Source organism: Mesorhizobium sp. B2-5-7 (assembly GCF_006440875.1).
Classification (GTDB): Bacteria; Pseudomonadota; Alphaproteobacteria; order Rhizobiales; family Rhizobiaceae; genus Mesorhizobium; species Mesorhizobium australicum.
The window spans coordinates 1,152,720-1,261,778 of the sequence record NZ_VFUO01000002.1; the positions used below are offsets into that span (position 1 = coordinate 1,152,720).

Here is a 109,059-nt window from a genome sequence, read left to right on the forward strand (position 1 = left end):
CTGTGCTTCGCCGGCCGCGTAAAGCGCCTGGTAGGCTTCGTGCGGGATCAGCGCGTGGTTTTCGTAGCTCGACACGCCCTGGCGGGCGGCTTCCAGGTCGTCGGTGTTGATGAAGAATTCCTGCGTCGTCTTCTCGCTGGAGAACAGGCCCTTGCGGCCGGGCTTCTCGCCCTTGGAATAGACTTCCTGGATGGTCCAGGTCAAAAGCCAGGCATTTTCGGGCTTGCGCACCTTGGCCAGCACTTCCGTCACCGTCGAATTGTTGTCGGTGATGCCTGCCGAGTAGAAGGGGCCAAGCACCACCCGCCTCAGCTGCTTGGGGTGCAATGGCTCGAAATCCTTGTCGAGATTGACCGCGATGGTCGCCGGCGACAGCGTATAGGCTGAATTCTTCTCGGTGAAATCGTCGAAGCGGTGGGCAAGCTCGGGGTTGAGCAGGCCCTCGACGGGCAGCGGAATGTCGACCTTGTCGTTGAGCTTGCCGCTCCGGTCGACCAGCTGGCGGACCATGCTTTCCGAGGAATCCTCCACCGTCACCATGTAGACCAGAGGCAGGTTGGCGCTGCCGTCGAAGCTTGCCCAGTGGACGAGGTAATAAGGCCGCGCCGTCTTCGGATTGACCGACACCTTGGCCGTCTGCGCCAGCGTGAACGGACCGAAGGTCTGCTCGCTCTTGACGTCTTCGAGATAGAGCCGCTCGGCCATCGATTTCTGCAGCGCCTCGGGGAACTCCTTGTGGCGTAGGATGAAGTCGGCCATCTCCTCGCGCAGCTCGCCGGCCTGGGGGATGTTGGCGAGCCGGGCTTCGGCCTGCAGGCGGTCGTTTTCCAGTTCAAGCAGGTTCTGGAACACCGGGTAGCCGCTCTCGGCGCGCGAAATGCGGAACGTGTCCATGAAGCCCAGCCGGTTGCGCCAGCAGGAAAAGGACTTGTCGAGCCGGGCGATGTACTCGGCAACGATCTTGGCGACGATGCCGTGCCGGTAAAGCGGCGAGCGGTCGTCGCGCATGAACACTTCAAGGCCGCTGAGCGCGGCCATGATTGCCGAGAAATACCGCGCCGCGGCGTCGTTTTCGGGGGTCATGCTGTCAGTCCTGGGATTGTCGCACCGGTGTGCGCGGCAATTATGACTGCACGTAGTTGGCCGAATTGTGCTTCTTCAGCACCTCGTCGAAGCGGCGGGCAAAGGCATCGTCGGCCAGCTTCTTGCGGCGCTGGATGTCGGCGCTGGCGACCATGTTCTTCTCGTGCATCTCCAAGAGATCGCCGATGTGCTTCTGCGAGGCGGCGCCGATGCCGGCCATGGTTTCCTCGGCCGTGTTGTCGACCTGGCTGCCCAGCGTGTTGATCTTGTGGGCGACGTCCTGCTGGGCGGCCGTCTTCAGCGAGTCCTCGAGCGCCTTGTAGAGCACGATGCGCTGTTCGGTATCGATGGTCAGCTTGTTGATCAGCGTCGACTGCGCGGCGATCTGGTTGTTGAGCGAATCGACGAAGGTCTGGAACATCGAAGTATAGCGCTCCAGCGTCTGGCTTTCGGCCAGCAGCTCCTGCTCCTTCGCCTGCTTTTCATTGTATTCGGTGGCGAGCTTGGAACGCTCGCCCTCGAGCTGCGTGCGGTCTTTCTGGCTGGTCGAGGCGGCGATCCTGTTTTCGATGTCGAGCAGCATCGGATTGAGCTCCTCGATGCGCTTCTGCACGGTTTCGAGGTTGGTCATGGTGATCTTGCGGCGCTCGATCACCTGCGACAGGCTGGCCTCGGAGGTCTTGTAGCGCTGGTCGAGAATTTCCTTCTGCGCCTTCAATATGCCGACGATGGTATCGGACTTGGCCAGCAGCTCCTGCAGGTTGCCGGCGAGCGACATGTTGCGGACGCGATCGGTGCGCATGCGCTGCTTGCGCTGCGCCGAAAAAACGCCGACGAAGTTTTCCCAGCCGGTATAGTTCTTCATGCTCTCGAACTCGGCGCCGAAGACGTTGGTGGCGTCCTCCAGCCCGATGATCAGGTCGGCGATGTTGCCTTCCATCACCTTCTGCTGCTTCAGCACATCCTCAATGCGGGCGTTCTCGATGTCGAAATTGGCGTCGCCGATCTTCTTGTCGGCGGTTGCGAGCGTGTCGAGCACGGTGCCGGATTGCTCGATCTTGGTGCGCATGTCCTGGACGACCTGCTTGGTCTTGGCAATTTCGGCATCGAAATTCTGCAATGTCGCCATAGGGGCCTCCCGCTTCGGCTTCCGCTCGCTGGTTGCGAACAGCGGCGAATATATGTGGGGTATCAGGGGATTGAAAGACGTGAAGACAGTGGGTGGCGCGAAAACAAATATCCGGCCGAACCCTTGAAAGGCAATGGAGCCGTGGTCATGGCGTGATCAACTGGCAGGCCAAGCCTTGTTCAGCTGATTTTGAACTTTCATGCCGGCAAAGCAATCCATCCACGCGGAAGCGAATGGCTCCTAAACTCGACAACAACTGGCCATTTGCAGCCCCACACGGCGGCACAAGTTGGCCCTTCCGACGACGAACGGCGTCTGCTCAGGGTTTGGGGTCGGCCTTCAGATAGGCGATGACGTTGGCGATGTCGTCGTCATTGCTGAGGCCGCCAAAGGCCATCCTGTTGCCGGGCACCTTCAGCTTGGGCGATCTGAGGTATTCGGCAAGATTTGCCTCGTCCCAGAGGAGGCCGGCAGCACCCGCGCTCTTCATGGCGTCCGAATAATGCCCGAGGAAGCTTTCGGCGGTTCCCGCCTTGCGGCCGACGACGCCCATCAGATGCGGGCCGACCTTGTCGCGGTCGGACGCCGCCTCATGGCAGGCCATGCATCGGTTGAAAACATGTTTGCCCAGCACAGGATCGCCCCCGGCCCGGGCGGTAACGGAGGTGGCAAGCAAAAGAAGGCTGGCGGACAAGGCGGCTCGAAGCATGGCTGACCCCGGGAGGCTCTGGCTGAGGGTGGGAAAATAGGGCGCTGGCCTTAACAAAGGCACCATAGAACGGCGCGGCCGACAAGAGGTGGCAGCCAGCTACCCACGCCGACGCCCCAGCGAGCCACATTCAGCGGCTGATGAAGCCGATGAAGTCGTCAGGTGCCGCGCGGCCCATTTCCTCTTCCCAATGCCGGCGGCAGAGCGAGACGTAGACGTCCTTGCCGATCGCCACCTGTTCGCCCTGCCTGGCCACCTTGCCGTCGGGACCGAGGCGCACGACCATCGTCGCCTTGCGGCCGCAGCGGCAGATCGTGCGCACTTCGCGCAGATCGTCGGCGATCGCCAGCAGCGCGCGCGAGCCGGGAAACAGCTTTCCCTGGAAATCGGTGCGCAGGCCATAGCACATGACCGGGATGTTGAGCCGGTCGGCGATGCGGGCAAGCTGCCAGACCTGCTCCTCCTCCAGGAACTGCGCCTCGTCGACAAAGATGCAATGCACCGCCGTGTGCTGGTGATGCTCGGCGACGCGGGCGAACAGGTCGTCGCCGTCGCGGAACATCTCGGCTTCCGTTTCCAGCCCGATGCGCGACGAGATCAGGCCGGTGTCACCCTTGCGGTAGTGGCCGGCGACGAACAGCATCGTCGTCATGCCGCGCTCGCGGTAATTGTACGACGCCTGCAACAGCATGGTCGTCTTGCCGGCATTCATCGTCGCGTAGTGGAAGTAAAGCTTGGCCATGCCGCTCTTTTAAGCCGCCTTGCCAGGCCTCGGGGAGGGGCCGGCGCCGCATTCCCCTGAAAAAGCCGCCATTGCCGAGGCAGATTGCGCTTGGGCTCGGCGCGGAAAGCGTCAGCTGTGTCGCTGATGGGCCAGCCAGCGCCGTTGATCGTGATTGTCTTAGCGCTTGAAACCACTCCAGAATGGTGTTTGGCTGACGAAACAAGGCGGGCACAAAAACCGTAACTTCGCTTCGCCAAAGAATCGAAATGGGAGAATACAGATGTCGCGCATGAATTCCTTCGTCGCCGGCCTGGGCCTGGCGGCTTTCCTGTCCACGAGCGCCGCCTTCGCCGGCGATCCGGCAAGCTGCAAGGCGGTTCGCCTCTCCGATGTCGGCTGGACCGACATCCAGGCCACCACCGGGCTGGCCTCGGTACTGCTCACCGCGCTCGGCTACGAGCCGCAGGTGATCCAGCTCTCGGTTCCGGTGACCTATGCGTCGCTGAAGAACAAGGACCTCGACGTCTTCCTCGGCAACTGGATGCCGTCGATGACCAATGACATCAAGGATTATACGGCCGACGGTTCGGTCGAGACCGTCAGCCAGAACCTGGCCGGCGCCGGTTACGGCATCGTCGTGCCGACCTATGTCGCGGATGCCGGCGTCAAGTCGCTGACCGACCTCGGCAAGTTCAAGGACAAGTTCAACGGCAAGATCTACGGCATCGAGGCCGGCAATGACGGCAATCGCATCATCCTCGACATGATCAAGAACCCGAAGGACAATCTCGACGGGTTCGAGCTGGTCGAATCCTCGGAGGCCGGCATGCTGACGCAGGCCGAGCAGTCGATGAAGAGCAATGAGTGGATCGCCTTCCTCGGCTGGACGCCGCATCCGGTGATGGGCGCCATGAAGATCACCTATCTCGACGGCATGGGCGACAGCGGTTTCGGCGCGGCCACCGTCTCGACCAATGTGCGCAAGGGCTACATGAGCGAGTGCCCGAATGTCGGCAAGTTCATCGCCAACCTGAAGTTCAATCTGGATATGGAAGGCCAGATGATGGACGCCATCCTGAAGGGCAGCGATGCCAACAAGGTGGCAACCGACTGGTTGAAGAAAAACCCGGATGCGGTCAAGCCGTGGATCGCCGGCGTGACCACCTTCGACGGCGGCGACGCTGCGGCAGCGGTCAAGACCGCGCTCGGAAGCTGAGCCGACTTTGATTTCGGCGTGACCGAAACAGAGGGCAGTCTTTGTGGAAAAGGCTGCCCTTTTTCGTATCCTGTGACAAGATGACGTCGCGACAGTACGGGGCCGAAGGCAGAGCTCTGGCAAACGAGGGGTGAGATGGATCCGATTTCCAAGTTCATGGTCGATCACAAGATCCCGATCGGCGCCTGGGGAAAGGCGTTCTTCGGTTTCCTTACCGACAATTTCGACACCGTCTTCAGGGCGTTCTCGAATGGCCTCAATTTTCTGCTCGACGGGCTGGTCAACATCCTGCTGATGGTGCCGCCGGTGCTGCTCGCTTTGGTGATTGCCGTCATCGCCTGGCTGCTGCAGCGTTCGCGCCCGCTCGCCATTGGCGTTTTCATCGGGCTGATCTTCATCATCAACCAGAACCTTTGGAAACAGACGGTGCAGACGCTGGTGCTGGTTGTCGCGGCGGCGGCGGCGGCGATGGCGATCGGCGTGCCGCTCGGCATCTGGGCCGCGCACAAGCCGAAGGTTTATCGCATCATGCTGCCGGTGCTCGACCTGATGCAGACGCTGCCGACCTTCGTCTACCTGATCCCGGTGCTGACGCTGTTCGGTCTTGGCAATGCGCCCGGCCTGATCGTCACCATCATCTTCGTCATCCCGACCGCGGTCCGGCTCACCCATCTCGGCGTCGTCTCGGTACCGAAGTCGATCATCGAGGCCGGCGAGGCCTTCGGCGCCACCAAGAGCCAGCTGTTGTGGAAGGTCGAGCTGCCCTCGGCGCTGCCGACCATCATGGCGGGTCTGACGCAGTCGATCATGCTGTCGCTGTCGATGGTGGTGTTCGCGGCCCTGATCGGCGCCGGCGGGCTCGGTACGGAAATCAACCGGGCGCTCGGTTCGCGCCGCATCGATCTGGGCCTTGAGGCCGGTCTCGCCATCGTCGTGCTCGCCATCGTGCTCGACCGGATGACCCGCATTGGCGTTGGAGGCAAGAAATGACCGTCGCCGTCGATTTCAGGAATGTCGATATCGTCTTCGGCGCCGACCAGGCCGGCTCGCTGGCGATGATCGACAAGGGCGCCACCCGGGCCGAAATCCTCGAGAAGACCGGCAATGTGCTCGGCTGCGCCGGCGCCAGCCTCACCGTGCATGAAGGCGAGATCTCGGTGCTGATGGGCCTGTCCGGTTCGGGCAAGTCGACGCTGCTTCGCGCGGTCAACCGGCTCAACGTGGTGTCGCGCGGCCAGGTGCTGGTGAAGGACGGTGACCGCACGGTCGATGTCGTCACCTGCGACGAGCCGACCCTGCGGCGGCTGCGCCAGAAGCAGGTGGCAATGGTGTTCCAGCAGTTCGGCCTGCTGCCATGGCGCACGGTGGAGGAGAATGTCGGGCTCGGCCTCGAACTCGCCGGCGTGCCGGACGCCGAGCGCAAGGAGCGGGTGCATCGCCAGCTCAAGCTGGTCAATCTCGACCAATGGTCGAACAAATACGCCCATGAGCTGTCGGGCGGCATGCAGCAGCGCGTCGGCCTGGCGCGTGCCTTCGCCACCGAGGCGCCTATCCTGTTGATGGACGAGCCGTTCTCGGCCCTCGACCCGCTGATCCGCACCAAGCTGCAGGACGAACTTCTGCAGCTGCAGGCGGAATTGAAGAAGACCATCATCTTCGTCAGCCACGATCTCGAGGAGGCGCTGAAGATCGGCAGCCACATCACTATCATGGAGGGCGGCCGTATCGTCCAGACCGGCGCGCCGGAAGACATCGTGCTGCGCCCCGCCAACGATTATGTCCGCGACTTCATCGCCAATGTGAACCCGCTCTCGGTGCTGACCGCCTGGAACGTGATGCGCGACCGCCGCGATCTCGAACAGGGCAAGGACGGCTGGGTGTGGCTCGACCGGCGCAAGACGACGCGCTTCAAGATCGACGAGCACGGGCTGGTGGCGGCGGCCGAGCGCGACGGCAAGCCGGCCGTATGGGTGTCCTGCGCCGATGTCGAGGGCCAGCCGGAGGAGTTGGCGCAAGTGTTCTGGGCCAATCCCGGCACCTCGCTGAAGACCGTGATGCTGGCCATGCACCGGTCGCAGACCGCACCCGTGGCGCTGTTCGACGACCAGTCGCGCTTCGTCGGCGCGATCGGCATCCGCGACGTGCTGAGCGCGGTGCTGCGGCGCTGATGCATGTCGCCCAAAAGTGACCTCGGTTTTGGGAAGGCGACATGCACAAAAACGAAGACTGAAGCGCGGCGCCTGATCCGCTTCGGCGCGACGCGCTTTAGGCGGCTATGTCCTAAGCCGCCATCGGCAGGCGCAACTCGGTCAGCAGGCCGCCGTCTGGATGGTTGGACAGGCGCACTTCGCCGCCCGCCGCGCGCGCGATGTTGCGGGCAATGGTCAGCCCCAGCCCGAGACCGCCGGTCTGGCGGTTGCGGGACTGTTCGAGACGCACGAAGGAGCCGAAGACGGCGTCGATCTGTGCCTGGGGAATGCCCGGTCCCTCGTCACGGATGGCGAGCGTGATCGTGCCGTCTAAGCGGCTGAGGCTGAGATGCGCCTGCTTGCCGTAGGTGACGGCGTTCTGCACCAGATTGGTGACGCAGCGCTTGAGGGCCACCGGCCGCGCCATGCAGATCAGGCCGCGCTGGCGGACGTCGTCATTGTCGAAGGAAACCGTCTCGTAGCTGTCGGCGACCGATTCGACGAGCGACCAGAAATCGATCCGTTCGGCCTTCTCTTCCGTGACCTCGAATTTGGCGAAGTCTATCACGGAACTCGCGATGCTTTCGATGTCGGCGAGATCGTGGGCGAGCGCCTGGCGCGCCGGTGATCTGCGCAACAGCTCCAGGCGCAGGCGCATCCTGGTCATCGGCGTGCGCAGGTCGTGCGCGAGGGCCGCCGCCAGGTGCTCACGATCCTCGACATATTCGCGCAGCCTCGCCTGCATGGCGTTGATCGCCTTGGCGGCGGCGCGTACCTCGCGGCTGCCGCTCTCGGCGATCGGCGGGCTCTTGAGGTCGTTGCCAATCCGGTTTACGGCGGTTTCCATCATCCGGTAGGGCGCGGTCAGCCGACGCAGCGACCAGATCGACATGATCACCACCAGCCCCGCGATCAGCGAATAGAGCGGCAGGCTATCGACGCTCAGGATCGGGCCGACGGGCGTGATCGGTTCGGTGAAATTCAGCCATTGGCCGTCGGCGAAGCGCAGCGAAGCCGTCAGCTTGTCGCTCTGGGCGAAATCGGCGGCCAGCACCAGAAGATCCCGCTCCACCTGGCCGATCTCGGGTCCCGGTGCCGCGCCGCCGGCATCGTCGGCTTCGCGCGTCGCCGGATCGCGCCGCACGCGCGCGTCGGTGATACCGAACTTGGACAATCGGCCGACGAGAATGTCCTCGAGTTCGGCCAGTTCGTCGTCGCCGGCGATCGAGGAGGTGACGGCGGGCGTGTCCGAGACGGTGAGCGCGTAGGTGGAGTTGAACAGCCCGGTCGCCGTCGCCTTGCGCTCCTCCGGCGTGGCGTCGTGCATCAGCTGCACGAGCGAGAAGGCGCGGTCGTTGAGGCGGTAGAGGTCGACCACGTCGTTGGCGGCGGCGCGGTCGCGCGATACGATATAAAGCGTCGCGACCTGACTGATCAGCAGGCCGGCAATGACGATCAGCAGCACCCAGACAGGCAAGGTCTGCGGCAGGAAACGTCTCATTCGGATGTCGTCTCGGGCAGGAACTGGTAGCCGCCGCTGCGCACGGTGAGGATCAGTTTGGGCGTCTTGGGATCATCTTCCATCTTGCGCCGCAGCCTGGAGACAAGGATGTCGATGCTGCGGTCGAAGGAATAGTCGCTGTCGCCGCCGGACAGTTCGATGAGCTGATCGCGGGTCAGCACGCGCTGGGCGCTCTTGACGAAGGTCTGCAGGAGGTTGAACTCAGCCATGGTCAGTTCGACCCTGACGTCGTCGGGCGCGGTCAGCCGCCGCCGCGAGCAGTCCATCGTCCAGCCGGCGAAGTGGTAAATCTGCTTGGTGGTGGCGCGCTTGGGCTCGGCGGCGCCATTGCGCCGCAGCACGGCGCGGACGCGGGCCAGCAATTCGCGCGGGTCGAAGGGTTTGGGCACATAGTCGTCGGCGCCCATCTCGAGCCCGACGACGCGGTCGGTCGTCTCGGTGACGGCGGTCAGCATGATGATCGGCGTCGTATACTGGGCGCGGATGTCACGGCACAGTTCCAGCCCGCTCCTGCCGGGCAGCATCACGTCGAGCACGATCAGATCCACCTGCGTGCGGCGCAGGATGGTTTCCATCTCGGTGCCGTCGGCGGCAACCGAGGTGTGCAGACCCCGCTTCTGGAAGAACTCCTGAAGCAGGTCGCGAATGCCCTTGTCGTCGTCGACGATCAGTATGTGTGTCTCGGATTTCACAGCTGCCCTGTCTGGTTTGCGAGCCACGCCATTTTTGGCTCGTGAGCCACACGATAGAATTCGGGCCGTATGTTGGCCAGTGCCTTGCTTTTCAAGGAAAAATGAATTCCGCCGTCTCCACATGAAGCAACGGCCAGCTTGGCGTGACCTGGCCAGACACAATTCAGAAACAAAATTCTACAATCGGGAAAAACTCCTGAAAAGGTAGGCCGGCATAACGGTGCCGTGGCGGTCAGGTCATCGGCTGCGACGCTAGTCTCCGGGTTCACGGATAAACCGATGCCAAGATTGTCGATCAGTTTGTTGGGAGTTTTGCTGGGCCTTGGCCTGCTCACTGCCGCTGTCGACCAATCAGACGCAAAGGCGCCGCTGACCCGGAGCGAACGGTGCGCCAATCTCAGCCACCAATTTGATGAAGCCCTCGAAACCCATGCCACGGCAACGCAGGTCACCGCGGCAAAGGCACTTCAGAGAAAGGGCAACCGGTACTGCGCCGCCAAGAAACAGGCGCAGGGCATCCGGATGCTCGCCAATGCTTTGAAGCTGCTTGGAGTGACACCGAACGACCCGGTCCAGTGACACTCAAAACGACCCGCACAAAAAAGGAAAACGAAGCCATGAAAAAATCCCTCCTGTCCGCCCTTGGTCTCGCCGTCGCTCTCGCCTTCTCGATGCCCGTTCTCGGCAACGCTGCCGCGACCACGACCGCTGCCCCGGCCGCTGCCACCACGACCACCGCTCCGGCTGCCGCCGCGACGACCACTGCTCCGGCCAAGGCTGCTCCGAAGAAGGTCGCCAAGAAGACCGTTTGCAAGGTGACCAAGAAGCACAAGTGCCCGGTCAAGAAGGCCCCCGCGATGGCGGCTCCCGCGAAGGCGGCCCCTGCGAAGGCTGCTCCCAAGAAGCCCTGATCAGCTTCGAGGTTAGTTCTAGCAAGGCCGCCCCAGCCGCAAACCGGCTGGGGCGGCCTTCTGCCAAGGGCCATGGTCGATGAGCTGAACGCCGGCGGCTTCCAGCCACGCATCTCGATCGTGCTTAACCCGTTTGCAATGCCGGCCCTGTAGGACAATCCGCATGAAGAAGCGGCTTTCGTCCATTTTTCGCTCCATGGTGATCGGCGGCCTCGTTGCCACCGGCGTCGCCAGGGTGCTGATTCTGCTCACCGCCAGCCCCGTGCCGGACCCTGCAAGCGGGCGCACCGAGCCTTCGCTGTTCGCACCGGCGATTTCCAGCAACTGGGATTACATCACGCCGGTGCAGGCATGGCTTTTGATCGTGCTCGCCGGCGTGACGCTGATCTGTGTTGCCGGATGGCCGATCGCGGCGTGGCTGGAACGCCGGGCGGATGCCGACCCAACGCGCCGCGTCTTCGGCCGTCAGGGCCGTTGAACCGCGACCGACAATTCCCCACATGATCCCGGAGGACCGGGCCCGCCCGCCGACGGTCTGTAAATGGACGATCACTGCCGCCCGCGGCAAAATGCGGACTTAAGCTGATCGCGAAAACAGTCGGTTCGAATGCCTGAAATCACCACAAAACCGCGCACCAAGGTCAAGCCGCAGACAGAGCGGCCGAAGCTCTACAAGGTCATCCTCGTCAATGACGATTTCACGCCGCGCGAATTCGTGGTCACGGTGCTGAAGGGCGAGTTCAAGCTCTCGGAGGACCAGGCGCACCGGGTCATGATCACCGCGCACCAGCGTGGCGTCTGCGTGGTCGCGGTCTTCACCAGGGATGTCGCCGAGACCAAGGCGACGCGGGCGACCGACGCCGGCAAGGCCAAGGGCTACCCACTGCTGTTCACGACGGAACCGGAGGAGTGAGGAGGGGCTCGTCATAGCCTTGGTTTCGACGATTGGCGAAACCACTCGCGATAGCGTCGCTCTCCGCGTCACTACACGGGGAGAAAGTAGGAGCGCACCGCTCTATCGTCCCTCGCGGTACCACATCGAACCCATCGCCAGGAGCAACAGGCCCAGGCCAAGGAAGCCGCCGAACAGCGGCACGCGCGACACGGCCTTGAGCACACTGTCGTCGGTGGTGCGCAGGCCGATCCAGTCGCTGCCCGACGCCTCGCCGGCCGAGCGCACCGGCACGATGGAAGGCAGCGTCACGTCGCTGCCCGTGGCAGACGCCAGCCGGCGCACGCTGCCGCCGGTAGCTTCCGCCGGCGCCTTCAGCCGCTCCTGCGTGGAGACGACGTCGGCGAATTCCGGAGCGTTGACCGGTCCGACATGGGCAAGCGCGGTGAGATCGCCATTGGCAACCTGGAAGAGGCCGATTTCGCTGGTCTGAACGCTGCCGAGGAAGACGCCGGGCTCGGACTTGTCGAGCTTGACGGTGAGCGTCTTACCGGAGGGGGTGATGATCTGCGCCGGGCCGGGATCGTCGGCCATGGTCTGGCGGCGGATCTCCAGCACCATGCCGCGTCCCTCGGCGGTCAGCCGCTCTTCCTCGAGTTCGGGCTCCTTCATCAGCCAGTGGGCGATGCGCCGGTAGAGCTGGACATGCGGGCCGCCGCCCTCGAAGCCGCGCGCCCACAGCCAGCCCTGGTCGGACAGAAGCATGCCGACGCGGCCTTCGCCCTTGCGGTCGAGCAGCAGCAGCGGCCGGTTGTCGGCGCCCTTCATCACCACTTCACCCTGCGGACTCTGCACACCGATGGTGCGGAACCAGCGGCTCCAGTGCGGCGGCTCGGTGGCCGAACCGTCGAGGCCGCGCGTCACCGGGTGACGCTGACCGAGTTCGGTGAGGCGGGGATAAAAGGCCTTGTCGACGACCTCGCCGGTCGGCATGGCCGGCAGCGCCGACATCAGCGGCGTGCGTGCGATCGAAGCCTCGCCGGCATATTCGGGACCGGCGGCGATCAGCAGCGCGCCGCCCTTTTCGACATATTCGGAGATGTAATCGTAATAGAGGATCGGCAGCACGTCGCGGTGCTGGTAGCGGTCGAAGATGATGAGGTCGAAATCCTTGATCTTCTCGACGAACAGCTCGCGGGTCGGGAAGGCAATCAGCGACAATTCGTTGATCGGCGTGCCGTCCTGCTTTTCCGGCGGCCGCAGGATTGTGAAATGCACGAGATCGACCGAGGCGTCGGATTTCAACAGATTGCGCCAGGTGCGCTCGCCCGCATGCGGTTCGCCCGAAACGAGCAGAACGCGCAGGTTCTCGCGGATGCCGTCGACCAGCGCGATGGCGCGGTTGTTGGTGTCGGTCAGTTCGCCCGGCTCACGGTCGATGGCAAGTTCGATGATGTTGCGGCCAGCACCCGGGATGGTCACCTGCAGCGGCATGGCCTGGCCGACCGTGGCATGCTCGACCGAAACCTGCTCGCCATTGACCGAGACGCGCACATCGACCGGTCCGGTCTCGTTTTCGGTCGAGATGACGCGATAGCTCATGTCGAGCGGCTTGCCGACGAGGCCGAAACGCGGCGCGTTCTCGAAACGTATACGGCGGTCCTTCTCATGGTCGTTGCCGGTGATCAGGGCATGCAGAGGGGCGTTGAACTCGGGCGTGCCCGACGGCGTGTCATGCACCTCGCCGTCGGTGACCATGATGGCGCCGCCGATGCGCGAGGGCGGCACGTCGCGGAAGGCGCCTTCCAGCGCTCCGAACAGCCGCGTTTCCGTGCGCTCCTCGGCGGCGTCGGATTTGCCGGCCTCGACGACACGGACGTCGAACTGCTTGAAGCGGCCAAGACGCTGCTGCAGCCCGGCCACGGCCTCGTCGGTCTGCCTGGTGCGGTCGCCAATGTCCTGGCTCTGGCTGCGGTCGACGACCAGCGCGACGACGCTTTTCAGCGGCTCGCGCTCCTCGTTGAGGAATACGGGGTTGAAGAGGGCGGCGGCGAGCGCCAGCAGGGCGACCAGGCGCAGGACCGCGCCGCGCTGGCGAAACCACAGGCCGACGAGCGCCAGCAGCGCCAACGGTACCAGCACCAGGGCCAGAAGCGGCCAGGATAGAAGCGGTTCGAAGGAGATCGACCAGTTCATGCTTCATCCTCTCCGTTGTGGAGAGAGTTGACCCGCCGTGGGGAGTAAGAACGTCATCCTACTGCCCCAGCCGTTCGAGCAGGATGGGAACATGCACCTGGTCGGATTTGTAGTTGCCGGTCAGCATGTACATCATGATGTTGACGCCGGCGCGCAGCGCGTAGACCCGCTGCATCGGATCGTTCGGTACGGTCGGCAGCAGCGGATCGCCATTCTCGTCAACCGCCCAGGCGCCAGCGAAATCATTGGCGGTGATCATGATCGGCGATACGCCGTCGCCGGTGCGCACCGGCCGGTTGTCGGCATTGCTGGCATCGAGCGATGCCTCGACCCAGAGCGGGCTGCCGGCGAAGCGGCCGGGAAACTCGGGCAGGATGAAGAAGGATTTGGTCAGCACATGGTCCGACGGCACCGGCTCCAGTGGCGGCACGTTCAAGTTGCCGAGGATGTCGCGCAGCCGCTCGGTCGCCGGGCTGGTGGAATCGGCACCGATGCCGTTGGCGAACTGATCGCGGGTGTCGAACAGCACGGTGCCGCCCTGCTGCATATAGGCGTCGATGCGGGCGATCGCGGCCTGGCTTGGCATCGGTGCCGCCGGATCGATCGGCCAGTAGATCAGGGGATAGAAGGACAGTTCGTCCTTCGAAATGTCGACGCCGGCCGGCGCCCCCGGTTCCAAGGCGGTCTTCTCGATCAGGAAGCGGGTCAGACCCTCGAGCCCGGCGCGGCTGATCGAATCGACACCCGGGACGCCTGTCAGCACATAAGCGATGCGGGTTTTCGAAATCGCCTCGATAGCAACCTGGTCGCCCGGCTTGGCATCATCGGCGCGCGCGACATCGGCATGGCCGAACAGTGGGCCAAGCGCGATCAAGACAGCGGCTGTGGTGGCGCCCGCACCGGCACGGCGGGGCCGGCGCGAAAACAGGCCGCCCATCCACAACACCGCCAGCGTGTCGAGCAGCATCAGCAACAGAGCCGCCGCGACCAGCGCGCCCTTCAGGTTGCGCGATTCATCGAAGGCGTACTGGACGGTGGTAACCGGGACCGTCACTTGCGGGCGCGCCAGCGGGGCGAAGGTGCTTGAGGCGTCGAGCAGATTGTGGGCGAAGACGCCGGTTTCCGAGCCGTAGAGGCCAGGCGGGTTCTCGAAGGTGACCGGCAGTGGTCCTGCGCCCGGCACCAGCGGCCGTGCATCCGGTGTCGGCGGCACCAGCGAGCCGTCGGCCGCGATCATCCGATAGGGCGCCAGCGACGTGGCTGCGGCTTCGGCATTGGCGATCGCCGCGCCCTGGTTGCGCGACAATTGCACGATGCGGCGCAGCATCTCCACGAAACTGCCCGAGATCGGCAGGTTCGACCACGTCGCCTCGGGGGTGACATGGAACAGCACCAGCGTGCCCTTGCCCTTCTTCAGCCCGGTCACCAGCGGCGTGCCGTCGGCGAGGGCCGCCCAGGTGCGCTCGACGATGTCGGGTGTCGGTTCGGCCAGCACCTGCCTGGTCACCGTGACCTCGGTCGGCGGCGCCAGGTCGGCGAACGGGCCGGTCTTGGGAAATTCGGTGACCGGCTGCGGCGAGGTCCATGACAGCGCGCCGCCGAGCGAACGCTCGCCGGTGCGCAGGCGGACCGGCAGCAAATCGTCGTCATTGCCGGCGGCGGCCAGCCGCGAGCCGGCGAAACGCACGAGCGTGCCGCCATTGTCGACCCAGTCGACCAGTCTTTGCCGGACCTGTGCGGGAATGGTGCCGATATCGGCCATGACGATCATCGCCGGCTTCTGGTCGAGGATCTGCGGGATGGCGTCGGCGAGATCGGCGCTGGAGGGCTCGACCAGATCGGCGAAAGGCTGCAGCGCGCGCCTGATGTAGTAGAGCGGCGACAGAAGCGGCTGCGCCTGGTCGGCCTCGGCTTGCGACAACAGCCCGACGCGGCGGCGTTTGGAGCTTTCGTCGAGCACGCGCACGGCACCTGCATGCCGTTCGCCATCGAGCGCGATCGACGCGAAGTCGTTGCGCAATTCGAACGGCACCGCCATGGTGCCAGTGGCCGTGGCTTCGCCCGGCGCGAAGGTTAGGGTCGCATCGGCGATGCGGCGGCCCTTGTCGTCGAATGCGCCGGCGGTGACCTGCGCCGGGGCGGGGTCGCCGGGCGCGCGGATGGCGGTCAAACCAAAGCCATCAACCTGGTTTTCGGCTGATGTCAGGCCAGTCAGCGACAGCCGGTCGGCCACCGCCCAGACGATTCGGGCGGCATTTTTCGACAACAGCGTGTTGAAGGCGGCCTCGTCGCCCTTTGCCGCCAGGCCATCGGCCAGCACGGCGACGCTGGCGCCAGGCAAGGTTTCCAGCATGCCGGCGACGCGCGCATAGACGGCGGGCCGGTCGGTCGGGATCGGCCGCGGCTTGGCGGCGCGCAGCCGGTCGAGCGCGGCGGCGGCATCGAAGGGGCCGATCTCGGCATTGGGCTTTTCGGCGGTGAAGGCGATGATAACAGGCACGCCGTTCGAGCCGGCGTCCTTGATCAGCCGCTCGGCGGTGGCGACGCGCTTGTTCCAGTCGGCGGCACTCGCCCAATCATTGTCGATGACCAGGGCAAGCGCGGCACCCTCGGCCGGCAGCTTTTCGCGCGGGTTGAACACCGGTTCGGCCAATGCCGCGACGACGAGGGCGGCCATCAGCAGCCTGAGCAGTGTCAGCCACCAGGGGCTGCGCTGCGGGGTTTCCTCACGCCTCAGCACGCGGGCCAGGATCTTCAGCGGCGGGAACACCTCGGTCTGCGGCTTGGGCGGGGTGAGCCTGAGCAGCCACCAGATCACCGGTAGCGCCAGCAGGCCCCACAGCACCATGGGGGCGCCGAAGGAGAGCGGCAGCCAGCTCATGCGACCGCCTTTCCAGGCTGATCGCCGGCAATGATACCGGCATGCCCGCCATCGGCGGTCATCGCCATGTGCAGGCGCACCAGCGCGTCGGACGCGAGCCGGTCGGTGTGGTTGACGGTAAAGCTCCAGCCAAGCCGCTTGCACCAGCCGGCCAACTCCTGGCGGCGAGCGGTGTAGAGCAGGCGGTATTCATCGGCCAGCATCTCGGCGCGGCCGGCGGTCAGCTTGTCGCCGGTCTCGGGATCGGTGAACTCGGTGCGGCCGGCATAGGGGAAGGTTTCCTCGGCCGGGTCGGCAACCTCGATCAGATGGACGCGCACGCCATGGCGGGCGAGCACGTCGAGCCAGGCCATGGTTTCCTCGACGGGGTCGAGGAAATCGCTGGCGATGACGATGTCGCAGAAGCGCCTGATGTTGGAGAGATCGGGTTTTGCCGGCAGTTCGCCGGCATGCATGAGCTGGGCGGCGATGCGCTCGGCGCCGTTGCGGGCGGTGAATGGATCGGTCAGATCAGGCCAGGCGATGCGTTCGCCGCTGCGTGACAAAAGCTCGGCCATGGCCAAGGTCAGCACCAGGGCGCGCGATTGCTTGGAAACGCCGGCTCCCGTCGATTTGTAGAGCATGGACGGCGAGGGGTCGGCCCACAGCCAGACGGTGTGGGCGGCTTCCCATTCGCGGTCGCGCACATAGGTGTGGTCGTCGCGGGCCGAGCGGCGCCAGTCGATGCGCGAGGCGTCGCCTTCGACATAAGGCCGGAACTGCCAGAAATTCTCGCCGATGCCGCGCTTGCGGCGGCCATGCCAGCCGGCGATCACGGTGTTGACGATACGGCGCGCCTCGACCAGCAGGTCGGGAACCAGCGAAGCCCGCAACCGGCCTCGGGCGAGCGCATCGCGCGTCGCTGCCGGGGCCTGGACTTCGCCGATACGCGCCATCAAATGCCTTTCACAAGCTTCGCCACCACGTCGCGCACGCTGGTGCCCTCCGCGCGGGCGGCGAAGGTCAGCGCCATGCGATGCTGCAGCACCGGTTCGGCCAGCGCCCTGACATCGTCGACCGAAGGCGCCAGGCGTCCGTCGTAGAGCGCGCGGGCCCTGGTGCACAGCATCAGCGCCTGGCTGGCGCGCGGGCCCGGGCCCCAGGCGACATGCTTGTCCGTGTCGGCATTGCCCTGGCCCGGACGCGCCGAGCGCACCAGGGTAAGGATCGCCTCGACGACGCTTTCGGGTACCGGCATGCGGCGGATCAGTGTCTGGATCTCCTTCAGCCGCGCCGGCTGCAGCACGTTCTGGGCTTTCGCGTCCTCGACGCCGGTGGTTTCCAACAGGATGCGGCGCTCGGCCTCGATTTCGGGGTACAAGATGTCGACCTGCATCAGGAAGCGGTCGAGCTGGGCTTCGGGCAGCGGATAGGTGCCTTCCTGCTCCAGCGGGTTCTGCGTCGCCAGCACATGGAAGGGGGAAGGCAGGTCGTAGCGTGCGCCGGCAATGGTGACATGATATTCCTGCATCGCCTGCAGCAGCGCCGACTGCGTGCGCGGCGAGGCGCGGTTGATCTCGTCGGCCATCAGCAACTGGGCGAAGATCGGCCCGGAAATGAAGCGGAACGAGCGCTTGCCGGTCTCGTCCTGCTCCATGACCTCGGAGCCGAGGATGTCGGACGGCATCAGGTCGGGCGTGAACTGGATGCGGCGCGAATCGAGCCCCAGCACGACGCCCAACGTCTCCACCAGCTTGGTCTTGGCGAGGCCCGGCACACCGACCAGAAGCGCATGGCCGCCGGCCAGCAGCGCCACCAGCGTACGCTCGACGACGTTCTCTTGGCCGAAGATCACCCGGCCAACCCCGTCGCGGATCCTGGAGATGTCGGCAAGCGCCTTCTCGGCCTCGGCGACCATGTCCGTTTCGCTGATCGGGCTTTCCTTGACCATCACGCTCATGCCGCATCGATCCCTTTGGTTGGAAATGCCATGGTTTGGAAATGCTGGCCCGCACCATACCATAGGCTGCCGCGATTCGGCCTCGCGGAGCGCCTATGGTTGAACTTAAATCACAGACTTAGGCTGACAAGCGGAACAACAGTGACTATTTCGTGACGATGAGCGAACACCACGAACGTCGCCAACAAAGCCTTACGCAGGCCACCGAGGCTCGGGGCCTTGAGGCGCTGATCTCGCGCGCGGCCCGCGCAGGCAAGGGCGCGGCGCCGGTCGAGCGCTGGAATCCCGACTTTTGCGGCGATCTCGACATGGAAATCAAGGCCGACGGCACCTGGTTCTACCTGGGCACGCCGATCGGCCGCATGCCGCTGGTGCAGCTTTTCTCCTCTGTGCTGCGCAAGGACGCCGACGGCAGGACCTATCTGGTGACGCCGGTGGAAAAAGTCGGCATCCGCGTCGCCGATGCGCCTTTCGTCGCCGTCGAGATGGATGTTTCGGGCGAAGGCGAGGATCAGGTCATCACCTTCCGCACCAATGTCGGCGACGTGATCGAGGCCGGACCGGAGCGGCCGCTGCGCTTCGTCGACGAGAACGGGACCGGCGGTTTGAAGCCGTATCTGCTGGTGCGCGGCAGGCTGGAGGCGCTTGTGGCGCGGCCGGTCATGTACGAACTGGTCGGGCATGGCGAGGAGATCGAAATCGACGGCAGGACGATGTTTTCAGTGCGCTCCAAGAACGCCGTGTTTCCGATCATGCCGGCCGATCAGTTGAAGCGGTTGAGCGCATGATGGACCAGGTATCGCCAGCGCCGTTTTCGTCGGCGGATTTTCGCGCGCGCTTTGCCGCGCAGCCGGAGGCGCATGCCGGCGGCGACTATGGCGATCACCGCTTCAATCCCGGCCATCCACGCCTCAACCATGGCAAGCCGCTGCGCAACGCCGCGGTGCTGATCCCGGTGGTCGACAATGACGGCGAGGCGACGGTCCTGCTGACCAAACGGGCCGAAAAACTCCGCAATCATTCCGGGCAAGTGGCTTTCCCGGGCGGCACGATCGATGCGACCGACGCAAGCCCGGAAGCGGCGGCGCTGCGCGAGACCTTCGAGGAGATCGGCCTTGGCCAGGATCGCATCGAGATCATCGGCCGGATGCCCGATTACGTCGCCGGCAGCGGCTACCGCATCGCGCCGGTGCTAGGCATCGTGCGGCCACATTTCCAGCTGACCCTGAACGCGGATGAGGTCGACGCCGCCTTCGAAGTGCCGCTGCGCTTCCTGATGGACGCGGCCAACCACAAGCGCGACAGCCGCATCTGGAACGATCTCGAATGGTTCTTCTACGACATGCCCTATGGCGACCGGCGCATCTGGGGTGTCACCGCCGGGATCATCCGCACACTGTATGAAAGGCTCTATGCGTGAGTGTTTCGATCGCGGGCAGGGCGGACTGGCTCTTCGACAAGCATCTGCAGCGCCTGCTTGGCGCGCTCACCGAAGGCGGTGAAGAGGCGCGCATCGCCGGCGGCGCCGTTCGCAACGTGCTGATGGGCCAGCCTGTCACCGACATCGACATAGCAACCTCTTGCCTGCCGCGGGAAACCATTCGCCGCGCCGAGGCGGAAGGCTTCAAAGCGGTGCCGACCGGTATCGAGCACGGCACCATCACGGTGGTCGCCGATGGCAAACCTTATGAAATCACCACCTTGCGCGCCGATGTCGAGACCGATGGCCGTCGCGCCAAGGTGTCGTTCGGGCGCGACTGGAAGCTCGACGCCGAGCGGCGCGACTTCACCATCAACGCGCTCTATGCGGAGGCCGACGGCGGCGTTGTCGACCTTGTCGGCGGCATCGCCGACATCGAGGCGCGCCGGCTGCGCTTCATCGGCGACCCGGAGGCACGCATCCGTGAGGATTATCTGCGCATCCTGCGCTTCTTCCGCTTCTTCGCCTGGTATGGCGAAGGCCGGCCCGACGCCGAGGGGCTGAAGGCCTGCGCCCGGTTGAAGGAAGGCCTCGCCCAACTCTCGGCGGAGCGCATCTGGTCCGAACTGAAAAAGCTCTTGTCCGCACCCGATCCCTCGCGGGCGCTGCTCTGGATGCGGCAGGCCGGTGTCTTGACCGCCGCGCTGTCGGAAAGCGAGAAATGGGGCATCGATGCGATCCACGGATTGACCAGGGCCGAGAAGGACCTGGGCTGGGCGGTGGATCCGATGCTGCGGCTGGAGGCGATGGTGCCGCCGGATGCGGCGCGCATGAAGACGCTTGCGGAGCGGCTGAAATTCTCGACCGCTGAAGCGGATCGCCTGCGCCATTGGTCGATGGCAATCGCGGTCGAACCGAAGACGACCGAGGGCGAATTGGCGAAGAGGCTCTATCGCGGCGACCGCCAAGGATTTGTCGACCGCCTGCGGCTTTCGCTTGCCGCGGCGCGGGTGCGGGCCGTTGAAGACAACGAAGCGCTGCTCGAAGCCGGCGGCTTTTCGCGCCTACTTTCCTTTGCGCTCAAATGGAAAAGGCCCGAATTTCCGCTGCGAGGCGCCGATCTGACCGCGCTCGGCGCAACACCAGGGCCGAAGCTCGGGGAGATCCTCAAGAACCTGGAAGCGGAATGGGTCGATGCGAGTTTTACGCCCGATCGCGACGCACTGATCAAGCGCGCCGCGGAGGCACTTGAAGGCTGATGAGGATCAGGCCGCGTCGCGGACCTTCTCGATTCGGGAGCGGATAGCCTCGATCATCGTCTCGCGGATGGTCGTTTCGCCATGTGTCTCACGCATATGCTCGACGGCACGGCGCATCACTTCGGCCTCCTCGCCGGCACGGGTATGCCACTCACAGCCGGGAACCAGCGACCCGCAGTGAAATTCCTTCATCGGACTTCTCCTTTTCCTCCGTGGAGCCTGCAAGGCCCCGGTACTTTCTTGGCCCATGATCCGACTTTTCCGATCATGGGCGGGGGTGAGAACCATAACACAGATGGTGTGATATTGGTTGCGGTCAACGGTGAAAGGGCGGAGCAGCGCTGCTCCGCCCTCTTACGCTAGCCCGGCGGGCAGGCCGTCACTTCACGATCTTGACTGCCTCGGCAACTTTGTCCTTGCCGCTCATGTCCCACGAAATTCTGACCTTCTCGCCGACCTTCAGGCCAGGATCCTTGAAGGTTTGGGGAAGCGTAAAAGACGATCCATTGTCGAGAACCAGGCTCTTGGCCGTCGCATCGAAGCTCTTGACCGTTCCGGTGGTGTGCTTGACGGCGGCGAACGCCACCGAACCGGAAGCAAGAAGGGCAGCTGCGGCAGCGGAAACAATGATCTTTCTCATGCTGATACACTCCTGGGAAAGCGGCCATCCTTTGACGAAGATGATCCGCATCGTCTTCGGGCCGTCCGGTCGCGTCGAGTCGCGGTTCGCCTGTTCCGACGCAATTCCGAAGGGAAAACCGCATTTTCCTGGAATTGCCCTCGGGCAAACCACCGGCGCTTCCCGACCCGAATGCGATAAATAACCCAGTCTTATCAGATGGATATTAGACGAAAAAGATATTCATTGTGTCACATTCCGCGCCCAGATTCGAACAATGGGACATCAATGCGGCCTCACATCGCGCTCACAATTTTTTTATGGCCAGCGAACTTCCGGCGGCAGGCTGGACAGGATCGAGGCGACATTGCCGCCGGTCTTGAGCCCGAAGATGGTGCCGCGATCGTGAAGAAGGTTGAATTCGACATAACGGCCGCGGCGAACGAGCTGTTCGTCGCGGTCGCCATCGGTCCAGTTCTCGTTGAAGTTGGCGCGCACGAGGTGACCGTAGACCACGAGAAAAGAGCGCCCGACATCCTGGACGAAGTTGAAATTGGCATTCCAGCCGCCCTTCTCCTCTTCCGGATGCAGGTAGTCGAAGAAGATGCCGCCGGTGCCGCGCGGCTCGTTGCGGTGCGGCAGGAAGAAGTACTCGTCGCACCAGGCCTTGAATTTCGGATAGTCGGCGACGGCGGCATTCTTCTCGCAAGCGAATTGCATGGCACGCTGAAAGGCTATCGTGTCGGGATCGTCCTGGGTGCGGCGGCGGTCGAGCACCGGCGTCAGGTCGGCGCCGCCGCCGAACCACTGGCGCGAGGTCACCACCATGCGGGTGTTCATATGCACGGCCGGAACGTTGGGGTTCCAGGGATGCGCGATCAGTGAAATGCCCGATGCCCAGAAGCGCGGGTCTTCCTCGGCGCCGGGCATCTGCTTCCTGAACTCGGGCGAGAACTCGCCATGAACAGTCGAAGTGTGGACGCCGACCTTCTCGAAGACGCGGCCGTGCATCATCGACATGGTGCCGCCGCCGCCCTTGCCGTGATCACGCTCCCAGGGCGTCTTTTCGAAACGGCCCGGTGACCACGAAGCCAGCGGCCCGCCGAGATCCTGCTCGATCTGCTCGAAAGCGCCGCAGATGCGCTCGCGCAGCGCCTCGAACCAAAGCCGGGCCTTCATCTTCTTTTCTTCGATGTCGGCAGGCAGCCCCGCCGGTATTTCAGGTCGTTCCAAGTGCCGTCTCCGGTTGCGGGGCGGTGAGTCGACAAAAGACTCGTCTTTTCCGGGCGCGATCCCTAATCTCTTAAGGGATAGGGTCAAGTCACTTTGGTTTCGCGCATGATCCTTTCCGAAACCCGATTCCGATTTCGGGGTCATGCGCCAGGTGCAAGGAGTTGTTTCGTGCGCACCCCGGCAAGACCGCCGCTGGATGGCCTGAAGAAAAGGCTCGATCAAAGCCGGGCCGAGCGCGCACGCATGCCGCGCGACGGTTTCCTGCGTGAGACCTTCGTCCTGCCGCGCTCGGACGCCCGTCTCAAGGCCAAGGAATGGTTCGAGCGCTTCCCCAAGCAGGCCTACTGGACCGAGATCGAAAGCTGGTTCGAACGCCCGGGCGATCTTATCGAGTTTACGATAAGGCGGCTGCCGGCCGCGGATTAGCGCTCGGCTAGCAGGCGCCTCGCGCCCGTTCCCTCCCTTGCCAGCCGATCCCCCTTATTGCGAAGCGGGCATTTGTCGATCGACATGCAGCCGCAGCCTATGCAGTCGGTCAAGCCGTCGCGCAGCTTCCTTAGCTGGCTGATTTTCTGGTCGAGGCTATCGCGCCAAGCCGTTGAAAGCAGATTCCAATCCTCGCGCGTCGGCGTGCGGCCTTCAGGTAATGATTCAAGCGCGGCACCGATTTCCGCGAGCGAGATGCCGACCTCCTGGGCAATCCGGATTATGGCCACCCGGCGCAGCACGTCACGGCCGTAGCGCCGCTGGTTGCCTGCCGTGCGATGGCTGCTGATCAGACCGCGGGCTTCGTAGAAATGCAGTGCCGACACAGCCACCCCGCTGCGCGTGGCCACCTGGCCGACCGTCAATTCCGTTACCGGCGCCATTTTCGCACTTTCCGCTTGACCTCAAGTTTAGTTGAGCTTGTAGCCAAGAAAGTCTGACTGTGCAAACCAAAGGAGAAGGCGGATGTGCGCCTGGGCAAAAATCACCGCTGACGGCGCTGCCGGCGATCCCCTATCGGAGTTGCCGGACGGCTTCGCCCGCCACCATGGCCACGGAAAGGGCGACGTTGATGCTGCGCGCACCGGGCTGCATCGGGATCGTCAGCCGCGCATCCGCCGCCTGATGGACTGGATCCGGCACGCCCGCGGATTCGCGACCGAACAGGAGGATGTCGCGGTCGGTGAAGCTGAAGTCGGTGTAGGGGGTCGTAGCCTTGGTCGACAGCAGCACCATGCGATCCGCGCGGGCCTTGCGCCACTCCTCGAAGGCGTCCCAGTCGACATGCCGGGTCAGGGCAGCCATTTCGAGGTAGTCCATGCCGGCGCGCTTGAGCGCTTTGTCGGAGAGCGGAAAGCCGGCCGGCTCAATGATGTCGACGCCGAGGCCGAGGCAAGCGGCGAAGCGCAGGATTGTCCCGGTATTGCCGGCAATGTCAGGCTGGTAGAGCGCGATGCGGAGACCAGGGTTCACTTCCGCGTCCTTCTAATAAGTGGCAGATCGGCCACAGCAGCTTCCTGGTTTTGGAAATTCCTGGACCTGCGGGTGGCCATTTTTTTCGAAGTCGGGTATATGACCGGCATTGTCAACCCGAACCGATGGAGGGGTAATTCATGATGGCCATGTACATCCAGCGCCCCACCTGTGGGCTTATTTGCGCCCTGGCGGTTTCGGTACGACGTTTCTCCTGATCTTTTAGACACTTCCGCACCGATTTCCGCCGAAACCATACCCTGGTCTTCGAAGGAAACCCGCGATGTTTTTCAAGCTGCCGAAGGGGCCGATGGCCCCGTCCCAACGCGTTCCGACTGATCCGCCGCCGATCCCGCGGCACGACGTCGATCATCCTTTTTATCTCTATTTCAACACGGAGGACGGACCGATGTTCGATCCCTATAGAATACCCGGCTCGAGGAGCCTGCATATCCACCGGCTGCCGACCTGGGCGCTGTTGATCGGTGACACCTATTCGTCGGCGGTTCATGCCGAAGTACGCCGGCGTCCACATCGCGGCATGCTGCCGGATGTCGATTTCTCGCGCGCGGTACCCGATCCGAGCCGTCCGTCGCTGGTGCGCCGGATCATCCGGCTGATCCGGCCAGGCGCGAAAAACCGGACTGGTGGCGCCATGTCGTCAGGATCGACAAAGGTGGCTGTCGGCGAAAAGCCGGCGAACCCCTATATAGCGCGAAGCAGGGCCGACGCTCCGGATGATTCCGGAGCGTCGGCCCTCGATGCCATGCGGTCCGAGGACTTCGTACGCCGCCAAGCCGCGTAAGCGGAAAACAGATCTCACAGGCGTGACCTATGTTGTTGTTTAGCTGGTTTGAAAGAAAGCTCGATCCGTTCCCGGCCGCGGAACCGGTCGAGCCGCCCAAGACGCTTGTTGCCTTCTGCCTGCATTATACGCGCGGGGCATGGCCCTATATTCTTGTCGATGCGGTGCTGGTCGCGGCCATCGCCATCGCGGAAGTGTGGATGTTCGGCTTCCTCGGCCGCATCGTCGACTGGCTGTCGGGGCAGAACCGCGAAACCTTCCTGCAGACGGAGGGCTGGAAACTCGCCGGCATGGCCTTCATCGTATTGTTTGCGCTGCCCGGCACGGTCTGGCTGCATTCCCTGCTCAACCAGCAGACGCTGATGGGCAATTACCCCATGCGCATCCGCTGGCAGGTGCACCGCTACCTGCTCAAGCAATCGATGAGCTTCTACCAGGACGAGTTCGCCGGCCGCATCGCCACCAAGCTGATGCAGACCGCGCTTGCCGTGCGCGAATGCGTCATCAAGGTGATCGACGTCCTGAACTACGTCGTCGTCTATTTCCTCGGCATGCTGTTGATCGTCGGTTCGGCCGACTGGCGGCTGGCCGCGCCGCTCGGCGTCTGGATGGTCGGCTACATCCTGCTGCTGCGCTTCTTCATCCCGCGCCTGGGCAAGGTCGGCGAGGAGCAGGCCAATGCGCGCTCGACCATGACCGGTCGCGTCGTCGACAGCTACACCAACATCCAGACGGTCAAGCTGTTTTCCCATTCACGCCGCGAGGCCGCCTTCGCCAGGGAAGGCATGATGGGCTTCCTCGACACGGTCTACCGGTCGATGCGGCTGGTGACACTGCTGTTCGGCTCGCTCTACATACTGAACGCGCTGCTGCTGTTCTCGGTCACCGCCATCTCGCTGTGGCTGTGGATGGGGCAAGTGGTGACGATCGGTGCGGTCGCGGTGGTCATCGGCCTGGTGCTCCGGATGTGGGGCATGTCGCAGTGGATCATGTGGGAAATGTCGAGCCTGTTCGAGAATATCGGCACGGTGCAGGACGGCATTGCCTCGATTTCGTTGCCGCGCCTAGTCGAGGACAGGCCCGATGCCAAGGAGATCATCGTTTCCAAAGGCGATATCCGCTTCGAGGATATCCGCTTCCATTATGGCAAGCAGAAGGGCGTCATCGAAAACCTGTCGCTGGCGGTGAAGCCGGGCGAGAAGGTCGGCATTGTCGGCCGCTCGGGCGCCGGCAAGTCGACGCTGGTCAATCTCCTCCTGCGCTTCTACGACCTGGAAAGCGGCCGGATCCTGATCGACGGCCAGGAGATCGCCGGCATGAAACAGGATTCGCTGCGCGCCCAGATCGGGATGGTCACGCAGGACACCTCGCTGCTGCATCGTTCGGTGCGGGAGAACATCCTCTACGGCCGGCCCGATGCCACCGACGAGATGCTGCTCGAGGCGGCGCGGCGGGCCGAGGCGATGGATTTCATATCAGGACTTTCGGACCATCATGGACGCAAGGGGTTCGACGCCTATGTAGGCGACCGCGGCGTCAAACTGTCCGGCGGTCAGCGGCAACGCATCGCCATTGCTCGCGTTATGTTGAAGGATGCGCCCATACTTATCCTTGACGAGGCGACGTCGGCGCTCGATTCCGAGGCGGAAGCCGCCATCCAGGAGAACCTCTACAAGCTCATGCAAGGCAAGACCGTCATCGCCATCGCGCACCGGCTGTCGACCATCGCGGCGATGGACAGGCTCGTCGTGATGGACCAGGGTCGCGTCATCGAGGAGGGCTCGCACGAGGAACTGGTCGCCAGAGGCGGGCTCTACGCGCAGCTCTGGCAGCGCCAGTCGGGTGGGTTCCTGCTCGATGACGTCCCAGTCGAAGCCGCCAATGACGCAATAGCAAAGGGGCAAGCCGCAGAATGATGACCGCCGCATGATGACAGCCGTCTACCGCTGGTTCGAGACCTGGGTCTACCCGTTCAGGGAGCCGGCGAATCTTCGGCCACCGGCCAGCGTTACGGGCTTCCTCTGGCACTATGTCGGGCAAGCGAAGTTCGCCTTCTTCGCCATGCTGGTCATCGGCGGCATCGCGCCGCTGGTCGAGGCCGGGCTGTTCTATTTCGTCGGACGGCTGGTCGATATTCTCGACCAATTGCCCGGCGAGCGAAGCTGGCACGCGCTGTGGACCGCCGCCGGCCCCGAACTGGTGTTCATGATCGCGGTGGTGCTGATCATCCGCACCGTGGTCGTCGCCTTGTCGGCGCTGGTCGACGAACAGACGATCACGCCCGGCTTCTACAATCTGGTGCGCTGGCAGGCGCACCGGCACGTCTCGCGCCAATCCTACGCCTTCTTCCAGAATGATTTTGCCGGCCGCATCGCGACGAAAGTCTGGCAGGCCGGGCAGGCAACGGGCGACCTGATGGAAAGTTTCATCGAGGTCGTCTGGTTCATGGTCGTCTATACGGCGACGACGCTGGCGCTGGTCGCCGGGCTTGACCTCAGGCTGGCGGCACTCGTGGTGGTCTGGATCACCGCCTTCGGCTTTCTGGCGAAGCGCTATTTGCCGGCAATCCGCAAGCACGCCGAAGCGACGGCGGAGGCGGGCTCCATGATCAATGGCCGCATTGTCGATTCCTACTCCAATGTGCAGACGCTGAAACTGTTCGCGGCCGACGGCGACGATCGCTACATCAGGAACGGCTTCGACATCTATCTCGACGCATTGCGGCCCTTCACCCGCCGCTTGACCGGCGTGCGCATGGCGCTGACGACGCTGTCGGGCATCATGATCACGGCGATCGGCTGCTTTGCCGTTTATCTCTGGGTCGAGGGCTCGATCACGGTCGGGGCGGTCGCCTTCACGCTCAGCCTGGTGCTGCGGCTCAACATGCTGCTCGGCCGGCTGATGATGCAGATGAACGGCATCTTGCGGAATCTCGGCGTGCTGGAGAACTCCAAGGCGCTGATCTCGCAGCCGCTCGGCCTGACCGATGCACCGGACGCCGGGGAACTGGTCGTGGCGGGTGGGCGCATCGACGTAAAAAATGTCGAGTTCCACTACGGCAAGGGGTTTGGGGTGCTGAACGGCATCGACCTTGTCGTCAAGCCGGGCGAGAAGGTCGGGCTGGTCGGGCCTTCGGGCGCCGGCAAGACGACGCTGGCGAACCTTATCCTGCGCCTCTACGATCTCGAAAGCGGCCAGATCACCATCGATGGCCAGGACGTCTCTGGTGTAACGCAGGATTCGTTGCGCGCCAATATCGGCGTCGTCAGCCAGGATACGGCCCTGTTCCACCGTTCGCTGCGTGACAACATCAAGCTCGGCATGCCCGACGCAACCGATGCGCAGGTCGTCGCGGCGGCGAAAAAAGCCGAGGCCCATGAATTCATCCTGACTTTGCGCGACAACAGGGACCGCCAGGGCTACGAAGCCTTTGTCGGCGAGCGCGGCGTGAAACTGTCGGGCGGTCAGCGTCAGCGCGTGGCGATCGCCCGCGTCTTCCTCAAGGACGCGCCGGTCCTGATCCTCGACGAGGCGACGTCGGCGCTCGATTCCGACATCGAGGCGGCGATCCAGGAGAATCTGACGCGGCTGATGGAGAACAAGACCGTGATCGCGATTGCCCACCGGCTGTCGACGATCGCGGCACTTGACCGCCTGGTGGTGCTCGACGGCGGCCGCATCGTCGAGCAAGGCACGCATGACGAGCTGGTGGCGCTCGACGGGCTTTATGCCCGGCTGTGGAAGCGCCAGTCCGGCGGGTTCCTCTATCACGAGGAAAGCGTGCTGGAAGAGACGCGGCCGGCGGAGTAGGCGCGTGGGTGGATCGGCAGAGCTCAGTCCGGAGATCGGCCCAGAGATCGGCTACACGCTCAAGCGTTTGCGGCCAACCGTGGCGGCCTTCGACATGCTGAAGGAAGAGAGCCGGCTGGAAGGCTACTGGATGCTGGTGCGTCTGGGCGATGGCTGGGCAAGCGGCCGCAACAAGTTCCTGAAGCGGGGCGAGGCGCTGTTCGGAGCCTGGCATGGCGCCGAACTCGCCGGTGTCTGCGGGCTGAACATCGATCCCTATTTCGAGGGCAGGGACCACGGCCGGGTCCGCCACCTGTTCGTCAGCGCGCGTCACCGTCGCGCCGGCCTTGGCCGAACGCTGGTCGAGATCGTGATCGACCGAGCCCGCCAGTATTTCACCGTGTTGAACACCCGCGCGCCGCCAGAAGCCTTCGCTTTCTATGAACGGCTTGGTTTTCAGCGCGTGGAGGGCGAAGAATTCGTCACCCATCGCATGGTGTTCGGGAAAGGGAACTGAAATGTCCTTGCGTCCGCCGTCCCATCTTGCCGGCACGTCGGCCGCCGACGCGGCCTTCGACGCGCTTGGCCATGAAATCCTGGCAGAGAAGGCGGCGGCGCTCGGGCGGGCCGGCCAGCGCGTCGAAGAAACCTTGGCGCGGTTGCGCGATAACGGGGACGATGGGTTGCGCCCCCGTCTGCTCAAGGAGGCTGCCGTGGCCGTTCACGCCTATTTCATCCAGCGCGAACTGTGCGGCCTTCGCAAGCATGACGCCGTGATCCGCGAATACAATATCCCCAGGGCGGTTCTAGTGAGGCTGGGCGCCGCGTAAAATCAGTTTTTAGAAATCACTCCAGCCATTCGGTGATGAAGCTGCCGTTTTCGTGAATGTCGGTCGTTTCCAGCGGACCGGGACCGAGATTGGTGAACTTGTGCGGCGTGTTAGGCGGCACGATCAGGATCTGCCCCGCCGAAGCCTCGATTTCCTGGTCACCGACCGTGAAGAGGCCGGTTCCCTGGCGGATGATGAAGATCTCCGCATAGGGATGGGCGTGCAGCCGCGGGCCGCCGCCGACGTCGGGCAGGTGATTGAAGATCAGGCAGGAGTTTGAGCCGTAGGCACCGCACTGCAGTTCGCCCTTCCAGTGGTCGGAACGAACAGCCCATTGCTCGCGATCGATGACGTGCGCCATGCGAAGGAGGATAGATCACACCGGCGCCCTGTGTCGACGCAAGCCGGAGCCTTGGATTTTGCTGATATTTCCCGGTTGTTTAGCCGCCCTTTGCAGCCATTCGCCGTCCCGCCGGACACGAGGGGATTTTGTCCCCGCGACAATCTGCCCTTGTGCCTTCACCCGTCTGGACAAAAACGGCCTTCACGCATAAACCGAAGTCCAAATGCCGGAGGAATTCGCTAGCCTGTTCGCCATGCGCTGTCGGGTTGGCGTGATTGAGCGGGGAACAAGGCTCGGCCACCGGCGCGGAAGAGGCGAAAGGATCAGGCACCCGTGAGCGCAACCGATATCCACGATCCCAATCGTCGAGATTTTCTCTACGTCGCCACCGGCATGGCCGCCGTGGTCGGCGCCGGTGCCGTGGCCTGGCCGTTCATCGACCAGATGCGCCCCGACGCCTCGACGCTGGCGCTCGCTTCGGTCGAGGTCGATGTCTCCTCGCTGGCGCCTGGCAGCTCGCTGATCGTCAAATGGCGCGGCAAGCCGGTCGTGGTGCGCAACCGCACCGAGAAGGAAATGAAGGACGGCGAGGCCGTCAGCCTCTCCGATCTCAAGGATCCGATCGCCCGCAACGCCAATTTGCCGTCCGATGCGCCGGCGACCGACGCCAACCGCACCACGCCCGGCAAGGAGGCCTGGATGGTGATGGTTCAGGTCTGCACCCATCTGGGCTGCATCCCGCTCGGCCAGGAAGGCGATTTCGGCGGCTGGTTCTGCCCGTGCCACGGTTCGCAATACGACACGGCCGGCCGCATCCGCAAAGGCCCGGCGCCGGAGAACATGGCGATTCCGGTATTCAAATTCGTTTCCGACACCAAACTCCTTATCGGTTGAGGCAGGGGATATTTCGATGAGCGAGGGACACTCGACCTACACGCCGAAGACCGGTATCGAACGCTGGTTCGACGCCCGCATGCCGCTGCCCAGGATGGTCTATGACAGCTTCATCGCCTATCCGGTGCCGCGCAACCTGAACTATATGTGGACCTTCGGCGGCATCCTGGCGATCATGCTGGTGGCGCAGATCCTGACCGGCATCGTGCTGGCCATGCACTATACGGCCGACACCAATCTCGCCTTCGGTTCGGTCGAAAAGATCATGCGCGACGTGAATTCCGGATGGCTGCTGCGCTACATGCACGCCAACGGCGCCTCGTTCTTCTTCATCGCTGTCTACCTGCATATCTTCCGCGGTCTTTATTACGGCTCCTACAAGGCGCCGCGCGAGCTGCTGTGGATCCTCGGCTGCATCATCTACCTCCTGATGATGGCGACCGGCTTCATGGGCTATGTGCTGCCATGGGGGCAGATGAGCTTCTGGGGCGCCACTGTCATCACCGGCTTCTTCAGCGCCATTCCGCTGGTTGGCGACTGGATCCAGCAGCTCCTGCTCGGCGGCTTCGCCGTCGACAATCCAACGCTGAACCGCTTCTTCGCGCTGCATTACCTGCTGCCGTTCATGATTGCCGGCGTCGTCGTGCTGCATGTCTGGGCGCTGCATGTCGTCGGCCAGTCGAACCCGACCGGCATCGAGGTCAAGTCGAAGACAGATACCGTGGCCTTCACGCCCTACGCGACCATCAAGGACGCGTTCGGCATGATCGTGTTCCTGTTCGTCTTCGCCTACTTCGTCTTCTACCTGCCGAACTATCTCGGCCATCCGGACAACTACACGGTCGCCAACCCGCTTAAGACGCCGGCCCATATCGTCCCGGAATGGTACTTCCTGCCGTTCTACGCAATCCTGCGCGCCATCACGTTCAACATCGGGCCGATCAATTCCAAGCTCGGCGGCGTGCTGTGCATGTTCGGCGCCATCGTCATGCTGTTCCTGGTGCCGTGGCTCGACACCTCCAAGGTGCGCTCGGCGGTCTACCGGCCCTGGTACAAGCTGTTTTTCTGGCTGTTCGTGGCCGATGCTATCCTGCTGGGCTGGCTGGGCTCGCAGCCGGCGGAAGGCAGCTATGTGTTCATGGCGCAGATGGCGACGCTGTTCTACTTCGCCTTCTTCCTGATCGCGCTGCCGGTGCTCGGCTTGATCGAGACACCCCGCAGGCTGCCGAACTCGATCACCGAGGCGGTGCTCGAAAAGAACAAGGGTGGCAGCGGGCATCCGGCGGGCGCCACGGCAGCACCTGAGACCAAGGGCTGAGCGGTAGAGAATCTAAGGGGATTTGGCATGAAAAAGATTCTCACCTCGCTTGCGCTGGTCGGCCTCGTGGCCGCCGGCACCGGAGTTGCAGGCACTTGGGCGTTCGCGGCCGAAGAGGCGCACAACGCGGCGGCACCGACGCATTTCCCGATCAACGAGCCGAAGGAAATGAGCTGGAGCTTCACCGGCCCGTTCGGCACCTATGACAAGGCGCAGTTGCAGCGCGGGCTGAAGGTCTACAAGGAAGTCTGCTCGGCCTGCCATTCGATGAACCTGGTGGCGTTCCGCACGCTTTCGGACCTCGGCTACAGCGACGCGCAGATCAAGACGCTGTCAGCCGAATACACCATCCATGACGGCCCCAACGATGCCGGCGACATGTTCGACCGTCCCGGCAAGCCGTCCGACCATTTCCCGGCCCCGTTCGCCAATGAGGAAGCCGCCGCTGCCTCCAATGGCGGTGCGGCGCCGCCGGATATGTCGTTGCTGGCCAAGGCGCGCGGCGTCGAGCGCGGCTTCCCGCAGTTCGTCTTCGATATCTTCACCCAGTATGATGCCGGTGGTCCCGACTACATCCATTCGCTCTTGACCGGCTACGACCAGACGCCGCCCGCCGGCATGGTCATCCCCGAAGGCACGCACTACAACCCGTACTTCATGTCCGGCGTGTCGCTGAAGATGCCCAAGCCGCTCTCCGACGGCCAGGTCACCTATGACGACGGTTCGCCGCAGACCATCGACCAGTATTCCCGCGACGTGGCTGCCTTCCTGACATGGGCTGCCGAGCCGCACATGGAAGACCGCAAGAAGATGGGCTTCCGCGTGCTGGTGTTCCTGCTTCTGTTCGGCGCCCTGGTCTACCTGACCAAGCGCAAGGTGTGGGAAGCCGTCGCGCACTAGGCCTGTTGATCTTCAGGTGAGGCCGGTCTGCAAACGATGGCTTCCTGCGCTTCCGGTGCTCACGTACTTCAAGTACGCTCCGCTCCGGTTCTCGGAAACCATCGTTTTCGATTCGGCCTGACCTGAATCTCAAAGGCCCTGGGCCGTTCAGTGTACAACATGGGGCGCCGCGAGGTGCCCTTTCTGCTTTTTGAGTGGATTGCGCCTCCACGTCTCGGCGGTGTCACATGGCCGTCACCACACATCGCGATCCTGCGGCGCTCTCATCAAAGGATCACGCCCATGAAAAGATACGCATCGCTTGCGGCAGGCCTGCTGCTGCTCGTCGTAGGTTCCGCGGCCCGCGCCGAAGACGCAAAACCATTCATCACCAACAAGGATGTCGACCTGACGATGATCCTGCCGCCGCCGCCGGCCAATGATTCGGCTGAGACCAAGGCCGAGCTTGGCGAAGTGCTGACCATGCAGGTCACGCGCACACCCGAGATGGAAGCCCGCGCCATCGCCGACGCCGAGGAAAACGTCTGGCGTTTCGCCGATGTCATGGGGCCGAACTTCAACAAGGACAAGCTGCCGAAATTCAGCGCCTTCTTCGATCGCGTGGTGGAGACCGAAGGCGCCGTCGTCGATCCGGCCAAGGATGTCTGGAAGCGCCCGCGTCCGCACCAGCTCAGCGATCTCGTCAAGCCCGTGGTCAAGCTGTCGAGCTCCGGTTCCTGGCCGTCCGGCCATGCGACCGTCGGCACGATGATGGGCATCATCCTGTCCGACATGGTTCCGGAAAGGCGTGCTGAGATCATGGCGCGCGCGGCCGAGTTCGCCCACAACCGCATCGTCGGCGGCATCCACTATCCGTCCGACGTCGAGATGGGCAAGATTTCCGGCAGCGTCATCGCCGCCGTCCTGCTCAACCGGGATGACTTCAAGGCCGAGTACGACGTGGCCAGGGCGGAGCTTCGTTCCGATCTCGGCATGTAGGATTTGGCCGATAGCCATCCGTTCGAGCGGGGCGCCTTCGGGCGCCCCTTTTTCGTGGCTGCGCCCAACAGGAGGAAAATCGCCTGGTGGTTGCTCCCAGCCCGTAGTCAATTCCTTTGCCGGATGCGCTTGTCTCGGTCGCCACATCGCGCTAGCCGTTGTCGGTCGCGCCGGGTTACGATCGGCCCCGCGCCGTTTCACTTTGTCAGCCGGATCATTCGGAGCCGCTTCATGAAACCTTCTCTCGAAGACACGCTGCTGGCCTCGATCCGTACCATCCCGGACTATCCCAAGCCCGGCATCCTGTTTCGCGACATCACCACGCTGCTCGGCAATGCGCGCGCCTTCCGCCGCGCCATCGACGAGCTGGTGCATCCCTATGCCGGGCAGAAGATCGACAAGATCGCCGGCATCGAAGCGCGCGGCTTCATCCTGGGCGGCGCCGTTGCTCACCAGCTCTCGGCCGGCTTCGTGCCGATCCGCAAGAAGGGCAAGCTGCCTTATGAGACCGTGCGCGTCGCCTACAGCCTGGAATACGGGCTGGACGAGATGGAGATGCACAAGGACGGCGTCGCGCCCGGCGAGAAGGTGATCCTGGTCGACGATCTGATCGCCACCGGCGGCACGGCTGAAGCGGCGGTCAAGCTGCTGCGCCAGATCGGCGCCGACATTCTCGCCGCCTGTTTCGTCATCGACCTGCCGGATTTGGGCGGGCGCGCCAAGCTCGAAGCGCTCGGCGTGCCGGTGCGAACGCTGATCGGGTTCGAGGGCCATTGAGCATTTTCCCTTCACCCTTGTGGGAGAAGGAAGAAGGGCCTGTGCTACTCCACCTTCACCAGCACCGCGCTTTCGAACACCAGCACTTTGCCGCCGGTCGAATCATTGGCCTCGCAGAGGAGCGCCAGCAACCGCCAGCCGGGGCGGGACGCGATGGGGCGGTGGGACAGCGCCGTGCGCGTGAAGGTGATGGTTTGCCCGGCAAAGACGGGCTTCAGCCACTTCAGGTTCTTGAATCCGGGCGAGGGGCCGAATTCGGGCACCGGGCCGTCCCAGCCTTCGGCGTCCAGGCGGCTCTCCAGGTTCAGCTTCATCCAGGTGGCGGCGGTATGCCAGCCGGAGGCGCAGAGGCCGCCGAGCACGCTCTTCTTCGCGGCCTCTTCGTCGATGTGAAAGATCTGCGGGTCGTATTTGCGGGCGAACGCTTTGATCGCCTCGGGCTCGAATCTGTGCGAGCCCAGCGTCACCGTGGTGCCGATGCGGAAGAATTCGTCGAGCGTCATGCCGCATTCCCCGCGTCGCGCGTCAGGAACATGACGGAGTTCTCGAGCTCGAAGACGCTTTCGCCGCGCTGGTTGACCAGTTCGCTGCGCATGGTCACGAAGCCGAGTTGCGGCTTCGATTTCGACAGGCGCCTGGCCAGAACCACCAGGCTGCCCCGCAGCGTATCGCCGGCGAGCACCGGCTTCTTCCATTTGACCTGATCGACTCCTGGTGCGCCCTGGCAGGTGGAGTCCAGCAGGAAGGCATCGCACAGCATGCGCATGAACATGGCGCAGGTGTGCCAGCCTGAAGCCGAGAGGCCGCCCAGAATACTCGCCTTGCCGGCCTCCTCGTCGAGATGCATCGGCTGTGCATCGAATTCGCTGGCGAACTCGATGATTTCGGCCGCGCTCACCTCTTTCGTGCCGAGGTCGAACGAGGCGCCCTCGACGAAGTCCTCATAGGCCCATGTCTTCGCGGTCATGGTCTGGCATCCCTGCAGAACGCGTGATCCGTTTGGATCGGCAAACCCGGATGCAGGCCGCGGGCGATTTGGTCAAGCCCTTTCTGGTGAGCCAACCGACGCGATCGGGTCCGCGGCGGCCGTAGGGGTCAGCCGCGGCGCCTCCGATCGCCTAGCGGGCGTTCGGCAGGATCTGGTGCAGGACGATCGCCCAGACGGCGCCGAAGGCGATGGATGAGCCCAGAATGTACTGCACGATATCGGGCAGCGTCTTGACGAAATCCGGCGGTACCAGCGTGGCGAACAGCGCCATCAGGATGGGCAGGCCGATGACCAGCATGTTGCGTTCGGTCAGCGGCGTCCCGCGCACCACCCGAAAACCGTTCATGGCGATGACGACGCAAAGCACTCCGAAGACGCCGCCGATGACCGGCCCCGGGATTGAGGCGATGACCGCCGAAAGCTTGCCGATCAGCCCGAACAGCACCAGGAAGATGCCGGCCGCCCCGAAGGCGGCACGGCTGGCGATGCCGGTGATGGCGATGATGCCGGCGTTGGACGAATAGCCGGTGACCGGCGTGCTGCACAGCAGCGCGCTGATCAGACAGCCAAGGCCTTCGCCCGTGGCGCCCCGGTCGAGCTGCTCGTCCGAGAGCGGCTTGTCGATGACGGCACCGACCGCGAACCAGGTGCCGGTGGTTTCGGCCAGGACGACGATGTAGACGATCAGCATGGTCAGCGTCGCCGACCAGGAGAAGGTGACATCGAGATTGAGGAAGGCGATGCGCGGCATGGAAAACCAGGTCGCGGCGGAAACGCCCGTCATGTCGAGCTGGCCCATGAAGGCGGCGGCCACGCTGCCAGCCACAAGCGCGATGATCACGGACAGCAGGCGCAGCCATGCGCCTTTCGCGCCAAGCGCCATGCCGATCAGCATGCAGCCGACAAGCACCGCCGCGGCGACGAAGGCGAGGACGATGTTGCCGCCGACGGTGGCGGTGCCGTGGACAGCGAAGACGCTCTCCTTCAGTGCCACCGGCATCAGCGCGACGCCGACGACGATGATGATGGCGCCGCCGACGATGGACGGCACGAAGCGGTTGACGAGGCGGTGGAAGAGCTTTGTCGGCGATCCCAGAAGCATGACCAGTATGGCGCCCGGAATGAGTGCGCCGATCACGGCCGACAGGCCCGGCAGGCCGCCGCCGGCGCCAAAGGCAATCGCCAGCACCGCGCCGATCGGGACGAAGGACGGTCCCTGGACGACGGGCAGCCGCATCAGCAACTGCGACTGGATCAGGGTTGCGATGCCTGCCGCCACGAAGGCCGACTGGATGAAGGCGCCGGCGTCGCCGACGCTGAAGGCAAGCACCGACGCGATGATGAACGGCACGATATAGACGTCCATCGCTAGCACGTGCTGGAGGCCGAGCAGGGCGGCCTTGCCCAGGGGCAATGGATCGTCCGGCTGGGCGATCAAACTGATTTCTGGCGCAACGCGTTCCATGATGTCCCCTCTGGAAATTCCCGGCCGATCATGGGATCAGTCGGCGGCAAAGGACAGCGGCGGAAATGTTTGCCAACTGTTTTCTTCTAGGCCACGCATTGGCAGCCCCGCCCGCCAGCAGCACCGGAGCGACGATATGACGGCAGATCCTTTCGTGCTGCTCGGCACCGCCTTCCATACGCCTGAGCGCGGCAGGCTGGAGGTGCTGGAGGAGCACCTGTTCTGCGTCGACGCACAGGGGCGCATCGCCGAGATCCTGGCGCCCGGCCACCCGGAATACACGGCCACGATAAGCGATGCCCGCCGGGCGGGCAGGCTGGTGGAACTTGGCGAGGGGCAGTTCCTGCTGCCGGGGCTCGTCGACCTGCACATCCATGCGCCGCAATGGCCGCAGATGGGCAAGGCGCTGGACGTGCCGCTCGAAGTCTGGCTGCGGAAATACACTTTTCCGCTCGAGGCCCGCTATGCGGATTTGGACTATGCTCGCGCGGTCTATGCTGATCTGGTCGACAATCTGCTCGCCAACGGCACCACCACCGCGCTCTATTTCGCCACCGTCCATGTCTCGGCGAGCGTGGCGCTCGCCGAGACATGTCTTGAGAAAGGCCAGCGTGCCCTGGTCGGCAAGGTGGTGATGGACGACCCCGAACAGTGTCCGCCCTTCTATCGCGATGCCGATGCGGCAAGCGCTGTTTCGGATACCAGGCGCTTCATCGAGGCCGTCATGTCATTGGATCCGGGCGAGAGGCCGCTTGTCCAGCCGGTGATCACGCCGCGCTTCATTCCAAGCTGCACCCACGCGGCCTTGCAGGGGCTGGGCGAACTCGCGGAAGAGTTCGGTTGCCACGTGCAGACCCATTGCTCCGAAAGCGATTGGGCAAAGCAGTTCGTGGAAGCGCGCTTCGGCCAAACGGATGCGGCAAGCCTCGATGGTTTCGGCCTGCTCACCCGTCATACGATCCTGGCGCATTCGAACTTCATCGATGGGCAGGACATGGACCTGATCAAGGAGAAGGGCGCCGGCGTCGCTCATTGCCCGCTGTCCAACGTCTACTTCGCCAATGCAGTGTTTCCGCTTCGCGAGGCGCTCGACCGGCACATGCATGTCGGGCTCGGCACCGATATTTCAGGCGGCTACAGCCCATCGCTGTTCGACGGTTGCCGGAACGCGCTGTCGGCCTCGAGAACATTGCAGAGCGGCGTGCATGCCGGCCTGCCGGCAAAGGAGCGCGGCGCGCCCGGCGAGCCGATCACGCATCAGGAAGCGTTCTGGCTGGCAACCGCGGGAGGCGCGGAAGCGCTCGACCTGCCGACCGGCAGTTTTCGCGTCGGACACGAATTCGACGCGCTGCTGATCGACACCAAAGCGAGCGCCTCGAACATCCATGTCAACGGCGCCGACGATACGCTCGACGACGTCTTTCAGAAGATCGTGCTCAATGCGGCACGGGCCAATATTGCCACTGTTTGGGTCGGAGGCCGGCCGGTGGTCGGCTGTAGCTAAGCTACGCTCACTTGTAGTGGCCTCGCCTGCGCAAATAAACATGGCCCTGTGCCGACGTCGGCAGCGCCTGCGAGCATGGAATACGACAGCCCGTTTTCGTCTTTCGCAACGGGCGCTATACGAGATCGTCAACCGAGACATTGAGGGCGGCGGCGATGCGCTTGATCGTGTCGAAGCTACCGTCGCGGGTGCCTGTCTCGATCTGCGAGAGATAGCCTGCGCTGATCTCAGTCCTTTCAGCGAGGTCGCGAGCCGAAATCCCGCGATGCTCGCGCCAGACGCGGATCTTATTCGCCGTCCAGGATGCGGTTGACGACGGCGACCGGAATAAGCTCCTCCTCGCCGGCAGCGATCTTTTGCTTGATCTGATCGTAGGTTTGAATGTCGGCCACGTCCTCCGCCGCTTCAACAAGGCTCTCGTAATCAGCGAGTGGCAGAATAGCCATACGGTCGCCATTCGGCGTGGTAATGATGGTGGGCTTGTTCATGTCCTCAGTCCTCGTAGATGCTACCGCGCGGTCCGATCTCCAGAATGTCCATTACCGTGCCTTCCTGATCGAAGATAATACGGTAGTCCCCGACCCTAAGCCTGAAGCCTGGCCGGCCTTTCAGCCGTTTGACATTTTTCGCCAAGCTGGCCGGTTCGGCTGCATATTGGCCGATTTTAGCAGTGATCAGCCGAGCCGTGTTGGCGGGCATCCGCGCGCAAGCTAGAAATTTGCGTTAGCAAATAATGGGACATGGCTTTCATCGGTCTCCACCGGGTGCTGATCGGGGTAAGGCGACTTATGGTCTTCAATACCCCCGCGAGAACTCTGCGGCAGGGATGGTGCTGTCCGACTGACGGTTGGGTCGCTCCGCCGCGACCTCCTCAGGTATTGAACTTGAACAGCATGATGTCGCCGTCCTGGACGACGTACTCCTTGCCTTCGTCGCGTGCCTTGCCGGCTTCCTTGGCCGCCACTTCGCCGCCCAGCGTGACGAAGTCGTTGTAGGCGATGGTCTGGGCGCGGATGAAGCCGCGCTCGAAATCGGTGTGGATGACGCCGGCCGCCTGCGGCGCCTTGGCGCCCTTGTGCACGGTCCAGGCGCGCGTCTCCTTCGGCCCAACGGTGAAATAGGTGATGAGCTGCAACAATTCGTAGCCGGCACGGATCACCTTGTTCAGGCCGGGCTCGTCGAGGCCGAGCGAGGACAGGAATTCCATCTCTTCCTCGTCGGAGAGCTGCGCAACCTCGGCTTCGATCGCGGCCGAAATGACGACAGTGCGGGCGCCTTGCGCTGCGGCCATCTGCTCCACGGCCCTGGTGTGCTCGTTGCCGGTGGCCGCATCCGCCTCGGCGACGTTGCAGACGTAGAGCACGGGATGTGAGGTCAGAAGGTTCAAGCCCTGCAAGATGTGCAGATCTTCCGCCGAGATGCCGTCGAGCAGGATGCGGGTCGGCTTGCCTGCCTGCAGCAGCTCGAGCGCGGCCTCCATCATCGGCAGCACGGTCGTCGCTTCCTTGTCCTTGCTGCCGGCGCGCTTGCGGAACTGGACGATGCGGCGCTCGAGGCTGTCGAGGTCGGCGAGCATCAGCTCGGTCTCGACCGTCTCGGCGTCGGCGACGGGGTCGATGCGGCCCTCGACATGGGTGATGTCGTCATCCTCGAAGCAGCGCAGCACATGCACGATGGCGTCGACCTCGCGGATGTTGGCGAGGAACTGGTTGCCCAGGCCTTCGCCCTTGGAGGCGCCGCGGACCAGGCCGGCGATGTCGACAAAGGAGATGCGGGTCGGGATGATCTCCTTCGACTTGCCGATCGCCGCGATCTTCTGCAGGCGCGGATCGGGCACCGCCACCTCGCCGGTGTTCGGTTCGATGGTGCAGAACGGGTAGTTGGCGGCCTGCGCGGCGGCCGTCCTCGTCAGCGCGTTGAAAAGCGTCGACTTGCCGACGTTGGGCAAGCCAACGATGCCGCATTTGAAACCCATTTTATCCAGTCCTATCGGGAAAAGCGAAATTTGATGAGGCTATGGGCGATAGGGGTTGGGAACGTCAAGTCCCGTGACGCCGCATGCGCCTACGCCTCAGTCCTTGTTGCCGAAGAGTTTCTTCAGCATGGCGGCCATGGGGCCGCTTTCCGGCAGCTTGGCGACCGGCTGCTGAGGGCGGGCCTGGCGGACATGACTTTGCTGTTTCGGGCTTTGCTGTTTCGGGCTCGACTGCTTCCGCGCCGGGTTTTCCGGTTCGGCGCCGGTCTTGCCCTGGACGGCAAGGGCGGCCTTGTTCATGAAACCGGATTCGTCGCCCTTGACGATCATCGCCGCATTGTCGGCGATCGTGTCGAGCAGCGGGTCGAGCCAGTCGCGGTCGGCCTTGGCGAAATCACCGAGCACATGATGCTGGACCATTTCCTTGACGCCGGGATGGCCGACGCCGATGCGCACACGGCGGTACGCATTGCCGACATGGCCGTCGATCGAGCGGATGCCGTTGTGGCCGCCGGCGCCGCCGCCGGTCTTGATGCGCAGCTTGCCTTCGGCAAGGTCGATCTCGTCGTAGAAGACGGTGAGGGCGGAAAGGTCGAGCTTGTAGAAGCGCAGCGCTTCGCCGACCGACTGGCCGGACAGGTTCATGAAGGTCTGCGGCTTGATCAGGATGATCTTTTCGCCGCCGAGCGTGCCCTCGGAAATCAGGCCCTGGAACTTCTTCGACCAGGGTGAAAAGGAATGGCGGCGGGCGATAGCGTCCGCCGCCATGAAGCCGACATTGTGCCGGTTTTCAGCGTATTTCGCGCCCGGATTGCCGAGGCCGGCAAAGACAAGCGCTGTCTTTTCTGGCATCGTCGCCTCCGGGCGTGAAAAGAGTTACTTCTCTTCGGCGGCGGGAGCCGCTTCGGGAGCCGCGGCCTCAGCTGTCTCTTCGGTCTCCGGCTTCATCGCCGACGAACCGGCAACGGTCGCGATGGTGAAGTCGCGGTCGGAGATGACCGGCTTGACGCCGGCCGGCAGCTTGACCGACGAGATGTGGATCGAATCGCCAATGTCGGCGCCGGTGAGATCGACGGTGATGAATTCCGGGATCGCATTGGCCGGGCAGTGGAACTCGACTTCGTGACGCACGATGTTGAGCACGCCGCCCCGCTTGATGCCGGGTGACTTGTCTTCATTGATGAAGTGCACGGGAACATCGACGTTGACTTCGGTGTCCTTGCCGATGCGCAGGAAGTCGACATGGACAGGGAAATCCTTGACCGGGTCGAGCTGGAAGTCCTTCGGCAGGACCTGGATCTTCTTGCCGTCGACATCGATCGTGGCGATCGTGGTCAGGAACCCGCCGCCATGGATCTTGTAGTAGATGTCCTTGTAGGTGAGCGCGATCGCCAGGGGAGGCTGTCTGTCACCATAAATTACTGCAGGCACTTTACCGTTGCGGCGAACTGCACGGGCGGACCCCTTACCGACCTGTTCGCGCGCTTCGGCCTTGAGCTCGTAAGTATCGTGGCTCATGGCTTTTCCTTTCGCGTGTTATGGAGCGCCTACGGTTGGCAATGTACCAGGCCGTAAACGTCGAAAGCCGCCAGACCTCGATGTCCGAATGCCGGAAACCGCAGCGAGCGGATCTTTGTTCGGGATCACAAGGGGAAGGCAGCCTTCCGCCGCGTTGCCTCCAAGGGTGTCTACGCGGGTGGCGGCTCTATAGCGGAAGGCGGGCAGGCGTGCAAGCGGCGGTGGGAAGGCCGTTGCTACCGGTCGCCGCTCAACGCATCGCGCAACGCCTGGACCTGCCGGTTCAGCGTGTCGAGTTCGGCCAGCGTCATGCCCGAGCGTTCGACCAGGGTCGCGTTCAGGCAGTTGCACTGGACGAGCAGCTTGCGGCCGGCCGGTGTCAGGTCGACCTGTACCTGGCGCTCGTCGGTCTGGCTGCGCTGGCGGGTAACCAGGCCGGCCTGCTCCATCCGCTTCACCAGCGGCGTGACCGTGCTCGATTCCAGGGCGAGCCTGTGCGCGATCGTGCCGACAGACATGCCGTCGGCCTCGCCCAGCGCGTTGAGCACGAGATATTGCGGATAGGTGATCCCCATCTCGTCCAACATCGGCTTGTAGGTGCGATTGATCGCCATGCTGGTGGCGTAGAGCGTGAAGCAGAGCTGACTGTCCAGCGGGAGAGGCACGGTGGGTTCCTTTGCCGATTAAGCGCACGCATTATGTACCACGGAAAAAGATATCGCGATACATATTTCCATGGACAAGAACCTCGAGCTGGGTTAGCGATATTGGTATCGTGATATTGTTTATCGCGACAGCAATCAAACGGAGATTGAGATGACCTCGCAGACCAAACCAGGCTCAGGCAGCGGCACGATCACCACCAAGGACGGCACGCAGATCTATTACAAGGACTGGGGAACCGGTCAGCCCATCGTGTTCCATCACGGCTGGCCGCTGAGCAGCGACGACTGGGATGCACAGATGCTGTTCTTCCTTGGCCAAGGCTACCGGGTCATCGCCCACGACCGCCGCGGCCACGGCCGTTCGACGCAGACGGATATCGGCAACGAGATGGACACCTATGCCGCCGATGTGGCTGAACTTGTCGCGCATCTCGACCTCAAGGACGCCATCCATGTCGGCCATTCGACGGGTGGCGGCGAGGTGGCGCGCTATGTCGCCCAGTATGGAGCGGGTGGCCGTGTCGCCAAGGCAGCGTTGCTCGGCGCGGTACCGCCGATCATGCTCAAGACTCCAGCCAATCCCGGCGGCCTGCCGATCGAGGTCTTCGACGGCTTCCGCTCCGGCGTCGCCGCCAACCGCGCGCAGCTATACGTGGATGTTCCCGCTGGCCCGTTCTACGGGTTCAACCGTCCGGGCGCCGTGGTCTCGCAGGGCATTATCGACAACTGGTACCGCCAGGGCATGATGGGCGGCACCAAGGCGCATTACGACTGCATCAAGGCCTTCTCGGAAACCGATTTCACCGAAGACCTCCAGAAGATCGACGTGCCGGTGCTGGTCATGCATGGCGACGACGACCAGATCGTTCCCATCGCAGATTCGGCGCTGCTGAGCATCAAGCTGCTCAAGAAGGGCGAGCTCAAGGTCTACAAGGGCTTTCCGCACGGCATGGCCACCACCCACGCCGACATCATCAACGCCGACCTGCTGGCCTTCTTCAGGGCCTGAAGCCCTCCTGCCGGAATGGCAAAAGGCATCCGCCATATGGCGGGTGCCTTTTGCCTGGACACAGATGATTCAAGCCGCTTGCGCCTTCCGGGCTTCCTTCATGTTGGGCAGGAACACCGTCAGCAGCCCCAGGAACGGCAGGTACGAGCAGATCTGGAAGACGAAGTCGATGCCCTTCATGTCGGCGACGACGCCAAGCACCGCGGCCGCGATGCCGCCGACGCCGAAGGCGAAGCCGAAGAAGATGCCGGCGATCGTGCCGACGCGGCCCGGCACCAACTCCTGCGCGAAGACGACGATGTTGGAGAAGGCCGACGACAGGATGAGGCCGATCAGCACGGTCAGCACCATCGTCCATTCCATGTTGGCGTAGGGCAGCGCCAGGGTGAAGGGCAGGACACCGACGATCGAGAACCAGATCATCGCCTTTTGTCCATAGCGGTCGCCGAACGGACCGCCGAGCAGGATGCCCAGCGCCGAAGAGCCGAGGAAGAGGAACAGCATGACCTGCGACATCTGCACCGAAACGCCGAACTTATGGATGGAATAGAAGGTGTAGTAGCTGGCCAGGCTGGCGATGTAGGCGTTCTTGGTCAGCACCAGCAAGGTCAGCACCGCCAGGGCCCACATCACCTTGCGGCGCGGGAAGGGCGACACGAGGCTTGCCGCCTTGCGATTACCTTGCGCGGCGCGCAGGCGGCTGTACCAGCCGCCGACCTGCCACAGGATGACGATGCCGATCAGCGAACCGACGGCGAACCAGGCGATGCTGGTCTGGCCGAAGGGCACGACGATGAAGGCGGCCAGCAAGGGACCCATGGACTGGCCGAAATTGCCGCCGACCTGGAACAGCGACTGCGCCAGGCCAAACCGGCCTCCGGAAGCGAAGCGGGCAATGCGCGAGGATTCCGGATGGAAGATCGCCGAACCGATGCCGATCAGCGAGGCGCCGATCAGCAGCAGGTAGTAGTGCCCGGCATAGGCCAGCACGATCAGGCCGATCAGCGAGGATGCCATGCCCCAGGGCAGCGAGTAGGGCATAGGCCGCTTGTCGGTGACCGCGCCGATGATCGGCTGCAGCAGGGATGCCGTTACCTGGAAGGTGAAGGTCAACAGCCCGATCTGCCAGAAGTCCAGGCCGTAATTGTCTTTCAGAAGCGGATAGATGGCCGATAGCAGCGACTGCATGATGTCGTTGATGGAATGGCAGAGGCTCACTGCCAGGATGACGGTGAAGGCCGTCGCCTGGGCTGACGCGTGACTGGCGGTCGCAGGCGGCGCGACGCCGGTGGCTGTCGTATCGGTCAAGATAGGCTCCGTAGTCTTTTTGGCGGGGTTGTTCCCGCAGGCGACGTGGCGGGCGCTTCCCGCAGGCAGCCTTATAGTCCGGTTGCCAGGCGACTTCTTTCGTGGTTTGGTCCAATAGTTTCGCAAGTGGGCCATACCGAATGCCAAAAACCAGGGAAATTTTCGGCGCCGGACACACCGACCTCGAGCAATTGCACGGGCTGCGCTGGCAGTGGCTCGAGCAGGCGGTCGGGCCGGCGGTGGTGCTGCCGACCGAATATCCGGATGGCTACCACGTGCCGCACCACCACCACAGCCGCAGCCAGTTGCTGCATGCGCTGGTCGGCGTCGTGCTGGTGACGACGCGGCATGGGCGCTGGATGGTGCCGCCGGACCATGCGATGTGGATTCCGGCCGGCATCGAACATTCCGTCGAGATGCTCGGCGACGTCTCGATGCGCTCGGTCTATGTCATGCCGCAGGCGATCCCGGGCCTGCCGGAGGGCATGCGCGTCGTCGGCGTCACCGACCTGATGCACAGTCTTATCGTGGAATCCGAGAAGCTGCCGCAAGGCGGCGAACTGGAAGGGCGCGGTGGCCTGATCATGAACCTGCTGCTGCATGAGATCCCGCAATTGCCGGAGCGGCCGCTCGGCCTGCCGTTCCCGTCGGATCCCAAACTGGCGGCGCTCTGCCGGCGTTTCGTCGCCGCACCCTCACCGCACGCGACGATCGACGAATGGGCCGATACCGTCGGCATGAGCCGGCGCACCTTCACGCGGGCCTTCCAGCGGCAGACCGGCCTGTCGCTGTCGACATGGCGCCAGCAGGCCTGCCTGTTCGCGGCGCTGCCGAGGCTCGCCGATGGCGAGCCGATCACGCGGGTGGCGCTCGATCTCGGATATGACAGCGTGCCGGCCTTCATCACCATGTTCAAGCGCATGCTCGGCTCCTCGCCGCGCGGCTATATGCGCGGCGCGCGTGATGCCGGCGAAGGCATGCGGCGAGCCCCGGCCCGGCTGGAGGCGCCGACGCCATCGGCCTTGCCGCAGGACCAATTTGGGCCGCAGGAGTAACTTGGGCCGCAGGGGTAACCTGGGCCGCAGGGATAACTGGTTTTCAGTCGAACAGGCTCGAGACCGACTCCTCAGTCGCCGTGCGCGAAATGGCTTCGCCCATCAGGTCGGCAATCGAGATGACGCGGATGTTGGGCGCGTCGAGCACGCCTTGCGTCGGCTGGATGGAATCGGTGATCACCAGTTCCTGCAGCTTCGAGCCGCTGATGCGAGCGACCGCGCCGCCCGACAGCACGCCGTGGGTGATATAGGCGGTAACGCTGGTGGCGCCGTTGGCTAGCAGTGCGTCGGCGGCATTGCACAGCGTGCCGCCGGAATCGACGATGTCGTCGATCAAAAGGCAATCCTTGCCGGCGACCGCGCCGATGATGTTCATGACTTCCGATTCGCCGGGACGCTCACGGCGCTTATCGACGATGGCAAGTTGCGCGTCGAAACGCTTGGCAAGCGCACGCGCACGCACCACGCCGCCAATATCGGGCGACACGACGACGACATTGCCGAGTTGCTTGTACTTCGCCTTGACGTCGCGGGCCATCACCGGCACCGAGAACAGATTGTCGGTGGGGATGTCGAAAAAGCCCTGGATCTGGCCGGCATGGAGATCCAGCGTCAAAACCCGGTCGACACCTGCACGGGTGATCATGTTGGCGACCAGCTTGGCAGAGATCGGCGTGCGCCCGGAAGCGCGGCGATCCTGCCTGGCATAGCCGAAATAGGGAATAACCGCCGTGATGCGCTTGGCCGACGAGCGCATGAAGGCGTCGATCATGATGAGCAGTTCCATCAGGTGATCGTTGGTCGGAAACGAGGTCGACTGCAGGATGAAGACATCCTCGCCGCGCACGTTTTCCTGGATCTCGACGAAGATTTCCTGGTCGGCGAAGCGCCTGACACTGGCCTTGCCCAGCGGGACGTTGAGATAGCGGGCGACCGCTTCGGCCAGCACCCTGTTGGAATTGCCCGCGAAGAGTTTCATGCACCGTTCCTGGTGGAGGACGGAGAGGCCTGACGGACTCTCCTGCACCTTTTAACCGGGCTTTTAGCGGCCCGCGCGGCTATTGCAAGCGCCGAGATCGTGAATCCGCCGGCTAAGCCTAAGAAAGCTGTTCGGCATCACCGGCTGGCAACACCTCAACTCGCCTTGCCGCTGAGAAAGGCCGCAAACTGGTCGATGGTCTGGTCGGCGATCGCCTGCATGGTGGCTGGCGAGACCGACTTCCAGCTGTCGGCGCCCGCGCTGTCGCGGGAACCGGTGGAAGGCGCCTTCATCTGGCCGTTGATGCGGTGCAGCCGGTTGCCGGAGGGGTCGTAGACATCCCAGACATAGATGACCGTGGTGTCCTTACCCTCCGTCATCGCCGAGAAGTAGCCCTTGAGCACATGGGTCGCGGTCTGGTCCTGGCTGCCGGCCAGCGTGATGCCGCGCTGCCTGGCGCGTGTCTGCAGTTCCGCCGTCAGCGGCGTGGCGGCGTCCACCGAAGCGCCGACGATCGGCGCGATCTGCAGCCGGGTCTTCGACAGGATGGCGGCGGCCTGGGCCGAAGTGATGGGCGCGGGCGCGCCCGCCGTCGTGGTGGCCGTCGCGGCCGTGGATGGCGCCGGGGCGGGAACGGTGGCGGCAGCGCTGCCTTGCGTGGCCGGTGCGGGCTGCGCCGAGGCCGCCGGCGGGGTGATGGCGGAAGGTTCGAGGACGTCCTTTGCGTTGGTGCAGGCGGTCAAAGCCAATGCCACAAGCAATGACACGGTCGTCACATGCGATCGTCTCATTTGCCTTCTAACTCCTTGGCGAAGAACGCCTCCCATTATGGATTCACTGCACGATCAAGTCGAGATCATGGCGGGACAGCGGCTTCGGCTGGGATTCGGTGGTCAGGTAGGTGCGGCCAAGCGTCATCGCCGTCTCGGTCTCGGAGTCCATGATGATCATGTGGGCAAACAGCGTCATGTTCGGCGCGATCGGCTCGGGATTGCCCTGGTAGAACATCGGCATGTCCATCCAGGACGGCGTGAAGCGGGCGCCGACCGAATAGCCGCAGGCGTTCAGCCGGTGCTTGGTCAGCCCGTGCGCTTCCATGGTGCGGGCATGGGCGTCGAACACGTCGCCGAAGCTGTTGCCCGGCGTCATCGCCTTTTCGACGGCCAGAAGTGCCGCGCGTGCGGCGTCGAACAGCTCCTGATGGCGCTTGGAGACCTTGCCGGTCAGCACCGTGCGCATCATCGGCGCATGGTAGTGATGGAAGACGCCGGCCCATTCGAGCGTCAGCTGGTCGTTCTTGGTGAGCTTGCGGCGGCCGGCCTTGTAGCGGCACAGCAGCGCATCGACGCCGGAGCCGATGATGAACTCGTTGGCCGGATAGTCGCCGCCGCCGGCGAAGATCGCGCCCTGCATGGCGGCCAGGATCAGCGCCTCGTCGCCGCCCTGCTTGATCAGCGGCAGGGCCGCGTCCAGCGCGTCGTCGGAGAGATTGGCTGCCTTTTCCGCCTTGGCGACCTCGGCCGGGCTCTTGAACAGGCGCAGCCGCCCGACGATGCCGGAGGCGTCGGCGATCTGGCCGAAGGTCTGCAACTGCTCGTCCAGGCGGCGGCCATTGTAGGCGGTCAGGCCGTGAGTGTCGTATTCGACGCCGATGCGGGCGCCGAGCAGGTCGAGTTCGTTAAGCAGGTTGCGCAGGTCGACCGCGGGATTGGCGCCGTCGCGGTCGGTCCACAGCACGATGTTGTCGATGATCGAAGTTTGGCGCGCCTGGCGCAGATCGGCCGAGCGGGTCAGCAGCACCATCGAGCCGTCGGCCTTGACCACCAGGCACTGGAAGAAGCAGAAGCCGAACGTGTCGTAGCCGGTGAGCCAGTACATGCTTTCCTGGGCGAACAGCAGGATGGCGTCGAGCTTTTTCTCGGCCATCTCTATCATCAGCCGGTCGCGCCGCGCGTCGAATTCGGATCGTTCAAAATGCAGCGCCATTATACCTTCTCCAAAACGATTGCCGAAACCTGCCGGCCATAATCGGGCTCCCTGCGGTGCGTGGTGCGCCGGTAGGAGTAAAACAGATCTTCCTCGGCATAGGTGCAGCGGCCAAGGCCATCGGCCGCCACACCAGCCTTGGCCAGCCGGTCGATCGTGTAGCGGTTGAGGTCGAACATAGCGTGGCCGGCATGGGCCGAAGGCACGAAATACCGGGCATTTTCGCTGTCGGCCTCGACGAAGCGGGCGACGAATTCGGGCCCCACTTCGTAATTGTCGGGGCCGATGGAAGGGCCAAGCACGGCTACGATGTTTTCGCGCCGGGCGCCGAGGCTCTCCATGGCGGCAATGGTGTTTTCGAGCACGCCTGACAAAGCGCCTTTCCAGCCGGCATGCGCCGCGCCGATGATGCGCGCACCGGGATCCGCGAACAGAACCGGGCCGCAATCGGCGGTCGAGGCCCCGATGGCGATGCCCGGCCGATCGGTGACGATGGCGTCGGCCTTTGGCCGTTCGCGGGCAAAGGGTTCCCTGGCGACGATGACGTCGGGCGAGTGGACCTGCCAGGCGGTCAGCAGATGATTTGCGGGCACGCCCATCCAGGCGGCGACACGGGCGCGGTTCTCGGTCACCAGCGCCTGGTCGTCATCCGACCCGGTGCCGATGTTGAGGCCCCGGTAGATGCCGGTGGAGACGCCGCCGATGCGGGTGAAATAGCCGTGGCGGATGCCTTGTGCCTGTGCCTTGTCCAGCAGCAGCGACCGAATGGGATCCGGTTTGGTCTGATTGAGCATGCGGGCGTTGTTGTCCGTGTGGGCGGTTTCGTCAAGGAAAAGCGGCCGGCAGTCCGGCGGCTCTTTTACCGGACGGGAGATTGGGAGGGGTAGCGACGAAAAGTCAATCCACCGTTGCGAAGGGCCTGACGGAGACGTCGCGTGGAACGACGGCGAGGACCTTGAAGAGTTCGCCCATCGCTTGCGGCCCGGCGAGCCGTTCGACGGCATCCGATAAGTTGTCGCGTGCCGCCTGGCCGGCATCGGCGCCCAGCTGGCCGGCGCGCTCCAGAATGCCCATGCCGAGCAGGAAATTGCCCTGCGTCGACAGATGGGCATCGAGACCATGCGCGCGCGCAATCGCTGCAAGAGCGGCGAAATCGACATGGGAGGTAAGGTCTGCTTCGCCAGGATTGGCCAGCACATCTTCGTGATTGTGCCGGCGCAAGGCCTGCAGCGTGTCGCCGACACCGGGCCGCAGATGGCCGTAGTCGAGGAATAGCCCAGCGCCGCCATGAGCCGCCATGCGCTCGGCGATTGCCGCCATCAGGGCGGTGCGGGCGGGCGCGATTTCGACGATCGCGCCTTGCGGCGCGTCGGCCGCATCCCTGGGCAGCAGCGTCGGGTCGACCGAGCCGGCGCCGGCGAAGAAGCAAAGATTTTCGGCGTCGTCCAGGCCGACCATGCGCTCGCGCCAGTCGGCGCGGGCACGGACGAACTGGCGGATAGGCACGGCATCGAACAATTCGTTGCCGACGATCAACAGCGGTTGATGGGGCAGGGTCTCGATCGTTTCATGCCAGCCTATCGCGAAGGGTGTCGCTCCAAGCGTCTGCTTCTGGATCTCGGCCAAGCGCGGACTGGTCTCGATCATGGCGAAGGCGGCGCCGTTGGCCAAGGCCGGATCGAGCCGCGACAGAGTGCGCAGCATGTCCTTCATCAGCGTGCCGCGGCCGGGGCCGATCTCGGCGACGGTGACCGGCATGGGCCGGCCGATCGCCGCCCAAGCCTGGTAAAGCCAGACAGCGACGAGTTCGCCGAACATCTGGCTGATCTCCGGTGCGGTGATGAAATCGCCGGCCGCGCCGAACGGCTCGCGTGTGGTGTAATAACCATCGCGCGGATCGAACAGGCACAGCGCCATGTATTCGTTGACGGGCATCGGACCGACAGCCTCGATCAGGTCGACGATACGAGCCTTCAGCCGCGTCATGTCGCCTGCGGCTGCGCTTGCGTCACCGGCTTGGCCGTCGCCATTGCCCAGATGCCGGCCAGCACCATCGGCGTCGACAGGATCATGCCCATGGTCAGCCAGTTGGTGCCGAGGAGATAGCCGAGCTGCTGGTCGGGCTCGCGAAAGAACTCCACGAAAATTCGTGACAGGCCGTAGCCGCAGATGAAGGCGCCGCCGACAAAGCGCGGTGTCTTCAGCTTGAGGCGCGAATGGGTAAGGATGCGCAGCACGACAAACAGCACCAGCCCTTCGAGCAAGGCCTCGTAGAGCTGGCTCGGATGGCGGGTGAACGGACCGCCGTTGGGGAATTCGATCGCCCAGGGCATATCGGTGGGCCGCCCCCAGAGCTCGGAATTAATGAAGTTGGCGACGCGCACGAGACCGAGACCGACCGGCACGCCAGCTGCCACGACATCGAACAGCGACCAGGTGCGGATGCCGCGCTTCATGGAAAACAGCGTCATGGCGAGGATGACGCCGAGCAGGCCGCCATGGAAGGACATGCCGCCTTGCCAGACAGCGAAGATGTCGAGCGGATGGGCGATATAGCGCGCCAGGTCGTAGAACAGGACATAGCCGGTGCGGCCGCCCAGAACCACGCCAATGGCCGCCCAGACGATGAAATCGTCGAGATCCTCAGGCTTCATCGGCAGGACGCCGTCGGGCCAGAGTTTAGGATTGGCGGCGAGCCGCTTGGCATACCACCAGGCAAACAGGATGCCGACGATGTAACCGATGCCGTACCAGTGCACCGCCAGCGGCCCGATCTGGACGAGGATCGGATTGATATTGGGAAAAGGCAGCGAAGCCAGCGGCAGCAGGAAATATTCGTTCAACGGGGAGCTCTCGGTTGCGATCGGCGCGGACCATGCGGCAGGGTTTTGGCAGGGTCAAGGCAAGGTCACGAGCGTCAATGCTGCGGGAACAGATTCGGGTCCGGGAACAGATTCGCTTCCAGCTCCGTCGCCGGGGTGGCCGTGCTTACCCCCTGGGCTTGGCGGCCACCACTTCGCGCAAGGCGTCGTTGATCCTGTCCTGCCAGCCGGGACCATCTTCCTGGAAATGATCGAGCACGGCCCGGTCGATCCTGATCGAGACAAGCTCGCGGGCATTCGGTGCGGTGGAGGGTTCGCGAGGCGGGGCCGCGGCCGGTTTCTTGACCGGCTTGAAGACTGCTTCGGCGGCTTCCATCGGATTTGTCGGTCTGCGCGGGGGCGTTGCCATTGGTGATCCTGATTGAAACGTGCGTGAAGGGAGACGAGGGCCTTACAATAGGCGAGTTGCCGCTACCAAGTACAGCTTCGGAGCCGTTCGAGAGGCTCCTGCAGGACCCGCCCATCATACGGGCCGTGCGCCATAGCAGCGCGGAGGTCGCATAGGACCCCAACGTTCTTGCATTCCTCGCGCCACGTCACTAATTCAAATCAAGCAAGCGAGGATTTGCCATGTCGACCGGACCGAACCGCATTCTCGATGAATTCGCCAAGCTGATGACCGATGCGGCCGGTGCCGCTCAAGGTGTGCGGCGTGAGGTGGAGACGGCCTTCAAGGGCCAGGCGGAGCGCATCCTCAACTCCATGGATGTCGTGCAGCGCGAGGAGTTCGAGGCCGCGCGCGAGATGGCCGCCAAGGCGAGGGAAGAAAACGGCAGGCTCGCCTCGCGCATCGAGACGCTCGAGGCCAGGATCGCCGAGCTGACCGGTCAGGCCACACCTGCGGCGCCGGCGAAGCCCAAGCCGAAAAAATAATTCGTTAAACTTTTCCACAAAGCACCAGCCTAAAAATCGCTTTGCCGTGAATCGCTTACCGGCATTGCGTGACTCTTTGTGACAGGCACCTTTCCACATGCGAATGACGCAGTGCGAAAAATTGGGCTGTTCACGCGACTCCCGATCAATAGACTGAATTTGTTGCATGATTCGGAGCAGGGTCATGCAACCGGGCGGTGGGGTTCGGTCTGGGGTCTTTGCGTTGATAAGTCCCGGCCGTCCGAGTTCTAGACAAGATTGTTCGTCGTGTGTGCCCCGCGGAGCGTGTGGCGCTCCCCCTGAACACAGGAAGCATTCCATGGAACTTCTCGAACTCGAATTTTCCCGCGAAATCCATCCGGTGGATGTGATCGAGCAGGTGGCCCACAACAATGACTGGTCCTTCGAACGGGCCGGCGATGACGAAATCTCGATCTCGGTTGCCGGCAGCTGGACCGACTACCACGTCTCCTTCTCATGGATGGAGGATTTCGAGGCGCTGCACCTTGCCTGCGCCTTCGACATCAAGGTGCCGGAAGCCCGCACGCTGGAAGTGATGCGGCTGTTGTCGCTGATCAACGAACAGATGCTGTTCGGCCATTTCGACCTCTGGGAGCAGGAAGGCGCGATCATGTTCCGCCAGTCGCTGCTGCTCGCTGGCGGGGTCGAACCCTCGAGCCAGCAGGTCGAGGTGCTTTTGTCCTCGGCGCTGGAAGCCTGCGAATGCTATTTCCAGGCTTTCCAGTTCGTCGTCTGGTCGGGAACCTCGGCCAAGGACGCGCTGGCCGGCGTGCTGTTCGAGACCTTCGGCAATGCCTGAGCAGAAGCGTTCGACATGAGTTCAAACAACGAGCGCAAGCCTGAAATCAGCTTTGCCGATTTCGATCGTGTCGACATCCGTGCCGGCACGATCGTCGAGGCCGAACCGTTTCCGGAGGCGCGCAAGCCGGCCTTCAGGCTGAAGATCGATTTCGGGCCTGGGATCGGAGTGAAGAAGTCCTCGGCGCAGATCACCAAATACTATTCGCCCGAGACCTTGATCGGCCGACAGGTGTTCGCGGTGGTCAATTTCCCGCCGCGCCAGATCGGCCCGTTCATGTCGGAAGTGCTGACGCTCGGCTTTCCCGATGAAGAGGGCGCCGTGGTGTTGGGCGCCATCGAGCGCAGGGTGCCGGATGGCGGCAGGCTGTTCTAGGCTTTCCGAGGTCAAACAGAATACCGCCTCGTTCCTTGGCGTCCCCGCCGGCCTGTCGGATCAGGCCGCCAGCTTGCGCGTCGTTCCCAGTGCTTCCCCGACCGCGTCGAGAAACATTTCCGCGCAGGCCTTCCAACTGTAGCGCATGGCGCGCTCGCGGGCCTGGTCGCGGCTGACGTCGAGCGCGGCCAGCGCGGCCTCGCGCAAATCGGTGGAAACAGCACCGCCGACACCATCACCAACGATGTCGATCGGCCCGGTCACCGGGTAGGCGGCGACCGGCGTGCCGCTGGCCAGCGCCTCGATGATGACGTTACCGAAAGTGTCGGTGCGGCTGGGAAAGACGAAGACGTCGGCGGAGGCGTAGATTTCGGCCAGTTCGTCATTGGGGCGATGGCCGAGGAAATGCGCCTTAGGATATTTCGCCTTCAGCTTGGCAAGCTCGGGCCCTTCACCGACGATCACCTTGCTGCCGGGCAGGTCTAGGTCGAGAAAGGCCGACAGGTTCTTTTCGATGGCGACGCGGCCGACGCATAGGAAGACCGGTCCGGGGAAGCCGAGGTCCTTGCGCTTGTCGGGCCGGAAATGCTCGGTGTCGACGCCACGCGTCCAGGGCCTCAGCTTGTTGAAGCCGCGCGCCGTGAGATCGTCGGCGAGCGACTGGGTGGCGACCAGCGTGCCTTGGCCCGAATTGTGGAAATCGCGCAGCCAGCGATAGGCCCAGCTCTCCGGCACCGGCAGGCGGGCGCTGAGATATTCGGGAAAGCGGGTGTGGTAGCTGGTGGTGAACGGCCGGCCGGCATTGCGGCAATGGCGCCGCGCCATGATACCCAGCGGTCCCTCGGTGACGATGTGAATGTGGTCGGCCTTGTAGCCGTCGATCAGGCGCGCGACATGGCCGGGCGTGGTCAGCGCCAGGCGGATGTCGGGGTAGGTCGGCAGGGGCAGGGTGCGAAAGATGTTCGGGGTCAGGAACTCGACCGCGACGTCGAAGGATTTCAGGGTCTCGGTGAGCCGCTCGAGCGTGTGGACGACGCCGTTGACCTGCGGGCGCCAGGCGTCGGTGACCATCACTATGCGCATGGCGGCCCTTTGCTCCGGAGGTCGGCGGTTGCCTTGAAACGATGCCGGAACGGCGACCATGCGGCCGCCCTCGCTTCGCTCCAGCGCACCCTGACGGGTACGGGATCGAAGTGAGGCGGCAAGGACGAATCAAGTGCGGTCGCGCGCTTCATGCGCGCTCTTGACCATGGTTTCATGACGGGCGGATGAAGCAGACCGTGATCCCGAAAAGTCGAAAGCGGTTTTCAGGCAAGATCATGCCAAATAGAAATCAGGCCGGAACCTTGATCACCGCGCGCAGGCCACCCATCGGGCTGTCGTCGAGCGTGATGTCGCCGCCATGGCTGCGGGCGATGTCGCGGGCGATCGACAGACCGAGCCCGGTGCCGCTGGCGTCGAGATTACGGGCTTCGTCGAGCCGCACGAAGGGCTTGAACACGTCTTCGCGCCTGTCGGCCGGAATGCCTGGCCCATTATCGTCGACGGTGACCAGAAGCGAGCCGCGGCCGTGGTCGGCGGTGACCTCAACGGTGCGGGCATAGCGGAAGGCATTGCCGATGACGTTGGACAGCAGCCGCGCGAAGGCGTTCGGCCTGACATGCACGGTCGGATCGCCGGAAAGCGTCGTCGACAGTCTGCATTTGCGCAAGTTCGCTTCTTCGCCAAGCTTCTGGAAATAGGCTTCGAGATCGAAACGTCCCGGGTCCTCCGAGGCCTCGCCCTTGGCAAAGGCGAGATAGCCTTCCAGCATCGACTGCATGTCCTCGATGTCCTGGTCGAGCGCCGCCTTGGTCTCGGCCTTACCGCCGGCCAGCGCCAGCTGCAGCTTGAAGCGAGTAAGGATGGTCCTGAGATCATGGCTGACACCGGTCAGCATGGCCGTGCGCTGCTCGATCTGGCGCTCGATGCGCTCCCGCATCTGGATGAAGGCAAAGCCGGCGCGGCGCACCTCTTCGGCCCCGCGCGGGCGGAAATCGCGCGGCATCGGCCGGCCCTTGCCGAAGCTTTCGGCGGCCTCGGCAAGCGCCAGGATCGGCCGGATCTGGTTGCGCAGGAAGGGGATGGCGATCATCAGGAGCACCAGCGAGGTGCCGACCATCCAGATCAGGAAAATGTGGGTGTTGGAGGCATAGGCCTGGCTGCGGCGCACGAAGACGCGCAGCACCTTGTTCTCGAGCTGGACGCGCACTTCGATGATGTTGGAATTGCCGACAGTGTCGATCCAGAAGGGGCGGTTGATCTGCCGAGTGATCTCGGCGGAGAGAACATCGTCGAGGATAGAGAAGAACGGTTTTGGACCGGGCGGCGGCAGCGGATCGGGCGGCAGCAGATCGACCTTCAGCTGCATGCGATCCTGCGCGATGCGGATGATGTTGGCGTAGTCGGCGTCGTGCGGATAAGTCTCGATCAGGTCGATGATGGCGGCGATGTCGCGCACGGTGGCCTGCGACAGGCGTTGCGTCACGGTTGCCCAGTGGCGTTCCATGAAATCGAACGCGACGACCGACTGCAAAAGGATCATCGGCGCGATGACGATGATCAGCGAGCGCGCATAGAGGCGCTTGGGCATGTAAAGCGAAACCAGGCGCCAGAACCGGTTCCAGATGCGCGGCACCGCCTTGAGCGACCGTGTGGCGCGTGCACTCAAACCGTCATTGTCCGGCTGTTCCAGTTCCGTGGTCGCCATTGGCTCTTTTCATCCGTCGGCGGTATTGGGTCGGGATGACGTTTGGCTGAATCGTCATCCTGATCCAACTCTTTGTTGGAGCATGATCTTTTCCGAAAACCGGTTCCCACTTTTCGGGACCATGCACTTGGGCCGCCGCCGGCATTCTATTCCACGCTGAGCCGATACCCAATACCGCGCACGGTCTGCAGCCAGACCGGATTGGACGGATCGCGCTCGATCTTGCGGCGCAGCCGGTTGATCTGGACGTCGATGGTGCGCTCGCCGACTTCCGAATCGTCGCCGACGAGTTCGTGGCGGGGGATGGTTTCGCCGGCGCGCGCGGCGAAGATCGCCAGGATCTCCTGTTCGCGGTCGGTCAGCTTCAGCGCCTCGCCGCCGCGCTTCAGTTCGCGCCTGGCGATCTGGAAGGTGTAGGGGCCGAACACCAGCTGCTCGACCTTGGGCGTCGCCGCCGGGCCGCCACGGCGCAGGATGTTGTTGATGCGCAGGATCAGCTCGCGCGGGTCGAAGGGTTTTGGCAGGTAATCGTCGGCGCCGGCTTCGAGCCCCGAGATGCGGCTGTCGGTCTCCGACAAGGCCGTCAGCATCAGGATCGGCACGTTCTTCTCGGCGCGCAGCGCCTTGGTGAGATCGACGCCACTTTCTCCCGGCATCATCACGTCGAGCACGAGCAGGTCGAAATCGAGGCCGGCGAGCTTGCGGCGGGCCTCGCCGGCATTGCCGGCGACGGTGACGCGAAAGCCGTTTTCGGTCAGATACTGCTTGAGAAGATTGCGAATGCGGGTGTCGTCGTCGACCACGAGCAGATGTGGTGCGTCGTCATCCGGTGCGGCCGCGGTGTCGACCCTCTCAGTGCTCTCCATGGCTTTTCCCTGACATTTTTGCGGACCCAACGTCGATCTGAGCTCTCAGTTCCGGATTGACCATTGCTTCGAGGAAGCGTTCCACCAAGGTCCGTTCGGTGGCGCCGGAATCTTCCAATGCAGCACGGATGCGGCGTGACTGTGGCCGCGCCAGCGCCAGCGCCAGCGCACGGCCCTTGGCCGTCGGATAGAGTTCGCGCTGGCGACGGTCGCGCGGGCCCTGCAACTGCACGACGTGATCGGTGTCGATCAATTGCTTCAGCACACGCGCCAGGCTCTGCTTGGTTATCTTCAGCACGTCGAGCAATTCGGCGACGGTCAGGCCCGGCCGGCGGTTGACGAAATGCAGCACGCGGTGGTGGGCGCGGCCGAAGCCGTAGTCGGCCAGGATTTGATCGGGATCGGAAGTGAAGTCGCGATAGGCGAAGAAGAAGAGTTCGATGATGGCGAAGTCGATGCCGTCCTCGCTGGTGATTGCGGTCCTGATCGGTTTTCCGGCAGCTGGGCTTTTGTCCGTCATCATTTCTCCATGGGAACAGGAGATTATGTCAGTACTATTGACGTAATTTCCCTGCAATGGTAATTTTTGACAAGCTTTTGGGCGGATTGCGAACGAAAAGGCGAGGCAAGCCGGTTTTTCCGGAACTTCCTGAGTTTGCCAGGGCGCGATTATCCGCTTACGCTTCCAGACACCGGCCGGCGTCTCCAACCACATGGCGCTGCCAAAAGAACACGCAACGACACTAGGATATGCGGGTCGCGACCCGCGGGAGGTTACCATGGCATCCGTTCCCTTCGATCAACTGGACGGCTTCATCTGGATGAATGGCGCGTTCGTCCCGTGGGGGGACGCCAAGATTCATGTGCTGACCCACGGCCTGCATTACGCCAGCGCGGTCTTCGAGGGTGAGCGCGCCTATGGCGGCGAGATCTTCAAGCTCAACGAGCATACGGAACGCCTGCATGAATCGGCACGCCTGCTCGGCTTCAAGATTCCCTATTCGGTGGCCGAGCTCAACGACGCGTCGACCACGCTCCTGAAGAAGCAGGGCTTCCAGGACGCCTATGTCAGGCCGATCGCCTGGCGCGGCAGCGAGCAGATGGGTGTTTCGGCGCAAAACAACCGCATCAACGTCGCCATCGCCATTTGGCAATGGCCGAGCTATTTCGACCCGGCGCAGAAGCTGAAGGGCATCCGTCTCGATGTGGCGGAATGGCGCCGGCCCGATCCGCGCACGGCGCCGTCGCGGTCGAAGGCCGCCGGCCTCTACATGATCTGCACCATGTCCAAGCATGCCGCCGAGGCCAAGGGCTATGCCGACGCCATGATGCTCGACTGGCGGGGCCAGGTCGCCGAAGCGACGGGCGCCAACATCTTCTTCGTCAAGGACGGCAAGATCCACACGCCCAAGCCCGATTGCTTCCTCGACGGCATTACCCGCCGCACGGTCATTGGACTCGCCAAGGATCGCGGCCTGGAGATCATCGAACGCGCCATCCTGCCGGAAGAACTGGAAGGGTTCGAGCAGTGCTTCCTGACCGGAACGGCAGCGGAAGTAACCCCGGTTTCGGAGATCGGCCCTTACCGATTCGAAGTCGGCGAGATCGCCAAGAATCTCATGAACGACTATTCTATCGCCGTTCAACCCAAGCATGCTATCGCCGCAGAATAACGATAGTCACAGCTTTTCGCGCAAGCAGGGGCGGTTTTCGGGCCGCCCCTTTTATTTCAGCGTTTCTGCATTTGACTTTCCTCCAATTCGGCGTCTCATGATGGTGTCGGCCCGGGAGGCTGGCAGCTATGGAGGGACTAATCATATGGACATGAACACGCTTCTTCCGATCATCATTCAGATCATCACAGGCATCATTGGTGGTCAGGCGGTCGGCGCGGCGATCAAGACGGCGGCAATGGGTCAGCTTCCCAAAATCCTGGGCGGAGCCATCGGCGGTGTCGGCGGCGCGGCGATCCTCGGCAGCCTGCTTGGCGGCGGTGCGATCAGTCCTGACGCGGCCGCGGCGGCGACCAGCGGCCTGGGCAGCGCGCTCAACCTGCAGAACATCGTCGGTGGCGCCGGCGGTGGCGCGATCCTGACCGGCATTCTCGGCGCGGTCATGGGCGCCATGAAGAAATAAGCCTGCCGATCTCGGGCTTCGCAGAATGGGCGGCTTCGGCCGCCCATTCCTTTGGAGACGCACTGTTTGGCCTTCCGGCTGTGGACGGTTTTGAGCGATGCCTCTACATGATCGCTGACACAGCGAAAGGACGATCATGGGTCAGCTCAATGCCGGCATCGTGCCGGTCACACCGTTCCAGCAGAACTGCACCATCCTGTTCGACATGGAGGACAAGCATGGCGTCGTCGTGGATCCGGGCGGCGACATCGACAAGGTGCTGGCAACGTTGAAGGACAACGCGATCGCGGCCGAGGCGATCTGGATCACCCACGGTCATATCGATCATGCCGGCGGCGCCATGGAACTGAAGGAAGCACTCGGCGTCGAGATCATCGGCCCGCATGAAGCCGACAAGATGCTGCTCGACAATCTGGAAAACCAGGGCAGGCGCTACGGCATCGGCGGTGTGCGAAACTGCGTGCCCGATCGGTTCCTCGCCGAAGGCGAGACGGTGTCGTTCGGCGGCCATGTGTTCGAGGTGCTGCATTGTCCCGGCCACGCACCGGGCCATGTCGTCTATTATAACCGCGCCGCCAAATTCGCCCATGTCGGCGATGTTCTGTTTCGTGGTTCGGTCGGCCGCACCGACCTGCCCGGCGGCGACCATGCGGCCCTCATCGCCTCGATCAAGAACAAGCTGTTGCCGCTCGGCGACGACATCGGCTTCATCTGCGGCCATGGCCCCGGCGGGCGTTTTGGCGAGGAACGGCGAACCAACCCGTTTTTGACCTGAATGAGATGAGGGCCGCCGCCGGAAGCCCAACAAACCGACAACAAAAAAGCGCTGGCCTCGGGGTCAGCGCTTTTTTGTTTGGGGCAGGGAAGCCTCAGTTGGCGGTGCAGAAATGCTGTTCGCCGTCGCTGCCGGTGAAGGTGCCGGTACGGGAATTGAAGGTGCGGTAGCGGTCCGAGCAGTACTCGTACCAGCCGCGCGTCCACGGTTCGGCGTAACGGTCGGCATAGACCACCTGCGGTTCCGCGTAGTAGCGGCGGACCGGGGCAGGGCGCACCCGCACGTCACGATCGTAGTAACCGTCATCGTAATAACGGTCGGAATCGGGCGGTGGCCGGTCATTGGCCAATGCGCCACCGATCAATGCGCCGGCGGCAAGGCCGAGAACGCCGGCTGCCACGGCATCGCCATGGCCATGGCCGTGATGGTGCCAACGGCGCCAGTCATCGGCATTGGCCGCCGAGAAGGTCCCCAGCGTGGTGGCGACCACGGCTGCGGACAGCACGGCTGTCTTGAAAATGCGGTTCATCTTGGTCTCCTTCGTACCGGACCGTGCAGTTTCTTGCAGGGGATGCAGTCCGGCTTTACGAATGACTAATATGGGACCGTGGCTGAACGGGGGCTGAACGAAAATTTGGCCGCACGCATTCTTTCACCGCCTCAAAATCGCACCTTTCGGCGCGGACCTGACTGTGGAGCCGGTCCGAAGCCGGCTCAGCCGACCGACAGGTTGACGGCCTTGGGTCCCTTGCCGCGCTTGTCCGGCTCGGTGTCGAATGTCACTTTCTGCCCATCTTCGAGACCGGGGAGACCCGACGCCTGCACGGCCGAAATATGGACGAAGACATCCTTCGCGCCATCATCCGGTGTGATGAAGCCGAAGCCCTTGGCATGGTTGAAGAATTTGACGGTGCCGGTCTGCGGCATGGGAAGCTCCTTTGATCCCATAAACTCCAGTCTCGGGCCGGCAAATGCCCGAATGCAAATTTGTCCTTTATTTTAGCGCTATCGGCAAGAGAAAGTTTTGCTGGCACTTAAAGCACGTCGCTTTAAGTGCTTGTTTTGATGCGCGTCATTGGCCCGGACCCGGGATGAACTTCCGGATGAGATGAGTCTGCGCTGCGCGGCGGACATGAAAAAGGCGCGCCGAAAACCGCCGCGCCTTTCAAAAACCCGTCTGCCTGCCCAGGTGCTGGTCAAGCTCCTCGTTCGCCCATCCGCCTGGGATGGCGCGCGCGCCGATCGCTCAGGCTGCGCGCAGGTTGACCGCCTTCGGGCCCTTGCCCATGCGGTCCGGCTCGACGTCGAAAGTGACCTTCTGGCCATCGACGAGCGTGCGCAGGCCCGAGGCCTCGATCGCTGAAATGTGGACGAACACGTCCTTGGCGCCGCCGTCGGGCGTGATGAAACCGAAGCCTTTGGTCGCATTGAAGAATTTAACGGTGCCGGTCTGGGCCATTGGGGAAACTCCTTCACCCGTTCAGTCTTGGTGGTCCTGCCCGCCACCTGGCGTCGAGGGCAGTTCCTGGTGGTTGCTTTCGGCAGTCATGCATTGGCGCATGGTCAAACCCCCCGCCGAAAAACGGGGCCGTCAGAGATTCACAGTATCGGGGAAAGGTCGTCCAAAACGTTCCGCTCTCCGGGTCGCAAATGCCCGAACACAGAATTTATCGCACGGAAACGTGAAGGTTGCAAGATAGCGCCGCGGGCCGCCGCCATGGGCGCATCCCGACGCAAAAATCGACCGATCAAAGCGTCGACCGGCCGCAAATAGGCTTCGTTGGCGGAAGGGTCATCGGCCCACAGCACCGGTCATGGATGGGCCAGGAGCGACGATTGCCGACGACGCGGCTGGGGCCCATCGGTTCGGGTGTCGTTCTCCTACAGAAGCCGCAAACAAGGGTTGCAATTGGCGGTGGAATGACGACGATCACGCCATTGGGTGACTGATCCAAATCTTGTTCTGATCGATATCATCATCAACGAACCGCCACGCAGTCTTGGGCGGTACGGACCGGGACGGGGATCGAGGGAGAGACGATCATGAGGTTTCTTGCGGCGATCTTTTCACGGCAGGTTTTTGCCGTCCTTTTCCTGTCGGCAATTCTTGCCGCCTGCACGGTCGTCGTCGATGACGGACCTGGGCCGCGACCGCGTCCGCCGCGCCCTGAACCGCAATTCTGCACCAAGCAATACGAGCCGGTCTGCGCCCGGCGCGGCGGAGATCGCCAGACCTTCGCCAATGCCTGTCTGGCCGATCGGGCGGGTTACCGCATCGTGCGTGACGGCGCCTGTCACGGCGGTGATGGCGGTGGCGAGAAGACGTTCTGCACCCGCGAATATGCTCCGGTGTGCGCCCGCCGGCATGGAGAGATGCGCACCTTCCCCAACGCCTGCGAGGCGCGGGCCTCGGGCTACCGCATCGTCGGCGAGGGGCCGTGCTGAGATTCTGCCGTCTCCCGCATGAGGGGAAGGCCATTATTTGTCCACGCCAACATAAGCTTTGCTCTTGAGCAGGCCGGCCAGATGAGCAGCGTTTGAGGCCGCCATTTCGATGGCTTCGGTAACCTTGGCGGGGGTTTTCGGCAGATCGACGTAATTGACGTCATGCATGGCTTCACCGACCCAGTAGACGCCGCCATTGGCGGGAATGGTGAAGCCGACATCGTTCAGCGCCTGGAAGCACTCCGCATGGCAATGATGCGCGCCGTCCTCGTTGCCGACGATCGCCACCAGGGCCACCTTGCCGGCGGCCGGCATGCGGCCCTTGTCGTCGGTCTCCTCGAGAAAGGCGTCCATCCGCTCCATGACGCGCTTGGCGACGCTCGATGGCTGGCCCAACCAGATCGGCAAGCCGAGAATGAAGATATCGGCGGCCAGGATCTTTTCGCGCAGGCCAGGCCAGTCGTCGCCCCTGCCCATGTCGGAGAGCACGCCAGGCTTGATGTCATGATCAAGCGTGCGCACGACCTCGCCTTCCACGCCATGCGGTTTGAGCGCCGCGAGCAGATCGGCGATGATCTTGTCGGTGGACGATTTTTCCTTGTCGCTGGATGCTTTCAGCGAACAGTTGAGGGCAAAGGCGGTGAGGGACATCGCAAAACTCCTGCATCTGGTGTGCAGGCTCAACGCCGCGAGGCGTTTGCGGTTGCGCGGTGTGTCGGCTGGCCTCCGCTCAGCTGGCCGGATTGTCGGCCAGTTCGAGATTGTCTTCCGTGGTGACCCGTTCGTGGGTCTCCTGGTCGCTGCGGATGCGGTATTGCGGGGAACCGTCCTTGACCGGCAGCCTGCTCTTGATCTCGAACAGTTCCGCGGCCTTGTTGACCAAGCCGGTCCGGCTTTTCATCCGCACGGTCTGGCCGATGGCGAAGAGATGCGAGGGGGTGTCGGTGCGCGGTCGCGCATTCTGTTGAAAACGGATCATGCTGCATTCTCCCGGTCGCGCACCAGCGCGGTTTCGAGGTCCAGGTGGTCGATGGCGACGAGCTGGCTGGTGAGCGGGTTGTTCACCGCCTTTGCCGGCAGATGGATGAAGGTGGCGACGCGGCGCCAGGCAAGCCGCGACATGCCCTCGATCAACTCCTCGTCGTGATCGATGTCGTAGTCGCCGGCCGGCAGTTGTCCTTCCAGGCCACCGAGCATGAATGGCGCGGTGAAATGGGCGATGGAACGGGTGGTGCGGTCGGGCATTGTCCTGGCCTTTTGGGATGAGATTGGCGGGTCGAGAACCTCTGACGCCGCGAGGTGCCAATTCTGGCCCAAACCATATGTGATATATAGCCCAAATCGGCGCTCTATTCAAGAATAATAACGGAATTCCTTGCTTCGATTTGAAAAATAGACGGATATAAATTTTGGAATAAATCTGCTATGTCTGCGGATATCTTCGAAAATTTCTTCGGGATGTGCAAAGTTTTTCCTCGGCGCTTATGTTTTTATTTTTTCTAAAAGGGATAAAGCCATGGATTCAATCAGAACTTCGAAAGGGAAGAGCGTGGCGATCAACCCGATCGTCAGGCCAATCGCCACGTATCCCATTGGCGCTGCCGGAAAGCCGATGGCCGTCCAGTCGGCGCGGCTGACCATCAGAAGCGACGAGGCGGCAAGGCGAACGATCTCCGATACCGATGGAACTGTGAGGCGGGCCAGGCAGGTTGCAGAGACCAATCGCCTGATTTGATCGCTTTCGCCGCGACGTGAGGCGCAGAATCAAGCAAAGCCTTGAACCTGTAACGCCGATGGCCTAGATCGCGGCAGGCGCACGAACACGGTAGGTGTCCCATCAACAGAGATCAGAGAAGAGCGGCGGGTGCGCGGACCAAGCCTGGCGCGGCCAAGTCTGGAGGGGGAGGACAGCCGCCGCTAGGTCTCGACCAGTATGTGCAGCAGGCACTGCAACTGCACCAGGCCGGGCGCCGGCAGGAAGCCGAGGCGATCTACCGCCAGGTGCTGACGCGTCAGCCCAAACACGCGGCCGCTGCGCATTTCCTGGGTTTGCTGCTGCACCAGACGGGGCGCAGCGAAGAAGGCATGGATTTCCTCGAACGGTCGGTTCAGCTGCAGCCGACCAATCCCGACTTCCTCAACAATCTCGGCACGGTGATGCGCGATCTGGGGCGTGTCGCGGCGGCGATCGATTTCTTCCGCGGCGCGGTGGACCTGCGGCCGGAGCAGCTCGCGGCGCGCGACAATCTCGGCTCGTCGCTGAAGCAGATCGGCCGGTTCGACGAGGCCGAGGACATCTATCGCGGCACGGTGCAGCGCAATCCATTCCACGTGCGCGCCCGTATCGGGCTTGCCGAAACCCTGCAGGAAGCCGGACGCCTCGACGAGGCGCTGGCTGTCTTCCAGGAGGCACTGACCATCCGGCCTAGGGATGCTGACCTGCTGCACGGACTGGGTGTTGGGCTGATGGAAAAGGGCAAGCTCGACGAGGCGACCGGCCTGTTCCGGCAGGCGTTGGCGATCCAGCCCGGCATGGCCCGCGCGTGGCTGATGCTGATGCAGGTCAAGCGCCAGAAGGAGCGCGATGCCGAAATGGCTGGCATGGAGGCGCAGCACGCCAAGGCGCCTCAGGACAGCCTGGCACGCATGCAGCTGTCGTTTGGCCTCGGCAAGGCCAATGACGATCTCAAGGATTATGGCAGGGCCTTCGACTATTTCGCCGAGGGCAATGCCATCCGCCGCAAGGGCATCGACTACGACCCGGTGAAGACGCGTGCCGAATTCGAGGCAATGAAGACGGTGTTCGATGCCGGCTTCTTCGAAAAGCACAGACCGAGCCCGATTGCCGACGACGCGCCGATCTTCGTCGTCGGCATGCCGCGTTCGGGTACGACGCTGGTCGAACAGATCATCGCCAGTCACCCCCAGGTCTATGGCGCGGGCGAGCTCAGCATCCTGAAGACGGCGGTCGGCAAGCAGTTCCCGTCGAACATGCCAGGCGGCTTCCCCTGGGGCGTGGCCGACACGGACGATAGGGATTTCGCCGAGGCGGGGCAGGCCTATCTGGACATGCTGCATGCCCGATATCCGCATATGCGCCACGTCACCGACAAGATGCCGGGCAACTTCCTGCTTGTCGGCTTCATCCACATGATGCTGCCGAAGGCCAGGATCATCCATTGCGCCCGCGATGCGGCGGCAACATGCCTGTCGATCTACAAGGTGCATTTCCGCGGCGACAGCCACCGCTATGGCTATGACCTCGGTGAGCTCGCCGATTTCCACAATCTCTACACCGACATCATGGCGCATTGGCACAAGGTGCTGCCCGGCGTCGTGCACGATGTGCGCTACGAGGATTTCGTCGCCGACCAGGATGGGCAGAGCCGGGCGCTGATCGACTATCTCGGCCTGCCATGGGACGATGCCGTGCTGTCGTTCCACGAGACCGACAGGCCGGTGCGCACGGCGTCGGCCGCGCAGGTGCGCCAGCCCATGTACCAGGGCTCGGTCGATCTGTGGAAGCGCTATGGCGACAGGCTGAAACCACTGCTGGATAAGCTCGGATAGGCCGATAGCGCGGTAAGGCCGGCCTGCGAACGGCGGTCGAGCTGTCTCAAAGTTCCATGAAGGGCTGGAAGCCGCCGAAGATCATGCGCTTGCCGTCGAACGGCATCGTGGCCATATCGCGCTGCAGACGAGGGTCGGCCATCACCTTGGCCATCACCGCATCGCGATCCTGCCTGGATTTGTATACGGCCCAGGAGAAAACGACGATTTCATCATCCTTGGCCTGAACGGCACGCGGAAACGAGGTGATTTCGCCATAGGGCACGTCGTCGCCGATGCATTCGACATAGGCGAGCGCGCCATGTTCCATCCATATGGGGCCTGCGAGGTTGGCGAGCTTTTTATAGTCATCGAGATTTGCCTTCGGCACGGCAAGCACGAAGCCATCAACATAGGACATGGTGGTCTCCTCTTTGCTGAATTCGAACGCCGGGTCGGCGGGGATACACCCGGCGCGATTGGGCGCATCCCCTCGGCGAGGGGGCGCGCTCGCTAAAGCCTATTCCGTCGGTGCGTTCATTGCCCATGCGACGCCGAAGGGATCCTTCACCTGGCCCCAGCGGTCGCCCCAGAACATCACCTGCAGCGGCGTGACGGCCTCGCAGCCGGCGTCGACGGCGCGCTTCCACCAAGCGTCGATGTCATCCTTGCCGAGATGGAGCTGCAGCGTATAGCCCTGGGCCGCCTGGTGCGGATGGCCGTGTTCCGGATAGGCGTCGCCCAGCATCAGTGTCGAGCCGTTGATATAGAGATGGATATGCATGGTGCGGCCTTTTTCGTCCGCCGGGTAGGCAAAGACTTCCTCGGCCCCGAAAGCCTTCTTGTAGAACTCGGCCGCCTTGATGGCACCGTCGACCTGAATATAGGGGGTCAATCCGCCAAGCACTTTTGGCCGGGGTGGGGTCTGGTCGGTCATTGCATGTTCCTCTTCACGTTGGTTTGGCCTTGCGGACCATAGGACGGATGAGATGACGGCAATCCTACAGGACGCCGAAAATTTTTGGCCGGGCGACAACCGATGGGTTGGGAAGGCGTGCAACGAACTTGCGTCGGCGGCTTCCAATCAGAGCGCAATTCTCTCGGCTCCCAAGCTAAAAGAGTTGGATTGCGCGCCGCCTACTCAGCCCGGAGACGACAATGATCCTCTATTATCAGACCCACTCACCTTTCGCGCGCAAGGCGCTGGTCTTCGCGCATGAGGCAGGCGTCGCCGATCAGCTCCAGGTCATTCATCACGAAACCAGCCCGACCTTGCACAACGCCAGTGTCCACGCCGAAAACCCGCTAGGCCAAGTGCCGGTGCTGCTGCGTCCGGGTGCGCCGGCGATCTTCGATTCCGACGTCATCTGCGCCTATCTCGATACGCTGCATGATGGCCGGAAGTTGCTGCCGCAGGTCGGCGAGGCACGCTGGCAGGCGTTGCGGCTGCAATCGGCCGCCCAAGGCCTTGCGCAGACGGGCATCGCCTTGCGCTGGGAGACGGAAAGGAGACCCGAACAGCTGCGCTATGATGCTCTTGCCGAAGGATATCGGCAGAAGATCGAGGCGACCTACGACTGGGCCGAGGGCGCCCTTGACGACGAGGCGCCGCTCCATGTTGGACATATTGCGCTAGCCACCACGCTGTCCTGGATGGCGTTCCGTCATCTTCCGTCGTTTGGTTCGCGGGCGCGGCTGACGCGCTGGTTCGAGGCTTTCGAAAGGCGTGCGTCGATGCGTGCGACGCCGCTTTCGGGCGATACACATGATTGATTCGCGCTCGCCTGAGAGGCGGCGAGCGTCAACGGTTGTTCCGCGTGTCGAGGATTTCCGGAAAGCCGATATCCTTGCGCAGCGCGGCAGGCAGCGACAGCAGGATGCGTTCGCTGCGGTGACGGGCGCGCGCCGCGGCATACCGGGTTGCGATGCGGCCGATGGATGACAGGACGGACATGACGAATTCTCCCTGGTTTGGCGCCGGCATCATCGTGTCGGCATCCCAAGGACGGGGCCGCAACGGGCGATCCGACAGATTGCCCGGAAAATTTTTTGTCAGCATTTACATCTCGTTCAGGCGTCGCCGAGGAGACCCTATGCGACCTTGAGCGTGGGAATAGCCGAAACATCGACCTCACGCTCGGCGTGCCAGGCATCGAAAGCCGCCTGCATCCGAAGCCAGATCGCGGCGCCGTCGCCGAACAGCTTCCCAAGGCGAGCGGCCACCGCCGGCGAAACCGGCTTCCTTTCGCGGATAATGTCATAGAGCTGCTGCCGGGATATCCCGAGCAGATTTGCAATCTCCACCTTGGTCTTTCCAGTTGCCGGGATAATGTCCTCAAGCAGCGCTCCCGGGTGGGAGGGGCAACGCTCGATCGGACGCGTCGGCTCGTGCACGGTCATACGTCGAACTTCTCCAATCTGGCCGCCTCAGTGATATTGCTCGAAATCGACGCGGGCGGCGTCGTTACCGTCGAATTCAAATGTAATGCACCACGGACCATTGACGTGGACCGTGTAGCGGATGGGATCGAGGCCTTTCAGCGAATGGAAGTCGAAGCCGGGAAGGTTCATCTCCTCCGGCTTTTCCGATGCTTCCAGGCGGTCAAGCCGAACAAGGATGCGCTTGTGCATCTTGGCATCGATCTTGCCGGTTTTTCCGGTTTGAAAAAGGTCGGACAGCGCCTTGTTCTTGAACGATTTGATCATGACATATGTAAACAGATCGCTTACACAAATCAAGAGCCTGTAAGCAGATAATTTACAGGCATGCCGATCTCCCGCCGCTCAGCCGGTTCCCTCAGCCACCTCGCGGAAGAAGCTTTCCGGATCCTCGACTTCGGTCAGCTTCCGCTTCTCGATCAGCCAGAAGCGGTTGCCGATGGCGCGGATGAAGGAGCGGTCGTGCGAGGCGAGCAGACAGCTTGCCTGGTGCTTCAGCAACTCTTCCTCCAGCGCTTCCTGGCCGTCTATGTCGAGATGGTTGGTGGGCTCGTCGAGCAGATAGAAATTGGGATTGGCGAGCCTGAGCGCCAGCATCATCAGCCGTGCCTTCTGGCCGCCCGACAGAACACCGATCTTTTTCTCCTGCATCTCGATGACCACGCCGGCGCCGGCAAGCAGCGAGCGGGCGCGCTGTTCGCCGACATCGTAACGGCGCGAGACCATCGCCAGCGGCGCGTCGTCGCCGCTGATGCCCGACAGCGCCTGGTCGCTGTAGCCGAGCACGGTGGACGGCGTCACCTTCACATTCCGCACCGTGTCCGGCTCGAGGATGGCGTTGCGGATCATGGTGACGAAGCGCGACTTGCCGACGCCGTTGCGGCCGAGCAGCACGATGCGGTCGCCCTGGCAGATGTGGCGCTTGCCGGTCCTGAACAGCAGCGTGCCGTCGGGCGTTTCGACCGCCACGTCGTCAAGCGTGATCAGCACCTTGGCGTGGGTGCCGCGATTGGCGAGTTTGATCGCGCCCGCCGATTTCTCGCGATGAGCCGGATTGGCGGCCTCTTCCAATTTTTCCGCGCGCTGGTTGAGTTGCTTGGTCTTGACCGTCAGCAGGTCGCTGCCGGAATTGATGCCGATATTGTTGAGCTTGGCCGCCTGCCGGCGCAATTGCTGCGCCACCTTCATGTCGCGCTGGAACTTTCGTTCGGTCGACGCGTCAACCTCGTCCAGCGCCTCCCTGGCGCGGGAATAGGGGAGGGAGAACACCGGCGACTGTTCCGGGCGCAGGAACAGCGTCCGGTTGGTGGTGGCGTCTAGGAAGGCGCGGTCATGGCTGGCGATGATGACGGGCACCTCGCGCGGCAGCGCGTTGAGCCAGGTTTCCAATTGGCTGATGCGGGCAAGGTCGAGATGGTTGGTCGGCTCGTCGAGCAAAAGCATGTCGGGATCGGTGACCCAGACGCGGGCGATCAGCGCCAGCCGCTGCCAGCCGCCGCTCAGTGCCTGCATTTCTCGCCCGCGCATCGGCTCGGGCACGTCAAGCGAATCGAGAACCACATCGACGCGCCACATCTCGCTGTCGGCCTGTTCGGGCGGTAACGCCTCAGCCACAACCTCGTAAAAAGTGCGGCCAAGCAGGGCAGGGGCAACGGACTGCTCGACATGGCCGACACGCAGACCGCGCGTGCGGCTGATGTCGCCTGTCGTCGGTTCCAGTTCGCCGGTCAGGCATTTGAGCAAGGTCGACTTGCCGCGGCCGTTGGCGGCGACGATGCCGAGCCGGTCGCCGTTGCCGATGCTGAGGTCGAGATTGGAAAAGAGCGGCGCACTCATGGTGACGCCGAGGGATTTGAAGCTGATCAGGGCCATTTTGATTTCTCTGGTCTTGCCGGAATGCCGGCTCATGCACTTTGACGGTGCGCGTGCCGGCCATCAGGCCAGGCGTTGCACACCACGAAGGGCAGACCAAAAATCGAAGCGGGAAAACCCGGACCGTCCCTGGTCAGCCCTGCAAGCTGGCTCGCAGGGCGGAAATCGGGCCACGCTGACGATGGTGACGATAGAACGTAAACACGTGAGCCCTCCTTTCGAGACGTTCGAGTGTGACGACTGGCTACATCAAAGGCGAGGCTGATGGCAAGGCCGCCGCTTTCAAGCGGCGCGGGAAGGGGTCCAGCACCAGTATGCAGCCGCCGATGATTGCCACCGCGCCGAAGCCCTGGATCAGGGTCAGCGACTCGCCGAGCACAATCGTTCCAGCCAGCACCGCGATCGTGGTCACGGCGAATTCGACGCTGATGGTCCTGGTGGCTCCGATGCTGGCCACCAGCCGGAAATACACGACATAGGTCAATGCGCTCATCACGCAGGCCAGTATGGCCAGGTAGAGGAAGTCGACAGGGCGCGGCATGGCCGGCACCGGCACGGCGAGCAGCAGCGGCAGCGTCATCAGGCCGCCGAACAGGAAGGCGGCGCTGGTGAGTTCCAGCGAGCCGGCCGAGCGCAAATGGCGATTGGCGTAGTTGCTGCCGAATGCCGCCGAGAGGGAACTGAACAGCGAGGCGGCACAGCCGATCGCAAAGGATGCGGTGACCGGAACGGCGGGGAAACCGACCAGGACGATGATGCCGGCAGCGCCGAGCAGCAGTCCGGCCAGGCCGCGAACAGCGATGCGCTCAAGCCCCCAGAGCTGGCCGATGATCATCGAGAACAGCGGGATGGCGGCAACCAGGATGGCCGCCATCGCCGTGCCGATGCGCGGCGTGGCATAGGACAGGCCGATCAGCTGCGCCGCCACCGTCGTCGCGCCGACCATGGCGAAATGCCGCCAGCCGGCGCTGAAATCCAGCCGTCGCCGCGTCGCGGCGGCAAGCAGAAAGAGCGTGATGCCGGCGATCAGCGCCCGCAAGGTGACCGCGCCGACCCAGCCAAAGGCATGCACCACCTTGAGCAGCACCAGGAACGACAGTCCCCAGGTGACAGCCAGGAAGACGTAGGCGGCGATGTCTCTGGGTTTCATGGGGGAGTTGGCTGATGGTTTTCGGAGCGGAAGAGCAGAATTGAAAGGCCCGTATAGGTTCGTCCCACCACTGGCAAGGTGGCAGGAAAAGCTGATCTATATTGGAGGGACAGCGGGGGCGCGAAGAATTGCTACCGTCCGGGCCTGCCTGTCTTGCCCGGCCGGCGCTTTTCGCGGCGGGCGTCGCCTTGGTCTTCGTAGGAGCCGATGCCGGAGCGTTGACGGACGATAGGCTTGTCGGCATCGCCGCGATCCTTCGCGCCCCTCTCTGTCCTGCCGGACATCTCCTCCACGGGGGAGATTGGCTGTGGCTTCGCCGGGACTTTTCCCTCTACCGGTTTTTCGGTGCGACGCACCGTCATCTCGTCGAGCGAGTTCTTTTTGAACAGCGGCTTGGTCGCATCGCCGGGGATGCCGAAGTCGGAGCCATGCGCTTCTTCCGCCGACTGCTTCTTGAACAGCGACCGCGACACCGCGCCTGACGGCGTCGGCATGTCGGTACCAGGTCCCATATCGTCCAGTGACGGCTTGGCGAACAGTGGCTTCTTCACCGGCACGGCGCCGTCGGCGCCCATCTCGTCGAGATCGGGCTTGCGGAAGAGGTTCGGCCTGGCGGCCTTGGCTGCCTCTTCGGCGGCGCGTGCCTGATCGAGCTTGCGGAACCGTTCCTGTTCCTCCAACGTCCGATGCTTGGCCACGCCCTTGTTGTGCTTGCCCTTTTCGCGGCCAGAGGCCGGACTTTGGCCTTCCACCTCGCGCGCCAGCGGATCGTCGGAGATCGACAATTCCATCTCGTGCAGCCGCTTGATCTCGTCGCGGATGCGGGCCGCCTTTTCGAAGTCGAGATTGGCGGCGGCGTCGCGCATCTGCTTGTCCAGCGCGTCGAGATGGGCCTTGAAATTGTTGCCCATCATGGCGCCGGCGCTGTCGGTGAACTGCGAGATGTCGGCGCGGACATGGTCCTTCTCGTAGACCGAGTCCAGAATATCGGAGATGCGCGACTTGACCGATTCCGGCGTGATGCCGTTGGCGGCGTTCCACTCCATCTGCTTCTCGCGGCGCCGGTTGGTCTCGGCCATCGCCCGCTCCATCGAACCGGTGACCTGGTCCGCGTAGAGGATGACCTTGCCGTCGACATTGCGGGCGGCACGGCCGATGGTCTGGATCAGCGAGGTTTCCGAACGCAGGAAACCTTCCTTGTCAGCGTCGAGAATGGCGACGAAGCCGCATTCGGGAATATCGAGGCCTTCGCGCAAAAGGTTGATGCCGACCAGCACGTCGAAGGCGCCGAGGCGCAGGTCGCGCAGGATCTCGATGCGCTCCAGCGTGTCGATGTCGGAGTGCATGTAACGCACGCGCACGCCCTGCTCGTGCAGGTATTCGGTCAGGTCCTCTGCCATGCGCTTGGTCAGCACCGTCACCAGTGTGCGATATCCCGCCTTGGTGGTGTCGCGGATCTCACCGACGACGTCGTCGACCTGGCTCTTGGCCGGGCGCACCTCGACCGGCGGATCGATCAGGCCGGTCGGGCGGATAACCTGTTCGGCGAAGACGCCGCCGGCCTGTTCCATCTCCCAGCCGCCCGGTGTCGCCGAAACGGCAACCGAGAGCGGCCGCATTGCGTCCCATTCCTCGAAGCGCAGCGGTCGGTTGTCCATGCAGGAGGGCAGGCGGAAGCCATATTCGGCCAGCGTCGCCTTGCGCCTGAAGTCGCCGCGATACATGCCGCCGATCTGCGGCACGGTGACGTGGCTCTCGTCGATGAAGACCAGCGCATTGTCTGGAATGTACTCGAACAGCGTCGGCGGCGGATCGCCCGGCTGGCGGCCGGTGAGGTAGCGCGAATAGTTCTCGATGCCGGCGCAGGAGCCGGTGGCTTCCAGCATTTCGAGGTCGAAGCGGCAGCGCTGCTCCAGCCGCTGCGCCTCGAGCAGGCGGCCGGCGCGCTCGAGTTCCACCAGCCGGTGCTTGAGCTCTTCCTTGATCGACTTGATCGCCTGGTTGAGCGTCGGGCGCGGCGTCACATAGTGCGAGTTGGCGTAGATCTTGACGCTCTTCAACTCGCCGGTCTTCTGGCCGGTCAGCGGGTCGAACTCGGTGATCGCCTCGATCTCGTCGCCGAACATCGAGATGCGCCAGGCGCGGTCCTCAAGGTGGGCCGGGAAGATCTCGATCGTGTCGCCGCGCACGCGGAACGAGCCGCGCACGAAATTGATGTCCTGGCGCTTGTACTGCTGGGCAACGAGGTCGGCGAGCAGAGCGCGCTGGTCGAGCCGGTCGCCGATCTGCATCTGGAAGGTCATCGCCGTGTAGGTCTCGACCGAACCGATACCGTAGATGCAGGATACGGAGGCGACGATGATGACGTCGTCGCGCTCGAGCAGCGAACGCGTCGCCGAATGGCGCATGCGGTCGATCTGCTCGTTGATCGAGGATTCCTTCTCGATGAAGGTGTCGGTGCGCGGAACGTAGGCTTCCGGCTGGTAATAATCGTAATAGGAGACGAAATACTCCACCGCATTGTCGGGGAAGAATTTCTTGAACTCGGAATAGAGCTGCGCGGCCAGAGTCTTGTTGGGCGCCAGGATCAGAGCGGGGCGCTGCGTCTCCTCGATCACCTTGGCCATGGTGAAGGTTTTTCCGGAGCCGGTGACGCCGAGCAGCACCTGGGTGCGGTCGTTGTTGTCGACGCCCTCGACCAGATCCTTGATGGCGGTCGGCTGGTCGCCGGCGGGCTCGAAATCCGACACCATCTTGATGGCGATGCCGCCTTCGGATTTTTCCGGCCGGGCAGGGCGGTGCGGCGTCCACAGCACGCCGTCCTTGTGCAGCGGATTGCCGGATTCGATCAGCGCCGAGAGCGCGGCCACCGTGGCGGTGACGCCACTGGACGACATCGTCTCGGCTTCTTCCAGCGAGATGTCGAGCCCGGCGACCGGATTGAGGCCGGCCGCCGTGCGTTCGCGGGCCGACGCGGCGCCGCCCATCGAGGTGCCGCGCGCGGTGCGGCCCGGCGCGGCGGAGCGCTCGGGTATTTTCTTCGGCGACTTGGCTCCGCCGCCTTTGCCCGCGGCGCGTCCTTCCCGTTCAGCCTCCTGCTCGATCTGCTCGGCCCAATCGGCGATCGAGCCGGTCAGCGGCGTGCCCGACAATTCGGCCTGCGGCATCTCGGCGAAGCCGCCTTTGTGCAGCGGTTGCGAGGCGTCGAGGAAATCGGTCAGCGGGCTGCGCCGCTTCGGCGCGGCGCGGTCCTCATTCGCCGTCGGCGGCGTTCTTTTATCGGGGGATTTGGCCATGTCCCGAATATGGGATTTCTCGGCCAAAATGGAAAGAGCGCGATGAGGACGGGCCGGCGGTCGCGTCAGGCTCCTGACAGAAGGCTGTCAGGAGGTGGCGGACGGTTTCGCCTTATCTCAAGCGCCGCTTCCGTTCGACGCGACCCGGGTCGCCGATCCGTTCAGGCGATCCACCACGACGAGGCGGGTGACCTTGCCCTTCTTGAAGGCGGCGAGGAAGCGGGAATAGTCCCTGAAGACGACGCAGCCATTGGATTCGGCGCGACCGCCCCGCAGCATGTAGGTATGCGCGAGCAGGCCGTTGCGGTTGTATTTGTTGCCGCCGCTCGTCGGGGTCAGGCGGATCGCCTCGACGCCGTGGAAGCGGGATTCGCGCAGCGACAGATTGTAGGTGTTGGGCGGCGTCGGGCCACGATCCTTGACGTGGACATAGCGCGGCTGGTCGACCATTGCGCCGAGGCCGGAATGCGCCTCGAGCCGCTGGCCGTCGGGCATGTAGACGGTCTTGGCGCTGATGTCATAGACGGCGACGCCATGGCCGGCGCCGCTTCCGGCGCTCGGGCCGTTGAACAGGTTCCTGAACGCCTGGCCGAGGCCGCCCGAAGGCGTGTCCGGCTTGGCATAGGCCAGCACGTCGCCACCATCACGGGTCCGGCCTTGCCGGGCCGGCTGCCTGGCTTGCTGGACGGGCTTCGGCTGGGGCGCCGGTTTCTGCTCCAAGGTCCTGGGCTGTGCGGCCGGCTTGTCCTCTTCCACGACCCGGGGTTGCCGCGGCGCGTCATATTGCGGGCGACGGGTCGGCAGCGGCACGTCGTCGGTGAGCGCATTCGGCAGCGAAGCGGCGTCGCCCGGCTGTTCCTGCTGGGTCTCGACAGGCGCCACCGCGACATCGGGGGAGGATTCGGTCATCGGCAGCGGCGAGGCGAAAGCTTCGTCCTCGACCGGCATCGACTCGACGAGGGCAAGCGCCAGCTGCGCGTTGTCGGGCGTTTCCGACTGGGCAAAGCCCATCGGCGCCGGCGCGGTCTGCACGACGGAACCCGTTTCGGCGCGGGCGAAGCGTTCCGCCGCCGGAGCCGGCATGTCGTTGGACAGGCTGGCCATGACCTGGACGGACGGCACGAGGGACGCCTCGGTGATCCGTGGAGTGGCGCTGGAAATCACTGGATGGGTGCTGGCCGCGGTCGCAGGCTTTCCCGCGCCGGCGAAGGCAGCGGCAAGCTTTGTCGGCGACAGCGACGCTTCCATCAGTTCGAAGCGCTGCTGCGATTTCGACTTCGCCGGCGTTGGCTTGGCCTGCGCCACCAGGCGCCCGGATTTCTCCGCCTTGGAGGTTATCGCGGCCAGCTTGAAGCAACTGGCACCGCACTGTACGGCATGGTCGTGCAGCGCCTGCGCGCCGCCATGCGCATTGGCTGTCATGAAGGGCGCCGAAGAGCTGAGGAAATGCTGCTTCAGCGGATCGGCGAGAGCGAGCGTGCCCGGCATGGACAGCGTCTGCGGCAGGCCGACCGACGTGACCGAAAGCGAGGCACCGACAGAGCTAAGGCCGGCCATGGTGCCGATCAGCCATAGGCCGACGGCGGCGCTGACGCCCGGCACCGCAATCCAGCGGACAACCCGTTCAGGGGTGAAGGATGAGGCACGTGGCGCTTCGAAGGCGGTCTCGCCGCTGCAACGCCTGTCCCCGACAATTTTACGACTCAACAACGCCATGCAACCAATCTTGCTCCAATCGGCTCCCACGTCCGCGGCTGTGATAGCCGCGACGACCATTCTGTGAGTGATCCCAGGTGGTCCCCGACGCGTTTGCCGCGCCTGTCGTTAGTTGCCGATTGCTTCAAAATATGGACAAAGTTGGTTAACCAATCCCTCTCAAAACCAATCGAGAGACGTGGACTTTGTGCCGAAAAAGGCTCGTCCACGACCATGCACGCGGTATTGCAGCCCTTCCAAGGCTTTTTTGCTGCCTGTTTTTGCCGGGCGAGTCAAGCGAAACAGCCTTCGCTAATCCTCGCAAAAGGCGATTCGGCGCTTCCGGGACAGTGAGGCACGCCAAATGCCTGTCGGCCGGGCGCCCCAACGCCGGTTCTTATTGTCGACGGCTCCATGACGGCAGGGCACCATTGATGTCGGTGCAGGCGGCCGCCATGAGCACCGTCGCCAGGGAGCTATTTCTAGGCGCTGTCCGTGATTCTCTACTTTGGACCAGTCGAAGTTCGGCTGTCCGCGCCGCTCAGTTGAACCACAGTGCGAACGTCAAAAACCCGCCACCTGCAAACTCGCGCTGAATCTGGTCGAAATCCTCGGTGGTCAGGATCTTGCCGCTCTCCAGATAAGGCGCGATGCCGGGACCGGTGATCGAGAGTACGAGGTCGAAGGGTTTAGGCTCGTCGAAGAAGCGCTTCATGTTGATGCCTTTGCCGGTGATGCGGAAGTGCGGCAGCAGCGCGCGGCCTTCGAGCAGGTCCTCGGCCATCGTCAGGGTCGCGAGCCAGGCCTGCACCTGCTCCTCGCCGACTTCGAGGCCGGTGAGCGGGTTCTCGCCCTTTTGCTGCGGGCCGGGCAGCCATTCGCGGTCATTGTCGGTCTCGGCGCGGATCGCCTTCCAGTCCTCGCGCGACAGCCGGATCATTTCGAGCAGCTCCTGGCGCGCCGCCTTGCGGCGTTCCGGTTCGACAACCGGCCAGTTGACGAGATGCACCATCGAGATGAAGTCGGCGATGCGCCATTCCGAGGAGAAGATGCTCGAGCCCATCTCGCTTGGCGGCGGCACGAGGATGTCCTGCAACGGCAGCTTGGCGCGCGGAAACAGCATGTGGAACGAGCCGTCGAACGTGCCCTTGAAATCATGCGCCAGCCAGAAATCGGCCTGCGCCATCAGGAATTCGGCATAGCCTTGCAGCCAATAGCCGTCGGCGCGGTCGAAGCGGAAGGTGAGCGCAGGGGCTGTATCGCCCTGGGAGATGCCGCCGCGCGACAGCGCCGCCATGATCGCCGCCATGCTTTCATCCGGTGCGATGGTGCCGTCCTCGTTGAGGTCGATGCCGACATGGGTGAGGTCGATGACCATGCCGATATCGGCATCGGCCGGCACCGAACCAAGCGTGGTGGCGGACTTTGCCAGCCGGTCACGGAAGGCCACCAGTATGGCGCGGAACTCTTCGTAGGTCAGCGGCTCGGGATTGGGGTTCGCCGGTACCGGCAGCCGCATCAGCGGCAGCATGAAGGATTGCGGGCTCTCAAACCCATGGCGATGCAGGCCGCTGGCCAGCAGTTCCAGCGCGGTGAAGAACTCGCCGGCGCCGGCGGCATAGGCTGACGCTGGATCTTTCGGCGCGGCCGCTTCCAGTGTCGACAGCGCGCCGTCGCGCGCGGCCACGGTCCTTGCCTCGAACAAAGCTGTTGCCGCTTCGGGCATGGCCGCCGATGCGGACGACAGCGGCACGAGCACAATGAAAGCCGATGCCAGCAGGCTTGCTATTCGTGTCATCTTTTCCCTCCCATTTGCCGCAGCGACCATACACGGATTTGCGCCGCCGCGCCTGTCGATGCCGGCACGCTGTCCACATCGTTGCATGAATGTTGCCGGGCACGCTTCAACCGGTCCGGCGGACGGTCTACAGAAGGCCAACGATGAGGCGTGCCGTGTCGAACTATCCGCTCTCCTACAAACTGTCCTGGCTGCCGCGTTTCCTGAAACCGTCGCTCGGCGGTGACGCCACCGGATTTGCGCCGGCGGCCGGGACGCTGATGGACCCGCTACCGAGACAGACGGTGCGGCTGGCCTTCATCGGCGACATCTCGGCGGTAGCCAACCGGAGCGCGCCGGACTGCGATCCGGCGATCAAGGCGCAGCTGGGCACGGCCGACCTGGTGATCGGCAATTGCGAAAGCCCTGTCGTCGACAGGCCGAGCGCCGTGCTGGGGACAAAGCTCGGTACGCATCATGCGATGAGCGAACGCTTTCTGGCCGAGGCACTCGCGGCGGTTGGCATCAGGCGCGAAAAACTGGTCCTGTCGCTGGCCAACAATCATGTGTTCGACCAGGGCGTCGCCGGTTTCGACGCGACGGTCGCGGCGTTGAAGCGGCTCGGTATCGGCACCATCGGCCTCGCCGCCAAGGGTCCGGTCGAACGCTTCGCTGCCGGGCCGCTCGCTCTCGGCTTCGCCGCTTTCACGCTCTGGCGCAACGCCGATGAGAGACTGTTTGCCGACCGCGTCTCGATGGAAGGCGATCCGGCGCGCTGGCCGCGCGAGGCGAGTGCTGGGGTCGATCTCCTCTGTGCCGTGCCGCACTGGGATTGGGAATTCCGGCATTTTCCGCGCGCCGCAACCCGGGCACTGGCGCGGAGGCTGGCCGGGCAGGGCGTCGGTCTGATCGCCGGCCATCACGCCCATGTCGTGCAGCCGGTGGAGCGGATCGGCGGGACGGTGATTGCTTATGGCCTCGGGGATTTCCTCGGCACCGCTTTTGCCCGCCAGCCGTGGCCGGGGCGGATTGGTGGGATTTTCATCGTGGACGTCAGCGCCGATGCGGAGACGCGCGGCGCTGTCGCGTCCTATTGGTTTCATCCCTTTGTGCGCTTGCGTGCGGGAGACCACGAACGGCTGCTGCCGGTCGAGGCATTGGACGAGCCCATGCGGCAAAAAATCGAGGGCCGGCTGGACGCGATCTTTCCTGCTTCCCTTGTGGACGCGTCGCCCTGACCGCGTGACAGGTCCACGACAGGGCAGGGGTAAGCGCTGGCGACTTTCCCGCGAAAATGGCTATCATGCGGCAACACTGGCGGCGGGGATTGGCGATGGAGACAGCGGATTTCATGCCGGGCGCGGCTGCTATCGCAGCCATTAAGAAAGACATCGAGGTCTACGAAGCGAAAAGGGCCTCGGTGGCACGCGCGGCCAAGTGGCGCGCACCGTTGTTCGTTGGCCTGGCGGTCGTCTTCGTGGCGCTCATTGCGTGGCTGTTCAACAAGGTCGCCGATCCCAACGAGCAATGGTTCTCGACGCCGCACGTATTTCTCTACGTGGTCGGCTTCGTGGTGGCGGTCGTGCTCTATTTCCAGGCGATCAGGCCGGCGGCGAGGCTGCAGCAATCATTTCGCCAGACGCTGATGCCGATCATCTTCGGCTTCATTGGGGATATGCGCTACCAGCATGACGTCACGCCGCATTCTTTTGACCGATTGCCGCGCGAGACCGTCGGCGGTTTCACCATGAGCCGCTTCGACGATATCATCTCCGGACGATATGACGGATTTGCGTTCGAACTGTACGAAGCCGACCTATGGGACGGGGGCGCCACCAAGAACAAGGCGACCACATTCAAGGGCGTCGTCGTCGCCTTCGAAACCATCGAGCCGTTTCCAGGAATACTGGTCGCGGCGCGACGTGCCAGCGGTGTGATCGGCTTTTTCCGAGGCATGTTCGCGCCCAGGATGCAGGAACTGCCGTCCGGCGTGCCGGAGCTCGACGCCGCCTACGAGTTCCGCACCAACAATGTCGAGGCGGCGCGGCCGCTGGTGACCGGCCGGCTGGCGCAAGCGCTGAAATGGCTCGGCGAAACCTGGCCGGACGAGCCCGCGCGTGTCGCGCTCAACGGCAGCGACGGTTTTCTGCTCCTGCCGCAGCCGAAGAATTTTTTCGAGCTACCTGATATTTCGGTGCCGCTCGACTACGCCAGCCATGTCGCACCGATGATTTCGGACCTGGGTGCCATGCTGGCGACCGCGGCACTGGTGCGCAAGATCGGCGCAAGCTAGTCCGGTTGGGCAAACGATCAACAATCGTAACCGGATTTGTCGCGCAGGTAGTCCGCTTCTTCCTTCGACATCCTCTTGAACATCACACACACGGTGAAGCTCCCTACTTGCCGCCCGTCGTGTCTATATCCCCAGTCCGAAATATCGTCCCTGGTGAATTCTATCTCCTGGCCGAGGACGACATTGCGCACAGCTGCCGGTTCGTTTGCCAATATGCCGACGAACCCCGTTTCGGTGCGCTGGAACGGGATGACCCAGAAGTGCTCGCTGATATCCCCATCGCGCACCTCGACCTTCAATTTGAACCTGTCCGTCCCAGAGGGCGGCGTTCCGGCCAGGGCCAGGAACTCATCCAGGCTGGCAAGAGCCTTTGCAGTCGCCGTCGCCATCTCGGGGTCGTCCGTAGCAAACATAAGCGCTTTGTCATCGTTCGGAATCGCGGCTTGCGCGCCGGCCGATCCCGGAGCACACGCCAACATCATCAAGGACATCATGGACCGGACTGCAAGCTTCATGGAAAGGCCCCCTCATGGTAACGGCGCACCATCCGGCATCCGTTCCAGATTTGCAACCGGAGCGCGAGTTTTCTCCATTTCAATTGGCGATCTGAACTGATCCATGACACAAAATGTGTATCGATAACGGCTCGGCGGTCTGTTTCGTGATGCTGCTCGAGACGGATTGCGGCGGCCTCGCCGTGATCGCAACCGCTCGCCACAATCCCTCTAAACGACTCTTTTCGCGAACGGAAATGCGCTCGCCGGGGGAACCGAAGCGGCCCGGAATGATGTCGGCCGCAGACAATATGTCGGAATTAAGCTTATGATATCCTTTGCGAAAATTCACCCAACGTGATTTGCCGATGATAGCTGTTTCGTTCCAGTTTCGGGCCGTTCGGTGCTGCCCTCTCCCAAGCGGTACCGGAAAACCGAAACAGCACGGAGTGATATCCATGAAGAAGACCCTCGCAACCACCGCCGCTTTGCTCGCCTTCCTCGGCACGGCCTATGCCGCGACCGTTCAGGGCACCATCCAGGCGGTCGATCCGACAACCAAGTCGGTCACCCTCGACGACGGCAAGATCTACCAGTTGTCGCCCGATGCGTCGGTCGGGAAACTGAAGGTCGGCGCCAAGGTGGCGGTGACCGTCGACGACAAGACCGGCATGGTGACGTCGATCAAGAAGGCCTCATAGAGACTGCCGACCGGACTTTGAGACCCTTGATCCAATCTGGCCGGTTCCTTGGGAACCGGCCATTTTCATTGGGTTGGACACTCACCGCCAGGCGACGACGGTGGCGGAACGCCGTTGCGGCAGCGCCGCTATGGTTTTTGCCAAAAGGCCGCGCTATTCCTTGGCTGCGGGGGGATCCGATGGCCGAGGAACAAAAGGGATTGCGCCTGTCGCGGCGGCTGCTGCTGGGGGCGGCTGTTTTTGGCGGCGCCGTGCTGTGGGGCGGCACCACCGTGGCGCGGCTGGCGCGAGGCCCGTCAGGGCCGAAGAACAGCGGACGCATCGCCGATGTAGACGGCATCGCACTGCCGCTGAAGCCGATCGGGAGCCCGCCCGCCTTCGATCCGTCGCTGCCCTGGCTGGCCAAGGGCGGCGACATCAACGATGCCAGCGGTCTGTCGAGGACGCCGATCTATGGCGTCGTCGAGGTCAGCGAGGAAGAGCATATCGCCAAGGCGCTCGCCTTCGCGCGCGCCAACGGGCTGAAAGTGTCGCTGGCGGCCATCCGCCATTCGATGGGCGGGCATGCTTTCGACGACAATGCGCTGGTCCTGGATATGAGAAAGTTCAACAAGGTTACGGTGGACGCCGCGGCCAAGACCATGACCTTGCAGCCGGGCGCGTGCTGGCACGACATCCAGACCATGCTGCATCCGCGCTTCGCGGTGAAGGCGATGCAGTCGACCGATATCTTTTCAGTCGGCGGCTCGCTGTCGGTGAACGCGCATGGCATGGACCATCAGGCGGGCTCGGTAGCCGGCTCCATCCGCTCGATGCGGGTGATGCTGGCGGACGGGTCGGTGACCATCTGCTCGCCAACCGAAAACATCGAGCTGTTCCGACATGTCGTCGGCGGCTACGGTCTGTTCGGCGTGGTGCTGGAGGCGACGCTCGATATCGTCGACAATGCCGTCTACCGCACCTCGCGCGAGATCATCAAATCCGACGATTTCCCGAAATTCTTCGCCGAGGTGCTGGAGCCGAACAAGGACATTGGCCTGTTCTACGGGCACCTGTCGACGGCGCCGGGCAATTTCCTCGAGGACATGATCGTCTACCGCTACGATAGAGTGGCGGAGCAGCCGCCGGCCGACCAGCCGGCGCTTGGCGAACCCGATGGCGTCGGCCTGAAGCGGGTGATCATGAACATGGCCAAATGGGGCAGCGCGTTCCAGGAACTGAAATGGTTCACCGAAAAGACGCTGGAGCCGAAATTCGAGAGTTGTACGGTGCCGCGTAGCTCGGCGCTTGCCCAGGGCGAGGCCTGTCTCGTCACCCGCAACAACCCGATGCACGATTCGGTGCCGTATCTGTTCAACGACCTCGTGAATGAGACCGACATACTGCACGAATATTTTATTCCACGCGCGAGCTATAATCCATTCATCGCGGAAGCGCGCGAGATCCTGCGCAACCAGGATCTGCCGGTGCTCAACGCCTCGGTGCGCATCGTCCACAAGGAGGACGTGGCGCTGACCTACGCGCCGGAGCCGGCCTATTCGCTGGTGCTCTACATCAACCAGCCGGCCGATGCCGATGGCAATGCCAGGATGCGGGCGCTGACGCGGGCGCTGATCGACGTGACGATCAAGCATGGCGGGCGCTTCTTCCTGCCCTACCAGCTGCACTATACGGCCAAGGAATTGCTGGCGTCCTATCCCGAATTGCCGGCCTTCCTGAAGGTAAAGCGGCACTATGACCCGGCGGAATTGTTTTCCTCGACCTTCTACCGTGCCATCAAGGCGCTGAGCGGGACGGTGTAGACGGCACGCAGGCCGTCCTACAGGCCCGTCGGCATCAGCCCAGCCAGCCAGTTCACGGAGCGCTTTGCCGCGTCGGCGGTTGCCGAGGCGGCGCGGCCGAGATCGGTCTTGACCACGGCGTAGCCGTTCTTCGTGCGGTAGAGCACGCCGGTTCCACCGTCGACCACCTGTTCATAGGCGACGGGTCGGGCAGCGGCCGCGTCCAGGGCCGTCGTGGGCGAACCGACCGGGACGCTCGGCCGATGGCTGAGTTCCGGCGGCAGCGGGCTTTCCGTCCTGACGGTCCGGCTGGCGGGCTTCAGTTCCGGGCCCGACGCGATCGCGGCCAGGTGCGAGGAGGACGCCGAGCCCTTCGCGCGGCAGATGCCGGACACGAGCGGATAATTGAAATTGCGCTCGTGCAGGATCTGGCTCTTCATCGCCGCTTCGCAATCGGCGATGGTCGACCACTTGGCCGGCGTCTCGCCGATATATTCGCACAGCTTGGCGTCGCAGTCGCAGCCGACAATGGTCATGGCGACAAGGGCGGTCTTGATCACGGTCTCGTCCCTTCGAGATGCCCCCCGGCAGCCCAGTCAGGCATGTCGCGCCTTCAGGCGACATGCGATCTTCCATTGCGCGCGAACAAGGCGGGATTTTGCCGCGATTGTGGAATGAGCATGACGGCTCGCCAATCCTGGCCAGGCGTGGCTGAAAAGCCTCAGTAGTCGTAGACGTGTTCGAGCCTGGCGCCGGCCTTGATCAGCGACGGCAGCACCAGATGCAGCTTGCGCACGGCCACGACCATGCCGGTGCGGCGCGTCGAGGGGTCCGCCGGCAGCGGATAGCTGAAAAGGATGCGCATGCCTTCGGGAATGGCGATCGAATCGGTCGACAGCACCGTTACCATGATCTCGTCATTGCCGCCGATCTCGACAAAGGAGACTCCCTTGTCGATCAGCCGCGGGATCATGTCGGTGAACACCTGGTAGCGCCTGGTGACGAAGACGGTGCCGTCCGCGCCGTAATCGCGTTCCAGCAAGGTGTCGGGCTCGTTGCGGGTGGCTTCGCCGACCGGCCCCCTGGCCCAGACATGGACATCGAGGAAGGCCGGGTCGGAGGTCGCGGCAAGCGCCTTGGTGATCAGGTCGGCATAGCCTTGCTTGATGGTGTCGGCGAGACCGAAGGCAAGCTTGCGTTCGCTGGTGCGGACGGAACTGTCACCAGGCGCCGGCTGCACCGCGAACAGCCCGGCGCGCTTCTCGGCATAAGGGAACTGGTACCACGGCACCTGATCGAGGAAAGAGGCATACTCCGCGGCCACCTTGGCCTGGTAGATGTCGGCCGCCGTGCGCTTGGCTGACGTCGCCTCGGTGATGCGACCGACCGTGTTCTCATAGGCCCATTGCAGGATATGCTCGATCGAATGGCTGGTGCCGATGATGACCAGCATCTGGTGGTTGGCGTAGTTGAACTTGTAGGGAGAACTGGCGCGGATCACCGTGGCATAGTCTTGCCAGAAGCGGCCGACGTAGGACCAATAGGGAAAGCCGCTCGGCTGGTCCTTGGCGACGAAACCGGCATATTCGCGCGCGGCGTAGACGATCGCCCATTCCGGGTAGGTGAGGAAGGTCGACTCCTCCGGCCGCTGGTAGCCGGGGATTTCGGCGCGCACCTTGTCGGCCAGTGCCTTGGGCGGCGCGCCGTCGGCAATGCCTGGCAGCGGCGTCCTGTCGAGCGCCGGCGTCGTCAGGAAGCCATAGGCCAGCCCGGCGATCGGGATCAGGATGACGATGACGATCAGCCAGAGGATCGCCTTGACGATGCGCTTTATCAAGCGGAACAGGAACATGGCCCGTCAGGCCGTGGCGAAGTGGTCGTAGATGCGCTTCGACAGCCAGAAGCCGATATAGACGGCGATGCCGCCAATGACGATGTGCGGCAGGTTGGCGAAGAAGCGGGCAGGGAATTCGATGTCGTTGAGGGAGCGGAAGCCGTTGATGAAGATACCGGCATCGAGGCAGCCTGAGCCGGTGATCAGCCCGAGCACGCCGTCGAACAGGTAGACCGAGCCGAACAGCTTAAAATAGAACACCGCCTGGCGATGCGAGATGAAGGCGGCGGCCAACGCCCAGACGCCGGAGAAGGCGTGCAGCAGGTCGTCGTACCATTGCAATGAGAACAGGCCGAACAGATTGCCGTCTGCATCGTTGAAGGCCGGAATGTAGCCGATGGCCACGACGCCGAAGAACAAGAACGCGTAGGCGACTGCAAGCTTCTGGATCAGCGTCATGAAGTATCCCCCTTCTACGAGCCCATTTGTAAACGCTACTCTGCCAGCCGCCTGACGCGGTTTTCTGCGCTTCCGCGTTCTACTGCACCGCAGCAGAACTGTGCTCACGGACCCAAAGGTCCGCTGTGCTTCGGTTCTCGAAAACCACGCCATCCGACTCGGCAGAGCGCGTTTTCAAACGGGCTCTGACGACGTCGAACGTTAGCTGATTTTGCCGCCGGTTGCAGCCCCAACCGGAAACACCGTAAAAATTGCGTGGGAGAGCCAAAAGACAGTCGGCGCCGGGATTTCTCCCAGCGCCTCCCTGTCAGATCAGGACACGGTCGCGGCAGCAACTTCCGTAAAGTCGTCGCGCCACGCCGGCCTTGATTTTGACGGTCCTGCCAGAAGCCACCCGAGAGCAGCATCCGTTCCAGACCACGCCGGTCTTGGCCCTTGCGGGCCTTTGCCCTGCGTGCCATCGAAGGTTTTTGCCGTCCTTCATGGCAGCATCGGTCCGCCGTCGGCGTTGGCACGCTTTCCGCGGCCCCGTAGGTCTCGGCTTCCGTCCCTTGAACAAGCAAGCCTGCTCTCGTTCCGGGCCGTACGGGCCTCAGGAAATCCGCCTTTCACTTCGCCTTTCGGCTTGATGATCGGTAGCCGCCTGAGATGGGTTCAACTTACGCCGGGTAAGGGGTTTGGGGAATGGCCGCGCCCCTGTGGATAGCGGGATTATCGGGGACCAATGCCAGAAGCCAGGGAAGTTCAAGCGCGAAGGCCTTAGACAGCCTGCCCCGCGCTTTTTGCATCCATGGCCGAACGCGCCCTTGCTCCGCCGGCCGGTACGAGTTTGAATGCCGGCAAAGGATCGGGCATCCAGGTCCGGCGCCGGGGAGGGCGAAACTTGAAGGTCGGGGTGGTGCTCAATCCGATTGCCGGCGGCGGCCGGCTGAAACGGCATTGGCCTGACGTCGCCGCCGCGCTGAAAAAACACTTCGGCGATTTCGAACTGCGCGAGACGCAGGCCGAAGGCGACGCCGAGCGGCTGGCGCTCGATCTCGCGGCAAACGGCTTCGACCTGGTGATCGCGGCCGGCGGCGACGGCACGGCGAGCGAGGTGGCCGACGGCTTGCTGCAGGCCCGCGAGGAGGGCGGCAGGACGACCGAGCTTGGCCTGCTGCCGTGCGGCACCGGCATCGACTTCGCGCGCGGGCTCGGCCTGCCGAAGGAGATCGGCGCGACGCTGGAACGGATTGCCGGGGCGAAGGCCAGGGCGGTCGATGCCGGCCGCATCTGCTATATCGACGACCATGGCGCGCTGGCCAGCCGCCACTTCATCAACATCGCCAGCCTTGGCCTGTCGGGCGCCACTGATCGCGCCGTCAATGCCGACAAGCGCAAGGGCAGGATGTCGGCCAAGGCGCTGTTCCTGTGGCGCACCGTGGTCGAGTTCATCCGCTACCGCTTCCAGGACGTGCGGATCACAGTCGACGACGGCACGCCGGTCGAGGCGCGCATGGCGCTGGTGGCGGTGGCCAATGGCAAATTCTTCGGCGGCGGCATGATGATCGCGCCCGATGCCGAACTGACCGATGGACGGTTCGACATCGTCATCCTGCGCGCGGCGGGCAAGCTGAAGCTGATCTGGGACATCCGCCTGCTCTATGGTGGGCGGCACCGCAACCATCCAGCGATCACCATCCTGCGCGGCAGGAAAGTGGTTGTCGAACCGCTCGGCGACGTCGAGAAGAATGGCGCGCTGGTCGACATAGACGGCGAGTCACCGGGGCGCATACCCGCCACCTTCGAGATCCTGCCTGGTGCGTTGCTGGTGAGATATTGAATCAAGGCACAGCCCGGCGGTGGAGCGTCTCAACGTCGTCATCCCAGGGCGAAGCAGGAGCGAAGCTCCGTCGCGGAGACACTGGGATCCATGCCGTGATATTGGCCGAAGAGTGCGGCGGAGCCGAAATCAGCACCGTTGCAGCGCCTTGATGTTACGGGATGGATCCTCGGGTCAAGCCCGAGGATGACGAAAGGAAGGGGTGTCTCCCGCCAATCGCCGAGCCATGCAGTCCGATCGAAACTCTCGCCCGAGAAACCGGTCGAGATGTTGCAGCTCTGATTCAAGTTGTTGCCGTATGATTCTAGATGCTCGCCCAACATCTTGATTTATTTGCTAGTTCATATTTCCAGCCTGGCCGGAAAGCCCGGCGCGCGCAGGTCGGTGCCGACGGTATCTTCAAGCAATTTGACGATCTGGGTCGACCAGGCATCGCCGCCATAAGCCGCCTTGCCTTGCTCGAAGATCGCGTTGACGCGCGACGCCAGATCGAGCGGCACGCCGGATTGTTCGGCCATGGTCAGCGCAAAGCCAAGGTCCTTCAGCGCAAGGTCCATGGTGAAGCCGATATCGTAGGAGCCGTTCAGCACCAACTGGCTTTCGGTCTCGTGGACGAAGCTGTTGCCTGAAGACGCGACGATGGCGTGGTAGGATTGCGCGAGGTCGAGCCCGCCTTGCTTGGCCAGCATCAGCGCCTCGCCGGCGGCGACCAGATGGATGAAGGCCAGCATGTTGGTGATAACCTTGATCACCGCCGCCGAGCCGATCGGGCCCATCAGGAACGACTTGGCGCACATCGCTTCGATGGCCGGGCGGTGACGCTCGTAGAGGGGGGCGTCGCCGCCGACCAGCGCGGTGATCTTGCCGACCGCCGCCAGATGCACACCGCCGGTGACCGGGCATTCCAGCGTCTCGATCCCCTTGGCCGAGGCGAGGGCGGCCAGCCGCAAAATCTCGTCGCGGCCGTTGGTCGACATCTCGATCCAGGTGCCGCCCCTGGGCAGACCTTCCAGCAATCCGCCCGGGCCGCCCAGCACCGCCTCGCTGACTTTTGGCGAAGGCAGGCAGGTGATGGCATTGCCGGCCCGCGCCGCGGCTTCGGCCGGGCTATTGGCGGCCGTCGCGCCGAGCGCGACAAGGCGCTCGACGGCGGCGGGGTCGCGGTCGACGACGGTGACGTCAAAGCCGTTGCGGATCAGGCTGGCGGCAAGATTGCCGCCGAGATGGCCAAGGCCGATGAAGGCGTAGCTTTCGCTCACGGCATCAGCGGCGTCTGCATCATCTGCAGATGCAGGTCCTTGCCGGTGTAGGGATGGGCGTCGCAGACCGCCTCGTTCAGCTCGACGCCGAGGCCCGGCTCCTTCGACGGGATGACATTGCCGTCCTGCCATTCGATCTTCTTCTTCAACAGCGTGGCGTGGAAACCGTCCCACTGCTTCAGCGATTCCAGGATCAGGAAGTTGGGCAGAGTCACCGCGAGCTGGATGTTGGCGGCACCGACGATCGGCCCGCAATAGCAGTGCGGCGCGACCTGGATGTGATAGGCCTCGGCCATGGCCGCGATCTTCTTGGTTTCCAGAATGCCGCCGGAGCGGCCGAGGTCCGGCTGCAGGATGGTGGCGGCGCGGTTCTCGATGACACGGGCGAATTCGGATTTGGTCGTCAGCCGCTCGCCGGTGGCGATCGGGATCGAAGTCGCGCGGGCGACCTGCGCCATCACTTCGGGCATGTCGGGCGGCACCGGCTCCTCGAACCACAGCGGATCATAAGGCTCGATGGCGCGCGCCATGCGCAGCGCGCCCGATGCCGTGAATTGGCCGTGCGTGCCGAACAGGATATCGGCGCGGGTGCCGACCGCCTCGCGGATCGCCTTGATCATGCGGGTCGAGACATCGATGTCGACGAGGCGCGGCTGATGGCCGTCGAAGGCGGTGTAGGGGCCGGCCGGGTCGAGCTTGACGGCATTGAACCCCTGCTCGACATATTCGAGCGCGCAAGCCGCCGCCATCTCCGGGTCGTTATAGACATTCCTGCCATCCGGCGCGTCCTCGGAATGGACGCTGCCGGTGTGCGGATAGAGATAGGTGTAGGAGCGCAGCGTCTCGTGCACCTGGCCGCCAAGGAGCTTGTAGACCGGCTTGTTGGCTTCCTTGCCGACGATGTCCCAACAAGCCATTTCGAGTGCGGAAAAACAGCCCATGCCGGTCACGTCGGGGCGCTGGGTAAAGCCGGAGGAATAGGCGCGGCGGAAGAAGTTCTCGATGTCGTGCGGATCGTGGCCGATCAGATAGCGCTCGGCCATGTCCTCGACGAGCTTGGCCGTGACATGGGCGGAGAAGGTGGCGTTATAGGCCTCGCCATAGCCGACCACGCCGCCATCGGTGGTGAGCTTGACGAAGATGAAATACTTGCCGCCGATGCCGGGTGGCGGGTTGCCGACAACCCAGGTCTTGACGTCGGTGATCTTCATGTGTGGTCCTCCAGAACCAGTTCGGCGCCCTTCCACCCGGTCATGACAGAGGCGGCGTTGGTGTTGCCGGTGATGTTGTCGGGAAAGATCGAGGCGTCTATGATGCGCAAGCCTTCGAGCCCGTGCGCCTTGAGGCGCGGATCGACGACGGAGCGCGAGGGATCGGGTCCCATGCGGCAGGTCGAGACCGGGTGATAGACGGTGCCGGAGCGTTTCCTGAAATCGGTGATCAGGTCGGCGTCGGACCGGATCGACGGACCGGGCAGCACCTCTTCGGCGATGATCTCGGCCATGGCGGGCATCGAGGCGATCTTGCGCACGAATTTCACCGCCGACAGCATTTCGTCGACATCGGCATTGGTGGAATAGGCGTTGGCGACGATCTTGGGATAATCGAGCGGATTGCTGGAGCGGATCATGATCTCGCCGCGGCTCGATGGCCGGCAGTTGGACAGGCCGATGGAGAAGCCCGGCCACGGATCCGGCGTCAGGATCGGCCGCTCGCCGTTCTTCGGGATGAGGGTCGAAAAGGCCTGGAAATAGAGCTGCATGTTGGGGCGCGAGAAGGCCGGATCGGTGCGGAAGAAGCCGCCGCCATGGTTCATCGACAGCGACAGCGGCCCGGAGCGGGTCAGGATGTACTGCATGCCGACCAAAAGCTTGCCCCACCAGGGACGCAGGATCTGGTTCAGCGTCGGCAGCTTGCCCTTGAAGGTGTAGTTGATGCCGACATGGTCCTGCAGATTGGCGCCGACATTCTCGTTGGCATGCACGACCGGGATGCCCAAGCCTTCAAGCAGCGCCGCCGGACCCACCCCGGAGAGCTGCATGAGCTGCGGCGAGTTGATCGAACCCGCGGACAGGATGATTTCGCGGCCGGCGCGGGCCGTCCTGGTCTGACCGTTCTGCAAATACTCGACGCCGACGGCGCGCTTGCCTTCGAACAGGACGCGGCTTGCCAGCGCCTTGGTCTCCACGCGCACATTGGCGCGCTTCATCGCCGGGCGCAGGAAGGCACGGGCGGCCGACATGCGGCGGCCGTTCTTGGTCGAGATCTGGTAGATGCCGACGCCTTCCTGGGCAGCACCATTGAAATCGGGATTGAGCGGCAGACCGGCCTGCTGGCCTGCGGTGAGATAGCGCTTCGTCAGCGGGTGGACGGCATCGGTGGTGTCGCTGATGTGCAGGGGACCGCCGCTGCCGCGCCATGCGTCGGCGCCGGCTTCATTGTCCTCGAGCGCCTTGAAGGCCGGCAACAGATCGTCATAGCCCCAGCCGGGATTGCCGGCGGCGCGCCAGTCATCGAAGTCTTCGCGGGCGCCGCGGATCCAGACCATGGCGTTGATCGAGCTTGACCCGCCAAGCAGCTTGCCGCGCGGCCAGTGGTCGACATTGCCGCCGAGGCCGGGATCCGGCTCGGTCTTGTAGTTCCAGTTCACCGTGGGATCGAAGAAGGTCTTGCCGTAGCCGAGCGGCATCTGCACGTAGAAGCGCCGGTCGCTGCCGCCGGCTTCCAGCACCAGCACCGAGAAGCGGCCCGAAGCCGACAGTTTGTCGGCCAGAACCGAGCCGGCCGAGCCGGAGCCGACGATGATGAAGTCATAGGTCTGCATGATGAAAATGGCGGCTCCGGAAATCTGGCGCAGCCTAGACGCCATGGGTTCGCCGCGTCGCCGCGCCTTCCGGCATCGGTTGTGAAAAAAGCGACTGGTATACCGGCCGGCTTTCGGGGAATGCCGACAATCGCGCTTGATATGCATGGGGTCGACGGACTATGCGGATAGCATCATTTCGGCATGATTTTTTCCGATAAGTCTGCAACTTTTCGGAATCATGCCCCTGGCCACTCCGCGCAAAGGCAGGAGAACCCATGCGTGTCCTGTCGGATGCTTTCATTCCCGAACTGCCGGGCTATTACAAAGGCAAGGTCCGCGAGAATTACGACCTGGCCGACGGCAGGCGTATCATCATCGCCACCGACCGTCTCAGCGCCTTCGACATCATCCTGACCTCGATCCCGTTCAAGGGAGAGATCCTCACCCGGACGGCGCGGTACTGGTTCGAGGAAACCGCCGACATCTGCCCGAACCATGTGCTGGAATATCCCGACCCCAACGTCGTCGTCGGCACAAGGCTCGACATACTGCCGGTCGAGATCGTCGTGCGCGGCTATCTGGCGGGGACCACCAGCACCTCGATCCTGACCCGCTACCGACGCGGCGAACGGGACATGTATGGAATGCGCCTGCCAGACGGCCTGCGCGACAATGAGAGGCTGGCCGAGCCGGTCATCACGCCGACCAGCAAGGCGGCCGACGGCGGCCATGACGAGCCGCTGTCCAGGGCCGAGATCCTGGAGCAGGGCCTGCTCACGCAGGAGCAGTGGGACACGGTTTCGGATTATGCCTTGAAGCTGTTCGCCCGCGGCCAGGCGCGCGCAGCCGAACGCGGCCTGATCCTGGCCGACACGAAATACGAATTCGGGACAGACAAGGACGGGACGATCATTCTCGCCGACGAAATCCACACGCCCGACAGCAGCCGGTACTGGATCGCGGCGAGCTACCAACAGGCGCTGGCTGATGGCACGCGGCCGGAGAGCTTCGACAAGGATTTCATCCGCTCATGGGTGACGGCGCGCTGCGATCCCTACAAGGACCCGATCCCGAGGATTCCGGACGAGATCGTCGAACAGGCCTCTGGGGTGTATGCCCAGGCTTACGAGGCGATCACCGGCAAGGCATTCGTTCCCGACATTTCCGGGGATACGGTTCTCGACCGCATCCGCGCTAACCTTGCACGTTATTTCTGAGAGGTGCGATCTCCAGGAACCGCGTTCCTCGGCGATTGGGAGAACCTTTCTGACACCGAAGCCGCTGAAAATCGCCCACAACCGGGCGTATGCCAATTCCACGCCGAGCCGTCGACCCCCACTCCGTCGCCGCTTTGCGGCGCCACCTCTCCCCCGATCGACGGGGTAGAGGAAGGGGCGCTAGCCTTGCCCGGCCTGGCTCCTTCCTCTCCCTCCGGAGGGGGGAGAGGTGGCGCTGCGAAGCAGCGACGGAGTGGGGGAAGCCCGTTCCAGAACCCGAAGCCGCTGAAAATCAGGCACAACCGGGCGAATGCAGGGTTAGCCTATGGCCTTGGGGCGAGGAAACAGCAGCGGCGGCGCGTTGACCTATTCCCGTAGCGGCGATACGGGATCGATGACCATCACTGCTTAAGGATTCTGCCCATGGTGCAGTACGCGGACGGACGGCCGATCGGAGACCTGACGCTGCGCACCCTGGCCATGCCTTCGGACGCCAATGCCGCAGGCGACATTTTCGGTGGCTGGGTGATGGCGCAGATGGATCTTGCCTGCGGCATCCGCGCCGCCGAGCGGGCCAGGGGCCGCGTGGTGACGGCGGCGGTCAAGGAAATGTCCTTCGCCAAGCCGATGAAGATCGGCGACACGCTGTGCATCTACACCCATGTCGAACGCGTCGGCCGCACCTCGATGACGCTCAAGGTCGAGGCCTGGGCGCAGCGCTATCTTTCCGACCTGATGGAAAAGGTGACGCACGCCGATTTCGTCATGGTGGCGCTCGACGGCGAGGGCAAGCCGAAGGCGGTTCCGGCCGAGAGCTGATTCGACACCGCCAAGCCGGGGGCATTTGTAACATCGCCCGAGTGAAGCGATGCGTTCAGCGACATGCTGCCGTTGCCTTCCACGCGCAATTCTCCCGGACACCGGAGGAAGACAATGCGTCAACACCTGTTGAACGGCTGGCTTGCGGCGGCTCTCGTGGCCCTTGTCTGCCTGCTCGGCATAACCGCTTACGCCGAAGTCAAACAGGACCTTGGGCGCACCGCCTGCCTGCATGACACGACGGATGCGAAGCAGCGAACAGCGACGTGCACGATCTGCAGCCAGACGCCTTGCTTGGCGCGAAGGGCCTGACTGGCTGCCGTTGGAATGTGTGTTACCGTCGAGAGGGGGCCGGGCGCGTCGGGCCGGCATCGAGCGCCATGGACTGTTTCCAAGTCGCCTTTAGGTCCAGTCGCTTTCAAGGAGCCGTGACTTCGCTTGGGCAGCTAGAGCCGCTCAGTGCAGGTCCCGAATCCCTTGCCGCGCATGGGCTTCAGGCGTGCATGTCGTCGAATCTGGCGCGTGCCGACTGGACACGCTGGGTGTTCTTGCGGGCCCATTCGCCGAGCGCGCCGACCGGCACCAGCAACTCGTGACCGAGCTCCGTCAGCTCGTAATCGACGCGCGGCGGAATGGTTGGAAACACCTTGCGGGTGATGAAGCCGTCACGCTCCAGGCCGCGCAAGGTGGTGGTCAGCATCTTCTGGGAGATGCCGCCGACGGCGGCGCGCAATTCGTTGAAACGCAGCGGTCCGCCGCCCAGCTTGCCGACCACGAGCACGGTCCATTTGTCGCCGACGCGCTGCAGGATTTCCGACACGGCGCGGCAGTCCTCGGTGTTATGCGGGTGCCTCAGTAACAAAAACGTGCCTCCTTGCGCATCAAATTGTCAGTATCACATATAGCGCCGGTATCCAAACGATACCAAAAATTCCCGCAAGGAGAGCCCCTTATGTCCAAGCCCAAAATCGCCATTGTCATCGGTTCGACGCGCGCTGCCCGCTTCGCCGACGTGCCGACGCAGTGGATCGCCAAGATCGCCAAGGCACATGCCGACATCGATGTCGAAATTGTCGATCTGCGCGACTTTCCGCTGCCCTTCTTCGATGAGGTCGCGTCTTCCGCCTGGGCGCCGTCGCAGAACGAAGTCGCACAGCGCTGGCAGAAGAAGGTCGCCGGATTCGACGGCTTCATCTTCACCGCCGCCGAATACAATCACGGCCCGACGGCCGTGCTGAAGAATGCGATCGACTACGCCGCCAACGAGTGGAACAAGAAGCCGGCCGGCTTTGTCGGCTATGGCAGCGTCGGTGGCGCCCGCGCCGTCGAACAGCTTCGTCTCCACGCCGTCGAATTGCAGATGGCGCCGGTCAAGTCCGCGGTCCATATCGCCTGGGGCGATTTCCTGGCCGTGCGCCAGGGCGAGAAGAAGCTCGAAGATCTCGAGCACCTGAACCAGGCCGCCACCGCGCTGGTCAACGACGTCGCCTGGTGGGCCAAGGTGCTGAAGGCCGCCCGCGCCGCCGATGCCGTCGCCGGAGAAGCCCAGGCGGCCTGATCCGCCGGATCGGATTGTCCTCCCAAGGGATATGGGGCGGCGCTTGCGTCGCCCTTTTTTCGCGTTCCTGCAAGGAGTTGCGGCTGCGCGAAAGATCTGCATGCAACGCCGCGCCGCCCCTCAGCGCCTCGCAAGCAGGTGAGGGTGCCGCAGACACAGCGCTCTTGCGAAGGCGCCCGTCCCGGGAGCCACGTGCTCGTCCTTTGCCCGAAGAGGGCGGCTCGACCGGCAAGGTCGTGCTGATGCCTTAGTTCCCGAAGCTGCTCGTCGGCAGACTGCCACCTCAAAGGGCGGTCGTCGGTCCAGGTCGGGTCGGCTCCGAATATCGAACGGCTCAAATACCCGCGATCGCGAAAAGCCAGGCCAGGATGTCGAACAACAGAAGGACCAGCGCAATCTGCAATGCCACCCGAAGCCGCTGGATAATGCGCCAGTTGCTGACCATGTCCGCCTTGATGCGAAGGGCGAGCGCGCGCTGCATGGCCGACATGTTTGCTGGCCTGTCGCCGTCGACATATTGATGGAGCAGCTCTTCTGGGTCGAAGCGGAACGTGTATTTGTGGTAGGGCCAAAGCAAGAAGACGATCAGCCCGCCGATGACGAACAGCAGAACCACCGCGATCCAGTCCCAAAGCCCAAGCCCGTCGGAAAGCGCCCTTCCGCCAAGCAGCGAGTTGGCGAACGCAGTGGCGAAGATGAGGCTGCCAGCGCGGGCGTTCATGTTCTCGACGAGGTTCTGCTGGTGATTGAGGCCTCTCACTGCCTCCTGATAAATGAAGGCAAGGCGGGGATCGCCGTCGGCAAGGTCGCTCGCGACTGCTGTGTTGCTGTCTGCTCTATTGGCAGATTCGTTCATAAGGGTGCTCTATAGCGCGCCAGTGCTGCGTCATTCTAACTCAAATCTCTTGCCGCCAAAACGTTGGCCGTACAGGACAGCTCCTCGACTCTTCCACCGGCCTCCATTTATGGGCCGACTGTTTTTGACGGCACTCTGGCGGAGATCTTTGATCTCCAGGATCAGATCGCCTCAAACATAGTCGGCGCAATCACGCCGAAGATCGAGGAGGCTGAAATCGAACGTGCCAAGTGCAAACCGAGATCTTTGCGCTCGCAGCCGAACTACGCGAGCGCGATGCGTGTCGCGATGGCAAGTCATGCCTTGGCGGGACAGCTTTCTGAAGCGGAGAAGATGCGCGCCTGCGCGAACTCGATCCCACATTGCGGCTTTCGGACTCGCGGAGGTGCTGCCCCGTTTCAACGGGTGGAAGACCGTGACAACTATATCGAGGGCCTTCGGAAGGCGGACTTGCCAGAATAGCGCAAAAGCCGGTCCGTCATGCCATGGCCGAGACTCGATGCTCAGATATCCGCTTTCGCGGTCACGCGCCGCTAGACAAGCCGGCAATGGTTGGCGGGCTGGCTGCGAGCTTTCCCAGCCATTCCACAAGTCGCCATGGTTGGACCGCCATGTCGGCGGGGCTGCCATCTGGCCCCGCCGGTCCGCCCTGATATATCCGACTGCGATCCACCACATGAGGGCCTCGTGAAGTCGTCCAGCCTGGCAGGCGCCGTTTCTCCCATGATCCCGGTGCTTGTCTGCGCGCTTGGCATCTTCCTGCTGTCGGGGATGGACGCGGCGATGAAGGTCCTGGTCCTTGCCGTCGGCGTCTACAACACGGTGCTGTGGCGCAGCATGCTCGCGACCGTGGTTGCCGGCGCCGGCTGGTCGGCGGGACCGCGCACGCTGCCCAAGCCTTCCGTGCTCAGGCTGCATGCGCTGCGTGCCGCGGTCGTCGGCTTTGTCCTGCTGTCCTTCTTCTGGGGGCTTGCCAGGCTGCCGCTGGCGGAGGCGATCGGGCTCAGTTTCGTGGCGCCGCTGTTCGCCCTGCTGCTGGCGGCGTTGCTGCTCGGCGAACGCATACAGCGTCAGGCGATCTGGGCCTCGCTGGCCGGCATTGCGGGCGTCGCAATCATCGTCGGCGGACAGTTCGGGCAGACAAGCCATGCCAGGGATGCCTTGCTCGGCACGGCGGCGGTGCTGGTGTCGACGGTGTTCTATGCCTACAATCTGATCCTTGCGCGGCAGCAGGCGCTGGTGGCCAAGCCGATCGAGATCATGCTGTTTCAGAACCTTTGCGTGGCGGTCTTCCTTGGTCTCGCGGCGCCCTGGCTGGCCATTGCCCTGCCGCGCGAGCTCTGGCTTCCGCTCGCCGGCGTGACGGCGCTGTCGCTCGCCGGCCAATTCCTGATGAGCTGGGCCTATGCGCGGGCGGAAGCGCAGTATCTGATCCCGACGGAATACTCCGCCTTCATCTGGGCGATCGCACTTGGCTTCCTCTTCTTCGACGAGGCGGTGACCTGGACCACGCTGGCGGGAGCGGGTCTCATCGTCACCAGTTGCCTGATCGCGGCACGCTCAAATCCCAGGCTTGCCGAGCCGATCGAAGCCGCTCTCTGATGGCCTAAGCTTCCCGCCCACCATGCGCCGAGGAGGGGGGCTGATGGGCTCGGAGGGGTAGCTGTCATCTAAGTAGATCATTCATCTAAGTAGATCCTTTGCAATTTCTAGTTTATACACCATTTTACTAAATATCTTTGCTTAAGCGCCGCTCTTTTCCCGAATAATAAGTATATGTCTTCCGAAAGATCGATGTTATGGTGGATTGTGTAATGATTCCCCGGAACGAAATCGTTCCTTTCAGCATTGATCCGACGTGGCCATCCGGAAGTCGTAAGCGAACGGTTCGAGGCGGCCAGGCCTCACGAGGAGGGTGTATCCGATGAGCTTCTTCGTCAACGCCGTGGGTGTTCCTCTTCCCTATAGCGGCACGTCCAACCACTGGTTCTCGGCGCCTGGGGCCGGGCCCGACCTGTATGGCAGCGCGGGAAATGACTCGTTTTACGGAGCGGGCAATCTCAACGTCACCATGCATGGCGGCACGGGCGATGACATCTATTACCTCTATGGGGCGGGCAACAAGGTGGCCGAGGGCGCCGGGGCAGGCATCGACACGATCAGCACATGGATGAGCTACAAGCTCCCCGCCAATGTCGAGAACCTCATCGTCACAAACCCCAATAACTACGCTTTCGGAAACGGGTTGGACAACATCATCACCGCCAAGGCCGGGCACCAGACGATCGACGGCGGCGCGGGAAACGACGTGCTGATCGACGGCGGCGGCGGTTACGACACGTTCGTCATCTCGAAAGGCAATGGCAGCGACCTGATCGCGAATTTTGCCGCCACCGACACGGTCCGCCTCAACGGCTACGGGTTCACGTCGTTCGACGCGATCCATTCCAGCATGATCCAGGCGGGGTCGAATGTGCTGTTGAACCTCGGATCAGGCGAGATCCTGGAGTTCAAGGACACGACCATCGACAAGCTGCAGCCCAACCAGTTCGAATTGCCGATCGACATGTCCGGCATGAAGCTGTCCTTCTGCGACGATTTCAACGCGCTCAATCTTCACAACGCTCAGGGCGGCACGTGGGATACCAACTTCTCATGGGGAGCGCCGAACGGCAGCACATTGACCAGCAATGGCGAGCTGCAATGGTACATCGACGCCAATTACGGGCCGACGAGTTCCGTCCACCCGTTCAGCGTGAATAACGGCGTGCTCACCATCACCGCCGCGCAGGCGCCGGCCGACATCAAGCCCCTGATCAACAACTACGAATACACGTCAGGTATCCTCAATACGCACAGCACCTTCTCACAAACCTACGGCTATTTCGAAATGCGCGCCGACCTGCCCGAGAACGCCGGCGCCTGGCCCGCCTTCTGGCTGCTGCCGGCAGACGGCTCGTGGCCGCCGGAACTGGATGTGGTCGAGACGCGCGGGCAGGACCCGAACTCGTTGATCATGACGGCGCATTCGAATGAAACGGGAACCCACACCAAGGTGACGTCGACGGTAAACACCATGGATACCGCCGGCTTCCACACCTATGGGCTGCTGTGGACGCCGGACAAGCTCGTCTGGACTTATGACGGTGTCCAGGTCGCGGAAGCGGCGACGCCATCCGATATGCACAAGCCCATGTACATGCTGGCCGATCTCGCGGTCGGCGGTCTTGCCGGCGCGCCTCCCGATCACCTGGCGACGCCTGCCGAGATGAAGATCGACTATATCCGCGCCTATACGCTGGACAACGCGCCGGCGAGCGCTTTGCACACCACCACCAGCACCGCCACGCATAGCATCGCCAGCAGCACGCTGCACGGCGGTTCCGAATTCGGGGGCCACGCGTAAGGGCCGGGATCATGCAGCGGCGGGAAATGCGGAAATGACTGGACCGTCCGGCCTGCGTCCGGTCTTCCTGCGCGCTATCGCCGATGTCGGCGTTTTCTCGCTGCTGATCAACATCCTGCTGTTGGTGATTCCGCTCTACCTGCTGCAGGTGTATGACCGCGTGCTGCCGTCCTCCAGCGTCGAGACGCTTGTCTATCTGTCAGCTATCGCGGTGCTCGCGCTCGCCTTCCTCGGGCTGCTGGACGCGATCCGCGCCGTTTACACGCAGCGCGTCGCGGCGACCGTCGACCGCAAGCTGGGTGCCAGCACCTTCGCCGTTTCGCTCGGCGCGAGATATGCCGGCGGCCTGTCGCCGCTGCGCGATCTCGCTTCGGTCTGCGCCTTCATCAGGTCACGCGGCGTGGCGGTGCTGTTCGACCTGCCTTTCGCCCCTGTCTTCCTCGCCTTGCTCTATCTCATCCATCCGGTGCTGTTCTGGGTGACGGTCGCCGGCGCGGTGCTTCTGCTATTCCTCGTCGTGGCCAACCAGCTTGCGATCGGCAGGAACGATGCCTTGTCCGCGGAGTGTTCGGCGTTGGCCAGCCAGGCGGAACAGGCCTTTGCCCGCAATGCCGAGACGCTGCGAGCCATGGGCATGGTGCGGAATGCCTCGCTGGTCTGGGGACGGCACGTGGCGGCGGCGCTCACTTTCCATGACCGTTCCTCGAGCGCCAACGCGATCTTCAGCGGCGCCTCGCGGGCGCTGCGCATGATGCTGCAGTTGGCGATCCTCGGCGCCGGCGCATGGCTGGTGCTGCAGGGGCAGATGACGGCCGGCATGATCTTCGCCTCCTCGCTGGTGTCGTCGCGCGCGCTGCAGCCGCTCGACCAGTTGATCGGCGCCTGGCGGCAGATCGCCGATGCGCGGCGGGCGTGGACGCGGCTGGAAAAAGCGCTCGCAATGGGTCCGGCGGAGCCGCGAAAACTGATCCTGCCCGATCCGGCCGGCGCGATTTCCGTGCAGGACGTCTTCTTCATGGCGCCGAACGCCCAGCCCGGCACGGAACCCATCCTCAAGCGGCTCAACTTTGCGATCGGCGCGGGCGAAGCGCTGGCCGTCGTCGGCCCGAGCGGGGCCGGCAAATCGACACTGGCGCGGTTGCTCGTAGGGGCCGCCCAACCGACCGGCGGCTCAATCAGGATCGACGGCGCCGACCTCAGGATCTGGGACGAAAGCCAGCTTGGAAAGCATGTCGGCTACCTCGCGCAGGAGGTTGAGCTCTTTCCTGGATCGATCGCGCAAAACGTCGCCCGCTTCGACCCGCAAGCGGACGACGCCGCGATCGTCGAGGCGGCAAGGCGCGCCCAGGTGCACGAACTGATCCTGGCGCAGCGCGACGGCTACCAGACCATGATCGGCCCGTCGGACAGGGCGCTGTCGGGGGGCGAGCGCCAGCGAATCGGCCTGGCGCGCGCCTTCTACGGCAATCCGCGGCTCCTGGTACTCGACGAGCCCAGCTCCCATCTCGACGGCAGCGGCGAGGCCGCGCTCGAGGCGGTGCTTTCGGCCGCGCGGGCGGCGGGCGTCACGGTGATCGTGATCACCCATCGCCCTTCGATCGCCGCCGCTTGCGACCGCGTGATGCTTTTGCGCGCCGGCATGGTCGAAGCCTTCGGCCCTGCCGACGAGGTGCTGCGGCGCTCGGTGATCGGCAAGGCCCCCCAGCAGAGCACGGTGGTGACCGGGTCATTCGTCCCGACAATCCGCGCGGGTGGCAGTTTCGGATCGTGAGATGACGACACAGAGCCTCGCCTGGGACAGCCAGCCGCGCACCGACATAAGACGCGTGGCCCTGACCGGCTACGTCGCCATAGCGGTGCTGGCGGGCGGCTTCGGCTATTGGGCCGTCAGCGCTCCCTTGTCGGGAGCGGTGATCACGCAAGGCACGATCTCGGCGACCGGCGGAAACATCCGCATCCAGCATCGCGAGGGCGGGATCATCAGGGAGCTACCGGTCCATGAAGGCGATCGCGTGCAACAGGGCCAGGATCTGGTCGTGCTGGACCCAACGGCCGCGCAGGCCGAGCTCAACCGGCTGGTGAGGCAGTCGATCGCGCTCAGGGCAAGTGCGGCGCGGCTGGAGGCGGAACGCGACGGATTGGACAGGATGGCGCCCATCACCGAAGCGGCGCCGGCACCTTTTCAGCACGATTTCGAGATCCTGGTTCGCGAACAGCAAAAGGAATTCGACGCCAGGCTCGCCCGGTTCCGGTCGGAAAAATCGATCCTGGCACAACGCGTCGCCATGCATCGGCAGTCGGTGGTGGGGTTGCAGGCCCAGCAACAGGCCATTCAGCAGCAAGCCGACGTCGTGAAGAACGAACTCGGCATCAAGACCGGCCTGCTGGACAAGGGCCTCACCAACCGCACCGAGTACTCCCAGCTATTGCGCAGCGAGGCCGATCTCGTCGGGCAGGCCGGGGCGTTGGAGGCCAATCTGGCGACGGCCAACACCCAGATCGTCGAGGCCCAGGAGCAGATCGAGCGCCAGACCACGCAACGCGTCGAGGAGGCGCTGACGAAGCTGGACGACGTTCGCTCCAATCTGGCCGATGTCGAGGAGCAGACCAGGGCGGCGGAGGCGGTGCTGCGGCGCACGACGATCAAGGCGCCGGAGGCAGGCATCGTGGTGTCGTCGGCCTATAATTCCAAGGGAAGCGTGATCGCCCCCGGCGAAAAGATCATGGAGATCCTGCCCACGGCATCGGGCCTCGTCGTCGATGCAAGGCTGCGGCCGAAAGACCTCGATCAGGTCCGCGTCGGCCAGCCGGCGAAACTGCGGCTGTCGGCCTTGAATGCGCGGCTCACTCCCGAGGTCTCAGCCACGGTGGCGCAAATCTCAGCGGACCGGCTCATCGACGAGGCAACGCATGAGCCCTATTTCCGAGCCAAGCTGAGGATCGCGGCCGACCTGCCGCCCGGCGTAAAGCCCGAGCAGCTTTATCCCGGAACGCCAGTCGAGGCGTTCATCAACACCGGTGATCGGACTTTCCTGGAGTATCTGGCACGGCCGATGCTCGATTCCTTCGCCCGCGCCTTCACCGAGCGGTAGAGCTCGCGGTCCGCGCAATATATTGGCCGCCGTCGAGGGCCGCCGGACCGAAACCAGGCATATGCCGTCAGCGCACCATCTCGCGGTGACCGCTGGGCAGGCGGGTGGCGATCAGCTTATCGATGCGGCGGCCATCGAGGTCGACGACCTCGAAACGCCAGCCCTGCGCGTCGACACATTCGCCGGTCGCCGGCAGATGGTGCATGTGCGACAGCACATAGCCGGCGACGGTCTCGTAGTCGCGGTTCTCCGGCAGGTCGATGCCGAGCACCTCGGCCATCTCGTCGGCCTGCATGTAGCCGGCGAGAAGCCATGAGCCGTCGTCGCGCTGGACGGCGTTTTCTTCCTCGCCGGCCTCGAGATCCGAGCGGAAGACGCCGGTGATGGCTTCTAGGATGTCGGCGGGGGTGACGATGCCTTCGAAGTGGCCGTATTCGTCATGCACTAGCGCCATCGGCACGTCGCTCTCCTTCAGCTTCTGCAACACATCAAGCGCATCGGCCTGGTCGTGCACGATCGGTGCCGCGCGCACATATTTGCGCGGGTCGAGCGCGCGGCCGCCGAGCAGTGCGGCCAGCACGTCGCGCGTCTGGATGACGCCGATCATGGCGTCCACCCCGCCGTCGCCGGCGGGCAGGCGCGAATGCTGAGTGTCCATCAGGAGCTTGCGGATCGTGGCATCGTCGGACTGCAGGTTGATCCAGTCGACATCGGTGCGCGGTGACATGACGGCGCGCACGGCGCGGTCGCCAAGCCGCATGACGCCGGCGATCATGCGCCGCTCGTCGGATTCGATGGTGCCGTGATGCTCGGCCTCGGCGACCAGCATCTTGATCTCCTCGTCGGTGACCTTCTCCTCGCTTTCGCCGCGCTGGCCGAGCAGCCAGAGCACGGCACGGCCCGAAATATCGAGCAGGAAGACCAGAGGGGCCGAGATGGTGGCCAGGATGGTCATTGCCGGCGCCGCCCGTGCCGCGACCCGCTCGGGATCGCGCAACGCGATCTGCTTGGGCACGAGTTCGCCGATAATCAGCGAGGCATAGGTGATGATGGCCACGACGATGCCGACGCCGAGCGGGTCGGCTATGTTCTCGCGGATGCCTGCCGTAGCCAGATATTGCGCCAGCCTCTGGCCGAGCGTGGCGCCGGAAAAGGCACCCGAGAGCACGCCGACCAGCGTGATGCCGATCTGCACGGAGGACAGGAATTTGCCGGGATTGGAGCCAAGCGCCAAAGCGCGGCCGGCACCCTTGACGTTGCGGTCGATCATCGCCTTCAGGCGAGCCGGCCGCGATGAGACGATGGCGAGTTCGGACATCGACAGAAGGCCGTTCACGCAGATGAGGACGACCACGGTGGCGATTTCAACGTATAGCATGAGGGCTCAATAGCATTGCCGCACGGCTTTCGAAAATAGTCGGCGGCCATTTTAGAAAGATGACAGCGGATGCGGGTGGATCAGACAGCATCCCAGGGCGGCGCGCGTTCGAGCGGATGAACCTGGCGATCGAGGCGCTGGCGATCAAGCCGGTCGTCGACAGGCTCTTCGGTTTCGACGAGGTGCCGCGGGCCTTCGAGCATCTGGAGAAGGGGCCGTTCGGCAAGATCGTCATCGCGACGACCTGACCTGCCGTCACGGCAACTGCTTCAGCACGCCGACGATCGCCTTGCCGTCGGTGAAATAAGGGTCGCCGCCGCCATTGCGGCCGCTCCGGGTGGGGCCGATGCCCGCCAGGCCGCTGGTCGAGGCCAACAGGCCGGCGGCATTGAGATCGCCGATCATAAAGTCGCGCTCGGCATCGAGGTCGGGACCGATGTGATGGGTGATGGCGCCCGTGTCATGGCTCAGACCGACGCCGCGATCGAAGCTGGCGGCACCCAGCCAGAGCGGCCTGCCATCGTCGCCAACCATATCCGTTCGCCAAAAACGGACGTGATGGCGCCGGTCGGCACTGTCGCCGACCGGCTTTTCGAAAGCGAGTTCCTGGGCGCGGCCTTCGAACAGCAGGCGGCTTATCGGTGCGTCGGGATAGGGGCGGGAAAACAGTACACTTTCGCCGATGTCGATGGCGGTTCTCAAGGTGACGGCGTCGGCGGTGTCCCAGCCGGCGACGGCGAAAGCGTGCACCAGCTCCTTCTCCGTGCCGATCAGGCCGACATTGATGGGGTCGCCGGGAATGCCTTGCGACGTGTGGGTGACCATCTCGAAATGCCGATCGCGAAAGCCGCGATCACGGAATGTCCAGAATTCCGGCGCCGCGACATAGGCGAGCACCAGATAGCCGCCCAGCACGGCCACCACCCAGATCGCAATGCGTCGCTGGGGGCTTCGTTGGCTCATAAAGGCGGCTCGATCCGAGCGCTATCTGTTGCCTGACGGTTCCCTGGAAATCAATGGCCAGAGATGAGCAGACGGTTTATCGTCAGCCATCATTTTTTCGTGGGGGCGGGAATGAAACGGAAGCCGACGGGCCCGAGAACGATGGCGTTGACCGCGGATCTTGTCGCCCGGGTCGAGCGCGTCGAACTGGATCCCGGGCCTGAGCCTGGAACGGCCGAGCACACCAACGCGGAGTTCGATGAGTTGGTCGCTCGACTGCTTGCCGAATATCGGCCCGAAATGCTGTGGGTCTTCGCCTATGGTTCGTTGATCTGGAATCCCGAATTCGTTCCTGTCGAGCAGCGCCCGGCGACGGCGCCTGGATGGCACCGTTCGTTCTGCCTGAAGCTGACGCGTTGGCGGGGCACGCGCGAATTGCCTGCCCTGATGCTGGCGCTGGACCGCGGCGGCAGCTGCAACGGGATCGTCTACCGGCTTCCCGATGAAGATCATTTCGGGCAGCTCGGCCAGCTGATGCGCCGGGAAATCGATGCCAACCCACCAACCAACGTGCCCTGCTGGATCAAGATCAAGACCAAGGAGGGTCCGCTGCGCGCTCTGGCTTTCGTCGCCGCGCCGGGTGGCAAGGCCTATGCCGGACGGTTGCCGTTGGAGCAGGTTGCGGACACGCTGGCGCGAGCCGCCGGACACTGGGGGTCGTCGGCGCAGTATCTGTTCCGGACCGTCAGCAAGCTGGAAGAAAGCGGTATTCGGGACAAGAATCTCTGGCGCATCCAGGATCTCGTGGCTCGGCAAATTATCGCGTCCACCGGTGACGCATGATCTTTTCCTACCGGCAGGCGCGGTAACCGTTCCTGCGGTTCTTGATGTCGAAATGGAAATGGTTGCGGTGGTCGTAATTGTAGCCGGGGCCGAGCACGGTGGTGAAATACTGGCAGCCGTCGGCGCGCACATTGTTGAGGAAGCCGCGGGTGCGGAAGGCGAACAGGCCGGGTTTGCGCACGTCGATGTCGTCGCCATTGTTGAGTTCGATGCTCATGACGTCGAGCGCGTTGCCCTTGCCGTGCTCGGACAGCACGCCTTCGCCGGCAATGTTGCGGCAGGAGTAGCTTGAGCCCTGGTGGATGGTCCTGACGCCGGAGAAATAGCGCCAGCGGGCGGAGGGAACGAGTTCGTTCTTGGTCCAGGCGGCGAAGGTGGCGGCCATGTCGCAGGTCAGGGTCGCTGCGGGTTTCATCTGGATGCTGCCGATAGCCGTGACCTTGACCGGATAGTCGATGCCGCACTGGCCTTCATGGATCGGCGCCAGATCGGTGTAGGCGACATCGAGGCGCTTCAGCTGCTGGCGGCAATCGGTTTCGCTGGCTGGAATCTGCTCCACCGGCGACATCGGCTCGTCCATGCGCGGATAGGCGGCGGTCAGATAGGGATTTGAGGGTACGAGCTTCTGCATGCCAGCATATTGCGGCAAGGCTGCAGTCTGGGAGCCGACGTCGACAGCCGGCTGCAGTGACAGCACGCTGCCAGTGTTGCAGGCGGAAACGGCGACGAGGGCAAGGCCAGCGGCCACCATCGCTGTACATTTTGCCATCACTGCGCATTTTGATTGGCGCGCGACCGTCTCGGCGGCGCGAAATAGCTCGGCCATGGGCGGAATTCCTATCCTGATCGGTGGGATTTTAACGATCAAGGGTAAAGGAAAGCTCAGCGTCGGCGCTCACGCCTGCGGCCGAATTGCGGCAAACTCTGTGTAGCACAACGCAAGCGCCGAGTTGCTGAGGTTTGACCCAAGATTATCCGACGCAGATGTCTATCAGGTTGCCATTGTACATGCGCCAGCACAAATCCTTTCCCTTGAAGTGGCGATGCTGGATCTGCTGGTACAGGGGCATGGGCTTCGCCGGCTTTGCAGATTTCTCATGCCTGGGTTGAATTTTCTCATGCCTGTGCTGATCTACGCGTTTTTTGAAATGCGCCGAGGCTGAAGTTATGCCTGGTGCAAATAGCACAGCCATAGACAGGAAAATGAACGCCGCATATTTCATGCTATTTCCCTTCGAGGCCTGTTCACGTGGCAAATGGAATGACCGGCTCCGAGGAGCCTGCATAGCGAATATAGTTAGATCAACTTGCAGCTCTTGAACAGGCATGGAACGGCCAAGAGTTCGATAATTCAAGGCATCGAACTCGAGCCACATTGCGGCTTGCGATCGGCGATTTTATTGGCAGAACGTTCCGCCATGCCGGCGCGGCTCGAGATCGAGATGGAAATGCAAGGAATGGTCCGGGTCGGCGCCTGGGCCGAGCACGGTCTTGAAAGGTCCGCAGGCGGCCTTGCGTACGGCGTCGAGGAATTTGCCGTCTTTTTCCGGCGGCGCCGGCCCGACCTCGATCGTCCTGCCATCGGACAGCGTAAAGCTGGCAATGTCGAGCGCGTTGCCGAAAGCATGTTCCGACAGTTTGCGTGTGCCATTGCGCGGCCGGCAGACGAAGGCCGACGCCTGGCCGATCGATTTCAGGTCGGCGCCGAATTCGGCTTTAGCCGCCGGCTGGATGACGTCGGCGGCAAAACGCGCCGCCGCCTCGGCCATCGGGCAGTTGAGCTCGGTGCCCGGAGCAATCGCGATCGATTTGCCAAGCGACTTCAGCACGACGGGGTAGGGGATCGAGCAGCCGATTTCGGGGTTGCTTTCGGCCTTGTGCTCCTCGAATTCGACCCCGAGTGTCTTCAGGCGCTCGCGGCAGGCGACTTCCTCAGCCGGCATCTTGTCGGCGGGAAGATCGGCCGAGCGTGGATCGGGCAGCATCTTCTCCTCGTCACCTGCTTCCGCCGGCTTTGGCGTTGGCTGCGGGGCGACGGCCGGCGGTTGAGGTTCGGGCGTCGTGGTGGCGGGCTTTGGCGTCGGCGTCGGCGCCACGGCAGGCGGCTCCGGCTCGCTTTCGGTTTCGGCTCGTGGTTCCGGTGGTTTCCGGCTTTTCTGATGGGACCCTTCGTCGCTGGGTAGATCGGGGTCCTTGGGCAGATCGGGCGCCGCGCCGCTCTTTGGATTTTCAGCGTTCTGGTCTTGCGACTTTGGGGTGTCCACTTTCTGAGTGTCCACCGGGCGTGGCTCGGGCACCGGAACATCGGCGGACGGCCGAGCATCCTGCGTTGCCGGCGGTGCCGGATTGGGCGCGAGATGCTGCCTGGCTCGCGCTCTCGACTGCCGCTTGCCTCGCGGTTTCAGCGGCTGATCGGCCCGCTGTGTCAGCGGCTGCTCCACGCGGGGGCTCAGCGGCCCATGGTGTTTGTGACGATGTTTGGCGTCGGCCGGCATGACCAGCAGAGCGGTAACGGCCAAGGCCAATGCAATCCTGTACCCTCGAGAAAAGCTCAGCTTTGCCATCATCCACAAAACGGCGCCAGTCGGCCGAAGTTGCCTGGACAGGCGCTTAGACCCGATCACAATCGGTTACCTCCGCGT

116 protein-coding genes and 2 pseudogenes (2 of these 118 running past the window's edge) are annotated in these 109,059 nt (G+C 63.5%); 48 read left to right on the forward strand and 70 right to left on the reverse strand.

Annotated elements, in window-relative coordinates:
• From FJ543_RS13095 to FJ543_RS13110, 4 genes are all read right to left on the reverse strand, one after another.
• Nucleotides 1–1,083, reverse strand: partial view of a hypothetical protein gene (locus FJ543_RS13095; protein ID WP_140875381.1) — the 5' portion only. 63 nt of this gene lie to the left of the window's left edge; 1,083 of the gene's 1,146 nt are visible here — the first part of the coding sequence; it begins with the start codon at nucleotides 1,081–1,083; its stop codon lies off the left edge, out of view.
• 40 nt (nucleotides 1,084–1,123) lie between these two features.
• Nucleotides 1,124–2,212 (reverse strand): hypothetical protein, encoded by a 1,089-nt coding sequence (locus FJ543_RS13100; RefSeq protein WP_140665129.1) that lies wholly within the window; start codon nucleotides 2,210–2,212, stop codon nucleotides 1,124–1,126.
• Between the two features lie 319 nt (nucleotides 2,213–2,531).
• Nucleotides 2,532–2,921 carry a cytochrome c family protein gene (locus FJ543_RS13105; protein ID WP_140875383.1) on the reverse strand — a complete coding sequence of 130 codons (390 nt, stop codon included), beginning with the start codon at nucleotides 2,919–2,921 and terminating at the stop codon, nucleotides 2,532–2,534.
• A gap of 130 nt (nucleotides 2,922–3,051) precedes the next feature.
• Complete coding sequence (locus FJ543_RS13110) at nucleotides 3,052–3,663, reverse strand: thymidine kinase (protein ID WP_140617670.1); 612 nt, start codon at nucleotides 3,661–3,663, stop codon at nucleotides 3,052–3,054.
• A gap of 262 nt (nucleotides 3,664–3,925) precedes the next feature.
• Here FJ543_RS13110 and FJ543_RS13115 point away from each other — a divergent pair, with 262 nt between their 5' ends.
• The 3 genes from FJ543_RS13115 to choV all read left to right on the forward strand — a co-directional run bounded on the left by FJ543_RS13115 (nucleotide 3,926) and on the right by choV (nucleotide 7,029).
• Entirely contained in the window at nucleotides 3,926–4,861 is a 936-nt protein-coding gene (locus FJ543_RS13115; RefSeq protein ID WP_015316045.1) for a choline ABC transporter substrate-binding protein, read from the forward strand.
• Between the two features lie 135 nt (nucleotides 4,862–4,996).
• Nucleotides 4,997–5,851, forward strand: coding sequence for a choline ABC transporter permease subunit (gene choW, locus FJ543_RS13120; RefSeq protein ID WP_140665124.1), 855 nt, complete (start codon nucleotides 4,997–4,999; stop codon nucleotides 5,849–5,851).
• The gene (choV, locus tag FJ543_RS13125; protein WP_015316047.1) at nucleotides 5,848–7,029 is read left to right on the forward strand and encodes a choline ABC transporter ATP-binding protein; all 1,182 of its coding nucleotides are present in this window, start codon (nucleotides 5,848–5,850) and stop codon (nucleotides 7,027–7,029) included. Before choW ends, choV begins: the two co-directional genes overlap by 4 nt.
• Nucleotides 7,030–7,141: 112 nt before the next feature.
• Here choV and FJ543_RS13130 read toward each other — a convergent pair whose 3' ends face one another.
• Together FJ543_RS13130 and FJ543_RS13135 are read right to left on the reverse strand one after the other, a co-directional pair.
• Nucleotides 7,142–8,551 (reverse strand): ATP-binding protein, encoded by a 1,410-nt coding sequence (locus tag FJ543_RS13130; protein WP_140875385.1) that lies wholly within the window; start codon nucleotides 8,549–8,551, stop codon nucleotides 7,142–7,144.
• On the reverse strand, nucleotides 8,548–9,264 hold the full coding sequence (locus FJ543_RS13135; RefSeq protein ID WP_140617673.1) for a response regulator transcription factor: 717 nt from the start codon (nucleotides 9,262–9,264) through the stop codon (nucleotides 8,548–8,550). Before FJ543_RS13135 ends, FJ543_RS13130 begins: the two co-directional genes overlap by 4 nt.
• A 279-nt stretch (nucleotides 9,265–9,543) precedes the next feature.
• On the opposite strand from FJ543_RS13135, the gene FJ543_RS13140 reads away from it, so the two are divergent.
• From FJ543_RS13140 to clpS, 4 genes are all read left to right on the forward strand, one after another.
• Nucleotides 9,544–9,843: a hypothetical protein gene (locus FJ543_RS13140; protein ID WP_015316050.1), complete on the forward strand. Its 300-nt coding sequence runs from the start codon at nucleotides 9,544–9,546 to the stop codon at nucleotides 9,841–9,843.
• A 38-nt stretch (nucleotides 9,844–9,881) separates the two neighbouring features.
• Nucleotides 9,882–10,175, forward strand: a complete 294-nt coding sequence (locus FJ543_RS13145; protein WP_140617674.1) for a hypothetical protein — start codon at nucleotides 9,882–9,884, stop codon at nucleotides 10,173–10,175.
• A gap of 163 nt (nucleotides 10,176–10,338) precedes the next feature.
• The gene (locus tag FJ543_RS13150; RefSeq protein WP_140665118.1) at nucleotides 10,339–10,653 is read left to right on the forward strand and encodes a hypothetical protein; all 315 of its coding nucleotides are present in this window, start codon (nucleotides 10,339–10,341) and stop codon (nucleotides 10,651–10,653) included.
• Between the two features lie 129 nt (nucleotides 10,654–10,782).
• Nucleotides 10,783–11,088, forward strand: coding sequence for an ATP-dependent Clp protease adapter ClpS (gene clpS / locus FJ543_RS13155; RefSeq protein ID WP_015316053.1), 306 nt, complete (start codon nucleotides 10,783–10,785; stop codon nucleotides 11,086–11,088).
• 102 nt (nucleotides 11,089–11,190) lie between these two features.
• Here the strand turns inward: clpS and FJ543_RS13160 are convergent, their stop codons facing one another.
• From FJ543_RS13160 to FJ543_RS13175, 4 genes are read right to left on the reverse strand one after another with little or no spacing between them, the layout of a single operon-like run.
• Nucleotides 11,191–13,263 (reverse strand): hypothetical protein, encoded by a 2,073-nt coding sequence (locus tag FJ543_RS13160; protein ID WP_140875387.1) that lies wholly within the window; start codon nucleotides 13,261–13,263, stop codon nucleotides 11,191–11,193.
• Nucleotides 13,264–13,321: 58 nt separating this feature from the next.
• Nucleotides 13,322–16,144 (reverse strand): DUF4159 domain-containing protein, encoded by a 2,823-nt coding sequence (locus FJ543_RS13165; protein WP_140875388.1) that lies wholly within the window; start codon nucleotides 16,142–16,144, stop codon nucleotides 13,322–13,324.
• Entirely contained in the window at nucleotides 16,141–17,079 is a 939-nt protein-coding gene (locus FJ543_RS13170) for a DUF58 domain-containing protein (RefSeq protein WP_140875390.1), read from the reverse strand. The genes FJ543_RS13165 and FJ543_RS13170 overlap by 4 nt, the downstream gene beginning before the upstream one ends.
• The gene (locus FJ543_RS13175; protein ID WP_023770308.1) at nucleotides 17,079–18,083 is read right to left on the reverse strand and encodes a MoxR family ATPase; all 1,005 of its coding nucleotides are present in this window, start codon (nucleotides 18,081–18,083) and stop codon (nucleotides 17,079–17,081) included. Before FJ543_RS13175 ends, FJ543_RS13170 begins: the two co-directional genes overlap by 1 nt.
• 158 nt (nucleotides 18,084–18,241) lie before the next feature.
• Between FJ543_RS13175 and FJ543_RS13180 the strand changes: the two genes are divergently transcribed.
• The 3 genes from FJ543_RS13180 to FJ543_RS13190 are packed head-to-tail and all read left to right on the forward strand — an operon-like array spanning nucleotide 18,242 to nucleotide 20,762.
• Nucleotides 18,242–18,871 carry a DUF1285 domain-containing protein gene (locus FJ543_RS13180; RefSeq protein ID WP_140875566.1) on the forward strand — a complete coding sequence of 210 codons (630 nt, stop codon included), beginning with the start codon at nucleotides 18,242–18,244 and terminating at the stop codon, nucleotides 18,869–18,871.
• On the forward strand, nucleotides 18,871–19,503 hold the full coding sequence (locus FJ543_RS13185) for a CoA pyrophosphatase (protein WP_140875568.1): 633 nt from the start codon (nucleotides 18,871–18,873) through the stop codon (nucleotides 19,501–19,503). The genes FJ543_RS13180 and FJ543_RS13185 overlap by 1 nt, the downstream gene beginning before the upstream one ends.
• Complete coding sequence (locus FJ543_RS13190) at nucleotides 19,500–20,762, forward strand: CCA tRNA nucleotidyltransferase (RefSeq protein ID WP_140875391.1); 1,263 nt, start codon at nucleotides 19,500–19,502, stop codon at nucleotides 20,760–20,762. Before FJ543_RS13185 ends, FJ543_RS13190 begins: the two co-directional genes overlap by 4 nt.
• A 6-nt stretch (nucleotides 20,763–20,768) precedes the next feature.
• Here the strand turns inward: FJ543_RS13190 and FJ543_RS13195 are convergent, their stop codons facing one another.
• From FJ543_RS13195 to hemF, 3 genes are all read right to left on the reverse strand, one after another.
• Nucleotides 20,769–20,954: a DUF1059 domain-containing protein gene (locus FJ543_RS13195; RefSeq protein ID WP_015316061.1), complete on the reverse strand. Its 186-nt coding sequence runs from the start codon at nucleotides 20,952–20,954 to the stop codon at nucleotides 20,769–20,771.
• 187 nt (nucleotides 20,955–21,141) lie between these two features.
• Complete coding sequence (locus FJ543_RS13200; protein ID WP_023770301.1) at nucleotides 21,142–21,402, reverse strand: DUF1344 domain-containing protein; 261 nt, start codon at nucleotides 21,400–21,402, stop codon at nucleotides 21,142–21,144.
• Nucleotides 21,403–21,699: 297 nt separating this feature from the next.
• Nucleotides 21,700–22,614 carry an oxygen-dependent coproporphyrinogen oxidase gene (gene hemF / locus FJ543_RS13205; RefSeq protein WP_140617679.1) on the reverse strand — a complete coding sequence of 305 codons (915 nt, stop codon included), beginning with the start codon at nucleotides 22,612–22,614 and terminating at the stop codon, nucleotides 21,700–21,702.
• Nucleotides 22,615–22,782: 168 nt separating this feature from the next.
• On the opposite strand from hemF, the gene FJ543_RS13210 reads away from it, so the two are divergent.
• Complete coding sequence (locus FJ543_RS13210) at nucleotides 22,783–23,040, forward strand: hypothetical protein (RefSeq protein ID WP_023770299.1); 258 nt, start codon at nucleotides 22,783–22,785, stop codon at nucleotides 23,038–23,040.
• Here the strand turns inward: FJ543_RS13210 and soxR are convergent.
• Entirely contained in the window at nucleotides 23,037–23,483 is a 447-nt protein-coding gene (gene soxR, locus FJ543_RS13215; protein WP_140875393.1) for a redox-sensitive transcriptional activator SoxR, read from the reverse strand. The two genes, FJ543_RS13210 and soxR, sit on opposite strands and share 4 nt — an antisense overlap.
• Before the next feature lie 130 nt (nucleotides 23,484–23,613).
• Nucleotides 23,614–24,072 carry a tRNA (cytidine(34)-2'-O)-methyltransferase gene (locus FJ543_RS13220; RefSeq protein ID WP_015316066.1) on the reverse strand — a complete coding sequence of 153 codons (459 nt, stop codon included), beginning with the start codon at nucleotides 24,070–24,072 and terminating at the stop codon, nucleotides 23,614–23,616.
• Between the two features lie 283 nt (nucleotides 24,073–24,355).
• On the opposite strand from FJ543_RS13220, the gene FJ543_RS13225 reads away from it, so the two are divergent.
• From FJ543_RS13225 to FJ543_RS13245, 5 genes are read left to right on the forward strand one after another with little or no spacing between them, the layout of a single operon-like run.
• Nucleotides 24,356–24,877, forward strand: a complete 522-nt coding sequence (locus tag FJ543_RS13225; RefSeq protein ID WP_181166335.1) for a hypothetical protein — start codon at nucleotides 24,356–24,358, stop codon at nucleotides 24,875–24,877.
• 29 nt (nucleotides 24,878–24,906) lie between these two features.
• A complete protein-coding gene (locus FJ543_RS13230; protein WP_140617682.1) occupies nucleotides 24,907–26,793 on the forward strand; it encodes an ABC transporter ATP-binding protein in 1,887 nt (628 codons plus the stop codon).
• Nucleotides 26,794–26,803: 10 nt separating this feature from the next.
• Nucleotides 26,804–28,687: an ABC transporter ATP-binding protein gene (locus tag FJ543_RS13235; protein ID WP_140875395.1), complete on the forward strand. Its 1,884-nt coding sequence runs from the start codon at nucleotides 26,804–26,806 to the stop codon at nucleotides 28,685–28,687.
• Nucleotides 28,688–28,691: 4 nt separating this feature from the next.
• On the forward strand, nucleotides 28,692–29,183 hold the full coding sequence (locus FJ543_RS13240; RefSeq protein ID WP_224622987.1) for a GNAT family N-acetyltransferase: 492 nt from the start codon (nucleotides 28,692–28,694) through the stop codon (nucleotides 29,181–29,183).
• A 1-nt stretch (nucleotide 29,184) separates the two neighbouring features.
• A complete protein-coding gene (locus FJ543_RS13245; RefSeq protein WP_140875397.1) occupies nucleotides 29,185–29,496 on the forward strand; it encodes a DUF6665 family protein in 312 nt (103 codons plus the stop codon).
• Between the two features lie 16 nt (nucleotides 29,497–29,512).
• Here the strand turns inward: FJ543_RS13245 and FJ543_RS13250 are convergent, their stop codons facing one another.
• Nucleotides 29,513–29,857, reverse strand: a complete 345-nt coding sequence (locus FJ543_RS13250) for a cupin domain-containing protein (protein ID WP_140617686.1) — start codon at nucleotides 29,855–29,857, stop codon at nucleotides 29,513–29,515.
• A 315-nt stretch (nucleotides 29,858–30,172) separates the two neighbouring features.
• On the opposite strand from FJ543_RS13250, the gene petA reads away from it, so the two are divergent.
• The 5 genes from petA (at nucleotide 30,173) to FJ543_RS13275 (ending at nucleotide 34,706) form a co-directional block, all read left to right on the forward strand.
• The gene (gene petA, locus FJ543_RS13255; protein ID WP_140617687.1) at nucleotides 30,173–30,733 is read left to right on the forward strand and encodes a ubiquinol-cytochrome c reductase iron-sulfur subunit; all 561 of its coding nucleotides are present in this window, start codon (nucleotides 30,173–30,175) and stop codon (nucleotides 30,731–30,733) included.
• A gap of 16 nt (nucleotides 30,734–30,749) precedes the next feature.
• Nucleotides 30,750–32,051 carry a cytochrome b N-terminal domain-containing protein gene (locus tag FJ543_RS13260; RefSeq protein ID WP_015316074.1) on the forward strand — a complete coding sequence of 434 codons (1,302 nt, stop codon included), beginning with the start codon at nucleotides 30,750–30,752 and terminating at the stop codon, nucleotides 32,049–32,051.
• Between the two features lie 27 nt (nucleotides 32,052–32,078).
• Nucleotides 32,079–32,951 carry a cytochrome c1 gene (locus FJ543_RS13265; protein ID WP_015316075.1) on the forward strand — a complete coding sequence of 291 codons (873 nt, stop codon included), beginning with the start codon at nucleotides 32,079–32,081 and terminating at the stop codon, nucleotides 32,949–32,951.
• A gap of 282 nt (nucleotides 32,952–33,233) precedes the next feature.
• Nucleotides 33,234–33,929: a phosphatase PAP2 family protein gene (locus tag FJ543_RS13270; RefSeq protein ID WP_015316076.1), complete on the forward strand. Its 696-nt coding sequence runs from the start codon at nucleotides 33,234–33,236 to the stop codon at nucleotides 33,927–33,929.
• A 231-nt stretch (nucleotides 33,930–34,160) separates the two neighbouring features.
• Nucleotides 34,161–34,706: an adenine phosphoribosyltransferase gene (locus tag FJ543_RS13275; protein WP_013893474.1), complete on the forward strand. Its 546-nt coding sequence runs from the start codon at nucleotides 34,161–34,163 to the stop codon at nucleotides 34,704–34,706.
• 44 nt (nucleotides 34,707–34,750) lie between these two features.
• Here the strand turns inward: FJ543_RS13275 and FJ543_RS13280 are convergent, their stop codons facing one another.
• The 3 genes from FJ543_RS13280 to FJ543_RS13290 form a co-directional block, all read right to left on the reverse strand.
• Nucleotides 34,751–35,209: a MaoC family dehydratase gene (locus FJ543_RS13280; protein ID WP_140875399.1), complete on the reverse strand. Its 459-nt coding sequence runs from the start codon at nucleotides 35,207–35,209 to the stop codon at nucleotides 34,751–34,753.
• The gene (locus FJ543_RS13285) at nucleotides 35,206–35,673 is read right to left on the reverse strand and encodes a MaoC family dehydratase (protein ID WP_140793083.1); all 468 of its coding nucleotides are present in this window, start codon (nucleotides 35,671–35,673) and stop codon (nucleotides 35,206–35,208) included. The genes FJ543_RS13280 and FJ543_RS13285 overlap by 4 nt, the downstream gene beginning before the upstream one ends.
• 151 nt (nucleotides 35,674–35,824) lie before the next feature.
• Complete coding sequence (locus FJ543_RS13290) at nucleotides 35,825–37,159, reverse strand: solute carrier family 23 protein (RefSeq protein ID WP_015316080.1); 1,335 nt, start codon at nucleotides 37,157–37,159, stop codon at nucleotides 35,825–35,827.
• A gap of 136 nt (nucleotides 37,160–37,295) precedes the next feature.
• Between FJ543_RS13290 and guaD the strand changes: the two genes are divergently transcribed.
• Entirely contained in the window at nucleotides 37,296–38,663 is a 1,368-nt protein-coding gene (guaD, locus tag FJ543_RS13295) for a guanine deaminase (protein ID WP_140875401.1), read from the forward strand.
• 115 nt (nucleotides 38,664–38,778) lie between these two features.
• On the opposite strand, the pseudogene FJ543_RS13300 reads toward guaD, so the two are convergent.
• From FJ543_RS13300 to FJ543_RS13325, 6 genes and pseudogenes are all read right to left on the reverse strand, one after another.
• Nucleotides 38,779–39,151: pseudogene (locus FJ543_RS13300) on the reverse strand (helix-turn-helix transcriptional regulator).
• A gap of 4 nt (nucleotides 39,152–39,155) precedes the next feature.
• On the reverse strand, nucleotides 39,156–39,362 hold the full coding sequence (locus tag FJ543_RS13305) for a type II toxin-antitoxin system RelE/ParE family toxin (RefSeq protein WP_041163329.1): 207 nt from the start codon (nucleotides 39,360–39,362) through the stop codon (nucleotides 39,156–39,158).
• Between the two features lie 172 nt (nucleotides 39,363–39,534).
• On the reverse strand, nucleotides 39,535–40,638 hold the full coding sequence (gene ychF, locus FJ543_RS13310; protein ID WP_015316083.1) for a redox-regulated ATPase YchF: 1,104 nt from the start codon (nucleotides 40,636–40,638) through the stop codon (nucleotides 39,535–39,537).
• A gap of 96 nt (nucleotides 40,639–40,734) precedes the next feature.
• The gene (gene pth / locus FJ543_RS13315) at nucleotides 40,735–41,490 is read right to left on the reverse strand and encodes an aminoacyl-tRNA hydrolase (RefSeq protein ID WP_140875403.1); all 756 of its coding nucleotides are present in this window, start codon (nucleotides 41,488–41,490) and stop codon (nucleotides 40,735–40,737) included.
• A gap of 24 nt (nucleotides 41,491–41,514) precedes the next feature.
• Nucleotides 41,515–42,156, reverse strand: a complete 642-nt coding sequence (locus tag FJ543_RS13320) for a 50S ribosomal protein L25/general stress protein Ctc (protein WP_015316085.1) — start codon at nucleotides 42,154–42,156, stop codon at nucleotides 41,515–41,517.
• A 236-nt stretch (nucleotides 42,157–42,392) separates the two neighbouring features.
• Nucleotides 42,393–42,821 carry a MarR family transcriptional regulator gene (locus FJ543_RS13325; RefSeq protein ID WP_140875404.1) on the reverse strand — a complete coding sequence of 143 codons (429 nt, stop codon included), beginning with the start codon at nucleotides 42,819–42,821 and terminating at the stop codon, nucleotides 42,393–42,395.
• 151 nt (nucleotides 42,822–42,972) lie between these two features.
• On the opposite strand from FJ543_RS13325, the gene FJ543_RS13330 reads away from it, so the two are divergent.
• A complete protein-coding gene (locus FJ543_RS13330; RefSeq protein WP_140875406.1) occupies nucleotides 42,973–43,830 on the forward strand; it encodes an alpha/beta hydrolase in 858 nt (285 codons plus the stop codon).
• A gap of 69 nt (nucleotides 43,831–43,899) precedes the next feature.
• Here the strand turns inward: FJ543_RS13330 and FJ543_RS13335 are convergent, their stop codons facing one another.
• On the reverse strand, nucleotides 43,900–45,138 hold the full coding sequence (locus FJ543_RS13335) for an MFS transporter (protein ID WP_181173964.1): 1,239 nt from the start codon (nucleotides 45,136–45,138) through the stop codon (nucleotides 43,900–43,902).
• 140 nt (nucleotides 45,139–45,278) lie between these two features.
• Between FJ543_RS13335 and FJ543_RS13340 the strand changes: the two genes are divergently transcribed.
• The gene (locus FJ543_RS13340; RefSeq protein WP_140713635.1) at nucleotides 45,279–46,193 is read left to right on the forward strand and encodes a helix-turn-helix transcriptional regulator; all 915 of its coding nucleotides are present in this window, start codon (nucleotides 45,279–45,281) and stop codon (nucleotides 46,191–46,193) included.
• Nucleotides 46,194–46,236: 43 nt separating this feature from the next.
• Here FJ543_RS13340 and FJ543_RS13345 read toward each other — a convergent pair whose 3' ends face one another.
• From FJ543_RS13345 to FJ543_RS13375, 7 genes are all read right to left on the reverse strand, one after another.
• A complete protein-coding gene (locus FJ543_RS13345) occupies nucleotides 46,237–47,172 on the reverse strand; it encodes a ribose-phosphate pyrophosphokinase (RefSeq protein ID WP_015316090.1) in 936 nt (311 codons plus the stop codon).
• A gap of 155 nt (nucleotides 47,173–47,327) precedes the next feature.
• Nucleotides 47,328–47,963, reverse strand: a complete 636-nt coding sequence (locus FJ543_RS13350; protein ID WP_140875408.1) for a hypothetical protein — start codon at nucleotides 47,961–47,963, stop codon at nucleotides 47,328–47,330.
• Between the two features lie 43 nt (nucleotides 47,964–48,006).
• The gene (locus FJ543_RS13355) at nucleotides 48,007–49,158 is read right to left on the reverse strand and encodes a Xaa-Pro peptidase family protein (protein WP_015316092.1); all 1,152 of its coding nucleotides are present in this window, start codon (nucleotides 49,156–49,158) and stop codon (nucleotides 48,007–48,009) included.
• Nucleotides 49,158–49,952 (reverse strand): peptidoglycan editing factor PgeF, encoded by a 795-nt coding sequence (pgeF, locus tag FJ543_RS13360; protein WP_140875410.1) that lies wholly within the window; start codon nucleotides 49,950–49,952, stop codon nucleotides 49,158–49,160. The genes FJ543_RS13355 and pgeF overlap by 1 nt, the downstream gene beginning before the upstream one ends.
• Before the next feature lie 103 nt (nucleotides 49,953–50,055).
• Nucleotides 50,056–51,144 carry a class I SAM-dependent methyltransferase gene (locus FJ543_RS13365; protein WP_140875412.1) on the reverse strand — a complete coding sequence of 363 codons (1,089 nt, stop codon included), beginning with the start codon at nucleotides 51,142–51,144 and terminating at the stop codon, nucleotides 50,056–50,058.
• The gene (lgt, locus tag FJ543_RS13370) at nucleotides 51,141–52,001 is read right to left on the reverse strand and encodes a prolipoprotein diacylglyceryl transferase (protein WP_140875414.1); all 861 of its coding nucleotides are present in this window, start codon (nucleotides 51,999–52,001) and stop codon (nucleotides 51,141–51,143) included. Before lgt ends, FJ543_RS13365 begins: the two co-directional genes overlap by 4 nt.
• Nucleotides 52,002–52,146: 145 nt before the next feature.
• Nucleotides 52,147–52,389 (reverse strand): BrnA antitoxin family protein, encoded by a 243-nt coding sequence (locus tag FJ543_RS13375; RefSeq protein WP_140875415.1) that lies wholly within the window; start codon nucleotides 52,387–52,389, stop codon nucleotides 52,147–52,149.
• 221 nt (nucleotides 52,390–52,610) lie between these two features.
• On the opposite strand from FJ543_RS13375, the gene FJ543_RS13380 reads away from it, so the two are divergent.
• The 3 genes from FJ543_RS13380 (at nucleotide 52,611) to FJ543_RS13390 (ending at nucleotide 54,108) form a co-directional block, all read left to right on the forward strand.
• Nucleotides 52,611–52,913, forward strand: a complete 303-nt coding sequence (locus FJ543_RS13380; RefSeq protein ID WP_015316097.1) for an accessory factor UbiK family protein — start codon at nucleotides 52,611–52,613, stop codon at nucleotides 52,911–52,913.
• 319 nt (nucleotides 52,914–53,232) lie between these two features.
• Entirely contained in the window at nucleotides 53,233–53,733 is a 501-nt protein-coding gene (locus FJ543_RS13385) for a YbjN domain-containing protein (RefSeq protein ID WP_015316098.1), read from the forward strand.
• A gap of 15 nt (nucleotides 53,734–53,748) precedes the next feature.
• The gene (locus tag FJ543_RS13390) at nucleotides 53,749–54,108 is read left to right on the forward strand and encodes a tRNA-binding protein (protein ID WP_015316099.1); all 360 of its coding nucleotides are present in this window, start codon (nucleotides 53,749–53,751) and stop codon (nucleotides 54,106–54,108) included.
• 60 nt (nucleotides 54,109–54,168) lie between these two features.
• On the opposite strand, the gene FJ543_RS13395 is transcribed toward FJ543_RS13390, so the two are convergent.
• The 4 genes from FJ543_RS13395 to FJ543_RS13410 all read right to left on the reverse strand — a co-directional run bounded on the left by FJ543_RS13395 (nucleotide 54,169) and on the right by FJ543_RS13410 (nucleotide 58,243).
• The gene (locus FJ543_RS13395) at nucleotides 54,169–55,191 is read right to left on the reverse strand and encodes a glycosyltransferase family 1 protein (protein ID WP_140875417.1); all 1,023 of its coding nucleotides are present in this window, start codon (nucleotides 55,189–55,191) and stop codon (nucleotides 54,169–54,171) included.
• Between the two features lie 250 nt (nucleotides 55,192–55,441).
• A complete protein-coding gene (locus tag FJ543_RS13400; RefSeq protein ID WP_015316101.1) occupies nucleotides 55,442–56,857 on the reverse strand; it encodes an ATP-binding protein in 1,416 nt (471 codons plus the stop codon).
• A gap of 146 nt (nucleotides 56,858–57,003) precedes the next feature.
• Nucleotides 57,004–57,723, reverse strand: a complete 720-nt coding sequence (locus FJ543_RS13405; protein ID WP_023770265.1) for a response regulator transcription factor — start codon at nucleotides 57,721–57,723, stop codon at nucleotides 57,004–57,006.
• Complete coding sequence (locus FJ543_RS13410; RefSeq protein WP_015316103.1) at nucleotides 57,710–58,243, reverse strand: MarR family transcriptional regulator; 534 nt, start codon at nucleotides 58,241–58,243, stop codon at nucleotides 57,710–57,712. Before FJ543_RS13410 ends, FJ543_RS13405 begins: the two co-directional genes overlap by 14 nt.
• Before the next feature lie 259 nt (nucleotides 58,244–58,502).
• On the opposite strand from FJ543_RS13410, the gene FJ543_RS13415 reads away from it, so the two are divergent.
• From FJ543_RS13415 to FJ543_RS13425, 3 genes are all read left to right on the forward strand, one after another.
• Entirely contained in the window at nucleotides 58,503–59,396 is an 894-nt protein-coding gene (locus FJ543_RS13415) for a branched-chain amino acid aminotransferase (protein ID WP_015316104.1), read from the forward strand.
• A gap of 145 nt (nucleotides 59,397–59,541) precedes the next feature.
• Nucleotides 59,542–59,859 carry a hypothetical protein gene (locus FJ543_RS13420; RefSeq protein ID WP_015316105.1) on the forward strand — a complete coding sequence of 106 codons (318 nt, stop codon included), beginning with the start codon at nucleotides 59,542–59,544 and terminating at the stop codon, nucleotides 59,857–59,859.
• Between the two features lie 136 nt (nucleotides 59,860–59,995).
• Nucleotides 59,996–60,634 carry an MBL fold metallo-hydrolase gene (locus FJ543_RS13425; protein WP_015316106.1) on the forward strand — a complete coding sequence of 213 codons (639 nt, stop codon included), beginning with the start codon at nucleotides 59,996–59,998 and terminating at the stop codon, nucleotides 60,632–60,634.
• A gap of 94 nt (nucleotides 60,635–60,728) precedes the next feature.
• Here FJ543_RS13425 and FJ543_RS13430 read toward each other — a convergent pair whose 3' ends face one another.
• The 3 genes from FJ543_RS13430 to FJ543_RS13440 form a co-directional block, all read right to left on the reverse strand.
• Nucleotides 60,729–61,163 (reverse strand): BA14K family protein, encoded by a 435-nt coding sequence (locus FJ543_RS13430; protein WP_015316107.1) that lies wholly within the window; start codon nucleotides 61,161–61,163, stop codon nucleotides 60,729–60,731.
• A 185-nt stretch (nucleotides 61,164–61,348) separates the two neighbouring features.
• Complete coding sequence (locus tag FJ543_RS13435; RefSeq protein ID WP_008877668.1) at nucleotides 61,349–61,561, reverse strand: cold-shock protein; 213 nt, start codon at nucleotides 61,559–61,561, stop codon at nucleotides 61,349–61,351.
• 319 nt (nucleotides 61,562–61,880) lie between these two features.
• Complete coding sequence (locus tag FJ543_RS13440; protein WP_006202520.1) at nucleotides 61,881–62,093, reverse strand: cold-shock protein; 213 nt, start codon at nucleotides 62,091–62,093, stop codon at nucleotides 61,881–61,883.
• 584 nt (nucleotides 62,094–62,677) lie between these two features.
• Between FJ543_RS13440 and FJ543_RS13445 the strand changes: the two genes are divergently transcribed.
• A complete protein-coding gene (locus FJ543_RS13445) occupies nucleotides 62,678–63,079 on the forward strand; it encodes a Kazal-type serine protease inhibitor domain-containing protein (protein ID WP_140875418.1) in 402 nt (133 codons plus the stop codon).
• A gap of 33 nt (nucleotides 63,080–63,112) precedes the next feature.
• Here the strand turns inward: FJ543_RS13445 and FJ543_RS13450 are convergent, their stop codons facing one another.
• From FJ543_RS13450 to FJ543_RS31440, 4 genes are all read right to left on the reverse strand, one after another.
• Complete coding sequence (locus tag FJ543_RS13450; protein ID WP_140823223.1) at nucleotides 63,113–63,730, reverse strand: NAD(P)H-dependent oxidoreductase; 618 nt, start codon at nucleotides 63,728–63,730, stop codon at nucleotides 63,113–63,115.
• Nucleotides 63,731–63,809: 79 nt separating this feature from the next.
• The gene (locus FJ543_RS13455) at nucleotides 63,810–64,058 is read right to left on the reverse strand and encodes a hypothetical protein (protein WP_015316110.1); all 249 of its coding nucleotides are present in this window, start codon (nucleotides 64,056–64,058) and stop codon (nucleotides 63,810–63,812) included.
• On the reverse strand, nucleotides 64,055–64,324 hold the full coding sequence (locus FJ543_RS13460; protein ID WP_015316111.1) for a hypothetical protein: 270 nt from the start codon (nucleotides 64,322–64,324) through the stop codon (nucleotides 64,055–64,057). Before FJ543_RS13460 ends, FJ543_RS13455 begins: the two co-directional genes overlap by 4 nt.
• A 237-nt stretch (nucleotides 64,325–64,561) precedes the next feature.
• Entirely contained in the window at nucleotides 64,562–64,801 is a 240-nt protein-coding gene (locus FJ543_RS31440; protein ID WP_181173965.1) for a hypothetical protein, read from the reverse strand.
• Between the two features lie 213 nt (nucleotides 64,802–65,014).
• Here FJ543_RS31440 and FJ543_RS13470 point away from each other — a divergent pair, with 213 nt between their 5' ends.
• Complete coding sequence (locus FJ543_RS13470) at nucleotides 65,015–66,649, forward strand: sulfotransferase (RefSeq protein ID WP_140875422.1); 1,635 nt, start codon at nucleotides 65,015–65,017, stop codon at nucleotides 66,647–66,649.
• A 46-nt stretch (nucleotides 66,650–66,695) separates the two neighbouring features.
• Here FJ543_RS13470 and FJ543_RS13475 read toward each other — a convergent pair whose 3' ends face one another.
• The gene (locus FJ543_RS13475; RefSeq protein WP_140617709.1) at nucleotides 66,696–67,049 is read right to left on the reverse strand and encodes a DUF1428 domain-containing protein; all 354 of its coding nucleotides are present in this window, start codon (nucleotides 67,047–67,049) and stop codon (nucleotides 66,696–66,698) included.
• Nucleotides 67,050–67,148: 99 nt separating this feature from the next.
• On the reverse strand, nucleotides 67,149–67,565 hold the full coding sequence (locus FJ543_RS13480) for a glyoxalase/bleomycin resistance/extradiol dioxygenase family protein (protein WP_140823225.1): 417 nt from the start codon (nucleotides 67,563–67,565) through the stop codon (nucleotides 67,149–67,151).
• Nucleotides 67,566–67,786: 221 nt separating this feature from the next.
• On the opposite strand from FJ543_RS13480, the gene FJ543_RS13485 reads away from it, so the two are divergent.
• Nucleotides 67,787–68,401, forward strand: coding sequence for a glutathione S-transferase (locus FJ543_RS13485; protein ID WP_140875424.1), 615 nt, complete (start codon nucleotides 67,787–67,789; stop codon nucleotides 68,399–68,401).
• A 28-nt stretch (nucleotides 68,402–68,429) separates the two neighbouring features.
• On the opposite strand, the gene FJ543_RS31445 is transcribed toward FJ543_RS13485, so the two are convergent.
• The 8 genes from FJ543_RS31445 to FJ543_RS13525 all read right to left on the reverse strand — a co-directional run bounded on the left by FJ543_RS31445 (nucleotide 68,430) and on the right by FJ543_RS13525 (nucleotide 78,878).
• The gene (locus tag FJ543_RS31445) at nucleotides 68,430–68,687 is read right to left on the reverse strand and encodes a hypothetical protein (RefSeq protein WP_015316117.1); all 258 of its coding nucleotides are present in this window, start codon (nucleotides 68,685–68,687) and stop codon (nucleotides 68,430–68,432) included.
• Nucleotides 68,688–68,719: 32 nt separating this feature from the next.
• Nucleotides 68,720–69,028 (reverse strand): HigA family addiction module antitoxin, encoded by a 309-nt coding sequence (locus FJ543_RS13495; RefSeq protein WP_015316118.1) that lies wholly within the window; start codon nucleotides 69,026–69,028, stop codon nucleotides 68,720–68,722.
• A 27-nt stretch (nucleotides 69,029–69,055) separates the two neighbouring features.
• Entirely contained in the window at nucleotides 69,056–69,334 is a 279-nt protein-coding gene (locus FJ543_RS13500) for a type II toxin-antitoxin system RelE/ParE family toxin (protein ID WP_015316119.1), read from the reverse strand.
• Nucleotides 69,335–69,412: 78 nt separating this feature from the next.
• Nucleotides 69,413–70,939 carry an ABC-F family ATP-binding cassette domain-containing protein gene (locus FJ543_RS13505; protein ID WP_140875425.1) on the reverse strand — a complete coding sequence of 509 codons (1,527 nt, stop codon included), beginning with the start codon at nucleotides 70,937–70,939 and terminating at the stop codon, nucleotides 69,413–69,415.
• Nucleotides 70,940–71,183: 244 nt separating this feature from the next.
• Nucleotides 71,184–72,089, reverse strand: a complete 906-nt coding sequence (locus FJ543_RS13510) for a DMT family transporter (RefSeq protein WP_140875427.1) — start codon at nucleotides 72,087–72,089, stop codon at nucleotides 71,184–71,186.
• 131 nt (nucleotides 72,090–72,220) lie between these two features.
• Nucleotides 72,221–75,385, reverse strand: a complete 3,165-nt coding sequence (uvrB, locus tag FJ543_RS13515; protein WP_140875429.1) for an excinuclease ABC subunit UvrB — start codon at nucleotides 75,383–75,385, stop codon at nucleotides 72,221–72,223.
• A 117-nt stretch (nucleotides 75,386–75,502) separates the two neighbouring features.
• On the reverse strand, nucleotides 75,503–77,101 hold the full coding sequence (locus FJ543_RS13520; protein ID WP_140875431.1) for a DUF2778 domain-containing protein: 1,599 nt from the start codon (nucleotides 77,099–77,101) through the stop codon (nucleotides 75,503–75,505).
• Between the two features lie 520 nt (nucleotides 77,102–77,621).
• Entirely contained in the window at nucleotides 77,622–78,878 is a 1,257-nt protein-coding gene (locus tag FJ543_RS13525) for a hypothetical protein (RefSeq protein ID WP_015316124.1), read from the reverse strand.
• Nucleotides 78,879–79,021: 143 nt separating this feature from the next.
• Between FJ543_RS13525 and FJ543_RS13530 the strand changes: the two genes are divergently transcribed.
• Nucleotides 79,022–80,095 (forward strand): CapA family protein, encoded by a 1,074-nt coding sequence (locus tag FJ543_RS13530; RefSeq protein WP_181173966.1) that lies wholly within the window; start codon nucleotides 79,022–79,024, stop codon nucleotides 80,093–80,095.
• Between the two features lie 95 nt (nucleotides 80,096–80,190).
• Entirely contained in the window at nucleotides 80,191–81,150 is a 960-nt protein-coding gene (locus FJ543_RS13535; protein WP_140875432.1) for a DUF3137 domain-containing protein, read from the forward strand.
• Between the two features lie 17 nt (nucleotides 81,151–81,167).
• On the opposite strand, the gene FJ543_RS13540 is transcribed toward FJ543_RS13535, so the two are convergent.
• Together FJ543_RS13540 and FJ543_RS13545 are read right to left on the reverse strand one after the other, a co-directional pair.
• Complete coding sequence (locus FJ543_RS13540) at nucleotides 81,168–81,665, reverse strand: DUF2314 domain-containing protein (protein WP_015316127.1); 498 nt, start codon at nucleotides 81,663–81,665, stop codon at nucleotides 81,168–81,170.
• A 79-nt stretch (nucleotides 81,666–81,744) separates the two neighbouring features.
• On the reverse strand, nucleotides 81,745–82,104 hold the full coding sequence (locus FJ543_RS13545; protein WP_140617716.1) for a hypothetical protein: 360 nt from the start codon (nucleotides 82,102–82,104) through the stop codon (nucleotides 81,745–81,747).
• On the opposite strand from FJ543_RS13545, the gene FJ543_RS13550 reads away from it, so the two are divergent.
• Both FJ543_RS13550 and FJ543_RS13555 read left to right on the forward strand, forming a co-directional pair.
• Entirely contained in the window at nucleotides 82,103–82,345 is a 243-nt protein-coding gene (locus FJ543_RS13550; RefSeq protein ID WP_015316128.1) for a DUF1344 domain-containing protein, read from the forward strand. The two genes, FJ543_RS13545 and FJ543_RS13550, sit on opposite strands and share 2 nt — an antisense overlap.
• A 179-nt stretch (nucleotides 82,346–82,524) precedes the next feature.
• Nucleotides 82,525–84,147, forward strand: coding sequence for an FAD-binding oxidoreductase (locus FJ543_RS13555; protein WP_140875434.1), 1,623 nt, complete (start codon nucleotides 82,525–82,527; stop codon nucleotides 84,145–84,147).
• A 17-nt stretch (nucleotides 84,148–84,164) separates the two neighbouring features.
• Here FJ543_RS13555 and FJ543_RS13560 read toward each other — a convergent pair whose 3' ends face one another.
• From FJ543_RS13560 to FJ543_RS13570, 3 genes are all read right to left on the reverse strand, one after another.
• Nucleotides 84,165–84,686: a hypothetical protein gene (locus FJ543_RS13560; RefSeq protein WP_140617718.1), complete on the reverse strand. Its 522-nt coding sequence runs from the start codon at nucleotides 84,684–84,686 to the stop codon at nucleotides 84,165–84,167.
• Between the two features lie 161 nt (nucleotides 84,687–84,847).
• Nucleotides 84,848–85,978: a hypothetical protein gene (locus FJ543_RS13565; protein ID WP_140617719.1), complete on the reverse strand. Its 1,131-nt coding sequence runs from the start codon at nucleotides 85,976–85,978 to the stop codon at nucleotides 84,848–84,850.
• Between the two features lie 6 nt (nucleotides 85,979–85,984).
• Entirely contained in the window at nucleotides 85,985–86,419 is a 435-nt protein-coding gene (locus FJ543_RS13570) for a hypothetical protein (RefSeq protein WP_140617720.1), read from the reverse strand.
• 883 nt (nucleotides 86,420–87,302) lie between these two features.
• Here FJ543_RS13570 and FJ543_RS13575 point away from each other — a divergent pair.
• Nucleotides 87,303–88,241: a diacylglycerol kinase family protein gene (locus FJ543_RS13575; RefSeq protein WP_015316133.1), complete on the forward strand. Its 939-nt coding sequence runs from the start codon at nucleotides 87,303–87,305 to the stop codon at nucleotides 88,239–88,241.
• Nucleotides 88,242–88,582: 341 nt separating this feature from the next.
• Here the strand turns inward: FJ543_RS13575 and FJ543_RS13580 are convergent, their stop codons facing one another.
• From FJ543_RS13580 to FJ543_RS13590, 3 genes are read right to left on the reverse strand one after another with little or no spacing between them, the layout of a single operon-like run.
• Nucleotides 88,583–89,500: an NAD(P)-dependent oxidoreductase gene (locus FJ543_RS13580; RefSeq protein ID WP_140875436.1), complete on the reverse strand. Its 918-nt coding sequence runs from the start codon at nucleotides 89,498–89,500 to the stop codon at nucleotides 88,583–88,585.
• Entirely contained in the window at nucleotides 89,497–90,711 is a 1,215-nt protein-coding gene (locus FJ543_RS13585; RefSeq protein ID WP_015316135.1) for a mandelate racemase/muconate lactonizing enzyme family protein, read from the reverse strand. Before FJ543_RS13585 ends, FJ543_RS13580 begins: the two co-directional genes overlap by 4 nt.
• On the reverse strand, nucleotides 90,708–92,324 hold the full coding sequence (locus FJ543_RS13590) for a GMC family oxidoreductase N-terminal domain-containing protein (protein ID WP_140875573.1): 1,617 nt from the start codon (nucleotides 92,322–92,324) through the stop codon (nucleotides 90,708–90,710). The genes FJ543_RS13585 and FJ543_RS13590 overlap by 4 nt, the downstream gene beginning before the upstream one ends.
• Nucleotides 92,325–92,581: 257 nt before the next feature.
• Here FJ543_RS13590 and FJ543_RS13595 point away from each other — a divergent pair, with 257 nt between their 5' ends.
• Nucleotides 92,582–93,523 carry a phosphoribosylaminoimidazolesuccinocarboxamide synthase gene (locus FJ543_RS13595; RefSeq protein ID WP_140721768.1) on the forward strand — a complete coding sequence of 314 codons (942 nt, stop codon included), beginning with the start codon at nucleotides 92,582–92,584 and terminating at the stop codon, nucleotides 93,521–93,523.
• Between the two features lie 423 nt (nucleotides 93,524–93,946).
• A complete protein-coding gene (locus FJ543_RS13600) occupies nucleotides 93,947–94,342 on the forward strand; it encodes an acyl-CoA thioesterase (RefSeq protein ID WP_013893544.1) in 396 nt (131 codons plus the stop codon).
• A gap of 493 nt (nucleotides 94,343–94,835) precedes the next feature.
• On the opposite strand, the gene FJ543_RS13610 is transcribed toward FJ543_RS13600, so the two are convergent.
• Nucleotides 94,836–95,204, reverse strand: coding sequence for a helix-turn-helix domain-containing protein (locus tag FJ543_RS13610; RefSeq protein WP_015316139.1), 369 nt, complete (start codon nucleotides 95,202–95,204; stop codon nucleotides 94,836–94,838).
• Nucleotides 95,205–95,294: 90 nt separating this feature from the next.
• Between FJ543_RS13610 and FJ543_RS13615 the strand changes: the two genes are divergently transcribed.
• The gene (locus FJ543_RS13615; protein ID WP_015316140.1) at nucleotides 95,295–95,900 is read left to right on the forward strand and encodes an NADPH-dependent FMN reductase; all 606 of its coding nucleotides are present in this window, start codon (nucleotides 95,295–95,297) and stop codon (nucleotides 95,898–95,900) included.
• Between the two features lie 334 nt (nucleotides 95,901–96,234).
• Here FJ543_RS13615 and FJ543_RS13620 read toward each other — a convergent pair whose 3' ends face one another.
• Complete coding sequence (locus tag FJ543_RS13620) at nucleotides 96,235–96,756, reverse strand: hypothetical protein (RefSeq protein ID WP_015316141.1); 522 nt, start codon at nucleotides 96,754–96,756, stop codon at nucleotides 96,235–96,237.
• Between the two features lie 74 nt (nucleotides 96,757–96,830).
• Here FJ543_RS13620 and FJ543_RS13625 point away from each other — a divergent pair.
• The 5 genes and pseudogenes from FJ543_RS13625 to FJ543_RS13645 all read left to right on the forward strand — a co-directional run.
• Nucleotides 96,831–96,996, forward strand: a pseudogene (locus FJ543_RS13625) (CadC-family transcriptional regulator); the annotation flags it as partial.
• Between the two features lie 483 nt (nucleotides 96,997–97,479).
• Entirely contained in the window at nucleotides 97,480–98,358 is an 879-nt protein-coding gene (locus tag FJ543_RS13630; protein WP_140875575.1) for a DMT family transporter, read from the forward strand.
• Between the two features lie 322 nt (nucleotides 98,359–98,680).
• The gene (locus FJ543_RS13635) at nucleotides 98,681–100,162 is read left to right on the forward strand and encodes a family 16 glycosylhydrolase (protein WP_140875438.1); all 1,482 of its coding nucleotides are present in this window, start codon (nucleotides 98,681–98,683) and stop codon (nucleotides 100,160–100,162) included.
• Between the two features lie 34 nt (nucleotides 100,163–100,196).
• Nucleotides 100,197–101,933, forward strand: a complete 1,737-nt coding sequence (locus FJ543_RS13640) for a type I secretion system permease/ATPase (protein WP_140875439.1) — start codon at nucleotides 100,197–100,199, stop codon at nucleotides 101,931–101,933.
• Between the two features lies 1 nt (nucleotide 101,934).
• Entirely contained in the window at nucleotides 101,935–103,254 is a 1,320-nt protein-coding gene (locus FJ543_RS13645; RefSeq protein ID WP_140875441.1) for an HlyD family type I secretion periplasmic adaptor subunit, read from the forward strand.
• A gap of 67 nt (nucleotides 103,255–103,321) precedes the next feature.
• Here the strand turns inward: FJ543_RS13645 and FJ543_RS13650 are convergent, their stop codons facing one another.
• The gene (locus tag FJ543_RS13650; protein WP_015316146.1) at nucleotides 103,322–104,632 is read right to left on the reverse strand and encodes a hemolysin family protein; all 1,311 of its coding nucleotides are present in this window, start codon (nucleotides 104,630–104,632) and stop codon (nucleotides 103,322–103,324) included.
• Between the two features lie 59 nt (nucleotides 104,633–104,691).
• On the opposite strand from FJ543_RS13650, the gene FJ543_RS13655 reads away from it, so the two are divergent.
• Nucleotides 104,692–104,880 carry a zinc-binding dehydrogenase gene (locus FJ543_RS13655; protein WP_140875443.1) on the forward strand — a complete coding sequence of 63 codons (189 nt, stop codon included), beginning with the start codon at nucleotides 104,692–104,694 and terminating at the stop codon, nucleotides 104,878–104,880.
• Nucleotides 104,881–104,887: 7 nt separating this feature from the next.
• Here the strand turns inward: FJ543_RS13655 and FJ543_RS13660 are convergent, their stop codons facing one another.
• Entirely contained in the window at nucleotides 104,888–105,595 is a 708-nt protein-coding gene (locus FJ543_RS13660; protein WP_140875445.1) for an LssY C-terminal domain-containing protein, read from the reverse strand.
• A gap of 111 nt (nucleotides 105,596–105,706) precedes the next feature.
• On the opposite strand from FJ543_RS13660, the gene FJ543_RS13665 reads away from it, so the two are divergent.
• The gene (locus tag FJ543_RS13665; RefSeq protein WP_140875447.1) at nucleotides 105,707–106,417 is read left to right on the forward strand and encodes a gamma-glutamylcyclotransferase; all 711 of its coding nucleotides are present in this window, start codon (nucleotides 105,707–105,709) and stop codon (nucleotides 106,415–106,417) included.
• Nucleotides 106,418–106,424: 7 nt separating this feature from the next.
• Here FJ543_RS13665 and FJ543_RS13670 read toward each other — a convergent pair whose 3' ends face one another.
• The 4 genes from FJ543_RS13670 to FJ543_RS13685 all read right to left on the reverse strand — a co-directional run.
• Nucleotides 106,425–107,243 (reverse strand): extensin family protein, encoded by an 819-nt coding sequence (locus FJ543_RS13670; RefSeq protein ID WP_140664925.1) that lies wholly within the window; start codon nucleotides 107,241–107,243, stop codon nucleotides 106,425–106,427.
• Between the two features lie 145 nt (nucleotides 107,244–107,388).
• Nucleotides 107,389–107,640: a hypothetical protein gene (locus tag FJ543_RS13675; RefSeq protein ID WP_140664928.1), complete on the reverse strand. Its 252-nt coding sequence runs from the start codon at nucleotides 107,638–107,640 to the stop codon at nucleotides 107,389–107,391.
• Nucleotides 107,641–107,814: 174 nt separating this feature from the next.
• A complete protein-coding gene (locus tag FJ543_RS13680) occupies nucleotides 107,815–108,858 on the reverse strand; it encodes an extensin family protein (protein WP_181173979.1) in 1,044 nt (347 codons plus the stop codon).
• Between the two features lie 200 nt (nucleotides 108,859–109,058).
• Nucleotide 109,059 carries a 1-nt sliver of a DUF3775 domain-containing protein gene (locus FJ543_RS13685; protein ID WP_140617734.1) on the reverse strand. 425 nt of this gene lie beyond the right edge of the window, so only 1 of the gene's 426 nt is visible here; its start codon lies off the right edge, out of view — the gene reads right to left on this strand; its stop codon straddles the right edge of the window (only 1 of its three bases is visible, at nucleotide 109,059).

Coding starts and splice junctions, on each gene's coding strand:
- FJ543_RS13100 (WP_140665129.1), bottom strand. CDS start 2,212: ATGGCGACATTGCAGAATTTCGATGCCGAAATTGCCAAGACCAAGCAG.
- FJ543_RS13105 (WP_140875383.1), bottom strand. CDS start 2,921: ATGCTTCGAGCCGCCTTGTCCGCCAGCCTTCTTTTGCTTGCCACCTCC.
- FJ543_RS13110 (WP_140617670.1), bottom strand. CDS start 3,663: ATGGCCAAGCTTTACTTCCACTACGCGACGATGAATGCCGGCAAGACG.
- FJ543_RS13115 (WP_015316045.1), top strand. CDS start 3,926: ATGTCGCGCATGAATTCCTTCGTCGCCGGCCTGGGCCTGGCGGCTTTC.
- choW (WP_140665124.1), top strand. CDS start 4,997: ATGGATCCGATTTCCAAGTTCATGGTCGATCACAAGATCCCGATCGGC.
- choV (WP_015316047.1), top strand. CDS start 5,848: ATGACCGTCGCCGTCGATTTCAGGAATGTCGATATCGTCTTCGGCGCC.
- FJ543_RS13130 (WP_140875385.1), bottom strand. CDS start 8,551: ATGAGACGTTTCCTGCCGCAGACCTTGCCTGTCTGGGTGCTGCTGATC.
- FJ543_RS13140 (WP_015316050.1), top strand. CDS start 9,544: ATGCCAAGATTGTCGATCAGTTTGTTGGGAGTTTTGCTGGGCCTTGGC.
- FJ543_RS13145 (WP_140617674.1), top strand. CDS start 9,882: ATGAAAAAATCCCTCCTGTCCGCCCTTGGTCTCGCCGTCGCTCTCGCC.
- FJ543_RS13150 (WP_140665118.1), top strand. CDS start 10,339: ATGAAGAAGCGGCTTTCGTCCATTTTTCGCTCCATGGTGATCGGCGGC.
- clpS (WP_015316053.1), top strand. CDS start 10,783: ATGCCTGAAATCACCACAAAACCGCGCACCAAGGTCAAGCCGCAGACA.
- FJ543_RS13160 (WP_140875387.1), bottom strand. CDS start 13,263: ATGAACTGGTCGATCTCCTTCGAACCGCTTCTATCCTGGCCGCTTCTG.
- FJ543_RS13165 (WP_140875388.1), bottom strand. CDS start 16,144: ATGAGCTGGCTGCCGCTCTCCTTCGGCGCCCCCATGGTGCTGTGGGGC.
- FJ543_RS13170 (WP_140875390.1), bottom strand. CDS start 17,079: ATGGCGCGTATCGGCGAAGTCCAGGCCCCGGCAGCGACGCGCGATGCG.
- FJ543_RS13175 (WP_023770308.1), bottom strand. CDS start 18,083: ATGAGCGTGATGGTCAAGGAAAGCCCGATCAGCGAAACGGACATGGTC.
- FJ543_RS13180 (WP_140875566.1), top strand. CDS start 18,242: ATGAGCGAACACCACGAACGTCGCCAACAAAGCCTTACGCAGGCCACC.
- FJ543_RS13185 (WP_140875568.1), top strand. CDS start 18,871: ATGGACCAGGTATCGCCAGCGCCGTTTTCGTCGGCGGATTTTCGCGCG.
- FJ543_RS13195 (WP_015316061.1), bottom strand. CDS start 20,954: ATGAAGGAATTTCACTGCGGGTCGCTGGTTCCCGGCTGTGAGTGGCAT.
- FJ543_RS13200 (WP_023770301.1), bottom strand. CDS start 21,402: ATGAGAAAGATCATTGTTTCCGCTGCCGCAGCTGCCCTTCTTGCTTCC.
- soxR (WP_140875393.1), bottom strand. CDS start 23,483: ATGGCGCCGGTAACGGAATTGACGGTCGGCCAGGTGGCCACGCGCAGC.
- FJ543_RS13225 (WP_181166335.1), top strand. CDS start 24,356: ATGTTTTTCAAGCTGCCGAAGGGGCCGATGGCCCCGTCCCAACGCGTT.
- FJ543_RS13230 (WP_140617682.1), top strand. CDS start 24,907: ATGTTGTTGTTTAGCTGGTTTGAAAGAAAGCTCGATCCGTTCCCGGCC.
- FJ543_RS13235 (WP_140875395.1), top strand. CDS start 26,804: ATGATGACAGCCGTCTACCGCTGGTTCGAGACCTGGGTCTACCCGTTC.
- FJ543_RS13245 (WP_140875397.1), top strand. CDS start 29,185: ATGTCCTTGCGTCCGCCGTCCCATCTTGCCGGCACGTCGGCCGCCGAC.
- FJ543_RS13250 (WP_140617686.1), bottom strand. CDS start 29,857: ATGGCGCACGTCATCGATCGCGAGCAATGGGCTGTTCGTTCCGACCAC.
- FJ543_RS13260 (WP_015316074.1), top strand. CDS start 30,750: ATGAGCGAGGGACACTCGACCTACACGCCGAAGACCGGTATCGAACGC.
- FJ543_RS13265 (WP_015316075.1), top strand. CDS start 32,079: ATGAAAAAGATTCTCACCTCGCTTGCGCTGGTCGGCCTCGTGGCCGCC.
- FJ543_RS13270 (WP_015316076.1), top strand. CDS start 33,234: ATGAAAAGATACGCATCGCTTGCGGCAGGCCTGCTGCTGCTCGTCGTA.
- FJ543_RS13275 (WP_013893474.1), top strand. CDS start 34,161: ATGAAACCTTCTCTCGAAGACACGCTGCTGGCCTCGATCCGTACCATC.
- FJ543_RS13280 (WP_140875399.1), bottom strand. CDS start 35,209: ATGACGCTCGACGAATTCTTCCGCATCGGCACCACGGTGACGCTGGGC.
- FJ543_RS13285 (WP_140793083.1), bottom strand. CDS start 35,673: ATGACCGCGAAGACATGGGCCTATGAGGACTTCGTCGAGGGCGCCTCG.
- FJ543_RS13290 (WP_015316080.1), bottom strand. CDS start 37,159: ATGGAACGCGTTGCGCCAGAAATCAGTTTGATCGCCCAGCCGGACGAT.
- guaD (WP_140875401.1), top strand. CDS start 37,296: ATGACGGCAGATCCTTTCGTGCTGCTCGGCACCGCCTTCCATACGCCT.
- FJ543_RS13305 (WP_041163329.1), bottom strand. CDS start 39,362: ATGCCCGCCAACACGGCTCGGCTGATCACTGCTAAAATCGGCCAATAT.
- ychF (WP_015316083.1), bottom strand. CDS start 40,638: ATGGGTTTCAAATGCGGCATCGTTGGCTTGCCCAACGTCGGCAAGTCG.
- pth (WP_140875403.1), bottom strand. CDS start 41,490: ATGCCAGAAAAGACAGCGCTTGTCTTTGCCGGCCTCGGCAATCCGGGC.
- FJ543_RS13320 (WP_015316085.1), bottom strand. CDS start 42,156: ATGAGCCACGATACTTACGAGCTCAAGGCCGAAGCGCGCGAACAGGTC.
- FJ543_RS13330 (WP_140875406.1), top strand. CDS start 42,973: ATGACCTCGCAGACCAAACCAGGCTCAGGCAGCGGCACGATCACCACC.
- FJ543_RS13340 (WP_140713635.1), top strand. CDS start 45,279: ATGCCAAAAACCAGGGAAATTTTCGGCGCCGGACACACCGACCTCGAG.
- FJ543_RS13345 (WP_015316090.1), bottom strand. CDS start 47,172: ATGAAACTCTTCGCGGGCAATTCCAACAGGGTGCTGGCCGAAGCGGTC.
- FJ543_RS13350 (WP_140875408.1), bottom strand. CDS start 47,963: ATGAGACGATCGCATGTGACGACCGTGTCATTGCTTGTGGCATTGGCT.
- FJ543_RS13355 (WP_015316092.1), bottom strand. CDS start 49,158: ATGGCGCTGCATTTTGAACGATCCGAATTCGACGCGCGGCGCGACCGG.
- pgeF (WP_140875410.1), bottom strand. CDS start 49,952: ATGCTCAATCAGACCAAACCGGATCCCATTCGGTCGCTGCTGCTGGAC.
- FJ543_RS13365 (WP_140875412.1), bottom strand. CDS start 51,144: ATGACGCGGCTGAAGGCTCGTATCGTCGACCTGATCGAGGCTGTCGGT.
- FJ543_RS13375 (WP_140875415.1), bottom strand. CDS start 52,389: ATGGCAACGCCCCCGCGCAGACCGACAAATCCGATGGAAGCCGCCGAA.
- FJ543_RS13380 (WP_015316097.1), top strand. CDS start 52,611: ATGTCGACCGGACCGAACCGCATTCTCGATGAATTCGCCAAGCTGATG.
- FJ543_RS13385 (WP_015316098.1), top strand. CDS start 53,233: ATGGAACTTCTCGAACTCGAATTTTCCCGCGAAATCCATCCGGTGGAT.
- FJ543_RS13390 (WP_015316099.1), top strand. CDS start 53,749: ATGAGTTCAAACAACGAGCGCAAGCCTGAAATCAGCTTTGCCGATTTC.
- FJ543_RS13395 (WP_140875417.1), bottom strand. CDS start 55,191: ATGCGCATAGTGATGGTCACCGACGCCTGGCGCCCGCAGGTCAACGGC.
- FJ543_RS13400 (WP_015316101.1), bottom strand. CDS start 56,857: ATGGCGACCACGGAACTGGAACAGCCGGACAATGACGGTTTGAGTGCA.
- FJ543_RS13405 (WP_023770265.1), bottom strand. CDS start 57,723: ATGGAGAGCACTGAGAGGGTCGACACCGCGGCCGCACCGGATGACGAC.
- FJ543_RS13410 (WP_015316103.1), bottom strand. CDS start 58,243: ATGACGGACAAAAGCCCAGCTGCCGGAAAACCGATCAGGACCGCAATC.
- FJ543_RS13415 (WP_015316104.1), top strand. CDS start 58,503: ATGGCATCCGTTCCCTTCGATCAACTGGACGGCTTCATCTGGATGAAT.
- FJ543_RS13420 (WP_015316105.1), top strand. CDS start 59,542: ATGGACATGAACACGCTTCTTCCGATCATCATTCAGATCATCACAGGC.
- FJ543_RS13425 (WP_015316106.1), top strand. CDS start 59,996: ATGGGTCAGCTCAATGCCGGCATCGTGCCGGTCACACCGTTCCAGCAG.
- FJ543_RS13430 (WP_015316107.1), bottom strand. CDS start 61,163: ATGAACCGCATTTTCAAGACAGCCGTGCTGTCCGCAGCCGTGGTCGCC.
- FJ543_RS13435 (WP_008877668.1), bottom strand. CDS start 61,561: ATGCCGCAGACCGGCACCGTCAAATTCTTCAACCATGCCAAGGGCTTC.
- FJ543_RS13440 (WP_006202520.1), bottom strand. CDS start 62,093: ATGGCCCAGACCGGCACCGTTAAATTCTTCAATGCGACCAAAGGCTTC.
- FJ543_RS13445 (WP_140875418.1), top strand. CDS start 62,678: ATGAGGTTTCTTGCGGCGATCTTTTCACGGCAGGTTTTTGCCGTCCTT.
- FJ543_RS13450 (WP_140823223.1), bottom strand. CDS start 63,730: ATGTCCCTCACCGCCTTTGCCCTCAACTGTTCGCTGAAAGCATCCAGC.
- FJ543_RS13455 (WP_015316110.1), bottom strand. CDS start 64,058: ATGATCCGTTTTCAACAGAATGCGCGACCGCGCACCGACACCCCCTCG.
- FJ543_RS13460 (WP_015316111.1), bottom strand. CDS start 64,324: ATGCCCGACCGCACCACCCGTTCCATCGCCCATTTCACCGCGCCATTC.
- FJ543_RS13475 (WP_140617709.1), bottom strand. CDS start 67,049: ATGTCCTATGTTGATGGCTTCGTGCTTGCCGTGCCGAAGGCAAATCTC.
- FJ543_RS13480 (WP_140823225.1), bottom strand. CDS start 67,565: ATGACCGACCAGACCCCACCCCGGCCAAAAGTGCTTGGCGGATTGACC.
- FJ543_RS13485 (WP_140875424.1), top strand. CDS start 67,787: ATGATCCTCTATTATCAGACCCACTCACCTTTCGCGCGCAAGGCGCTG.
- FJ543_RS31445 (WP_015316117.1), bottom strand. CDS start 68,687: ATGCTGACAAAAAATTTTCCGGGCAATCTGTCGGATCGCCCGTTGCGG.
- FJ543_RS13495 (WP_015316118.1), bottom strand. CDS start 69,028: ATGACCGTGCACGAGCCGACGCGTCCGATCGAGCGTTGCCCCTCCCAC.
- FJ543_RS13500 (WP_015316119.1), bottom strand. CDS start 69,334: ATGATCAAATCGTTCAAGAACAAGGCGCTGTCCGACCTTTTTCAAACC.
- FJ543_RS13505 (WP_140875425.1), bottom strand. CDS start 70,939: ATGGCCCTGATCAGCTTCAAATCCCTCGGCGTCACCATGAGTGCGCCG.
- FJ543_RS13510 (WP_140875427.1), bottom strand. CDS start 72,089: ATGAAACCCAGAGACATCGCCGCCTACGTCTTCCTGGCTGTCACCTGG.
- uvrB (WP_140875429.1), bottom strand. CDS start 75,385: ATGGCCAAATCCCCCGATAAAAGAACGCCGCCGACGGCGAATGAGGAC.
- FJ543_RS13520 (WP_140875431.1), bottom strand. CDS start 77,101: ATGGCGTTGTTGAGTCGTAAAATTGTCGGGGACAGGCGTTGCAGCGGC.
- FJ543_RS13525 (WP_015316124.1), bottom strand. CDS start 78,878: ATGACACGAATAGCAAGCCTGCTGGCATCGGCTTTCATTGTGCTCGTG.
- FJ543_RS13530 (WP_181173966.1), top strand. CDS start 79,022: ATGAGGCGTGCCGTGTCGAACTATCCGCTCTCCTACAAACTGTCCTGG.
- FJ543_RS13535 (WP_140875432.1), top strand. CDS start 80,191: ATGGAGACAGCGGATTTCATGCCGGGCGCGGCTGCTATCGCAGCCATT.
- FJ543_RS13540 (WP_015316127.1), bottom strand. CDS start 81,665: ATGAAGCTTGCAGTCCGGTCCATGATGTCCTTGATGATGTTGGCGTGT.
- FJ543_RS13550 (WP_015316128.1), top strand. CDS start 82,103: ATGAAGAAGACCCTCGCAACCACCGCCGCTTTGCTCGCCTTCCTCGGC.
- FJ543_RS13545 (WP_140617716.1), bottom strand. CDS start 82,104: ATGGATATCACTCCGTGCTGTTTCGGTTTTCCGGTACCGCTTGGGAGA.
- FJ543_RS13555 (WP_140875434.1), top strand. CDS start 82,525: ATGGCCGAGGAACAAAAGGGATTGCGCCTGTCGCGGCGGCTGCTGCTG.
- FJ543_RS13565 (WP_140617719.1), bottom strand. CDS start 85,978: ATGTTCCTGTTCCGCTTGATAAAGCGCATCGTCAAGGCGATCCTCTGG.
- FJ543_RS13570 (WP_140617720.1), bottom strand. CDS start 86,419: ATGACGCTGATCCAGAAGCTTGCAGTCGCCTACGCGTTCTTGTTCTTC.
- FJ543_RS13585 (WP_015316135.1), bottom strand. CDS start 90,711: ATGAAGATCACCGACGTCAAGACCTGGGTTGTCGGCAACCCGCCACCC.
- FJ543_RS13590 (WP_140875573.1), bottom strand. CDS start 92,324: ATGCAGACCTATGACTTCATCATCGTCGGCTCCGGCTCGGCCGGCTCG.
- FJ543_RS13595 (WP_140721768.1), top strand. CDS start 92,582: ATGCGTGTCCTGTCGGATGCTTTCATTCCCGAACTGCCGGGCTATTAC.
- FJ543_RS13600 (WP_013893544.1), top strand. CDS start 93,947: ATGGTGCAGTACGCGGACGGACGGCCGATCGGAGACCTGACGCTGCGC.
- FJ543_RS13615 (WP_015316140.1), top strand. CDS start 95,295: ATGTCCAAGCCCAAAATCGCCATTGTCATCGGTTCGACGCGCGCTGCC.
- FJ543_RS13620 (WP_015316141.1), bottom strand. CDS start 96,756: ATGAACGAATCTGCCAATAGAGCAGACAGCAACACAGCAGTCGCGAGC.
- FJ543_RS13630 (WP_140875575.1), top strand. CDS start 97,480: ATGATCCCGGTGCTTGTCTGCGCGCTTGGCATCTTCCTGCTGTCGGGG.
- FJ543_RS13635 (WP_140875438.1), top strand. CDS start 98,681: ATGAGCTTCTTCGTCAACGCCGTGGGTGTTCCTCTTCCCTATAGCGGC.
- FJ543_RS13640 (WP_140875439.1), top strand. CDS start 100,197: ATGACTGGACCGTCCGGCCTGCGTCCGGTCTTCCTGCGCGCTATCGCC.
- FJ543_RS13645 (WP_140875441.1), top strand. CDS start 101,935: ATGACGACACAGAGCCTCGCCTGGGACAGCCAGCCGCGCACCGACATA.
- FJ543_RS13650 (WP_015316146.1), bottom strand. CDS start 104,632: ATGCTATACGTTGAAATCGCCACCGTGGTCGTCCTCATCTGCGTGAAC.
- FJ543_RS13655 (WP_140875443.1), top strand. CDS start 104,692: ATGACAGCGGATGCGGGTGGATCAGACAGCATCCCAGGGCGGCGCGCG.
- FJ543_RS13660 (WP_140875445.1), bottom strand. CDS start 105,595: ATGAGCCAACGAAGCCCCCAGCGACGCATTGCGATCTGGGTGGTGGCC.
- FJ543_RS13665 (WP_140875447.1), top strand. CDS start 105,707: ATGAAACGGAAGCCGACGGGCCCGAGAACGATGGCGTTGACCGCGGAT.
- FJ543_RS13670 (WP_140664925.1), bottom strand. CDS start 107,243: ATGGCCGAGCTATTTCGCGCCGCCGAGACGGTCGCGCGCCAATCAAAA.
- FJ543_RS13675 (WP_140664928.1), bottom strand. CDS start 107,640: ATGAAATATGCGGCGTTCATTTTCCTGTCTATGGCTGTGCTATTTGCA.